Genomic DNA, 115,343 nt, shown 5'->3' on the forward strand with positions numbered 1-115,343 from the left:
TCCCGACATCATGAGCTATTTCAAGCGCCGCCTGACCCAGGCTCCGCGCGATGCCAACTTCGCGCTCGACTATGTCAGGAAGAACGCAAAGACGCCGGCGGAGCGCGAGGCCGTCGCCAACGCGCTGATCTTCAAGACCAACGTGCTATGGGTTCAGCTCGATGCGCTGTACCATGCCTATGTCGACGGCCACATTCCGCCTGGCGCGTTCGTACCCAAAGGGGACTAACCATGGCGCTCAGCCGCAACATCAGTGTCAGCGAGGCGAGCCGGCCGAAATTGCCGCGCCACGCCCGGCTGAAATTCGATGAGACGCGGCAGGTCTGGGTGATCCTGGCGCCGGAGCGCGTGCTGGCACCGGACGAAATCGCGGTCGAGGTGCTGCAGCTTTGCGACGGCGTGCGTAGCGTCGCCGAGATGGCCGACCAGCTCGCGGCGAAGTACGCCGCCCCGCGCGAGGCGATTTTGACCGACGTCGTCGCGATGCTGCAGGATCTCGCCGACAAGGGTTTTCTGACTGAAGCGCGTGAGAAGACGTCATGAGCGACATTCTCGCCGACAGCAAGACAGCCGGTACCGCCGTACCCAGCGACGGGCTGGCCGTGCTGGAGTCGCGGCGCTCGACCGCGGAGACGTTCGGCATTCCGCTCGCGGTGCTTGCCGAGCTGACGCATCGCTGCCCGCTGCAATGCCCCTATTGCTCCAACCCGATCGAGCTCGACCGCGCCAGCGGCGAATTGACGACAGAAGAATGGAAGAAGGTCTTGAGCGAGCTCGCCGAAATCGGCGTGCTGCAGATCCATTTCTCCGGCGGCGAGCCGACCGCGCGCAAGGACTTGGTGGAACTCGTACAGCATGCGACCGATGTCGGGCTGTACAGCAATCTCATCACCTCGGCGGTACTGCTTACAAAAGAAAAGCTTTCAGCGCTAGCCGATGCCGGGCTGTGCCATGTGCAGATCAGTTTCCAGGGCAATGAGCCCACAGTGGCCGACCGCGTCGCCGGGCTGAAAAACGCGCATGAGAAAAAGCTTGAAGTCGCTAAATGGACACGCGAGCTCGAGCTGCCGCTGACGGTGAACGCGGTCATGCACCGCCAAAACCTGCACCAGCTCCCTGACATCATTCAGATGGCAGTTGATCTCGACGCCGACCGGCTCGAGGTCGCCAACGTCCAGTATTACGGCTGGGCCCTGAAGAACCGCGCTGCGCTGATGCCGACGATCGAGCAGATCGACGAGACCAGCCGTATCGTCGAAGAAGCGGCAGCTCGCCTGAAGGGCATTCTCGCCATCGATTATGTGGTGCCGGACTATTACGCGCTGCGTCCGAAGAAATGCATGGGCGGCTGGGGCCGGCAGTTCTTCAACATTTCGCCCGCCGGCAAGGTGCTGCCCTGCCATGCCGCTGAAAGCATCACCGGGCTCGAATTCGAATCAGTGCGCTCGAACCATTCGATCGCCTGGATCTGGCAGAACTCCGAAGCGTTCAACCGCTACCGCGGTACCGGCTGGATGCCCGAGCCGTGCAAGAGCTGCGAATTCCGCGAGGTCGATTTCGGCGGCTGCCGCTGCCAGGCCTTTGCGCTGACCGGCGATGCCGGCAATACCGACCCGGCCTGCACGCTGTCGCCGCGGCATGAAGAGATATTCAAGACAGCCGAGCGCGAGGCGGCCGCGCACCAGGACCGCTTCCTCTACCGCAATTTCGCCGGCGGCACGCTGGAGACGGAAGGCGAGCATGGCGCCTGACGCCGACGCCGGCAAATCCATCAAACGCGACGACCCGTTTGCCCCGCTGACCTCGGAGCAGCTTGCGGTCGGCGACGGCCACGACATCTATGTCGAAAGCGTCGGCCGGAGCGGCGGCATTCCCGCGGTCTATCTGCATGGCGGACCCGGCAGCGGTTGCCAGGCGGACCATCGCCGCCTGTTCGATCCGGAACGCTTTCACGCCGTGCTGTTCGACCAGCGCGGCGCGGGCCGCAGCCGCCCGAAGGGTAGCCGGCAAGCCAACACGCTACAGCATCTGATTTCGGACATGGAGGCAATCCGCGAGAAATTCGGCTTCGAGCGCTGGATGGTCGTCGGCGGCTCCTGGGGTGCGACGCTGGCGCTGGCCTACGCACAGGCCCATCCGGGCCGCGTCACCGGCGTCGTGCTGCGCGCGACCTTTCTCGGCACGATGCAGGAAATTGAAACTGGATTTCTCAACACGCTGCCAAGGTTTTATCCTGGCCTTTACGACGACTTCATTAGCGTGTTGCCGAAGGACGAACGCGCGCAGCCAATCCAATCCTACTTTCGCCGGATCCTCGATCCCAGCGCCGACGTGAACATTCCGGCAGCGCGGGCCTGGGGCGAGACCGAGCGGATACTTTCCGAACACATACCCAACCGCACGCGTCTCGACATGGCCGCGCTGAGTTCATCGCGGAACCTGCCGGCGACACCATTCATGGAAGCGCATTATTTTTCCCGTGACAGCTTCATGGAGCCGAACCAGTTGATGCGCGAAGCGGGCAAGCTGGCCGGCATCCCCGGCATCATCGTGCAGGGCCGCTACGACCTGCTGTGTCCGCCCGCGATCTCGCATGCCCTCGCCGCCGTGTGGCGCGAGGCCGAAGTCCGCTTCGTCGAGGGCGCCGGCCACACGCTATACGACCCCGGCGTCCGCGACGCGGTGATGAAGGCCATCGCTGACATCGCTTCCAGAACGCAAAAATAGGAAACAAGAACATGCCGATGGCCGGAAAAGGCATGCTGCTGACGTCGATGAACATCGATGCGGCACATGAGGCCGAGTTCAATCGCTGGTACGACCGCGAGCATCTCGAAGAGCGCGTCGCCATCGACGGCTTCCTCGAAGCTCGCCGCTATGTCGCCCATGACGGCAACCCGAAATACCTCAGCCTCTACTCCACCGAAACGTTCGAGGTGCTGGACAGCCCGGCCTATCGCACGGCGCTGGCGAACCAGACGGCGTGGTCAAAGACCAACATCGCCCGCTTCCAGAATATGATTCGCGCGGTGGCGCGCATCACGGTGAGCCGCGGCACCGGCCGCGGCGCGGCGCTCGGCATTGTGCGGCTGCGTCCACCTGATGGCGGCGAGGACAAGTTGCGCGGGGCGCTCAGCGAGCAACTTGATCCCGTCAAGCTCGACGGCATCATCTCCATGCACCTGATCGAGAGCGATCCGGCGCTTTCGAAGCCGATCACCGATGATCCATCGGCTCCCAATCCCGGCGCCGGCGACTGGTTCGCGCTGATCGACGCGACCGATATCGGCGCGGTGCCGGCAGCCATGCTACGGTTTTCCGGAAATATCGCATTGAAGCCGCTGCTTATCTCGAGCGGAATTTATCGTCTGATGTGGGATATTGCGAAGAGCGATATCGGCTAGGCGCCCTCACCGCTGCCGACCGGCGCGGACGGCTTGAGCGGCCAGCCGAACCGGCTGGCGCGGCCCGACAGGAAATCCCTCGCCCAGCGCTGCGCCGGCCGTTCGACATAGCGCCACACGATCCAGGCAAGCAGCGTCATGCCAATGGCGATCGCAATCACCATGGCCACCGGGTTGGCCGATGCGTGGGTGAACAGCACGTAGCCGAACTGCATGTGCAGGAGATAGAGCGGATAGGTCAGGCCGCCGGCCGCCAGCACGAACGCCGGCGGCAGCGGAACGTGACGAATTCGCGTTGCCACAAAAATGACGGCGATCGAGATAAGGCAGATCGCCGCCACCGTCCATGCCTCGAATACGCCGCCGGTATGCGGCGCCAGCTTCACCGCCTTTTGGATGGATTGAAACACGGCCGTGCCGATCGACAGCGCCAGAAGGCCGTACAGCATACGGCCGCGGCGTCCGCGGTAGAATTGATAGATCAGGAGCCCGACGGCAAAGAAGCCGCTGTCGTCGGTCAAGAACAGCTTTTCGACGAGCGGCGAGTTAACGCTCAGCTTGTTGGCGAAGGTGATGCCAAGGCCACCCAGAATAATCGCATCTATCCGGCGCGGAAACAGTCCAGCCGCGATCAGGAGCGCGATCCAGGCATAGAACATCACTTCGATCACCAACGACCAGTAGGACGTATCCATGTAGGGCTGGCCGAGCGCAGGCGCTGCGATGAACAGATTGGCGAGCCATTGCTTCAAGCTCGTATCGAAGTGCGGCGCCCCCAGAAACGCGATCGCAATGAATGTGAGCGTCATGCAAAAGACAAAGGTGGGATAAATGCGGCTGAAACGGGCGATGGCAAAGCCGGTTGCCGTGCGACCCTCGGCCGAATAGGCGATCACGAAGCCAGAGATAACAAAGAAGGCAGGTACGCCGAGATAGCCGTATTTGGCAACCGGTGCTAGCCAGGGCAACGCCACCTGCGGCACGCCATGCGAGGCCGGGCCCCAGAAACCAAAATGATAGAGAAGGACGCCAAACACGGCCGCAAGGCGGAGCAGATCGAGCGCTTCCACGCGCGACGTTCGATGCGCTTCTGGCGGCATGGGCTGAGGTGTTCCTGCACGGGAACTGCAATTGCGGCAACGTATCGGTGACGGGTAAAGGCGCGATTAACGAATGCCTAACACTCGGGCTCCGCGCGACAAGCAACCGTTGACCCTACACCGCGCGAAACTTGCCAAGCTTGGCATGCCTACCCTGCTCGCATTCATACCAGGAACGGATTACCGCGCCTGCCGTTTGGCTGAAGACGCGGAAATCGCCACGTCCGGCAATCGACGATCACAACACGAACGGCCGGAGACTTCTCGAAAGAGCAGGCCACCATGTCCGCAACTCGTCTCACGACCGGATCCTCGCCCGCCTTCACCTTCGTGCTGACGATGGGGATCGTGAACCTGTTCGGCGATATGACATACGAGGGCGGCGGAGCAATCAACGGCCAATTCATGGCCTCATTGGGAGCCAGCGCAGCCATCGTCAGCATCACGGCGGGTGTCGGCGAATTCCTGGGCTATGCGCTGCGCTCCGTCTCCGGCTACATCGCCGACCGAACGGGTCGATACTGGCTCGTCACTTTCATCGGTTACGCCATAAATCTGTTCGCCGTTCCCGCGATGGCGCTGGCTGGAAACTGGCAGATCGCAGCGTTGCTGATCCTCGCCGAGCGCATCGGCCGCGCACTGCGCAAGCCAACCGTCGAGGCCATGCTCTCCTATACGACAGGCAAGCATGGACGGGGTTGGGTATACGGCGTCAACACCGCGCTTGACGAGACCGGCGCGACGCTCGGTCCGCTCATCATCGCCCTCGTCCTGTTCTTTCGTGGCGACTACCGGAGCGGATACGCGCTGCTGCTGATTTCGAGCGTGCTGGCGCTTGGCGCACTGATCGTCGCCCGCATCAACTTTCCGGTCCCGGAGCGGTTGGAAGAAGGACGAACGGCGCCCGCGCGGGAATTGGGCCGGTCATATTGGCTTTATATGGTGGCCGCCGCCTGCTTCGCGGCCGGACTGATGAGCTATGAGCTGATCGCCTATCACCTGGCCACGGCCAAGATCGTCACTGAGAACTGGATACCGGTCTTCCTGGCTTTCTCGACAGGTTGTGGCGTGATTGCCAGCCTTGTTCTCGGCAAGCTGTACGATCGGGCCAGACTACCGACATTACTGTCGGCCGTCTTTCTGTCGGCGTTTTTCACGCCGTTTGCCTTCCTCGGCAATTACGCCGCGATTCTGTTCGGGATGGTGCTTTTGGGCATTGGCTACGCAACGCAGGACACGCTGCTGAAGGCCGTGGTCGCCAACGTTCTGCCTGAGGGAAAACGCAATCTGGCTTTCGGGCTCTTCTATGCCGGATATGGCGTCGGCTGGTTGATCGGCAGCACCGCGACGGGCCTGCTCTACGACCAGTCCCGATCTGCGCTCATTGCGTTTGCGGTCGCCGCCCAACTCGGTTCATTGCCGTTATTCGTAATTGCCAAACGGCATGAGCCTCGCTCGCACGAGGCGGCATAGCGAAGCGAAATTATCCGGGCGTGAATTGACTGAGATCGGAGATGCCGATCGCCTTCTCAAGCTCCGCAACGCGATGGGCCATCTTTTCAAATCCATCCTCGCCGAAGAGCTGATGCTCCTTCTTCTCGAAATCCTCCGCCATGGCGTCGTATTCATGGGGTGACACCACGTCCTTTAGAAGCGGGAAAAGATCCGTATCCTCTCTGGCGGCATGCGGCCGGTACATCCTGACGAACGAATGAATGGAGCTTATCAGCTCCCGACGGTCGTCGCCGTCCTTGCGGCTGCCAGGCGCACGCTGGAGAATGACCTGGGTTACCCGTCGCCCGGCCTGGTGCTGTGCCTGAAGCGTATCGACCAGTTCGACCATCTTTCTTGCTTTTCGAAAGCGCGGAAACACCGCCTGCTCTTCCGATTTCTCGTGATAGTCTTCGATGAAGTCGCGCACGATCTCGGCCGCGTTGACGAGATGCGCGGGATCGAATTCCTGATTTGCGGCAAACCGTTCCAGGCCCGCTTCATAGACCAGCAACACGCGGTCGAGCACGCCATGTTCACGCATCAAATCTTCCGGCGGCGTGACTTTGGTCTCGGCTTCGCGTTCCTTTTCGTGTTCTTTGCGACGCTTAGCTGCCCTCGCGAAGGAAGCCGGCAGGATCAATCCGCTGGACGCGACTGCTCCGGCCGCGACTACCATCAGTTCTCGTCTTCCAGGAGAATAATTGCCAGTCATGACGGAAAATCCGGTTAGGTCGCAAATAGGACCGCGCTGTTCACGTCGATACAGAGATCAACTCTTGCGCCAGGGTTCTGGATGCCTGGTGCTGGATGCCAGGTTCTGAATGCCTCGGGTTGACGAGGGCAAACACTTGGCGACATCGTCGGTTCCCGATACCGTCGGCCCACAACAGAGCCCCGATCACATGACGTTGACCAATGAAGTTTCAGGACCTCGTGAGCGGTCTGCGAGAGGTCCTGTCCAATGAACGAAGAAAAACCCGCGGGCAATGTCGCTGAAGTTTTCTTCGCCTTCCTCAAACTGGGACTCACATCGTTTGGCGGGCCGATCGCGCATCTCGGTTACTTCAGAGCGGAATTCGTCGAACGCCGGAAATGGCTGAACGAAACCAGCTACGCCGACATCGTCGCGCTCTGCCAGTTCTTGCCGGGGCCGGCTTCCAGCCAGGTCGGTTTCACGCTCGGCATCCTGCGCGGCAACGGCCTGCTTGGCGGCGTGGCGGCGTGGTCCGCCTTTACCCTCCCCTCCGCCCTCATCATGTTCGCTTTTGCGCTCGGCGCGACCATCTTCAGCGGACCCTTCGGCGAAGGCGTGCTGCATGGCCTCAAGCTGGTCGCGGTCGCGGTGGTCGCGCAGGCGATCTGGGGGATGGCCCAGAGCCTGGTGCCGGACCGCGCGCGGGCTGCCATCGCGCTCGCCGCCGTTGCGATCGTGGTTTTCATCGGCGGGTCGTTCGGCCAGATCGGCGCTATCGCCCTCGGCGCCCTGGCCGGGCTCGTTCTATGCCGCGGTGACGGCCCGGCCGCGACCGGTCAGCTCGGCTTTTCGGTGTCGCATCGGCACGGCATCGCCGCGCTCGTGCTGTTCGCCGCTCTGTTCCTGATCACACCGCTGGTGGCGGCCAGGACCGGCTCCCAGGGGCTTGCGCTGTTCGATGCGTTCTATCGTTCCGGCGCGCTGGTGTTCGGCGGCGGCCACGTCGTGCTGCCGCTGCTGCAGGCGGAGGTCGTGACGCCGGGCTGGGTCAGCAATGCCGATTTCCTCGCCGGCTACGGCATGGCGCAGGCAGTCCCCGGGCCACTCTTCACCTTTGCGGCCTATCTCGGCGCCGTAGGCCCCGCTCCCAATGGTCTGGCCGGAGCGGTGATTGCACTCATCGCTTTGTCGCTGCCGGGGCTGTTGCTGGTCTACGGCATGCTGCCGTTCTGGGATGCGCTGCGCCTGCGCCCGGCGGCCCAAGCCGCCATGCGCGGCACCAATGCCGCCGTCGTCGGCATTCTCGGCGCCGCGCTCTACAATCCGGTGTGGACCAGCGCCGTGCTCAGCCCGCGTGATTTCGCGGTGGCGCTGGCCGGTTTCCTGCTGCTGACGGTCTGGAAGCTGCCGCCATGGATCGTCGTCGTCCTGCTGGCCCTGGCCGGTGCCATCCTGCGGCTCGCCTGAGCACGGCGCCGAGAATGACTAGGCAGACAGCACGGCCTCGGCGCCTCGCACCTCGTCCGCAAAGCCCCGCATCTCCGCGATCTCGTCGAACGGAGCGCGCTCGGTAACGAGGCCGTTGATCGGCTGCGAGGGGTCGGCATAGCCAAGTGAAATGCCGCAGAACACGATGTATTCGTCCGGCAGCTCAAGATGCGCGCGAACCGTCTTGTGCATCGCCGCCCAGGCCGCCTGCGGACAGGCCGAAAGGCCGCGCTCGTGGGCAAGCAGCAGGATCGATTGCAGGAACATGCCGACATCGGCCCACTGCCCCTGCTCCATGGTGCGGTCGATCGACAGGATCATGCCCACAGGCGCGCCGTAGAAATCGAAATTCTTCGCAAACTGCATCAGCCGCGCCATCTTGTTGTCGCGCGATATGCCAATCGTTCCATAGAGATCCTCGGCGCATTTAATCCGGCGACGGTTGTAAGGGTCCTTCAAATGGGGGGCGTAGATCTTGTACTCCGATCCCTCGGCGGCAGGATTGGCCGCGAGACTCTGCCGGACCGCGCTCCGCAGCCGGTCGAGGTCGGGGCCCGCCATCACGCTCAGCCGCCATGGCTGCATGTTGCTGCTCGACGGTGTACGCCGCGCGATCTCGATGATGCCACGGATAAGGTCGACCGGAACGGATCGGCTCAGATACGCCCGCGCCGATCGGCGCTCGGAAATCGCCTGTGTCACAGTGGTCATGAATGCAGCCTCGCGAAAGCTGTCGGCCGCATTGGCTTATTCTGGCTATTGCCGGATTAATATGGCATGCTTCCGATAACATAAATCCGGTGTTCGCATGAATAAGGCCAGCTTTTCGGAAGCGGAGGCCTATCTCGCCGTCGTCGATCGCGGGGGCTTTGGCGCCGCCGCGCGCGAGCTCGGCGTCACCCAATCCACCATCAGCCGGCGCATCGCCGCGCTGGAGCAGCGCATCGGCAAGCGCCTCGTCGAGCGCACCACGCGCCGTGTCACCCCGACCGAGGCGGGCCTCGCATTCGCCAATGACTTGCGCGACGTGCTGGCCCGGCTCGCGGACGCCGAGGGCCGCGTGCAAGCCGAAGGCTCGGAGGCGGAAGGATTGCTCCGCGTCACCATGCCGACAGCCTACGGCCGCACCGCGGTGCTTCCGCACCTCGCCGTCCTTGCCAAGCGCCATCCGCGGCTGCGCTTCGAACTCGATCTATCGGATCGTTATGCCGACATTCTCGAGGAAGGATATGACCTCGCCATCCGGATCGCCGAGCCGACGCAGTCCGGCCTGGTGTCCGAACGCATCGACCGCTTCACGCTGCACGTCTGCGCTTCGCCCGACTATATGGCGAAGCATCCTCCGATCGAACGACCGCAGAACCTTGCCGCGCATGCCTGTATTGTGCAGCGGACCTATGCGCCACGCAGCAAATGGCGCTTCGAATGGTCGGGCGACCTGATCGAGATCGAAATCGCGCCGCGCATCATCGCCAGCGACATGATGGCAGTGCGATCGCTTGTGCTTGATGCAACGGGTGTCGCGATATTGCCGTCGTTCCTCGCGCGCGATGATCTCGCATCGGGCAGGCTCGTCGAAGTGCTCGGCGAGGCCGGCCTGCCCGCGATCAACGTCTACGCCAGCTTTCCGCATCACCGCGCCGGACTATCCAAGATCAGGGTGGCGGTCGAAGAGCTGCGGCGCGGTTTAATCAAATAATACGCATCTGGCTGCACCGCACATGCTGCACTGCCACATCGATAGCTGCGACACCAGGTTTCACGTCTCCATGCAATTGAAAACGGGAGATCGCGCAAAATTGCCTTTGTGCCTGATATGGAATGGCTCTAATAAGATAAGCCTATGATCCAATTCAAAAACCACAAGAACGCTCGCTAAGGCGTTCATAGGCAAAATAAGGCCGCGTTGCGGTTATCGGCGCGGGACAAGGTAGGAATGAAACCGACTGATATCTCGGCGCCAGACTACTTTCACAAGGTGGTCGATTGCCAATGGGCCTGCCCCGCACACACGCCAGTTCCCGAATACATCCGTCTGATTGCCGAAGGGCGTTATAGCGACGCCTATATGATCAACTGGAAATCGAACGTGTTTCCCGGAATTCTGGGACGTACGTGCGATCGTCCATGCGAGCCGGCATGCCGCCGTGGCCGTGTCGAGGAAACCCCGGTTGCGATCTGCCGCCTGAAGCGCGTCGCTGCCGACTTCAAGGACGACGTCAAGCACCGCATGCCAAAGCCGGTTGCCAAGAACGGCAAGCGCATCGCGCTGGTCGGCGGCGGTCCCGCCTCGCTTGCGGTGGCGCGCGACCTGGCGCCGCTCGGCTATCATTGCACCGTGTTCGATTCCGATCCGAAGGCGGGCGGCATGATGCGGAGCCAGATTCCGAAATTCCGCCTGCCCGACACCGTGATCGACGAGGAGACCGGCTACATCCTGAACCTCGGCGTCGAGTTCAAGGGCGGCCACCGCATCGACAGCCTGAAGAAGCTGCTTGACGAAAATTACGACGCGATCTTCATCGGCTCCGGCGCGCCGCGCGGCCGCGAGCTCGATATCCCCGGCCGCAAGGAAGCCGCCGCCAATATCCACATCGGCATCGAGTGGCTGGCGTCGGTCTCGTTCGGCCATGTCGAGAAGATCGGCAAGCGCGTCATCGTGCTCGGCGGCGGCAATACCGCGATGGATTGCTGCCGCACCGCGCGCCGGCTTGGCGGCGAGGACGTCAAGGTGGTCGTGCGTTCCGGCTTTGAGGAGATGAAGGCGAGCCCCTGGGAGAAGGAGGACGCCCTCCACGAGGACATTCCGATCCTCAATTACATGGTCCCGATCGCCTTCAAGCACGTGGCCGGCAAGCTGATCGGTGTCACCTTCCAGAAGGTGAAGGCCGAATACGACGCCAAGGGCCGCCGCAATCTGGTGCCTTCCGGCGAGCCGGACCAGACCATCCCCTGCGACGACGTGCTGGTCGCCGTCGGCCAGGAGAACGCGTTCCCCTGGATCGAGCGCGACTGCGGCATCGATTTCGACAAGTGGAACATGCCGCAGGTCGATCCCAAGACCTTCGTGTCGACCAATCCGAAGGTGTTTTTCGGCGGTGACGCCGCCTTCGGCCCGAAGAACATCATCTGGGCGGTGGCGCACGGCCATGATGCCGCGCTGTCGATCCACAAGATGATCTCGGGCGAAGACATCAACGACCGTCCGCTGCCCGAAGTGCAAGTCTCCTCGCAGAAGATGGGCATCCACGAGTGGAGCTACGACAACGACATCTCCGGCGACAAGCGCTACAAGGTGCCGCATCGCGACAAGGTGATCGCGCTGAAGGACATCAAGGCTGAGGTCGAGCTCGGCTATGACGTCAAGCTCGCGCTCGGCGAGGCGCAGCGCTGCCTGAACTGCGACGTGCAGACCATATTCTCGGCGCCGGCCTGTATCGAATGCGATGCCTGCGTCGACATCTGCCCGATGGACTGCATCACGTTTACGGAGAACGGCGAGGAAGCAGACTTGCGGCAGCGGCTGAAGGCACCATCGCCGCATCCCGACCAGGCGCTCTACCTCGCCGAAGGACTCAAGACCGGGCGCGTCATGGTCAAGGACGAGGACGTCTGCCTGCATTGCGGGCTGTGTGCCGAGCGCTGTCCGACCGGTGCCTGGGACATGCAAAAGTACCTCATCGATATGACTCACGCAGGTTCGACATGCCAGACCAAAGCCCGATCAGCAGCGTAAACGACTTCGTCGTCCGCTTCGCCAACGTCAACGGCTCGGGTTCGGCGAGCGCCAACGAGTTGTTCGCGCGCTCGATCCTGCGCCACGGAGTGCCGGTTTCCCCGCGTAACATCTTCCCCTCCAACATCCAGGGACTGCCGACCTGGTACGAGGTGCGCGTCACCGAGGCCGGCCATCTCGGCGCCCGTGGCGGCGTCGACATGATGGTGGCGATGAACCCGCAGACCTGGGACAAGGACGTCGCCTCGATCGAGCCCGGCGGATACCTGTTCTACGATTCCACCAAGCCGATGCCGTCGTCGAAGTTTCGCAGCGACATCACCGTGATCGGCGTGCCGCTGACCGCGATCACCAACTCGACTTATACCGACCCGCGCCAGCGCCAGCTGTTCAAGAACATCATCTATCTCGGCGCGCTCTGCGCCCTGCTCGACATGGATCCGAAGCTGATCGAGCAGCTGATCGGCGAACAGTACAAGGGCAAGGAGAAGCTGCTATCGTCAAACGTTCACGCGCTGCATCTCGGCCGCGACTGGGCGTTGCAGAACCTGAAATGCCCAATCGGGCTGCAGGTGAAGAAGGCCGACAAGGTCGGCGACCGCATCTTCATCGAAGGCAACAGCGCGGCGGCACTCGGCGCGGTCTATGGCGGCGCCACCGTCTGCGCCTGGTATCCGATCACGCCGTCCTCGTCGGTGGCGGAGGCTTTCACCAGCCATTGCAAGAAGCTGCGGCACGACCCCAAGACCGGCAAGGCGAAATACGCGATCGTGCAGGGCGAGGATGAGCTCGCCTCCATTGGCATCGTGATCGGCGCCTCCTGGAACGGCGCGCGGGCCTTCACCGCGACCTCCGGTCCCGGCATCTCCTTGATGACGGAATTCATCGGCCTGTCCTATTTCGCGGAAATTCCGGCCGTGATCATGAACATCCAGCGCGCCGGCCCCTCGACGGGCATGCCGACGCGCACCCAGCAATGCGACATCATCGCCTGCGCCTATGCCTCGCACGGCGATACCAAGCATGTCCTGTTGTTCCCGGAAGACCCGGCCGAAGCGTTCGAGTTCGCGGCGCAGTCGTTCGACCTCGCCGACCGCCTGCAGACCATGATTTTCCTGATGCTCGACCTCGACATCGGCATGAACAACCGCCTGTGCCGGCCGCTGAAGTGGGATGACGCGCGGCAGTATGACCGCGGCAAGGTGATGACGGCGGCCATGCTCGACGAGCCCGGCCGCGATTTCGGCCGCTATCTCGACGTCGACGGCGACGGCATCCCCTACCGCACCTATCCCGGCACACATCCGACCAAGGGCTCGTTCTTCACCCGCGGCACCTCGCGCGACCGCTACGCCCGCTATTCGGAAGAAGGCGCCGTCTATGCGGACAACATGCAGCGGCTGGTGCGCAAGTTCGAGACCGCACAGGACATGGTGCCGCGGCCGCTACAGGCCAACGCCGCCAAGCCGACCAAATACGGCGTGATCTATTTCGGCTCGACCTCGCCCGCGATGGACGAGGCGATCGGGCTACTCGAAGCGCGCGGCCATCAGCTCGACCGCATGCGCATCCGCGCCTTCCCGTTCCACTCCAGCGTCGCGAGCTTCATCGCCGACCATGATTTCGTTTATGTCGTCGAGCAGAACCGCGACGCCCAGTTGCGGCAGTTGATCGTCAACGAGAATGGCATCGATCCGGTCCGGCTGGTGCCGATCCTGCACTATGACGGCACCCCGATCACCGCGCGCTTCATCGCCAATGCCATCGGCGACCATCAGGACCATCTCAAGGTGACCCCTCTCCGCAAGGCCGTGTCATGACCTACATTGCAAAGCCAAAATTTCATCATCCCGGCCTGAAGAAGAACGATCTCGGCTACACCCATCGCGACTACGAGGGCAAGATCTCGACGTTGTGCGCCGGCTGCGGCCACGACTCGATCACGGCGTCGATCATCGAAGCCTGTTACGAGCTGTCGATCGAGCCGCATCGCGTCGCCAAGATTTCCGGCATCGGATGTTCGTCGAAGACGCCGGACTATTTCCTCGGCAACTCGCACGGCTTCAACTCGGTGCACGGCCGTATGCCGTCGGTTTTGACCGGCGCCAACCTCGCCAACCGCGACCTCATCTATCTCGGCGTCTCCGGCGACGGCGATAGCGCCTCGATCGGCTTCGGCCAGTTCGCGCATTCGATCCGCCGCGGCGTCAACATGACCTACATCGTCGAGAACAACGGCGTATACGGCCTGACCAAGGGCCAGTTCTCGGCCACCGCCGACCGCGGCTCGAAGTCCAAGAAGGGCGTGATGAACACCGACAACGCCATCGACCTGGTGGCGATCGCGCTGCAGTTAGGGGCCAGCTTCGTCGCGCGCAGCTTCTCCGGCGACAAGACCCAGCTGGTGCCGCTGATCGCGGCGGCGATCCGCCACAAGGGCGCATCCTTCATCGATGTCATCAGCCCCTGCATCGCCTTCAACAACCATGCCGGCTCGACCAAGAGTTTTGACTATGTCCGCGAGCACAATGACGCGGTGAACCGGCTCGACGTGCTCACCGGCCGTGACCCGATCACGGTCGATTACGCGCCTGGCACGGTGCAGGTGGTCGAGCAGCATGACGGCACGCGGCTGGCGCTGCGCAAGATCGACGCCGATTATGATGCCAGCGACCGGCTGGCGGCGATGACCTTCCTGCAGAAGCACGCCGCCAAGGGCCAGGTGGTGACCGGGCTGCTCTACGTCGATCCGGACGCCGAAGACCTGCACACCCATCTCGATACCGTCGAGACGCCGCTCAATACGCTGGAAGCCGAGGATCTGTGCCCGGGTTCGGCGGCGCTGGAAAAGATCAACGCCAGCCTGCGGTAGGTCTGCGGCTGATGATGCTTCAGTCCTCATCCTGAGGAGCAGGCGAAGCCTGCGTCTCGAAGGATGAAGGCCACCAGCGGGGCCACATGGTTCGCCCGGCGATGCGAGAGCATCGTCCGGAGACGCCGCTGACGCGGCTCCTCACCATGAGGCATCGGCAGCCTCGCTACGCCACAGCGGCAAGGCTCCGCGGGTGCGCGACATACTCCTTCAGCACCGTGCCGGACGTGTCGCTCTCGACGAGCGAGACGTCGTAGCTCCAGAGGTCGGCGAGGTGCTGCATCACGCGCTTGGTGTCGGCTTCGCTGAGCTGGGCCCCCTTCACCACGGTGTGGCGCAGCATCAGGCGGCGGTCGCCAGCGAGATCGACGTCCACGACTTCGATGTTCGCGTCGATGTAGCCGACATCATATTGCCGCGCCAGCTCGCGGCGCAGCCGGCGATAGCCGCGCTCGTTGTGGATCGCGTCGACCAGGATGCCGGTCCGATCCTCCGGATCGTCGTGCAGGTGGAACATGCGGAAATGCCGCATCAGGCGCGGCGACAGGAACTGGCTGATGAAGCTCTCGTCGCGATAATTGGCCCAGACGTCGCGCAGCACGCCCATCGCGTCGCCCTTCCCGGCGATGTCGGGGAACCAGTCATGGTCCTCGGCTTCCGGATTGGTGACGATGCGCTCGATGTCCTGCATCATCGCAAATCCCAGCGCATACGGATTGAAGCCGGAATAGCGCGGGTCGTCGAACTCGGGCTGGAACACGACGTTGGTGTGCGACTGCAGAAATTCGAGGAAATTGCCGTCGGTCAGCCGCCCCTGCTGGTGCAGGTGATTCATGATGCGATAGTGAACGTAGGTTGCGGTGCCCTCGTTCATCACCTTGGTCTGGCTTTGCGGATAGAAATACTGCGCGATGTGCCGCACGATGCGCAGGATTTCGCGCTGCCAGGGCCGCAAGCGGGGGGCTGTCTTTTCAAGGAAGTACAGCAGGTTTTCCTGCGGCAGGCCGAGCATTTGGCGGCGGCGCTCGACGTCGAGTATCGCGCTGGTCTTTGCCGGGCCGGTCGGCACGGTGCGCCACAAATCGTTGAATGCGGCCTCCTCGTGGGCCCGGCGCCGGCCGGCCCGCTTTTCCTCGGCCCGCAGATCAAGACTCTTCTTGCCGGGATAGCGATCGATGCCGTGCGACATCAAGGCGTGGGCGGCATCGAGCGTATGCTCGACTGCCAGACGGCCATGACGCTCCTCGCAATGCGCGACGTAGCGCTTGGCAAATTCGAGATAATCGAGAATGCCGTCGGCGTCGGTCCACTGCTTGAACAGGTAGTTGTTCTTGAAAAAATGATTATGGCCGAAGGCGGCATGCGCGATGACCAGCGTCTGCATCGTCGCGGTGTTTTCCTCCATCAAATAGGAAATGCACGGCGAGGAGTTGATGACGATCTCGTAGGCCAAGCCCATCAGCCCCTTGCGATAGGAGGCCTCCTGGAAGGCAAAGTGCTTGCCGAACGACCAGTGCTTATAGAACAGCGGCATGCCGACCGACGAGTAGGCGTCCAGCATCTGCTCGGCGGTGATGACCTCGATCTGGTTGGGATAGACGTCGAGCTTCAGCTCGTCCTTCGCCACCTGCTCGCAGGCGTCGCAGATGCGTTGCAGCGTCCGGAAGTCCCAGTCAGCGCCCTGAAACAGCAACTGGTCGGTCGCGCTCATCATGCGGTCCTCTCCTGCGGGCCACGACGCTGGAAGAGATCGTGAAATACCGGGAAGATCTCGCTGCGTTCGTTGACCTTGCGCATCGATAGCGGCGCGCCGTTGGCGCGCAGGCCCTCATAGAGGGTCCAGAGCGCCGAGTTGGGCATTTCGTAGCTCAAGCCATGCTCCTGGCCGACTTCCAGATAGGCAAAGAACTGGCTGACCGGCAAGATCATGTCCGTCAGCAGCCGGCCCGTGACCTCGCCATCTGCGTAGGAATTGTCGCCGTCGGAGGCCTGCGCAGCATAGATGTTCCAGTCGGCCGGGCGGAAGCGCGTGCGCACGATGTCATGCATCGCCTGCAGCGCACTCGACACCAGCGTGCCGCCGGAAGCCGGTCCGTAAAAGAACGTCTGCTCGTCGACCTCCTCGGCGCGGTCGGTGTGCCGGATGAAAACGATCTCGACATGGCGGTAGCGCCGCTTCAGGAACACGTAGAGCAGCATGTAGAAGCGCTTGGCGAGATCCTTCATGTGCTCGGTCATCGAACCCGAGACGTCCATCAGGCAGAACATCACTGCTTGCGCCACCGGCTTCGGCACCGTCTCGAAACGCCGGTAGCGGATGTCGATCGGATCGATGAAGGGAATCCGCTTGATCTTCGCCTTCAAGGCCTCGATCTCGGCCAGGATTTCGATGCGGCGCGCCTCGCTGCAATTCTCCAGCTCTGCTTCCAGAGCCTCCAAGGCCTCGGGCCTCGGTCGCCGCAACGCCACGCGCCGCGCCAGCGCGCGACTTACCGTCCGGCTGACCGAAATATTGGCTGGAGATCCCGATGTCGAATAGCCCGCGCGGCGAATGCCTTCGCTTTCGACTTCGGCCAGCTTGCGCTTGGCGAGGTCCGGCAATTCCAGATCGTCCAGGAACAGGTCGACGAACTCTTCGCGGCTGAGCACGAAGCGGAACGAATCCTCGCTGTCGCCCTCGCCGGCCTGCCGCCCGCCTTTGCCGCTGCCCCCACTCGGCCGCGGCAGGACATCGCCTTCGACGAACTTCTTGTTGCCGGGCAGCACCATGTCGCGCGTGCCGCCTTCGCGCCGGAAGCGCGGCTCGTCCATGCCGTCGATGGGGACGCTGACCTCGCCGCCTTCCAGAACATCCTTGATGTCCCGTTCCTGCGACGACTTCTTCACCGCCCCTTGAACCAGCGCCTTTGCTCGACGCAGAAAGCGCTGGCGATTCTCCAGACTCTTGCTGCCTGGGTTCAGGCGCCGGTCGACGATGTGAATAGCCACGGCCTCATCCGCCTCAGCCAGCCTGTTTTACGCGCATGTACCACTCGACCAACCGGCGGACTTGCCGCTCGGTATAGCCGCGCTCGACCATGCGCGCGACAAACTCACCGTGCTTCTTTTCGGTCTCGCCATCCTTCTTCGAGCCGAACGAGATCACGGGAAGCAGGTCCTCTACCTGGGAGAATATCCGCTTTTCGATCACTTCGCGAATCTTCTCATAGCTGGTCCAGGTCGGGTTTTTGCCGCTGTTCTGGGCGCGCGAGCGCAGCGAGAACTTGACGACCTCGTTGCGGAAGTCCTTCGGATTGGCAATACCGGCTGGCTTCTCGATCTTGGTCAGTTCCTGATTGAGCAACTCGCGATCGAGCAGCTGTCCGGTGTCGGGATCCTTGAAGTCCTGATCCTCGATCCAGGCATCGGCATAATCGACATAGCGATCGAACAGGTTCTGGCCATAGTCCGAATAGGATTCGAGATAGGCCTTCTGAATCTCGTTTCCGATGAACTCGGCATAGCGCGGCGCCAGTTCGGCCTTGATGAATTCGAGATAGCGTTTCTCGACTTCGTCGGGCAGCTGCTCGCGCCGGATCGCCTGCTCGAGCGTGTACATCAGGTGGACCGCGTCGGCGCCGACCTCATTGGTGTCGTGGTTGAAGGTCGCCGCGAGCACCTTGAACGCGAAACGGGTCGAAACGCCGTCCATGCCCTCGTCGACGCCGGCCGCGTCCCGGTATTCCTGGACGCTGCGCGCCTTCGGATCCGACTCCTTCAGGCTCTCACCGTCGTAGATCCGCATCTTGGCGAACACGGTCGAATTCTCATGCTTGCGCAGCCGCGACATCACCGAGAACCGCGCCATCGTTTCTAGCGTGGCTGGGGCGCACGGCGCGCTGGCAAGCTCAGAACCTTGGATCAGTTTCTCGTAGATCTTCTGCTCTTCAGCGACACGCAGGACGTACGGCACCTTGATGACGCAGATGCGGTCGATGAAAGCTTCGTTGTTCTTGTTGGTCTTGAAGCTCTGCCACTCGGCCTCATTGGAGTGGGCGAGAATGATGCCGTTGAACGGGATCGCACCGATATTCTCAGTACCGATATAGTTGCCTTCCTGCGTCGCCGTCAGCAGCGGGTGCAGCATCTTGATCGGCGCCTTGAACATTTCGACGAATTCGAGAATGCCCTGGTTGGCGCGATTGAGACCGCCCGAATAGCTGTAAGCATCGGGATCGTTCTGGGCATAGGTCTCCAGCTTGCGGATGTCGACCTTGCCGACCAGCGAAGAGATATCCTGGTTGTTTTCGTCGCCGGGCTCGGTCTTGGCGATCGCGATCTGGCGCAGCCGCGACGGCTGAATCTTGGCGACGCGGAATTGCGAGATGTCGCCGCCGAAGGATTCGAGCCGCTTGTAGCACCACGGGCTCATCAGCCCGGTGAGACGACGGCGCGGAATGCCGTACTTCTCTTCGAGCATCGGACCAAGCGATTCCGGATCGAATAGGCTGAGCGGGCTTTCGAACACGGGGCTGAGTTCGTCGCCGGCCTTGAGCACGTAGATGGGGTGAACCTCCATCAATGACTTGAGGCGCTCGGCGAGCGAGGATTTTCCGCCGCCAACCGGCCCGAGCAGATAGAGGATCTGCTTGCGCTCTTCGAGGCCTTGGGCCGCGTGGCGGAAGAATCCGACGATGCGCTCGATCGTATCTTCCATACCGTAGAAGCCAGCGAAGGCCGGATAGAGGCGCATCGTGCGATTCAAAAAGATACGGCCAAGGCGTGGGTCCTTGGCCGTGTCAATCATCTGAGGCTCGCCGATTGCAGCTAGTAGTCGCTCTGCAGCGTTGGCATATCGCATCGGATCGTTTCGACACGACTCCAGATATTCCGCCATCGACATGTCGGTCTGGCTTCGAGCTTCGAAGGACCGGGCGAAAGCATTGAACAGAGAATCGTTGTACATGATCCGTCTCTCCATGGTCACCTTGTCAATGCCGGACGCACCGCACGGGTTCCAGTTTTCGGAGCGTCACAGCTTCCGTTCGCGAATCACCATCAGCACATGCACTGATTGGACACGCGAGCGACTTCCCAATGCAATGCAATAGTCGTGCAAACTGGCTCTTCCTCGTAGTGATACGGTGCCATTCCAATCTGGTTGTAGCCGTGCTGCAACATTTTCACCGGTTTAGTACTGAGCAAGATGTAAGGGATTTTTTAAGGATTCCGAGTGGCGGCTCCGTTCGATTCTGCGGCGGTTTGGCCAGCTGACGCCGCAATTCCGCATTCTGGACGGCCCAAACGTGGGAGAATGTGGCTTTTGTCACGTTCGGCGGGCGTGCCAGGCGCAGAACGGGCCAATATTAACAGCCATTCATTTCATGGGCCGGGCGTTGAACGCACCCCGTGCCACCTGCAACTAAAGTTACATGCCGCGCGTTTAATCCGAGTCTGCCATGAAATTCACCTAGATCGTTGCTGCCATTGCGCCTGTCCTCCGGGGCCGGCGTCTGTCCCGCCCAGGAAAGCGTCGACAAGGCGAAGGCAGCGGCCTTCGATGGTCGAATGTTCGGCGGCCCGCTCAGCCAAAAGACCTATGCCTGCTTCGTGCGTCGTTATGACGCCAGCCATCTGGCGCAGCATCCGAAGCAGAAAGTCAGCGCGATGAAGCTGCTGGTAACGGCCGAAGAGGCGTCCGAAGACAAGACCATCAACTACTCCTTCCGCCTCGGATTCAAATATCGGCATCGCGCGGGCAAGTTCGATTCCAGCGGCTTCTGCAGTCACACGGTCGCCGAGAACAACGGCGGTGAAATCAGGCTCGGCTGCGGCGTCGATTGCGAAGGCGGCGGCATCGAAGTGGCGATGAAGGACGACAGATCCGCGCTGATCCGTCTGGAGCGCATCAGGATCTGGGAGGCCGACGACGACGCCAGCAATGACCTGGTGGGCGGTGCTGACGACAAGATTTTTCGCGTCGATCGCGCCGATCTGCACGAATGCTCCGAATTGGTGACTGATCGCAAGGAGCTTGCAGCGCTGAGGCGCAAGTGAGCCATTCTACATGAGTTGGCAAGCCACCTACTTAGGTTTGTGACCCACACTACTTAGGCTGAAAGGACGCCATGCATCGCCGAAACATCCTGTGGGTCGCGCTTTCCGCCTTTGGCGCAGCCCTTGCCACCTCTCGCGCCGGCGCAGCCAGCGAAGCGGCGCCGGCCGCAAAACTGAAAGTGGTCTATCACCTCAGCGATCTCGACAAGGTGAATTTCGTCATCGGCAACATCCAGAACCATCTCGACGGCGTCGGCGGCTCTGAGCACGTCACGATCGCACTGGTGGTGCACGGTCAGGCGCTGCGGGCATTTCATTCGGCTTCCGCCAGCCCTGACCTTTCAAAGCGTGTCGGCCAGTTCTCCAAGGCGGGCCTCGAACTCGCCGCCTGCGGCAACACCATGAAGTCACAGAATGTCGCGCTGAAGGATCTGCTGCCGGGGTTCGTTGCCGCCGAGCGCGGCGGCGTGGTGCGGATCGCCGAACTCCAGTCGCAGGGCTATCTTTATCTAAGGCCGTGAAGCGCTGAAGGTTGACGCGAACTGGTCGTGCCGAGCGCTCATTTGAGCGATGTGGTCGCCGCACTTTCGCCCGCCCCATCGGGCTGAATGCTTCTGGTGTTCGGAGCCGTCCGTGACGGCGACCGCGCGCCGGCTCCCACGCCGACATGCGGATTGTGCGTCCCCGCAACCGCCCGCGGAATGTTTTGCGTATGACCTCTCAGCTGAATGCCGACGCCGGCCGCCTCCGCCGTGGCCAAGCCGATCGCCATCAAACCGCACGCGATCACGAGGCAGACCGGGGGCTGAAAATGACGACTCATGACGCACTCCTTCACGACTTCGTGCTTGTGCCGTTGGTATCGCCGTCGCGCAGGCCGGTTCGACAGATCCCGTAATCTAGAGGCCGCCGAGACTGGCGATTTTGGGGGATCGAACCGGCGCCAATAGCGTTATCGTTCCGCACCGCCCCATTCCGCCCGGCAGCTTGCCTAACCAAATATTGACTTTCCGGCCCTGCCCCCGAAAGCTGCCGGAGACCCAAAAATCGACCGCGCAAACAGAACAGGCATCATGAATCCCGTCAAAGCACTCGAAAACCATGGTCAGGCCGTCTGGCTGGACTTCCTCGCCCGCGGCTTCGTCGCCAAGGGCGACCTCAAGGCGCTGATCGATACCGACGGCGTCAAGGGCGTCACGTCGAATCCCTCGATTTTCGAAAAGGCGATCGGCAGTTCGGACGAGTATGACGGAGCGATCCGCCACACCCTGCAAGGCGGCGACCGTCCGGTGGCCGACCTGTTCGAGGCGCTTGCGGTCAAGGACATTCAGAGTGCCGCGGACGTGCTGCGCCCAGTCTACGACAGCCTGGACGGCAGCGACGGTTTTGTCAGCCTAGAGGTCTCGCCCTATCTGGCGATGGACACCAAGGGGACGATCGCCGAAGCCGAGCGGCTCTGGAAGGATGTCAGCCGGCAGAACCTGATGGTGAAGGTGCCGGCGACGCCCGAGGGCCTGCCCGCGATCGAACATCTGATCGGCGAAGGCATCAGCATCAACATCACGCTGCTGTTCTCGCAAGGAGTCTATCGCGAGGTCGCGGAGGCCTATATCGCCGGGCTTGAAAAATACGTTGCCGATGGCGGCGATCCCGCGCCGGTTGCGAGCGTTGCCTCCTTCTTCGTGAGCCGCATCGATACCGCCGTCGACAAGCAGCTCGACGACAAGATCGCCAAAGCGAACGACCCGAGCGAGAAGGAGCGGCTGAGCGCGCTGAAGGGCAAGGTCGCGATCGCCAACGCCAAGCTCGCCTATCAGGACTACAAGCGCCTGTTCGCTGGCCCCCGCTGGGACAAGCTCGCCGCCAAGGGCGCCAAGCCGCAGCGGCTGCTCTGGGCATCCACCGGCACCAAGAACAAGGACTACAGCGACGTGCTGTATGTCGAGGAGTTGATCGGCCCCAACACCGTCAACACCATGCCGCCGGCAACGCTGGATGCCTTCCGAGACCATGGCAAGCTGCGCGACAGTCTCGAGGAAAACATCGACGACGCCAGGCGCGTGCTGGAAGAGCTCGAAAAATCCGGCATCTCGCTCGATGCCATCACCGACGAACTGGTCAAGGACGGTGTCAAGCTGTTCGCCGACGCTGCAGATAAGCTCTATGGCGCGGTGGCACAAAAGCGCGCGGCCTCGCTCGGCGGCGGCATCGACCGGCAGCAGCTCGCGCTCGGTGACGGCATCAAGAAGGCAATCGAGAAGAACTCTGAGGACTGGCGCGCGGCGGCCAAGGTCCGCCGTCTCTGGCAGAAGGACAAATCGGTCTGGACCAATGACGATGAGAACAAATGGCTGGGATGGCTGAACAGCCCCGCCGCAGCCAATGTTGCCGACTACGAGGATTTTGCCCGGCGTGTGAAGGGGCAGAATTTCAGCGACGCGGTCGTGCTCGGCATGGGCGGATCGAGCCTCGGTCCCGAAGTGCTGGCGGAAACTTTCCCGAAGAAGTCGGGCTTTCCAAAACTGCATGTGCTCGATTCAACCGATCCGGCGCAGGTGCGCGAGATGGAGGACACGGTCGATCTCACCCGCACGCTCTTCATCGTCTCCAGCAAATCCGGCGGCACCACCGAGCCGAACGTGATGAAGGATTACTTCTTCGATCGCGTGGCCAAGAGGGTCGGCAAGGACAAAGCCGGCCATCGCTTCATCGCGGTGACCGATCCTGGCTCGTCGCTGGAGAAGACGGCGATCAAACAGGGCTTTGCCCGCATCTTCCACGGCGATCCCACGATCGGCGGCCGCTACTCCGTGCTGTCGCCGTTTGGCCTGGTGCCGGCGGCTGCCGCCGGCATCGATGTTGGTGGCCTGATCGCCCATACGCTGGCGATGGTGCGCTCCTGCGGCGCCGACGTGCCACCGCACGAAAATCCGGGCGTGCAGCTCGGGCTCGCGATGGGCCTTGCCGGCCTCGAAGGCCGCGACAAGGTGACGATCACCTCATCCGAAAAGGTCGCCGATTTCGGCGCCTGGGCCGAACAACTGATCGCCGAATCCACTGGCAAAGACGGCAAGGGCCTCATCCCGATCGACGGCGAGACGCTGGGGGCTCCCTCGCTCTATGGCGATGATCGCTTCTTCATCGATATCCGCACCGAAGGCGAAGACGACGCCTCGCATGACGACAGGCTGAAGGCGTTGGAAGCCGCCGGGCATCCCGTGGTTCGCATCGTCATGAAATCGATCGACCATATCGGGCAGGAATTTTTCCGCTTCGAGATGGCGACCGCCGTCGCGGGCGCGATCCTCGGCATCAATCCATTCAACCAGCCTGACGTCGAGGCGGCCAAGATTAAGACCCGCGAACTGACCGGCGCGTTCGAGAAGACCGGCTCGCTCCCTGAGGAGACGCCGGTCGTCTCGACCGACGAGGCCGATCTCTATACCGACGAGCACAACGCGGCCGAATTGCGCGAGGCCGGCGCCGACGGCACGCTCGGCTCCTGGATCAAAGCGCAGCTTTCGCGCTCGGGCAGTGGCGATTATATCGCTCTGCTCGCCTATATCGCGCGCAATCCAGGCACCATCGGGTCGCTGCAGAAGATGCGGCTCGCGGTGCGCGACACGCATCACCTTGCGACCTGCGCCGAATTCGGGCCGCGCTTCCTGCACTCCACCGGACAAGCCTACAAGGGCGGGCCCGACAGTGGCGTGTTCCTGCAGATCACCGCAGACGACGCCGAGGATCTGCCGGTGCCGGGCCAGAAGGCGAGTTTCGGCATCATCAAGGCCGCGCAAGCGCGCGGCGATTTCGACGTGCTCACCGAACGCGGGCGGCGCGCGCTGCGCATCCATCTCAAGGGCAGCCTTGGACCGGGACTTGCTGCGCTCGACGCCGCGATTTCGGAAGCGCTCAGTTAGGAAAGTTCAGGGATATGCAACTCGGCATGATCGGCCTCGGCCGGATGGGCGGCAACATCGTCCGCCGGCTGATGAAGAACGGCCACACCGCCGTGGTCTATGACAAGGACGCAAAAGCGGTGGCTGGCCTTGCCGGCGAAGGCGCAACCGGCGCCGGCTCGCTGGAAGATTTCGTCGCGAAACTCGAAAAGCCGCGCACGGCCTGGGTGATGCTGCCAGCAGGCAAGATCACTGAGGCGACGATCGACGCGCTGGCAAAACTGATGGAGCCGGGCGACGTCATCATCGACGGCGGCAACACGTTCTGGCAGGACGACGTCCGCCGCGGCGCCGCGCTGAAGGCAAAGGGCCTGCATTATCTCGATGTCGGCACCAGCGGCGGCGTCTGGGGCATCGAGCGCGGCTATTGCATGATGATCGGTGGCGACAAGGCGGTGGTGAACCGCCTCGATCCGATCTTCAAGACATTGGCTCCAGGCGCCGGCGACATCCCGCGCACGACCGGGCGCGAGGGTCGCGACCCCCGCGTCGAGCAAGGCTACATCCATGCCGGCCCATCCGGCGCCGGACATTTCGTCAAGATGATTCACAACGGCATCGAATACGGCCTGATGCAGGCCTATGCCGAAGGTTTTGACATCCTGAAGAACGCCAATATCGACGCGCTGCCGCCGGAACATCGCTTCGACTTCGATATCGCTGACATCGCCGAGGTGTGGCGGCGCGGCAGCGTGATCCCGTCATGGCTGCTCGACCTGACCTCCTCCGCGCTCGCGGAAAACCAGACGCTCGATAACTATTCGGGCTTTGTGGAAGATTCCGGCGAAGGCCGCTGGACCGTCAACGCCGCGATCGACGAGGCCGTGCCGGCGGAAGTGCTGACGGCGGCGCTCTACGCACGCTTCCGCTCGCGCAAGGATCACACCTTTGCGGAAAAGATCCTGTCCGCGATGCGGGCCGGCTTCGGCGGCCACAAGGAGCCTCCGACGAAACCAGACACGAAGGCCTGAGCTACAATGGCGGTCGGTCAAGCAATCCAGAAGAAGCCCGATCCCTGCTCCTTCGTCATTTTCGGCGTGACCGGTGACCTCGCGCACCGGCTGGTCGTCCCTGCCCTCTATAATCTGGCGGCCAGCGATCTGCTGCCGGACGCCTTCTGCCTGGTCGGCGTCGCCCGCAAGGGCATGACGACCGACAGGCTGCGCGACAGCCTGATGAAAGGGCTGCGCCAGTTCGCGACCCGGCCGGTCGATGACGCCATCGCAAAACGCCTGTTCGGCTGCCTCACCTGCATCGAGGCCGATCCGAAAGATCCCCCTTCCTTCGATGCGATGAGCAAACAGCTTGGCGGGCTGGAAGCCGCGCGAAACACCGGCGGCAACCGGTTGTTCTATCTGGCCACACCGCCCGTCGCGTTTCTACCGATCAGCCGCGAGCTCGGCCGCACCGGCATGCTGGCCGAGAACGGCGCGTGGCGTCGGCTGGTGGTGGAAAAGCCGTTCGGCACCGATCTCGCCTCGGCAAGGGCGCTCAACGCCGAGCTGCTCAAGCTCGTCGACGAGCACGAGATCTACCGGATCGATCACTATCTCGGCAAAGAGACGGTGCAGAATATTTTGGTGCTGCGCTTCGCCAACGGCATGTTCGAGCCGATCTGGAACCGCAACCACATCGATCATGTCCAGATCACAGTCGATGAACAACTCGGCGTCGGCCATCGCGGCAGCTTCTACGACCAGACCGGCGCGCTGCGCGACATGGTGCCGAACCATTTGTTTCAACTGCTGTCGCTGGTCGCGATGGAGCCGCCGATCCGCTTCGATGCGCATTCGGTGCGTACGGAAAAGGCCGACGTGCTTGCGGCAATACAGATGCAGACCGAGGCTGACGCGCTGCGCAACTCGGTGCGCGGCCAGTACCTCGCGGGCCGGATCGGCGATAGCGACATCGTTGACTATCGCAAGATCGAGGACGTCGCGCCGACAAGCACGACCGAAACCTATGCGGCGCTGAAACTGGTGATCGACAATTGGCGCTGGGCCGGGGTTCCCTTCTACCTGCGCACCGGCAAGGCACTCGGCGTCAAGCGCACCGAAGTGGCAATCAAGTTCAAGCAGGCACCGTTCGCGATGTTCAACTGCACGCCGGTGGAGCGGCTGGCCCAGAACTATCTCGTGATCGGCGTCGCGCCGAACGAGGGCATCGCCCTGCAGTTCAATACCAAGGTGCCGGGCCCCTCGATCCTGATCGACGGCGTCGAGATGAAGTTTCGCTACAAGGACTACTTCAAGGCTGCGCCCTCCACCGGCTACGAGACGTTGATCTACGACTGCATGATCGGCGACAACATCCTGTTCCAGCGCGCAGACAGCGTGGAAGCCGGATGGAAAGCCGTGCAGCCGTTCATCGATGCCTGGAAAAAGGCCGGCGCCGATGGCCTGAAGACCTACAAGGCCGGCAGCGAAGGCCCCGAGGCGGCCAACGAGTTGCTGGCGCGCGACGGCCGAACCTGGCGAAAGTTCGAGTAGCCCGATGCCAGGTCGCGGCAACCGAGAACTGATTACGGTCGCCGATCCAACGGCGCTGGCGGCAACGGCTGCCGAACACCTGCTGGCGAGAACGGCTGCCAATAGCGGCCGTATCGCGATCTGCCTGACCGGCGGCTCAAGCCCGAAGCGGCTCTATCACTTGCTGGCAACCGAACCCTATCGCAGCCGCATTCCGTGGCAGCGCGTGCACTGGTTCATCGGCGACGAGCGCTTCGTGCCGGCGGACGATCCGCTCAACAATATGGGGATGGCACGAGCGGCGTTCCTCGATCGATTCGCCCCGGCGTCGAATATCCATCCGATTCCGACCGCGACCGCCGACCCCGCCGATCCCGACAGGAGCGCGGCGCTGTACGAACAGGAGCTCCGATCATTTTACGGGGCGAACACGCTCGATCCCGCAAAACCCCTGTTCGATCTCGTGCTGATGGGCGTCGGTCCCGACGGTCACACCGCCTCGCTGTTTCCCGATGGTCCCGCGCTCGATGAGCAAGCGCGCTGGGTCATCGGCGTGCCACGGGCGAATGTCGCCCCGTTCGTCCCACGCGTGACCCTCACGCTGCCGACGCTTGCCTGCTGCCGCCAAATGCTGTTTGAGGTTTCCGGACGGGACAAGCGGGCGATCTTGACGCGCCTGTTTGCAGGCGAGAACCTGCCCGCCAACCGCGCGCGATCCATCGGCGAGACCGTCTGGCTGGTGGACCGGGAAGCGCTTCCGGAGAATTTTGGTGGGCAGTAAGTTTCCTTGTGCGCTGGTGGTGATGGGCGTTTCCGGCTCGGGCAAGAGCACCATCGCCGATCACCTCGCCCGGCGGCTCGGCTGGGCTTACGAGGACGCCGACCGGTTTCATCCGGCAAGCAACGTCGCCAAAATGAGCGCCGGCCATCCGCTGACCGATGAGGATCGCTGGCCGTGGCTGCAGGCGATCGCCGACGAGATCGACCGCCTTGCCGCATCCGGCGAGCGCGCCGTGATCGCCTGCTCGGCGCTCAAGCGCGCCTATCGCAACATTCTCGTGCATGGCCGCGACGATGTGAGGATCATCTTTCTCGACGGTGCCCAGGATCTGATCGCTGCCCGGCTGGCCGCCCGGAAGGGCCATTTCATGCCGCCGGGCCTGCTCGCGAGCCAGTTCGCGACGCTGGAACGGCCGGGCACGGATGAGCGGCCGATCATCGTATCGATCGACGCGCCAGTCGGGGCGATCGTCGACGATATCGTCAATCAATTGAACCTGGTTCCTCAATGACCCGTATCAAGCTTGTGGTTTCCGACGTCGACGGCACGCTGTTGACGCATGATAAAGTCCTAACCGATGGGGCGAAGGCGGCCGTCGGCAGGCTGCATGCGGCCGGCATCGGCTTCACCCTCGTCTCCAGCCGGCCGACCATTGGCATGAGATTTCTGATCGAGCCGCTTTCGATCACGCTTCCCATCGGCGCCTTCAACGGCAGTTCGATCGTCGATGCTCACCTCAAGCCGATCGAACAGCATCTGATCGATCCTGCGGTGGCACAGCGCGGCCTCGACGTGCTCCATGCCTTCGGTGTCGACATCTGGCTGTTCACCAACGACCGCTGGTACACGCGCAATCCCGACGGCGAATACGTCCCGAACGAAAAGCGCGCCATCAAGGCCGATCCGACCATCGTCGATGATTTCGCCCCGTATCTCGCGGAGGCCTGCAAGATCGTCGGCGCCAGCCCGGATCCGGTGCTGCTGCAGCGGTGTGAGGCCGCAATGAAGGAGGCCGTCGGCACCGAGGCCACCGCTGTCCGCTCGCAGACTTACTACCTCGACGTTACGCCGCCGGGCCACGACAAAGGCACCTTCGTGGACGCGATGACCCGGCGACTTGGCATGTCGGCCGCAGAGGTCGCGACCATCGGCGACATGGAGAACGATCTGCCGATGTTCGCCCGCAGCAGCGTTTCGTTCGCCATGGGCAACGCGGCTGATGACATCAAGCAGCGCGCAACGCATGTGACCGAAAGCAACGAGCGCGACGGCTTTGCGCGTGCGGTCGAGACGATGCTGCAGCTTGGATAGGCCCGACCGGATATCAAGCCAGCGTGAAGGAGAAATCGAGAAATTCTCAAAGTCTTCGGGTGGCGAATCCGCTTCTGTCGGCCTGCGCGAGCCGATGCTCGATCGCCGTTTCCTCCCATGAAGGCAGGCTCACCCCAGCCCGGGCCCGCCGCGGCGAAGAAGGGCGCCAGCTCGCGCGACTGGCGCTCCCGCATACACGACTGTCATCCCCCGCGGGTGACGACGAGCAAATATGGGGCGTTCTCTTGGAAAGACCGAGAGAGTGTGTGTCTTATTTCGACCTCTGCATCGCCGGCTTCTCGGTCGGCCTCTTCGCGGCGCAGAGATTATGCGCGGTATTGATCAGCGCGATATGCGTCAGTGCCTGGGGGAAATTGCCGGTCTGGCGGCGAGCCTCCGTGTCGTACTCCTCGGCCAAGAGGCCGAGATCGTTGGCGACCGCGACGACGCGGGTAAACAATTCCTCCGCCTTGCCGAACTCCCCGGCCAGCACATAAGCATCGGCGAGCCAGAGCGTGCAGGCGAGGAACGCGCCTTCCGCCGGCTGCTTCTCGACTTCGCGGGGATCATGCCGCAGCACGAATCCGTCGCGCATCAGATGCCGTTCGACCGCAACGAGCGTGCCGCGCACGCGCGGGTCGTCCGGCGGCAAGAAGCCCACTGCCGGCAGCAGCAGGATGCTGGCGTCGAGCATTTTCGAGCCGTAGGATTCGACGAAAGCGTTCATTTCGGGATCAAAACCTTTGGCGCAGACGTCAGCATGAATGGTGTCGCGTAACACGCGCCATTTTTCGAGCGGCGCCTTGAGGCCGAATGTTTCGGCACTCTTGATGCCGCGATCGAACGCGACCCAGCTCATCACCTTCGACGAGACGTAATGCTTGCCTGCGCCGCGGCGCTCCCAGATGCCGTGATCGAACTGGTCCCAGCGTTCGGCAAGGTGCTCCAGCACGACACATTCCATTGCCCAGCTGGTGGCGTCCATCTCGAGCTTGGCCACCCGCCACTGGTGAAAGGCGTCGATCAACTCGCCATAGACGTCGAGCTGCAACTGCGCATGCGCGGCATTGCCGACCCGCACCGGCTGCGCGCCCTCATAGCCTGGCAGCCAGGCGGCTTCCCACTCCAGCAGACGGCGCTGCCCCATGATGCCATACATGATCTGCATGTTGGCAGGAGAACCGGCTGCGGCCCGCAACAGCCAGCGGTGCCAAGCAGAAGCTTCCTCAGTATAGCCCGAGTTCATCAGCGCCAGCAGCGTAAACGTTGCGTCGCGCAACCAGCAGAAACGATAGTCCCAGTTTCTGGCACCGCCGAGCTTTTCAGGCAGCGAGGTCGTCGGCGCGGCGACGATGCCGCCGGTCGGCGCATAGGTCTGCGCCTTCAGCGTGATCAGGGAGCGCATCACGAGGTCGCGATATTCGCTCTGATAGCTGCAGCGGCTGCACCATTCGCTCCAGAACGCTTCGGTATCATTGAGCGCATAGGAAGGGTCGATCGGCTTCGGCACCGGCAGATGCGAAGGACCGTAGGTGAGCACGAAGGGAACGGTATCGCCCTCGCCGACCTCGAAGTCGGCAACCGTCGTCAAATCCTCGCCGCGCGTCTCGACCGGCGTCCGTAGCACCGTCATGTCTTGGCCGCAGATCGCGAGCAGTGCCGAACCGTCCTCGCTCTTCTTGACCCACGGAATATCGGCGCCGAAACCGAAGCGGATCACGAGCTGCATGCGCATCTTGACCCGGCCGCTGATACCGCGCACCAGCCGCACCACGTCGGAGGCGTTACCGCGCGGTGGCATGAAATCGATCAGGTCGACAACGCCGCCGGCTGTCTCGAACCGGGTCTGCAGGATTAGCGTGTTATCCCAATAGCGGCGCGAGGTGCCGGTTATCTCGGCCGCGGGCGCGATCAACCAGCGGCCGTGCTTTTCGGTGCCGAGCAGCGCGGCAAAGCAGGCATCGGAATCGAACGTCGGCCAGCACAGCCAGTCGATCGATCCGTCGCGGCCAACCAATGCCGCTGTCTCGCAGTCACCGATCAGCCCATAATCTTCGATACGACACGGCACGGTGCTTCACCGCTCTCCTCAGATCGCAGCGCGCGACCGCTCATGTGTTGCCCCCTTGAGCGCGGCAACGTCGACCACGGACGTCAACTTCTCGATTGGCACCGGCAGCCGCCGCCGCCAGTTCGGATGCTCATGGACCGTGCCGGGGATATTGGGCTGCTCGACCACGCTGAGCAGATCTTCCAGCGACACCGCGAGCAGCCGCGATTTGGTCCGCGCCAGGAAACTCGTCACCGAATAGAGATCATTGCGATCAATCGCGTGATGACGCAGCACATCGTCCAGCATCGCAAGCGCATGCCAGCGCGCACCGTCCGTCTCGCCGGGATCGATACCGAGCCCGCGCTTGGTCGTGAGATCGCCGAACGAGCGCCAGCCGGCGTACGTCGACAGATCGTGGGTGTTGAGGGTGACGAGCGCGTTGGTCAGGTAGTGATCGATGTTGCGGAACGAGCCTTGGTCGTCGCGCTCGAACATCATCACGAGATACGACCAGATGCCCCAATCGGCGATCTGGTCGCGAAACCCTTCCGGAACGGTGCCGAGGTCCTCACCAATCACGACGCAGCGATTGGCGACACTTTCCTGCGCCGTGACCGCGAGCAGCGCCTCGAACGGCATCTGCACATAGACGCCGTCGCGTGCGGTGAAACCCTGCGGCACCAGATAGAGCCGCTTCAGCCCGAGCACGTGGTCGAGCCGGATCGCGCCTGCATGTCGCATCGCGGCGCGCAGCATGTCGCGGTATGGCGCAAAGGATTCAAGCTCCAGTCCCACCGCATTGAAGCCGGCGAGACCCCAGGTCTGGCCGGCGGTGTTGAGCGGATCGGGCGGCGCGCCGACGCCAAGATGGCGGGATATCGCGACCTGTTCGTTCCAGGCGTCGAACCCATCGGCCTGCACGCCGACGGCAACGTCGAGATAGAGCCCGACCTTCAAGCCGAGCTTCTTCGCCAACTCGGCGGCGGCGCCGAGTTGCCGGTCGGCGGTCCATTGCACGAATTCGACGAACTCGATCTCGCCGCCATCCTCGCCCGCGCGCAACGCGGCGCATCTGGCGTCGTCGGGCTGCCGCCACTCGTCCGGCCATTCCCACCAGGGCTTGCCAAATTTGTGCCGGAGCACCTCGAAGCAGGCAAAGTGCGACAGCAGCGTACCGCGCTCGGCGCGGAACTTATCGAAATCCTGCTGACGCTGCGGTTTTGTGCCAGCCTTGAAGGCGACAAAGGCCGCGCGAAGCGCCTGCCACTTCAGACCCGCGACGCCGACGTAATCGACCAAGTCGGCTGCCCGTAACGCTGCCAGCGCCTCGCGGATTTCGGAATCAGGCTGAAATTCGGGAAGCTTTTCGACGTCGATATAGAGCGCGTTGAGAAACAGCCGGCTGTTTGGCGAATAGGGGCTGCAATCGCCGGGCCGATCGTCAAACAAAGCATGCAGCGGATTGAGACCGACGCCATCGGCGCCGAGCTGATCGGCCAGTTGGACCAGGTCGGCAAGGTCGGTGAAGTCGCCCATGCCCCAATTACGCGCCGAGCGGACGCTATAAAGCTGGGCCGCAAGCAGCCAGCACCGGTCAAATTCGCCGCCAAACGCCCGCTCCGGTGCCGAAATCAGCGGCACGTCCTCTGCCGCCGCGGTATCATTCACCTGCAGCCGGTAGATGCCTATTGGCAGATTCGTCGGCCAGTCGATGGCGTGATCCGAACTCTTGCCCTCGGCGATAACCCTCGCATCTACAACGATTTTCCACGCGACCGGAAGCACGGCCGTGGCTGGCAGCTCGGTACGCGATGGCCGCCCGGAACGGACTACGACGGGGTGGCCGATCAGCGGCTTTGGGGCCTCCGGCGGCAGCGCATCCAGGATAATTTTGAGCGCGGTGGCGTCCGTCACACGGCGGTGACCCTGACCATCCAGGAATTCGGTCTGAATCCCACGGGCTTTAGCTTCTGCAAAAAGGTCCATTCGGCACGTACTTTGCACGCAAACATCAAACGGATGTCGCGAAATTGTCCAAATACCGTAAGGGGATAGAGGGTGACTAACGCGCAGCCGCATCATCGGTTCCTGGGGAACCAAAGTGCGGCTGGCGGATTCTATCTTCCGTCCGGAACGTCTCCGTTTCTGCAAACGAAACGGGGACGTCATTTCCATGGCAATGGCATCACCGTGAACAAAAAAGCGCAAACCGCCGAGAGCTCCAACGCCGGCGTTTCCCTCCCTATCGACGCTGCCTATCCGCTGGATAAAGGCGGCGGGCTGTTGTCCGACGCAAAGGAGGCGCCGACCGCCGAGGCCACCGACGAGCTCTGGTACAAGGATGCGATCATCTACCAGCTCCACGTCAAGGCGTTCGCGGACAGCAACAATGATGGCATCGGCGACTTTGCCGGGCTGACCGAGAAACTGGGATACCTGCAGGATCTCGGGGTCACCACGCTGTGGCTGCTACCTTTCTACCCCTCCCCCGGCCGCGACGACGGCTACGACATCGCCGATTATGGCGACATCAATCCCGATTTCGGGACGATGAAGGACTTCAAGCGCTTCATCCAGGAGGCCAAGAAGCGAAACCTGCGCGTCATCACCGAACTCGTCATCAACCACACTTCGGACCAGCACGACTGGTTCAAGCGCGCCCGCCGCTCGGACCCGAATTCCTCCGCCCGCAACTGGTATGTCTGGAGCGATACCGACCAGAAATATCTGGGCACGCGGATCATCTTCACCGACACCGAGAAATCGAACTGGACCTGGGACCCGGAAGCCGGCCAGTTCTACTGGCACCGCTTCTTCTCACATCAGCCGGACCTCAATTTCGACAACCCGCGGGTGGTGAGCGCGCTGGTGCAGGTGATGAAGCGCTGGCTCGACACCGGTGTGGACGGCTTCCGCCTCGACGCCATTCCCTATCTCTGCGAGCGCGACGGCACCAACAACGAGAACCTGCCGGAGACGCATGCCATTATCAAGCGGCTGCGCGGCGAGCTCGATGCCTACGCCAAGGGCAAAGTGCTGCTCGCCGAGGCCAACCAGTGGCCGGAGGACGTGCAGGAATATTTCGGCCGCGGCGATGAATGCCACATGGCCTATCATTTCCCGCTGATGCCGCGCATCTACATGGCGATCGCCCAGGAAGACCGCTTCCCGATCACCGACATCCTGCGCCAGACGCCTGACATCCCGGCCAACTGCCAGTGGGCGCTGTTCTTGCGCAATCATGACGAGTTGACGCTGGAAATGGTCACCGATGTCGAGCGCGACTATCTGTGGTCGACCTACGCCAACGATCCCCGCGCGCGCATCAATGTCGGCATCCGCCGCCGCCTGGCGCCGTTGATGGACAATGACCGGCGCAAGATCGAGCTGATGAATTCGCTGCTGTTCTCGTTCCCGGGCACGCCGATCATCTATTACGGCGACGAGATCGGCATGGGTGACAACATCTATCTCGGTGACCGCAACGGCGTGCGCACCCCGATGCAGTGGACGCCGGACCGCAATGGCGGCTTCTCCCGCGCCGACCCGGCCCGGCTTTATGCGCCATGCATCATGGACCCGGTCTATGGCTATGAGGCGGTCAATGTCGAGGCGCAGTCGCGGAGCCTGTCTTCGCTGCTCTCCGCCACCAAGAAGCTGATCGCGGTGCGCAAATCCACGATCGCTTTCGGCCGCGGCACCATGACCTTCATCCGCCCGGAAAACCGCTCGGTGCTGTGCTATGTGCGGCAGTATCAGGGCGAAATCATCCTGTGCGTCGCCAACCTGTCGCGATCGGCGCAGGCGACCGAACTCGACCTTTCCGCCTTCAAGGACCGCATCCCCCTGGAAATGCTCGGGCGTACCCGCTTCCCGGCGATCGGAGAGCTGCCCTATATGATCACGCTCGCGCCGTACGGCTTCTACTGGTTCGAGCTGCAGGAGCGCGATAAATCGGTGCCGGCGCCGCCGCGCGCGGTGCCCGAATTCGAAACGCTGGTGGTGCCGCTGAACTCGACCTGGGTCTCGCTGGCGCGCGAGCGCGGCGTATTCGAGCGCGACGTGCTGCCCGGCCATCTGGCGCGTAGCCGCTGGTATCCGGAACGGTCGGCCAAGGCGATCCGCCCGACGCTGACCTCGGCGATTCCGTTCTGCGATATCGGCGACAACCGGCCATGGCTTGCCTTCTTCGAGACCGCCGAGCGCGGCGTAGCGACGCGCTACGTACTGCCGATGCAGATCGAATGGGTGCGCTTCGACCGCGAGCGTTATAACCCGCAGGCGCTGGCCGCTGTCCGCCAAGGCGCCCGCGAAGGCACGCTGCTCGACGTCGCCACCGACCAGATCTTCATCTCGCTCTTCCTGCGCAACCTGCAGCAATCGCTGACCGTCGATGAAAGCGAACAGGGCCTGCAGCTCGAATTCCGGCCGACCAGCCGCTTTGGCGAAAAGCCGATCCGGCAGCCCGAGCACATTCGCATCGTCGAATCCGACCAGCCGCGCAGCACCGCGCTGGTGGACAACGACTATGTCGTCAAGATCTACCGAACGCTGCAGGCCGGCCCCAATCCCGAGATCGAGATGGGACGTTTCCTGACCGACGTCGTCAATTTCGCCAATACGCCGGCGTTGCTCGGCAGCGCTGAGCTGGTCGAAGGCAATGAGAAGAGCGCGATCGGCGTGGTTCACGCCTTCATCGCCAATCAGGGCGACCTCTGGACCGTCAGCGCGGCATATCTCGACCGTTTCGTCGAGGAGCAGCGCCTGCTGGCCGATAGCATCCATCCCGGCGAGCGCGAGGAAGAGATCCCCTATCTGCGCTACATGGCGCAGGCCGGGCGGCGCGTCGCGGAATTGCACGCCGCCCTCGCCAGCAACGACGAGCTCCCCGAATTCGCGCCGGAGCCGACCGGCAGCGATGATGTGCAGCGCTGGATCGACGATCTGATGCTGTGCGCCGGCCGCGTGTTCGATGCGCTCCGGCAACGGCGCGAGACGCTGAAGGAGGCCGACCGCCCGCTGGCCGACCAGGTGCTGGCACTGCAGCCCGCTCTGCCCGATCTATTGGAAACGCTGGTGTCGCGCGAGGCGCAAGTGGCGAACATTCGCGGCCATGGCGACCTCGATCTCAGGCAGCTATTGATCGTCAAGGATGACATTTTCATTACCGATTTCGAGGGCGCGCCGCGGCGCAGCATCGCGGAGCGCCGGCGCAAGACGCCGGCGGCGCGCGACGTCGCCAGCCTGATCCGCTCGATCGACTATTCGGCCACCGCCGCCCTTGAGCGCGCGCTCAAAGTGGCTCACGATGAGCAAGGCAAGCTCGGCGCCGCGCTTGCCGAATGGCGCGACCGGGCGACGGCCGCATTGCTAGCCGCCTACCACGAGGCGCTGACCGACCAGCGGCTGTGGCCGGCCGATCCGAGGGCGGCAGACGGGCTTTTGACCTTCTTCCTGCTCGAGAAGGTAATGAACGAAATCGAGCACGAATTGTTGTTCCGTCCAGAATGGCTGCGCATGCCCCTGACCGGAATCCTGCGAATGTTGTCACAACCATCCTTCGAGGCCTCATGACCAAGCTGCCCGCCGAGGCCTATGCCATCATCGAAGGTAAGCACTCCGATCCTTTCCGTTACCTCGGCTTGCATAGCGAGGGCGGCCACAGCGTGGTGCGCGCGTTCATTCCCGAAGCCTCCAACGTCGAGGCTGTCGGCGAGCATGGCGAGACGGCGCAGCTTGAGCGGCTTCACGATGCCGGGCTGTTTGCGGGCGCGCTGCCAAACGGCTCCAAGCGCTACCAGCTTCGCGCCCGCTTCGGCGAGAACGTGGTCGAACTCGACGACCCCTACCGCTTCCCGCCCGTGCTCAGCGACTTCGATCTCTACCTGCTCGGCGAAGGTACCCACCGGCGGATCTACGACAAGCTCGGCGCCCATCCGATGACGCTCGACGGCGTCGAGGGCGTCGCCTTCGTGGTGCTGGCGCCGAACGCCAAGGCCGTCAACGTGGTCGGCGATTTCAACTTCTGGAACGCACGGCGGCATCCGATGCGCGTGCGCGGCGTCGGCTATTGGGAGTTGTTCGTGCCGCACGCCCGCGCCGGCGACCGCTACAAGTTCGACATCACCGGTCCCGACGGGCGGCATCTGCCGCTGAAATCCGATCCGGTCGCCTTTGCGGCCGAGCTCCGCCCCTCGACCGCCTCGGTCGTCGTCGATGAAACCAGAATTCCGAAACCGCGGCCGGCGCCATCAGGCATCAACGCACAGGAGGCGCCGATCTCGATCTACGAGGTTCATCTCGGCTCCTGGCGGCGCAAACATGGCAATGAATGGCTGAGCTATCGCGACCTCGCCGAGCAGCTTCCGGCCTATGCGAAGGATATGGGCTTTACCCATATCGAGTTTCTGCCCGTCAGCGAACACCCGTTCGACGGCTCCTGGGGCTATCAGCCGACCGGCCTCTACGCGCCGACCAGCCGGTTCGGCACGCCGGAAGATTTTTCCGCGCTCGTCGACGCCTGCCACCGCGAGGGACTTGGCGTCTGGCTCGACTGGGTGCCCGGACATTTCCCCGACGATCCGCACGGGCTCGGCTATTTCGACGGCACCGCGCTCTACGAGCACGCCAATCCAATGCAGGGCCGCCACCTCGACTGGGGCACGCTGATCTACAATTACGGCCGCACTGAAGTCGTGAATTTCCTCGTTTCCAACGCGCTGTTCTGGCTCGATCGCTACGGCGTCGACGGCCTGCGCGTCGATGCGGTCGCCTCGATGCTCTATCTCGACTATAGCCGGCCGGCCGGCGAATGGATTCCGAACCGCCATGGCGGGCGGGAGAACCTCGAAGCGATCGAATTCCTGCGCCGCTTCAACATCGAAGTATTCGGGCATTTTCCTGATGCCAGCACGGCGGCGGAGGAATCCACCGCGTGGCCGCAGGTGTCGCAGCCGGTCGAATATGGCGGGCTCGGCTTCGGCTTCAAATGGAACATGGGCTGGATGCACGATACGCTGAAATATATCGGCAAGGACCCGATCTACCGGAAGCATCATCACGGCGACGTGCTGTTCGGTCTGCACTACGCGTTTTCGGAGAACTTCATCCTGCCGCTATCGCATGACGAGGTGGTACACGGCAAGCGGTCGATCCTCGGCCGCATGCCGGGCGACGAGTGGCAGCGCTTTGCGAACCTGCGCGCCTATTACAGCTTCATGTTCGGCCATCCCGGCAAGAAGCTGCTGTTCATGGGCTGCGAGTTCGGCCAGGAGCGCGAATGGAATCACGATCAGTCGCTGGACTGGCATCTCCTGGCGCAGCACCGGCACACCGGCATCCAGAACCTGATCCGCGACCTCAACCGCCTCTATCGCGCCGTGCCGGCGCTGCACCAGATGGACTGCAACCAGGCCGGCTTCGAATGGGTCATCACCCACGATTCCGGCAACAACGTCTTTGCCTGGCTGCGCAAGGGGCTCGATCCGCATGCGCGCTGCCTCGTGGTGGTGAACTTCTCGCCGAACGTCTATCGCGACTACCGCGTCCGGGTGCCGTTCGCCGGCAATTGGAAGGAAGTGCTCAATTCCGACTCTGCGCATTACGGCGGCAGCAATGTCGGCAATGTCGGCACCGTCCACCCCCTGGAAGGCAGCATCCCCGAGCTCAGCCTGACCATTCCGCCGCTGGCTGCGATCTTTCTCGTACCTGAAAGCTGACGCATGCGTTTGTCCGCGGGAAGCCCCGCCCGCTTAGGTGCAAGCTGGGACGGCAGGGGCACCAACTTTGCGCTGTTCTCGGCCAATGCGGAGAAGGTCGAGCTCTGCCTGTTCGACGGCCAAGGCCGCCGCGAAATCGAGCGGATCGAACTGCCCGAGCGCAACGAGGACGTCTGGCACGGCTACCTCAACGACGTCTCGCCCGGGCAGCTGTACGGCTATCGCGTCCATGGACCCTATGCGCCGGAGCGCGGCCACCGCTTCAATGCCAACAAGCTGCTGCTCGATCCCTACGCCAAGCGGCTCGCCGGTCGGCTGGTGTGGAGCGATGCGCATTTCGGCTATCGCACCGGCAGCGCGCGCGAGGATCTTTCGTTCGATCGCCGCGACAATGCCCGCGGCATGCCGAAAGCCGTCGTCGTCGACGAGAGCTTCAATTGGGGCCGCCGCGAGATCCGGCCGAACATTTCCTGGGAAGACACCGTCATCTATGAGGCTCACGTCAAGGGCCTGACACAGAAGCGCAGCGATGTTGCGCCGGCCTGGCGCGGCACGTATGGCGGGCTGTGCGCGCCGGCGATGATCGACCATCTCAAGCGGCTCGGCGTCACCACCATCGAGCTGCTGCCGGTCCACGGGCTGATCGACGACCGCGTCCTGGTGGAGCGGAAGCTCGCGAATTATTGGGGCTACAACACACTGGCCTTCTTCGCGCCGGAGCCGCGCTACGCGCAGGACAACGCGCTCGACGCCTTCCGCACCACGGTGGCGCGGCTGCATGACGCCGGTATCGAAGTAATGCTCGACGTGGTCTACAACCACACCGCCGAGGGCAATCATCTCGGCCCGACGCTATGCTTCCGCGGCATCGACAACGCGTCCTATTACTGGCTCAGCAAGGATAATCCACGCTACTATGACGACTTCACGGGCTGCGGCAGCTCCGTCAATCTGACCCATCCGCGCGTGCTGCAGATGGTGATGGATTCGCTGCGCTACTGGGTCGAGGTCTGTCATGTCGACGGTTTCCGCTTCGACCTCGCCACCACGCTGGCGCGGACGCCGACCGGCTTCGACCGGAACTCTTCGTTTCTGACGGCCGTGCGGCAGGACCCGGTGCTCGCCTCCGTCAAGCTGGTCGCCGAGCCGTGGGACCTCGGCTTGGGCGGCTATCAGGTCGGGGCATTTCCCTCGCAATGGTCGGAGTGGAACGACCGCTATCGCAGCGCGCTGCGGCGCTACTGGAGCGGCGAAGGTAGCCTGATCGGCGAAGTATCGCGCCGCATGACCGCTTCATCCGACCTGTTCCACCACGACAACCGCGCAACCCGCGCCAGCATCAATCACATTACCGTCCATGACGGGTTCACGCTGGCCGATCTGTTCAGCTACAACGACAAGCACAACGAGGCCAACGGCGAGGACAATCGCGACGGCTCCAACGACAACCACAGCAACAATTGCGGGCATGAGGGCCCGACCACGGACGCCGCGATCGTCGCGCTGCGCCGGCAACTCCGAAAGAACCAGCTTGCCTGCCTGTTCCTCGCGCAGGGAACGCCATTGTTGCTGGCCGGCGACGAAGTCGGCAATTCGCAGAACGGCAACAACAATGCCTATTGCCAGGACAACGAGATCGGCTGGGTCAACTGGGACAATCTCGGCAAGCCGGGCGACGATCTCACCGATTTCGTCGGCCACATGACGGCGCTGCGCCGCCGCTTTCCCCAGCTCCGCTCCCAACGCTGGCTCTCCGGACGGCGCAAGGATGGCTCCTTTGACGGGCTGTGGCTGACACCGGCGGCCGAGGAGATGCAGGAATCCGACTGGAATTTTCCGGAGGGACGCTTCCTCAGCTACGTGCTGGCACCATTGGAACAAGGCCAGCCGCCGATCTTTATCGTGCTGAACGCCGCCCCCGAAGAGATCGCTTTCACCTTGCCCAAACTACCCGAATACAAGAACTGGCAGCAGGTGCTGAACACGACGGAGGCCAGCCAGGGCTTCGCCGAATTCGCCTCCGGCGCCGAGAGCAGCGCACCGCCGCGGTCGGTGCTTGCCTTTGCAGGCGCGACATGAATGTCCGTCAATTTGGTCCGTCCCTGGCCGACTACGGCACGCGGTTTCGACTGTGGGCACCGGCCGCGAAACGCGTCGACGTGATGCTGGAGCGGCCTCACCCGATGAAACGGGGCGAGGACGGCTGGTTTACCGCAGACATCGCCGGCGTGAAGGCGGGCGCACGCTACAAGTTTCGCATCGATGATGACATCGACGTGCCGGACCCGGCATCCGAGTTTCAGCCCGACGACGTGTTCGGCCCGAGCGAAGTGATCGACCACAATAGTTTTTCATGGCGCGCCGCAAGCTGGCGCGGGCGGCCGTGGCAGGAAGCCGTCATCGTTGAAGCGCATGTCGGCACCTTTACCAAGGAAGGCACCTATCGCGCGATGATCGAGCGGCTCGATCATCTCGTCGAGACCGGCATCACCGCGCTGGAATTGATGCCGCTGGCGGATTTCGCCGGCTCCCGGAACTGGGGCTATGACGGCGTCCTGTGGTATGCGCCCGACAGCGCCTATGGGCGGCCGGACGACCTAAAGACGCTGATCGACGAGGCGCATCTGCGCGGGCTGATGGTGCTGCTCGACGTGGTCTATAACCATTTCGGCCCCGAAGGAAATTATCTCGGCCGCTATGCGCCGTCCTTTTTCACGGACGCCCACACGCCCTGGGGCAGCGCGATCGATTATCGCGTCAGCCAAGTCCGCGCCTTTGCTATCGAGAACGCCGTGCACTGGCTGCGTGATTATCGCTTCGACGGCCTGCGGCTCGATGCCGTCAACTCGATCGTCGAGCCGGGCGGGCTGTCGCTGCTGCACGATATCAGCGCCGCCGCAGGCCGGCTTGCAGCGGAGACCGGCCGGCAGATTCATCTCGTGCTGGAGAACGGCGACAACCGCGCCAGCATCCTCGATCCCGTTCAGGATCCGCCACAAGGCAAGTACCGCGCGCAATGGAACGACGACTATCACCATGCCTGGCGCGTGATGATGACCGGCGAGAAGCAAGGCTATTATGTCGACTACCAACGCGCGCCGAAATCCGACATTGCGCGCGCGTTGTCCTCCGGTTTCGTCTATCAGGGTGAACCATCGGAATTTCGTCGCGGCAAGCGCGGCGAGCCGAGCGGACATCTGGCGCCGACCGCCTTCATCAACTTCCTGCAGAACCACGATCAGATCGGCAACCGCGCGCTGGGCGACCGTCTCGAAGGCAATGCGGACGCGCAGATGATCGAGGCGGCGCTCCAGGTGCTGCTGATAGCGCCGCACATCCCCATGCTGTTCATGGGCGAGGAGTGGGGCTCGACCGTGCCCTTCCCGTTCTTCTGCGATTTCGAAGGTGACCTTGCCGACGCCGTCCGCAAGGGCCGCCGCGTCGAACTGGCCTGGGCCTATGCCGAATATGGCGACGAGGTCCCCGACGCACTGGCCGCCTCGACCCGCGACTCCGCCGTGCTCGACTGGGACGGCCGTGAGGCGCCGGCGGGGAGGAAGCGCCTGACGATGGTGCGCGAGTTGTTGCAGGTCCGGCGGCGAGAGATCGTGCCGCGGCTGACAGGCTCCGCTTTTGGAAAAGCAGACGCGGCCGAAAACGGCTTGCTGACGGCAGACTGGCGAATGGGCGATGGCACGACCCTCCGCCTCCTCGCCAATCTCTCGGAAAAGTCCGTCAGCCATAGCCAAGCCGTGGGAACCCCGATCTGGGGAAACGAGTTGGGCAATAGCGTCCCGCCATGGTCGGTGCACTGGCGCATCGGATAGGAAAATGCCCCCGGCAATCCCGATCGCGACCTACCGCCTGCAATTGTCGGCGGACTTCGATTTCGATGCCGCAGCTTCCGTAGTGCCCTATCTGAAGGCGCTCGGCATCACCCACCTCTATGCCTCTCCCTTCACGCGCGCCCGCAAGGGCTCAACGCACGGCTATGACGTGACCGACCACGCCGAGTTCAATCCGGAGCTCGGCGGCGCAGCCGGCTTCGAGCGGTTGAGTGCCGCGTTGCGGCAGCATGATATGGGATTGATCCTTGATTTCGTGCCCAACCATGTCGGCGTGCATTGCGCCGATAATCCGTGGTGGCTCGACATGCTGGAATGGGGGCCGGCGTCGCCACACGCAGCCTCCTTCGACATCGATTGGGATCAGTTGCCCTATCGCGCCCGTGGCGGCGTGCTGCTGCCGATCATCGGCTCATCCTACGGACAGGCACTGGAGAATGGCGAGATCGAATTGCGCTTTGATGCCGGCGAAGGCAGCTTCTCAGCCTGGTATTATGAGCACCGGCTGCCGATCGCGCCGGAACGTTACGGCGAAATCCTGCGGATGGTCGTCAAGGAAGCCGGCTCAGAAGAAAGCACGGCCGGCAAGGCGATGCTGGCGCTGGCGCTGCGCTATCAAGGCCCGCGCCGTCCCAATCGCAAGGAAGCACCGGGCTTCAAGGCCGAACTGCAAAGCATTGCTGGAGCCGCCGGCATCATCGCGCGGGGGCTGGATGCCTACCGCGCCGGCGCGGACCACGCCGCTCAGACGCAGGCCCTGCATCATCTGCTCGAGCGCCAGCACTACAAGCTCGGCCATTGGCGGCTTGCTTCCAGCGACATCAATTACCGCCGCTTCTTCGATATCAACTCGCTGGCGGGCCTGCGCGTCGAGGATGCCGGCACCTTCGCCGCGATCCATCGCCTGGTCAAACGGCTGATTGCTGAGGACAAGCTCCACGGGCTGCGGCTCGACCACATCGATGGCCTGCGCGATCCCGTGCAGTATTTCCAGCGCCTGCGCCGGCTGATCCGCGATGCGCATGGCGGCCATGTCAGGCCATTCTATGTGGTGATCGAAAAGATTCTCGGCGAACACGAGAAACTGCCGTCATTTGCCGGCGTTCATGGCACCACCGGCTATGAGTGGATGAACACGATCACCCACGTGCTCACCGATGGCCGCGGACTGGAGCCGCTCGACGAGGTCTGGCGGCAGATCAGCAACCGCTCGCCGCAGCTCGAGCCGATCCTGCGGGAAGCCAAGCGCCGCGTTCTGGAAACGCTTCTCACCAGCGAGTTCACGGTGCTGACGCGCCTCCTGGCGCGCATCGCCAATGGGCACTACTCGACCCGCGACTATTCCGCCGACAGCCTGCGGCAGGCGCTCGAACTCTATGTGCTGCATTTTCCGGTCTATCGCACCTATCTGACGTCCTCGGGGCCATCAGAACATGATCGCCAGTTGATCTCGCAGACGATCGAGCGGGCCCGCGCCGACTGGTTTGCTGCTGATGACGGCATTTTTGATTTCCTGCGCGACACCCTGACGATGGACCTGATCAAGCCCGGCCGCGCACATCACAGCGCGCCGCGCGTGCGCCGGTTCGCTCTAAAGGTTCAACAGTTCACCGGGCCGATGATGGCAAAATCGCTGGAGGATACGACGTTCTATCGCTACCACCGCTTGCTCGCGCTCAACGAGGTCGGCGGCGATCCCGCCGCGAAGGCGTTGTCGGTCGACGACTTTCATCAGATCATGCGGGCCCGCGCCAGGGAATGGCCGCACGGGATGACCGCGACAGCTACCCATGACACCAAGCGCGGCGAAGATGCCCGGGCGCGCATCATGGCACTTTCGGAAATTCCGGGCGAATGGACCAGCGCGGTGGCGCGATGGAAGCTGCTCAACGCACCGCATGTGGTGGCTGACGGGGATCTGCGGGCGCCGTCTGCAGCTTTCGAATACATGCTCTATCAGGCGCTGCTCGGCGCATGGCAGCCGGACGACGCGTCGTTCGTGGAGAGGATGCAGGAATATGCGCTGAAAGCCGCGCGCGAAGGCAAGCAGGAAACCAGCTGGCTCAATCCCCACGCGGCCTATGAAGAAGGCGTGAAAGATTTCATCGCAAAAATTCTCGACCCTTCGCTCTCGGGCGAATTTCTCGCTTCCCTGCAGACGCTGGCGCAGCGGCTGTCGCTCCTGGGCGCCTTGAATTCATTGAGTCAGATCACGCTGAAGGCGACGATGCCGGGTGTGCCGGATTTCTATCAGGGCACCGAGCTATGGGATCTCTCGCTGGTCGATCCCGACAACCGGCGTCCGGTGGACTTTGCAGAGCGCGCGGGCCGCCTCGATGCGCTCAAAAATCCGGACTGGAAACGGCTCGTTGAAAAGTGGCCAAGCGGTCATCTGAAGCTCGCCTGGACACGGCATCTGCTCGAGCTTCGAACCGAGTTCGCCGATACCTTCACGAATGGCGATTATGAGCCCTTGGAGGTGAGTGGGCCGAGCCACGACCATTTCATCGCATTTGCGCGGCGCCGCGGCCGCGAGGCAGCGATCATCGTCGCCACGCGCTGGTTCGCGCCGTTCACCGATGGCGGCAGACACTGGGCCAGTCCGGAGGCGTATGAGGCCGTGCTGAATGTGGCCGGCTATGCGGTCGAGGGCTTTGCCGATGCCGATGCCACGCAACTGCGCCTGTCCGACCTGCTGGCGCATCTGCCGGCGGCCGTGCTGAAAGCGAGGTTCAATGGCGCGGCGAAACCGACACGGAAGCGTGAGCGCCTGGCGGCTATTTCTTCGTAAGCAACAGCTTGCCGCGGCTCTGAATCGCGGCCTGGGCCGCCTCGGCAAAGCGTTGCAGCAGCCATGGCAGCACGACTTCCACCTGCACATGATCCTCGGCGACGTCGACATGGCCCGCGGCGGCCTGACCGAGGGCGCGGACGCGGAAGATCATGCGACTGTCTTCCCACCGCTCCTCGTCGACGCTCAAGACCGGCACGCTGGAAGCGGCACGCGAAAGCCCGGTCTTAAGCCGGCGCATCGCCTCTTCGCGTCCAAGACTATGCGGGATGGAAACCACCAGCGGCTTGGTCATCGCAAGACTCCTCCTCACCTTAAGCGCATGTAATTGCTCGCGGTTCGAAAAGAAGAGGCGCCGTGATTGTCGCGGTGCAGTTCGGAACTTAGCTGACTCCCGGTTGTTGTTCCACGCAAAGGGCAGAACGTACAAAACGCCCCGTTCGGGCTGAGGAGAGATTCATGTCTATCGGCACTATTATCTTGATCATTTTCATCATCGCGCTGCTCGGCGGATTCAGCGGCATCGGCGGCGGACCTTTCTATGGCACCGGCTATTACGGCGGCGGCGGACTGGGTCTTGTGATCGTGATCCTGCTGATCCTGCTGCTGCTCGGGAAGCTGTGATCGGCTTTCAGTCTGCACCACACAAAAGTTGTCATCACCCGCCTTGTGCGCAATTGCGCACTGGAGCGGGTGATCCAGTATTCCAGAGACGTTCGTGATGAATCGAGAAGCCGCGGCGTACTGGATACCCCGCCTTCGCGGGGTATGACAGTGAGGGTTGAGGTTAAATCTTGCCAGCCAATTTCTTCATCGCCGGCTTGATCGATGCCGCCGCATCATCATAACCATCCCACGCCTTCGTCTTGCTCAGCAATCCCGGCACGGTGCGGACAGTGTACTTCTTCGGATCGAGGTCGCCGCGTACCTGCGTCCAGGTCAGCGGCATCGAGACCGTGGCGCCCTCGCGCGCCCGCGGCGACAAGGCGGCGACCGCCGTCGACATCCGGTCATTGCGGAGATAATCGAGGAAGATTTTTCCCTTGCGCAGCTTCTTCGACATGTTGAGCAGATAGCGCTCGGGATCATCGTTCGCCATCCATTGGCAGATGCCTTGCGCGAACGCCTTGGCCTCCTTCCATGACACCTTGTCCTTTGCGCCATGGAGAAGCGGCGCCACCACGTGCAGGCCTTTGCCGCCGGTGGTCTTGCAGAAGCTTTCAAGGCCGACGGCGGTCAGTCGCTCGCGCATGTCCTTGGCCGCCTCGATGACATCGGAGAATTCGACGTTCGGCGCGGGATCGAGATCGAATACCAGCCGGCCGGGCGTGTCATAGGCGTCGGGCGCGCAATTCCAGGGGTGCAGTTCGAGCCCGCCGATTTGCGCCACCGCGGCCAGCGCTTCGACCCTGTCGATCTGCAAATAGGGTTTGCGGTCGCCGGACACCTTGGCCAGCTCGAACAGGCTGGATGCGCCCTGCATGGCGTGACGCTGGAAGAATTTTTCACCGTGAATGCCGTCGGGTGCACGCACGATCGAGCATGGACGGCCCTTGATGTGCTCGATCATCCACGCGCCGACCGCCTCGAAATATTGCGCAAGATCGAGCTTGGTGACGCCGTCGCCATCGCCGGCATCTGGCCACAGCTCCTTGTCTGGCTTGGAGATCACCACGCCCATGACCTCTCCGGTCTTGCTGCCGGCCGGTTTTGCGCGGCTCGCCACGGCCTTGCCCTTGCCGGGCTTCGGCTGCGTAACGCCTTTCGTCGAGGGTGCCTCCGCTTCTACCTCCTCGGCCGGCTTGTCCTGCCGCAGTCCCTTGAACGCCGCCTGGCGGACGTTTCCGTCGGCGGTGAAGCCCGCGAACTCGATTTCCGCGACCAGTTCGGGCTTCAGCCAATGCACGTCGCGGGTTTTCTTCGGCGCGTTCTTGCCGCCGAACGGGCTCTTGTCGGAGGCCGCGGCCTTCAGCGCCGGCATGATGCGACGGACCTTGTCCTGCCCGAAACCTGTCCCGACCATGCCGACAAAGGCGAGATGGTCGCCGCGATAGACGCCCGCCATCAGCGAGCGGAATTTGCCGTTGGTGGTCTTCCAGCCGCCCAGCACCACCTCATGCCCGGCGCGGCATTTCGCCTTGGTCCAGCTCTCCGTGCGGCCGGAGCGATATGGCACGTCGAGCTTCTTGGAGACGACGCCTTCCAACTCGAGCTTGCAGGCCGATTGCAGGACGGCGTCACCGCCGCTTTCGAAATGCTCGACATAGCGGATCTGCTTGTCCTTGCCCTTGCGCGCCTCCAGCAGCTTCTTCAGCCGCGCCTTGCGGTCGCCGAGCGGCAGATCGCGAAGATCTTCGCCATCGGCGAACAGGAGATCGAACGCATAGAAGATCAGGCTTTCGCTGTCGCCGTCCGACAGCGCGGCCTGCAGGGTCGAAAAATTGGGCGCGCCGTTGTGATCGAGCGCGACGATCTCGCCATCGATCAGCACATCGGAAAGCGATTTCGCTTCATCCGCAATCGATTTGAACTTGTCGGTCCAGTCGAGACCCTTGCGCGTCTTGAGCACAGCGTCGCCGTCCTCGACCCGCAATTGCACGCGGTAGCCGTCGAACTTGATCTCATGGCACCAGCCTTCGCCGCCGGGCGGCCGCTCGACCACCGTGCAGAGTTGCGGCGCCACGAAATCCGGCATCGCGGTGACTTTCTTCGGCTTGGCCGACGCTGCCGGTTTGCGGGTCCTGGTCTCCGGGGTGGCACGCAGGGCCGCGGTCTTTCTGGCGGCGCGTGCCTCGGCGGCGTCGCCCCGGTTCGACTGCCAGACCGCGTCAGCCTTGGTCTTCGTGGCCAGCATGAACGGTTTCGGCGCCTTGCCCTTGCCTTGCGCGATCTGGTCCATCGTCCGGCCCGAGGCGACGGAGCGGTCTTCTTCCAGGACGTCGTTGGCCTCGCCCTCTTTGACGAATTCGTCGCGGTGCTTGATCAGCAGCCAGTTGGTGCGCTTGCCGCCGTAGCGGTCGCCGCGCATCCGAACCAAAACCCAGCTGCCATGCAGCTTACCGCCGTGCAGGGTGAATTTCAGGTCGCCCTTCTTGAAGCCGCGCTCGGGATCATCGGATTCCCAGAAGCCGCGGTCCCACAGCATCACAGTGCCGCCGCCATATTGTCCCTCGGGAATGGTGCCCTCGAAATCACCGTAGTCGAGCGGATGATCCTCGACCTCGACCGCGAGCCGCTTGTCGTGCGGATCGAGCGAGGGGCCCTTGGTGACGGCCCAGGACTTGAACACGCCGTCGAACTCCAGCCGCAGGTCATAGTGCAGCCGCGTCGCGTCATGCTTCTGGATCACGAAACGGCGCCGCGCGGCCGGCGCGACCTTGACGTCGCCGGACGGCTCGGCCGTCTTGCCGAAGTCGCGTTTCTTCCGATACGTGCTGAGCTTCTTCAACGCCACGGCAACCTCGCGCCTTGGGGCCGCTCGCAGGGCGGCATCCGGAACGAAAACCCATACTAACCGTTGAAGTTCCCAAACCCAACCTTTGCCGGAGATCGTCAATGGCCCCCCGCGCCTATTGGAAAGGCTCGCTGAAGCTCTCGTTGGTGTCATGCCCGGTGGTGCTGTATCCGGCCTCGACATCGGTCGAGAAGACCCGGTTTCACATGATCAACAAGGAAACCGGTAACCGCCTCAAGCAGCAGATGATCGATGCCGAGACCGGCGATGTCGTCGAAAGCGACCAGAAGGGCCGCGGCTATGAGCTGAAAAAGGGGCAGTATGTCGAGATCGAAAAGGAGGAACTCGAGGCCGTCCAGATCGAGAGCAATCACACCATCGAGATCGACAGCTTCGTGCCGCGGGACGAGATCGACAAGCGCTTTTACAACCATCCCTATTACATCGCGCCCGACGGCAAGGCCGCCGTCGATGCCTTCGCCGTGATCCGCGACGCCATGAAGGATGAGGACCGCGTTGCACTGGCGCGCATCGTGCTGACCAACCGCGAGCACGTCATGGCGATCGAGCCGCTGGGCAAGGGCCTGCTCGGCACCACGCTGCGCTACCCTTACGAGCTGCGCGACGAGGAAGACTTCTTCGATGGCATCAAGAGCCCGAAGATCACCAAGGACATGGTCGAGCTCGCCGGTCACATCCTGCACAAGATGGCCGCGCATTTCGATCCATCGAAGTTCAAGGACGAATACGAGGACGCGCTAAAGGCACTGGTGCGCCGCAAGGCTTCCGGCAAGCCGATCAAGATGCCCGAACCTGAGGAAAAGCCCGACAACGTCATCAATTTGATGGACGCGCTGAAGGCGAGCCTGAAGGGCAAGCCGGCGGCGAAACGGCGGGCGCATGGCTCAACCGCAAGGCGGGCGCCGGCACGCCGGACGGCAAAGAAAGCGCACCGGTCGACCGCGAGGCATCGGAAAGCGAGTTAGACTCGCTCTATCCACGTCATTGCGAGCGCAGCGAAGCAATCCATTCTCACCTCACGCGCTGATAGATGGATTGCTTCGTCGCTGCGCTCCTCGCAATGACGGGGCTACTGCCGCAGCCCTCCTAACCTCCCCTCTCTTCGGCCTCCTCGCATCCCGCTTGCATTACCTGAAACCGGAAGGCATTTTCCCCGGAACCTGACGCCACCGACAACAACGGCGCCGCCCCCGGGGAGGATTTGATGGCATTGACGAAGTCGCACGTAGCAGGACCGACCACGCCTGCGGTGCGGGAAATGACATTCGGCGATCTCCTGCGCAAGGCCGTCGAGGAAGCGCCCGATCGCCTGGCCCTGATTGCCGGCGTGCCGGATCCGACGTTGCGGCGGCAATGGACCTACGCAGAATTTTACCGCGAGTGCCAGCGCACCGCGCGTGCGCTGCTGTCGCGCTTCAAACCCGGCGAGCGCATCGCCGTCTGGGCGCAGAACATCCCGGAATGGATGATGCTCGAATTCGGCGCCGGGATGGCGGGTATGATCCTCGTCACTGTGAACCCGGCCTTCCGCGCCCGGGAGGTCGAATACGTGCTGAAGCAGTCGCGTTCGGCCGGCGTCTTCGTGGTCGACGGCTTTCGCGGCAACCCGATGCTGGAGACAGTGCGGGAGGTCAAGCCGAACTGCCCCGAATTGCGCGAGATCATCTGCTTCGACGATTGGAATGCGTTCATCGCTGCCGGCGACGACGAAGATATCAAGCTGCCGGCCGTCAGCCCCGACGATCCCGTCATGATCCAGTACACCTCGGGCACCACGGGCTTTCCGAAGGGCGCCCTGCTGCGTCACCGCGGCCTGCTCAACAACGGCGCCGACACCGCCGACCGCATGGGCGTCGATCCCGGCGACGTCTTCGTCACCACGATGCCGCTGTTTCATACCGGCGGCTGCGTCTGCTGTGTGATCGGCGCTGTATCCAAGGCCGCGACCACGGTGCTGGTCGAAGCCTTCGAGCCCGGCCTCGTGCTGGAGATGCTCGGGACCTATCGCGGCAACGCCATGCTTGGCGTTCCCACCATGCTGGTGGCGATGATCGAACATCCGACATTCGCCACCACCGATCTATCTTCGGTGAAGGCGATCTGCTCGGGCGGCTCCACGGTGCCGGCGGCGCTGGTGCGGCGGCTGGAAGAAAAGCTCGGCGCGCCTTTCACGATTGTCTTCGGCCAGACCGAATGCTCTCCCGTGGCGGCGCAGACCCGCACCACCGACAGCGTGGAGGACAAGGCCAACACGATCGGCCTGCCGCTGCCCAACATGGAAACCAAGATCATCGATCCCAACACCGGCGAGACCGTGCCGATCGGCACGATCGGCGAATTCTGCACCCGCGGCTACCACGTCATGATCGGCTACTTCGAAATGCCCGATGCCACCGCGGCTGCGATCGATGCCGAGGGCTGGCTGCATACCGGCGATCTCTGCGCGATGGATGAACGCGGCTATTGCACCGTGGAAGGCCGCCTCAAGGATATGATCATCCGCGGCGGCGAGAACATCTATCCGCGCGAGCTGGAAGAGCTGCTGTTCAGGCATCCCAAGGTCGGCGAGGTCGCGGTGATCGGCGTTCCCCATGAGAGATGGGGCGAAGAGGTTGCGGCCTTCATCCGGCCGGCGCCGGGTGCAGTCATCGAAAAAGAAGAACTGATCGACTACATGCGCGCCTCGCTCGCCCCTCACAAAACGCCAAAGCACTGGTTCGTGGTGGAGGCATTCCCGCTGACCGGATCGGGCAAGATCCAGAAATTCAAGCTGCGGGAAGCATGGACCAAGGGCGAGATGACGGCGATCTGAAGCGCGAGGTGCCATTCCTATGCAACCGCAACGATGATAGCTTGGACGGGCACTGGGGGCCATCAATGCCGTATCTGAATTCGACCTTGATGCGCGAGTCACCACGTCCAAGCATCACCTGCCGTAATATCACTCGGCGTGCGAGCAGATAGGCCGTCATCATGTTTGACCGCGCCTATCGGCAGCGCCTCGAAGCTGACTTAGTGCGGTGGGAAGCCGATGGCGTGATCACGCCCGCGGTTCTCACTTCCATCCGCGCCGCCCTTCCTCCGCTCGCGCCCGGCGTCAACATCGCGATCATGGTCGCCATTGTCGGTGGCCTCTTGATCGCTGCGGCATTCCTGGCGTTCGTTGCGGCCCACTGGACCGAAATCCCGCGCCTGCTCCGTCTGGCCATGCTGTTCGCCGGCATCCTCATTTCCCATGGCCTCGGCGGCTGGTTTGCGCGGTCCGGCCAGCCGGTCCTCGCTGATCTCAGCGCCGCCGTCGGCGCGCTGATCTTTGGCGCTGCGATCGCGCTGATCGGCCAGATGTACCACCTGGGCGGCGACTTCGCCGGCGGCATGCTGCTGTGGGCGATGGGCGCGCTCGTGGCCGCAGCGCTGACCGGCTCGCGCGGCGCGCTGGCGGTAGCGCTCGCCGCCGCGACCATCTGGAGCTGGATGCGCACCTACGAAATGGGCGATCCGCATTTTGTGTTCGCGGCGTTCTGGCTGGTGGCCGGCGGCCTCGCGCTGGCCTGGAATTCTCGCGTGGCGGCTCACCTCGTCGCGGTTGCCGCAATTCCGTGGTGGATGTCGTCTGCATTTCAGCTCCATGCCGATTTCCGCGCGTCATTCGCGCTCGCCAACGGTGCCGCATTGATCTTCGGTGGCGGCCTCGCACTTGCCGCATCGCCGCAGCCGCGCGCGAACCAGGCCGGGTCCGTCCTCTCCACCTATGGCGCATTCTCGCTGGCAGGCGTCGCCATCCTGGAGGCGATCATGGCCAACGAGGTCTTCCGCCTCCGCGTGGGACTAGCAAACCAGCCACTTTGGATCATCGCATGTGGCGCCGCGGGCGTGATCCTCGCCTTTGCCGCCGCGGCATCAACGCGCCGGGCCGGCACGGCCTTCGCGGCTATTGCGATCGGGCTGGCCCTTGCGGCCACCGCCCTGTGGACGCCCCGGCAAACGGGCGATCCATGGCTGGTCTATGCCGCCCTGCTCTGCGCCATGCTCAGCCTTGTCGTTTCCGGCATGCTCGACGACGTCCGTCCGCGGATCGTCGCCGGATGGCTCGGGATCGCGGGCGTCATCGCCGCTATTACCTGGGCGGTGAAGGGATCGCTGCTCAAGCGCTCCATCTTTCTCGCGACATCAGGCATTGTCGCCGTGGTGCTTGCATTCGGGCTCAATCGCTTCGTGCCGAGGAGCCGCGAATGACCGAGATATCAGCTGCATCCCTCGCCGAACGCCTGGCGCGCGTTCCAAAGCTGGTGCTGTTCGGCGTTGCCGCACTGGTTCAGATCGCACTGCTGGCGGTGATGATCATCGACCGCGTTCAGGTTCTGCGTGACGGCACTGAGGTCACCTTGCAAACTCGACCGATCGATCCCAGGGATTTTTTGCGCGGAGACTACGTCGTCTTGGGTTACGACATCACGCAACTGCCGGCGGGCGCGCTGCGAAACCAGCCCTCCGGCGAACGCCATCCGTTGGTGTACGTGAAACTCGCGCCCAATCCCGACGGCGTCTACCAGGCGGTTTCGGTCCATGCCGCGCCGGTCGCAGTGACGAGCCCGGAGGTGCTGATCCGCGGCCGGGCCACCTATGGCGCTACCTGCGGCGCGAAGTCAGACCTCTTCTGCGAAACCCTGACGCTTCGCTACAATCTCGAAAGCTATTTCGTTCCCGAAGGTGAGGGCCGCAAGCTTGAAGATATGCGCAACCAACGCAAGTTGCAGGTCGTCGCGGCCGTCCTGCCCTCCGGGCGGGCCGCCGTCAAGCGCCTCCTGATCGACGGCAAGCCGGTCTATGAGGAGCCATGGTTCTAGCGCGCGCGTCCGTGGCGTAGCGTTTCACGAACCGGCGCGGCCCTACCCCTTGAACATCGGCTGCGGATGGATGCAATCCCTGAAATCGGCAAACTCCTTCCACGCCGGCTCCGGCGGGTCCTTTCCTGCGACCGGCGCGTAGATTGACGGCTCGATCAACGCCAGCCGTTGGCTCTGATTGGCTGGCTGGGGCCGGTAACCCCAACCGAGACCGTGTTTTTCCGGACGCAAACCGGTACCCACCCTCCTCGAGACGGTATAGAATATCAACGCCGAAGATCCGGCGGACGGGTGATTATCATGACTGCCATACCGGCAAGCCGAACCATTATTGCCATCATCGCGCTTGTTGCGGCGTGCGGCGCGGCGGTTGCCTTTGCCATTTTCCACGTGCGCAGTGAGGCGCCGGCTGATGCTGTCGCCGCAACAAGTGCACCGGCGGCCCCCCATCCTGCGGACGGACGAGATCAGAATGCGACCCCGCTCGCGACGGCCAAGGCGGAAACGAATGCCGTCGTCGATGGGTTGATCGGACGTCCCCCGGCGCCAGAGAGCAGCGATGGCGTGCCGACGTTCGACGTGGCCCGCATCGAGCCGTCGGGCGAAGCCGTCATCGCCGGCCGGGCAGCGCCGGGCGCAACGGTGGAACTGCTGCGTGACGGCGAGGTACATGATCGTGCAGTTGCAGATTCGTCTGGGCAATTCGTCATTGTCCCGCCAAAACTCCCTTCAGGCACCTATGACCTGACGCTGCGCTCGAAACAGGCTGACGGTACGGTGGCGACGTCCAAGCAGCGCGTGACCGCCGCGCTGGAACCGAAATCAACCGAGCGGCCGATCGTCGCGCTGGTCACCCCGGACAAGCCCACCGTCGTGCTGTCGCAACCGGCCGGGCCGAAAGCAGCGGCTGGTGCGGTGGTCGTGGAAACCGTCGAGATCGAAAAGAGCGGCAAGTTCCACGTCAGCGGACAGGCACGCCCCGGCGCGGCCTTGCGGCTTTATCTCAACGACAGCTTCGTTACGTCGGTAACGGCCGGCACGGATGGGAAGTTTGCAGTCACCATCAATGAAGGCGTCGCGCCGGGCAATTACCGCGTCCGGCTGGACGAGGCGTCGAGCACCGGCACGGTGCGCGCCCGCGCCGAGGTGCCGTTCAGTGCGCCCGATACCACGGCCTCCGTGTCGGCACAGGCCGCAGCATCCAAGCGCGTCGACCCGGCACAACAGCCGCAGCTTGCGGCCGCGGGGGCGACGGTCTTGCCGGACAGCGGCTCGTCGCCTTCCGCCGTAGTGGTGCCGAAGATCACTACCACGACGGTCTCGCGCGGCGACAGCCTCTGGCGCCTCAGCCAGCAATCATACGGCGCCGGCACGCGCTATGCCGTGATTTACAAGGCGAACAAGGAACAAATCCGCAATCCCAACCTGATTTATCCCGGCCAGGTGTTTGTGGTGCCCGCGCAGTGAGTGTATCGCTGGCTCTGGATACCGCTGGCTCGTAGGACCGCGACGGCCTCCGTTCCCCGGACGCAGCGCAGCACGTAGTGATGCGCTGCAGAGCCGGGGTCCATGATCGAGCTAAGCGAATGGGTCCCGGCTCTGCGGAGCAGCGCTCCGCGCTGCGCCGCGTCCGGAACACGCGAGAGCACCAAGGGCCTTGTCGGCTCGTAGCGAGTTGCCCGTCCCTACTCCGCCGCCGTTTGCAGCGCCACCTTTTCCGCGCGCACGGCGCAGAACTTGAATTCGGGAATCTTGCCGAACGGATCAAGCGCAGGGTTGGTGAGCAGGTTCGCCGCCGCCTCCGCGTAGCAGAACGGCATGAACACCATGTTCTCGGGCACGTCGCGGTCGGAGCGCACCTTGATCTCGACGGCGCCGCGGCGGGTCTGCAGGCGGATGAAATCGCCGGGCCAGACGCTGAGCTTGCGCATGTCCTTCGGCGACATGAACGCCACCGCCTCCGGCTCGATCTGGTCGAGTACGGACGCGCGACGGGTCATCGACCCCGTGTGCCAATGCTCGAGTACGCGCCCCGTGGACAGCACCATCGGATAATCGGCATCGGGCACCTCGTCCGGCGCGATTACCTTGGCCGGTACGATCTTGCCGCGGCCGCTTTCGGTCGGGAATCCCGTGGTGAAGATGATCTCGTTGCCGGGCTGATTCGGGTCGTCGACCGGATAGGTCACCGCGCCCTCGCGGACCAAGCGATCCCAGGTGATGTTCTTCAGCGACGGCATCACTTGCGTCATCTCGGTGAACACGTCGGCCGGGCCGTTGTAATCCCACGGCAGACCCATGCGCTTGCCGATCTCCTGGATGATCCAGAGATCCTGCCGCGCGTCGCCCGGCGGCCGGATCACCTCGCGCGCCAGCTGCACGCGGCGATCGGTGTTGGTGAAGGTGCCGCTCTTCTCTGCGAAGGCCGAAGCCGGCAGGATGACGTCGGCGTGGAACGCGGTCTCCGTGACAAAGAGATCCTGCACTACCAAATGATCGAGCATGGCGAGCGCTTCGCGCGCATGCTGCAGGTCGGGGTCCGACATCGCGGGGTTTTCGCCCTCGATATACATTCCCGTGATCTGGCCGGCATGGATCGCGTTCATGATCTCGACCACGGTCAGGCCGCGCACGGGATCGAGGTCCTGATGCCAGAGCTTTTCGAAGGGCTCGCGCAGATCGGTGCGGCCGACCGGCTGGTAGTCCGGCAGGAACATCGGAATCAGGCCGGCGTCGGAAGCGCCCTGCACGTTGTTCTGGCCGCGCAGCGGATGCAACCCGGTGCCGGGGCGGCCGATCTGCCCGGTGGTCAACGCCAGCGCAATCAGGCAGCGCGCATTGTCGGTGCCATGGACGTGCTGGCTGATGCCCATGCCCCAGAAGATGATCGAGGCCTGCGAACGCGCATAGGCCCGCGCCACTTCCTTCAGCGTCTCGGCCGGAATGCCGCAGATCGCTTCCATCTTCTCCGGCGGGAACTCCTTGATGCGCTCGGCAAGCTCGTCAAAGCCTTCGGTGTATCCAGCGATATATTGCTGGTCGGTCAGCCCCTCCGTGATGATGGTGTGCAGCATCGCATTCAGCATCGCGACGTCGCTGCCGGGCTTGAAGGCGAGATGCTTCCAGGCGTGGCGCGACAGCGCCTGCTTGCGCGGGTCCATCACGATCAGTTTTGCGCCGCCCTTGACCGCGTTCTTGAAGAAGGTCGCGGCAACCGGATGGTTCACGGTCGGATTGGCACCGATCACGATGATGACTTCGGCGTCCATCGCGGCGGAGAACGGCGCCGACACTGCGCCGGAGTGCAGGCCTTCGAACAGGGCCGCTACCGAGGAGGCATGGCACAGCCGGGTGCAGTGATCGACATTGTTGGAGCCGAAGCCGGTACGCACCAGCTTCTGGAACAGGTAAGCCTCTTCGTTCGAGCCCTTGGCGGACCCGAAGCCGGCCAGCGCCTTGACGCCCTTCTCGTCGCGAATCTTCAGGAGACCCTTGGCCGCAATATCCAGCGCCTCTTCCCATGAGGCTTCGCGGAAATGCGTGAACGGATTGGCTGGATCGACCTGGTCGTTGGCGTCCTTTTTCGCGTTCGGCAGCCGCACCAGCGGCTTGGTCAGCCGATGCGGATGATGGATGTAGTCGAAACCGAAACGGCCCTTGACGCAGAGGCGATTGTGGTTGGCGGGGCCATCACGGCCCTCGGCGTAAATGACCTTCTCGTCCTTGACCTGATAGGTGACCTGACAGCCGACGCCGCAGAACGGGCACAGCGAGTCGACCTTCTTGTCGGCGTAGGTGACGCGGGTCTGCTTCTCGTCCAGCATCACCGATGGCATCAGCGCGCCGGTCGGGCAGGCCTGCACGCATTCGCCGCAGGCCACGCAGGTGGATTCACCCATCGGATCGTCGAAGTCGAACACGATCTTGGCGCCGGCATTGCGATAGGCCATGCCGATGACGTCGTTGACCTGCACCTCACGGCAGGCGCGCACGCAGAGGCCGCATTGGATGCAGGCGTCGAGATTAACACTCATCGCCGGATGGCTGGTATCGCTTGTCCAGCGCTCAGCGGCCGGAAAACGGCTCTCGGTGACCTCGACCTTCTCGGCCCAGTGCCAGAATTTCGAATCGGGATCGTGCGAGGTCTCGCGCGCGGGCTGGTCGGCGACCAGGAGTTCCATCACCATTTTCTGCGCGGCGACGGCGCGGGCACTCTCGGTCTTCACCTTCATGCCGACGCTCGGCGTGCGTTTGCAAGACGCCGCCAGCACGCGCTCGCCCTCGATCTCGACCATGCACGCGCGGCAATTGCCATCGGGCCTGTAGTCAGGCTCCGGCGAGTAGCACAGATGCGGGATTTCCTTCTGGTGGCGTTTTGCCACTTGCCAGATGGTCTCGCCCGTGTTGGCCTCGACCTGCTGGCCGTCGAGTTCGAACTTGATCTTGGTCATTCCGCGGCCTCTTTCGGCACGAATTCTTCCGGAAAATATTTAATGACTGACGTCAGCGGATTCGAGGCGGCTTGTCCGAGACCGCAGATCGAGGCATCGCGCATCGCCTGGCTCAGCTGATCGAGCAGTTCGCGGTTCCACACCGGCCGCTGCATCAGCAACGCGGCCTTCTGCGTGCCGACCCGGCACGGCGTGCACTGGCCGCAGCTTTCATCCTCGAAGAACTTCATCAGGTTGAGCGCCGCATCCTTCACGCTGTCCTGCTCGGACAGGATGACGACGGCGGCGGAGCCGATGAAGCAGCCGTATTTTTCCAGCGTGCCGAAATCGAGCGGGATGTTGTCCATCGAGGCCGGCAGGATGCCGCCCGACGCGCCGCCCGGCAGATAGGCGCGGAAGGTGTGGCCGTCGGCCATGCCGCCGCAGAACTCGTCGATCAGCTCGCGCACGGTGATGCCCGATGGCGCCAGCTTCATGCCGGGATTTTTCACGCGGCCGGACACCGAATAGCTGCGCAGGCCGTGACGGTCGTTGCGGCCGTGGCTCTGCCACCAATCGGCGCCCTTCTCGACGATATCGCGCACCCACCACAGCGTCTCGATATTGTTGATCAGCGTCGGCAGGCCGAACAGGCCGACCTGGAACGGGTAAGGCGGCTTGTGCCTCGGCAGCCCACGCTTGCCCTCGATCGATTCGAGCAGCGAGGATTCCTCGCCGCAAATATAGGCGCCCGCGCCGCGGCGCAGGTGCAGCACCGGCCCGCCCCCCGGCAGCTTGGCGATCTCACGGCTGAGGATTTCGCGCGCGGCCGGATATTCGTCGCGGATGTAGATGTAGACGTCGCTCGCCTCGACCACATGTGCGCCGATCAGCATGCCCTCGATGAAGCGATGCGGATCGGTTTCGAGATAGTAGCGATCCTTGAAGGTGCCGGGCTCGCCCTCGTCGCCATTGATCGCCATCAGCCGCGGACCGGGCTCTCCGAGCACCGCGCGCCATTTGCGCCCGGTCGGGAAACCGGCGCCACCGAGCCCGCGCAGCGAGGCATCGTCGAGCGCCTTCAGGAGATCTTCCTTGCTCATCTCGCCCGAGCGAAGCCGGCTCAGAAGCTTGTAGCCGCCGTCGGCGACATAGGCGTCGTAGTCGACATAATCAGGCAGATGCGTATGGGTCTCGCCGGCCTTGGCGGCAGCGAGCACATTCGTCACCGTGGCATGGTCGACGAAGTGATGGCCGACTTCGGCAGCGGGCGCCGTATCGCAGCGGCCGACGCAGGGTGCGCGCACCACACGAATGCCGGGGCCGGCCTTGTCCTGCAGTTCATGCAGCAGCTTTTCCGCGCCCATCATCGCGCAGGTGAGCGAATCGCAGACGCGGATGGTCAGCGGCGCGATATCAGGCGCGCCCTCCTTCACCACGTCGAAATGCGCATAGAACGTCGCGGTTTCGAACACTTCCGCAAACGACAGCTTCATCTCGTCGGCCAGCGCCGCCAGATGCGCAGCCGAGATCTGGTGGTACGTGTCCTGGATGAGATGCAGGTGCTCGATCAGGAGATCGCGGCGCCGCGGGCGGTCGCCGAGCAGGAGCTCGATCTCGTGGGCGGCGGTGGGGTCGACCTGGCGGCCCTTCGGCGTCGCCTTGGCCCGCTTCCGGCCCGCGCCCGGATGCTCGAACGAGCGGACCTCGTGCACGTTATGGATGTTCATTGACAGCGTCTCGTTCTCTGAGCCTGAATTAGATCAACTCTAATGTCTGGTATGCCAGATGCCAAGCGAATTATGATGTCTTGCTAAGTATTTAAGTCGCTGGCGGAGGCGTGGTTCGGGCGTTCGAGCATCCTCGGCGATTTTAGCCGATATCGCCTTGCCCGACCCAGCAATGAGAACGCGAAACGACCGCAGGATCAATAAAGCTGTTCCATGCTGCAATAGCGAACGCCTATCGCCCTGCGGCCGAACCCGCGTTGGCGGGCCGCCGCGGGGTTTGATCCCGCACGGCGGCCAAACCGTCAGAGAATCTTGACGGCGCTTTCCAGCGTCTTCCAGACGCCCCAGGCCAGCGGAATGCCGACGAACGCCCAGAACAGCGCCGCCTTGGCGTCGAGGCCGCCGAAGCCGATACCGTAGGAGCCCGATGGCCCCGAGTTGCCGGCGCTCGCCGTCGCCGCCTGCAGCTTGGCGACCTCGGCATCGCTCATGTGCCACTTCTTGTCGACCGGCTTGATCAGGTAGTTGCAGATCAGGCCCGCAATCAACATCGCACACAGGATGTACATCGTGGTGTTGTAGAGCTGGTCACGCGGAACGCCGGCCGCGAGCTGGAATTCGCGGATGTAGTTCACCACCACCGGGCCGATAATGCCCGCGGTCGACCATGCCGTCAGCAGCCGGCCATGGATGGCGCCGACGAACTGGGTGCCGAACATGTCGGCGAGATAGGCCGGCACGGTGGCGAAGCCGCCGCCATACATCGACAGGATGATGCCGAAGCCGAGCACGAACAAGAGCTTCGAGCCCATCGCCGCAAATGTCGGCGCCAGCGCGTAGAGCGCGATGCCGAGGATGAAGAAGGTATAATAGGTGTTCTTGCGGCCGATCTTGTCGGACAGCGATGCCCAGAAGAAGCGGCCGCCGATATTGAACAGCGAGAGTAGCCCGGCGAAGCCGGCTGCGATGCCGGCAATCGTCGCTTTCTGCGTCGCGTCGAGCTGGTTGAAGCCGACGTCAGGCAAGCCGATCAGCTTGCCGGCGAAGATTTCCTGCAGCATCGGCGAAGCCATGCCGATCACGCCGATACCGGCCGACACGTTGAGGCAGAGCACCCACCAGATCAGCCAGAACTGCGGCGTCTTGTGCGCGTCCTTCAGATGGACGTGGTTCTGCGAGATCATCGCATTGGCCTTCGCCGGCGGCGTCCAGCCTTCGGGCCGCCAGCCCGCCGGCGGAAGCCGGTAGCGGAAGGCGCCGATCATCATGAACACGAAATAAATCACGCCCATCGCGACGAAGGTTTCCCAGACGCCGACCGAAGTCGGGGTCTTGAAATAGTTCATCAGCAGGTTGGCCAGCGGCGCGCCGATCATGGCGCCGCCGCCAAAGCCCATGATCGCCATGCCGGTCGCCATGCCGCGCCGGTCCGGGAACCATTTCACCAGCGTCGACACCGGCGAGATGTAACCGAGACCAAGACCGACGCCGCCGATCACGCCCGAGCCGAGCCACAACAGCCACAATTGATGGGTGTAGACGCCGATCGCACCGAGAAAGAGCCCGCCGCACCAGCACATCGCCGAGACGAAGCCGGCCTTGCGCGGACCGACGCGCTCGAGCCAGCCGCCCCACACCGCTGCGGAAATGCCGAGCAGCACGAAGAACAAGGTGAACATCCAGCCCAAGCTAGCGACCTTCCAGTCGCAGGTAGTGGTGAAAAGCTCCTGGAGCAGCGTCATGTCCGCGCACGCCTTCGGCGCATTCAGCCCGATCGCGCGCGACAATGGCAGCCAGAACACGCTGAAGCCATAGGCCATGCCTATGCAGAGATGGATGCAAAGCGCCGCCGGCGGCACCAGCCAGCGATTGAAGCCGGCGGTCGCGATCGTTCGCTCTTTGTCGAGGAATCCCGTTCCTGCACCGGGGATGCTCCCGGCGCTGCTGATTGTTGTCATCGCTATTTTCCCCTGCAGCCCGCGCTTGAGCGGGACTTTGTTTACTGTCTTCGATTCGTCATTCAGCCACGCAGTGGGGCAGCCCCATCCGCTGCTCCATGCGATTTCCGGAACGCGCGAAACCTGTTCGCGCATTCGAGAAAGTTCCACCCTGATGTTTTGATTGAGCTCGCAGCAGTGCCGGCCAATTGAGGTGAGATTTTGCCGACGTGAATAGCGGGCAGCAGTTCCATCCAACTGTGTACCCGTCTCATTGCCCTCCCTTTCATCTCGTTGAAAAGGAGTGAGCAATCCATGTGCCAAATCGCACGATGCCTGAAATCAATGACTTGTAAGGCAACCACCCTGCAACTCTGGACAAATTGTCCTGTTACTGCCGGACAAAATGTCCGCCCATCGGCGTCAGTCGGCCTCGGGAAGCCAAACGCGGAATGTGCTTCCTCGGCCGATTTCGCTCTCCACCGTAATCTGGCCACGCTGGCGCTTGATCAGCGTCTGACTGATGGAGAGGCCAAGGCCGGTGCCTTCCCGGCGCTTCGTCGTGAAGAACGGATCGAACACCTTCCCCACGACATCGGGTTCCATGCCGATTCCAGTATCGCCCACCTCGATGACGATGCCGGGCACGCCGTCTCGATCGGCGTCGTATGAGCGAAGCGTCAGGCGCCCGCCCTCCGGCATGGCGTGGATGGCGTTGACGATCAGGTTGATCAGCACCTGCTGCAGCTCGGTGCGATTCATCAGGACTAGGCGGCTGCCCCTGTCCTCTCTTGCAACCTCGATTTCCGTCTTGTTGAGGAGATGCTGCACCAGCGGCAGGCAGTCCGCCACGACGGCGCCGGGCGAATGACGCTCGACATAACCGGCATATTCCTCCGGCCGCGCGAACTGCAGCAGCTTGGTGACGATCTGGCTGATCCGGTAGATCTGCTCATCGACCAGACGGAATTCGACCTTGGCCTTTTCGACGTCGTCGCCGATCACGCTTCTGATAACGTCGAGATTGCCCTGCATCACCGCGATCGGATTGTTGATCTCGTGCGCTACGCCCGCGGTGATCTCGCCGATCGCCGCGAGTTTTTCCGACATGATGAGCTGCTTGGTGGTCGCCTCCAGCTTCAGATTGGCGAGTTCGAGGTCACGCGTCCGCTCGCGCACCCGGATATTCAACTCCTCGTTCCACTCGCGCAGCTGACGGTCGCGCTCCTGGATCTGGTCCAGCAATGTGTCGAGGTGAACCGCCACGCGGCCAATCTCGTCGCCCGACGCCGGCAGTTTGGTGCGCGCGGAGAGATTGCCGCTCTCCACCTCGCCGATCGTCGCGGTGACGCGTTCTAGCGGCATGAAGATCGATTGCGCCCAGCGCAGGAAGATCGGCACGGTAGCGACGGTGATCACGATGAAGGCGAGCGCGATGATCAGGAGCGTCTCGAGCTTGGCGTCGTTGAACGGCTTCTGCAGAAAGCCGACATAGAGCATGCCGACGCGCTTGCCGTAGGTATCGACGAGCGGCTCGTAGGCCGAGATGTACCAGTCGTTGACGACGAAGGCGCTGTCGAGCCAGGTGCGCCCCTCCCCTAAGACCGCGGAGCGCACCGCCGCCGACACCCGCGTCCCCAGCGCACGCCTTCCCTCGAACAGGCGGACATTGGTCGAGATCCGCACGTCATCCAGGAACAATGTCGCCGTGCCCTGGCTGCCCTCCGGCAGGCTCGCCGCCTGGTAGACGAGGTCGTTGATCGTATCGATGAATTCCAGATTCTGGTTCAGCAGAATCCCACCGACGAGCGCCGCCGGCCCGCCTCCGGGCGCCGTTGCGCGGCTCGCAGCATGCACCACCATGCCATGGGTTTCGGTGCTGCGGTCGGTCGGCACCGCATTTGGCGTCGGGACCAGATCGAGGCGCGCGCGCTCGGCAAGCGCAGGCGAAATCGCCGCAAGCTCGTCACCGGTAAAGATATCGACGCCCGTCGACGGCGATTGGCCCGACAGCGCAGAAGTGATGATCGGCCAGTCGGCCCTTGGCGCTCCCTTGAGTTGGGGTGACGAGGCCACGACCTTTCCGCTTGCATCCATCAAATAGAGGAAGTCGAGGCCCATCTCCTTGCGGGACTGCTCGAGCAAGGTCTCGACGGCCGCGAGCGTTTCCTGCTCTTCGACCTCCCGGAAGCGAAACGAGAGGCTGAGCCCGCGGATTTGAACGCCGGTTTTTTCCAGGATACGCGCCAGATATTGATGGGCGATGGTGAGATCGCCGTTCACCTTCGAGATCAGTGTCGCGTCGAACCGCGCATTCCAGCGATAGGCAGCGACGCCTAGCAGCAGCGGCAGGATGACCAGCATCGGCAGCAGCGCGATGGCAAGCAGCCGGAAGCGAACGGATTGTCCGCGAACGGGATCTTGCATGCTGCCCGCGCGGTCAGCCATTCCATAACGCGAGTTTGCGGTCGATGGTCTTGCGTGAAATGCCGAGCCGCCGGGCCGCTTCCTCGCGGTTGCCGCCGGCCTCCTTCAGCACCGAAAGAATATGCCGGCGCTCCAGGTCCGCCAGACTGTCGGCGGTGGCCGCCTGGCCGTCGTTTCGCGGACCGGCAAAATCGTCCGGGAATGCGCCGAGAATCAAGGTGCGCTCGATCAAATTGCGCAATTCGCGCACATTGCCGGGCCAGTCGTAGCTCGCCAGCGCAGCCCGCACGGCGCTGTCGATCGGAACCGGCGGCATGCCGAGCTGCATCGAGAGCTTGTTCATGAAGATGGCGGCGAGCTCCTGCACGTCGTCGCCGCGATCTTTCAACAACGGCAGATGAATCTGCATGACATTCAGCCGGTAATAGAGATCGGCGCGGAAGCGTCCCTTCTCTACCGCCTTCTGCAGATCGGCATTGGTCGCAAAGATGAAGCGAAGATCGACCGGTACTTCGCGTTCAGCGCCGACCGGACGAACGCGGCGGTCCTCCAGCACGCGCAGCAACTTACTCTGCATCGGCAGCGGCAGCTCGCCGATTTCGTCGAGGAACAGCGTGCCGCCATGCGCATAGAGAAACAGGCCTTCGCGGCCGCCTTCGGCGCCGGTGAAGGCGCCCTTGATGTGCCCGAACAACTCGCCCTCGATCATCTCGGGCGGAATGGCGGCGCAGTTGACCGGCACAAACGGCTTCTCGGCGCGATCGGACAATGAGTGGATAGAGCGTGCCGCGACCTCCTTGCCGGTACCGGATTCGCCGGTCAGAAGGATCGATGTCGGCAGCGGGGCGACACGCGCAATGGTCTCGCGCACGCTGCGGGCCGCCGGCGACTCCCCGATCAGATTGTCGCGCAGGAAGGTGCGGTCGGATGACGCGCGTAGCGCATAACGCAGCACATAGTTCTCGCGCTGCAGCCGGACGCGGTCGAGACAGCGTGCGACCGCATTGAGTATCTGGTTCGAGCGGAACGGTTTCAGCACGAAATCCACCGCGCCGGCGCGCAGCGCCTGAATCGCGGTATCGAGATCGGCATAGGCCGTGATCAGGATGGCGTCGGCAAAGAAACCGACGGCCCGCTGCTCCGCCAGCCAGTCGACGCCGTTCTTGCCCGGCATGATATTGTCCAGGATGACGATGTCGAACCGGCTCTTGTCGAGCTTGCGCGAGGCCTCGTCCGTATCGGCCGCCTCCTCCACATGCTTGCAGCGCGGTCCCAGCGTGCGCATCAGGAAATTGCGCATGCCCGGCTCGTCATCGATAATCAGGATCGAGGCCTGCGCCAGCGCGCTGAACTCAGGCGTGCCGGCCGATTTGCCGAGCTTTGCCGCCGGCTCATTGGCCGTGGCAGTGGGTGCCGCTGCGCTTGCCTTCGATGTCGGGAGGTTCATGCCGGGATTTCTAGGACCGTATGTCGCACCCGGCAATCGTACGTTTTAATGAGGTCGTTGTCCTACGCGGGGCTTGCAGACACCCATATCACGCATTCGCTTCTTCTATCGACCCATTTGTTTTTTCAATCAAAAATACGATGCGGTCCTGGCTGCGCTCGGTGATTTCGACCTTGTCGCCGGTCTCGCGAATGAGGTTCGGGATATCGATCACCGACAGCGGATCGGTGCACAGCACTTCCAGCCGGTCGCCGGGCGGCAGGTTCTTTAGCGCCTTGCGTGTTTTCAGCGCCGGCAAGGGGCATTTCAGCCCGGCCAGATCGAGTTTTGTCGTGGTCATGGTGCGACCATGGCGAAGCGGCTCGGCATCGTCAACGGACATCAGTTGATCAGCCCCGCGTAGGACAGAAACCCGACCATCTGCCCGGGCGAGACCTGCGTGACGTCTTCGCCGAGCTCGACGAGGCCATCGGTGTCCGTCAGCGAGGACAACAGGCCTGCGCCTTCGCGGGGAAATTTTTCCGCTTCCAGCGCGCCATCCGCGGCCTTGCGCAAGGTGACGCGGACATATTCGCGGCGCGAAATCTTCTTCTTGTAGGCGAAGGCCGCACGCACCGGCATCGGCGTCAGCGACTCCGGCCGCGCACCCGACAGCGCCAGGATGGTCGGCCGCACCACATGCACGAAGGTGACAAAGCTCGCCACCGGATTGCCAGGCAATCCGATGAAAGGCGTGCCGGCGATGATGCCCATCGCAACGGGACGTCCCGGCTTGATCGCCATCCGCCACAGCACCAGCCGGCCGACGCTCTCGACGCTTGCCTTGACGTGATCCTCCTCGCCGGTCGAAACGCCGCCGGTGGTGAGGATCAAATCGTGCGCGGCGGCCACCTCCTGCAGGGCGCGTGCGAGCGCGGCGCGGTCGTCCCTGATGATCCCGAGATCGCTCACCTCGCAGCCGAGGCGCGCGAGCATCGCCATCAGCATGAAGCGGTTGGAATCGAACAATTGCGCCGCAGCACGCGCTTCGCCGGGTGAAGCCAGCTCGTTGCCGGTAGAGAACACGGCGACGCGAAGACGTCTGACGACCTCGAGTTTGGTCAGGCCGAATGCCGCCGCAAGCGCAACGTCCTGCGGCCGCAGCCGCTGGCCGGCCGTCAATGCCGCAAAGCCTAAAGGAATATCTTCGCCCGCCGGCCGCACATTGGCGCCCGCCCTAAGGCCCGCGGGAAGGATCACCTTGTCGCCGTCGACGCGAACGTCTTCCTGCATGAAGACGGTGTCGGCGCCATCAGGCATCGGCGCGCCGGTAAAGATTCGCGTCGCCTGCCCTGCCCTGAGCGGCGCAGATGCGGTGCTGCCCGCCTGAACACGGCCGCTTACCGCAAATGTCTGCTCGTCCTTCTGCGACAGGTCGCAGCTCGAAACCGCATAGCCGTCGACGGCGGAATTGGTGAAGGGCGGCAGGGGCAGTGGTGCCAGAACATCGTGCGCGAGAACACGGCCATCGGCCTGCGCGAGCGCGACCGTCTCGACATCCACCACCGGCGTCACGCGGGTCGTGATGAGACCCACGGCCTCATCGACCGACATCATCGGGCCGCCGAAGGCAAAGCAATCGTCCGACAATTGCGCCATGGGTTCGATCAGCCCTCAGCTTCGCATTTGGCGAGTACCTCTTCGAGCGAGATCGCTGATTTCAGCATCATCGCCGTCACCGCCTCGATATCGTCGAGATGGGCGGTCGGCAGCGTGGTTTCAACCTCCGTGTCGGTCGCAATGCCGACGATACCGGGGTCGTCAGGGAACAGCAGCGGCTTGCCGTTGGCGGCGCGGTGAACCTCGATCTTGCGATGCGGTTCACGCTTGAATCCTTCGACGACGACGAGATCGACCGGCGACATCTTTGCCAGCAGTTCCGACAATCGCGGCTCGCTGGCACCGCGCAATTCGCGCATCAGGGCCCATCGCTGGCTGGAGGACACCAGCACCTCGGCCGCGCCGGCCTCGCGGTGCCGCCAGGAATCCTTGCCGGGCACGTCGACGTCGAAGGCATGATGGGCGTGCTTGATCACCGAGACGCGAAGGCCCTGTTTTGCGAATTGCGGGATCGCCCGCGTCAGCAAGGTGGTCTTGCCGGCGCCGCTCCATCCCGCGAGGCCTATTACTTTCATCATGCTCTCCGGAACCAAAACCCTCGTCCTATGCCGTCATGCCCGGGCAAAAGCGCGAAGCGCGTCTTTACCCCAGAAGTCCCGGGCATCCACGTCTTGATGCTGTCGCCAAAAGGAAGACGTGGATGGCCGGGACCAGCCCGGCCATGACGGGTAGACCGTGACTTGTTAACTCCGGTCCTTATATCAGCCCGGAGACAAAGTCATGCTAACCTGCGTCCTATGATGAAGATGGAAAAAGCCCCCGCTCCCCTGATCGTGCCGAATCCCGAGGATCCGCGGCTGACCGAGCGCGTCGCCGGGACCGACCAGACCGGCGCTTCAGTCGAAATCCGGGTGCCGGTCGAGCGGCCGCTGACCCTGTACCTGAACGCGCAGGAGATCGTCACCATGATGACGATCGGCGACTATCCGGAATATCTGGCGCTCGGCTATCTCCTCAACCAGAATATGTTGAGATACGACGATGTCGTCACCGAGGTCGAATACGACGACGATTTGCAGGTCGTGGTGGTGCGCACCGAGCATCACACCAATTTCGAGGCAAAGCTGAAGAAGCGCACGCAGACCTCCGGCTGTGCGCAAGGCACTGCGTTCGGCGACCTGTTGGAAGCGGTGGAAAGCGTGGCGTTGCCGAAGGCGGAGCTGCGCACCTCCTGGCTCTACGAAATGACGCGCACGATCAACACCATGCCCTCGCTCTACCTGGAAGCCGGCGCGATCCATGGCTGCGTGCTGTGCAAGGAAGGCACGCCGGTCTGTTACACGGAGGATGTCGGCCGCCACAACGCTGTCGACAAGATCGCCGGCTGGATCTATCGCCACGGCGTCGATCCCGCCGACAAGATCCTCTACACCACCGGCCGCCTCACCTCGGAGATGGTGATCAAGACGGTGCGGATGGGGATTCCAATTCTCGTCTCGCGCTCCGGCTTCACCGCGTGGGGCGTGGAGCTGGCGCGGCAGGTCGGGCTGACACTGGTCGGCCGCACGCGCGGCAAGCGCTTCATCGCGCTATCAGGGCAGGAGCGGATCGTGTTCGACCAGAACCTCGACTATGTCGAGGAGGAATCCGCGCGGCACAAGCGCAAGGGCGAAGAGCGTGACGACTAGAATTCCCGGCGTGCTCCTGGCAGGCGGACTGGCACGGCGGATGGGCGGCGGTGACAAGCCGATGCGCACCATCGCCGGCCGTACCATTCTGGATCGCGTGATCGCGCGGCTTGCGCCGCAATGCGATGGATTGATCCTCAATGCCAATGGCGATCCGGCGCGCTTTGCCACGTTCAACTTGCCGGTGATCGCCGACGGCGTCGCCGATTTCCCCGGCCCGCTCGCCGGCATTCTGGCGACGCTCGACTGGGCCGCGGCCAACCGACCTGATGTAAGGCTCGTTCTCAGCGCCGCCGCGGACTGCCCGTTCCTGCCGCGTGATCTGGTGGCGCGGCTACATGGCGCACTGGAAGCGGAGAATGCGGAATTGGCCGTCGCCGCTTCCGACGGCCAGTCGCATCCGGTGATCGGACTGTGGAGCGTCGGCTTGCGCGAAGAGCTGCGCCACGCGCTTGTTGTCGAAGACATCAGGAAGATCGACCGCTGGACCGCGCGATACCGACTGGCCACGGTGACATGGCCTGTCGAACCGCTCGATCCCTTCTTCAACGCCAACACCATGGACGATATCGCGGAGGCGGAACGGCTGGCGATGCTGGATGGCGACTAGGCGGCCAGATTGCCGCAGACCCGCCTTGAACCCCGCCCCGGCTGATGGCGACCACTGGTTATCCCAGGCGGGCAACTGCCCGCCCGATATCGAGAAACGCAGATGAGCGAACTTTCGGGTTTTCTGATCTTCATCGTCCGAGCGGTCAATTTTGTCTGGGATGCCGTGCTGCTCGTCTCGAACCTGCGCAAGCTTGCTGCGATGTGGACGGACGCCGACAAGCTCGTCGCCGTGCCGGCGGAAGCAAGAATCCTCTCTCCCGCAGCGCAGCGCGCACTTGCCGAGGCCGAACGGCGCAACCAGTTCCTCTACCTGCCCCGCAGGTGCGCCGCCGCCCCCCCTAGCTACCCGGACATTGACGAAATCGGTCGGGATTTCAGGATCAGATTAAATACGATTTAATGTGCCTGCCGGCAAAATGACCCTGCGGAATTAACGCGAGGCCGTCGCCATGTTTGGACGCAGGACAAGTTTCGACACGAGAAAGCCGACCGTTGCCGAAATTAGAGCAATGCCTCGGACACCTGACGCAGATGGCGTAACCCGCGTTATCCCGAAGGAAATTTGGGACGATCCGAAGATCGGCAACATGCTGCGGGAATGCGGCTTTGCTCCTGACGATCCGCGCAACATCCTGCCCACGGCAGACGATTATATCGCTCTGTTCGAGGCCTCCAGGAAGCGGCTGGGGGAGCGCACCGAGACCTTCAACCGCGAAATGACCGCCCGCCATGGTTATTGCCGCGCCGCGCCTTTTCTGGTCATCGACCACACCATCTGGGACGGCGAACATGGTGCATTCCTGTATGCCTCGATGAACCTCATAGGGTTCGACGAGTGGAACGTGCTTATGCTTGCCACGGATATGCGCACCAAGGAGGCCTGTGACATCGCTGGTCATCCCGGCTCGATACCAGCAGTCACGGAAGTCATGACCCAACGGGTTATCGATTGGAAGCGGCGTCACGAGACCGCGCTCGACGCGTACGGTGTCACGGCGTTGGGCGGCCAGGGCATGACGCAAGAGCAATACGAGGACGAAAAGGACACGCTGCGCCGAGAGATTGTGGACAACGTCGGCTGGATGAAGTCCCGGATCATCAGCGAGTTGCTGCGCGTTCAGGGCTAAGAAATTACGCGGCCAGCGCCACGCTCCACGCGTCGTAGCCGTAGACCCAGTCGGTATCCGTTCTCCCACTTAGCCAGGTGTTGGCGCGCGAGGTCGCCTGGACGCGCGCCGTCCGCTCCTTGCGTGTCGCTTCGAAACGGCGAAAGGCGTTCGCAACGCCTTCCCGCTCGACGCCGTCGAGGCAGCGCGACAATACGGCAGCATCCTCGATCGCCATCGCCGCGCCCTGCGCCATGTATGGCGTCATCGGATGGCAGGCGTCGCCGAGCAATGTCACGTTGCGATCCGCCCAGCGCTCCAGCGAATTGCGGTCGACGATCGCCCATTTGTGGACATCGGGACATGCCGCCAGCACCCGCTCGACCTGGTGGTGGAAGCCGGCGAACGCCTTGCGCAATTCCCTGACATCGCCCTTTGCCGACCACGACTCGATCCGGAATTCCGGCTCGGGCTGGCTGGTCACAAGGTAGATTTCGCTGCGGTCCGGCTTGACGTAATAGATGACGATGTGGCGGTCCTCGCCCCACCATTTGGTGCAATCGTCGATCTTTTCGCCGCCGAGCAGCGCGGCGGGATAGGTGGTGCGGTACGCGATCCGCCCGGTAAAGTTCACCGGCGAAGTACCGAACAGGATGTCTCGCACGACCGAGTGGACGCCGTCGGCGCCGATCACGGCATCGGCCACCACGGTCGTGCCGTTGCCGAAGGCAAGCCGAACACCCTCACCGGCTTCCTCCAGCCCGACCAGTCTGTGGTTGAGCCTGATGCATGCATCGGGCACGGCACCGGCAAGCGCCGCATGCAAATCGCCGCGATGCGCCAAAAGATAGGGCGCGCCGAATTTCTGCTCGGCGCTTTCGCCGAAGATCATGTCGAACTTGATGTCGCCACTGCGCCAGTCGCGGTTGTTCCAGGAGCGCGGATAGAAGGATTGTGCCCGTAGCCGAGACTCCAACCCTAGCTCGCGCAGCACCTTCATGGCGTTGCAGCCGATCTGGATGCCGGCTCCTAACCGCGCGAATTGCGTGGCCTGCTCGTAAACGGTGACCTCGATGCCCACCCGCCTGAGCGCCGCGGCGGTCGCAAGGCCGCCCATGCCGGCGCCGATGATCGCAATCGATAGCGGTCTTGCCATTCCATCCCTGCCCGAGCCGCTTCTGTTGGCGGCTTCGTCAATTCGCGAACGCTTCAGGCCGGCCGAAAGCCCGCCTGCGCCAGTGCGGCCCGCCCTGCTTCCGATGCGAGCGCGTCGAGAAATGCCTGCACCGCTGGCCGCTGCTTGCGCGCCTTCACCAGCGCAAAATCATAATGCTCTTCGGCAAAGGGAATGAAACCCAGGTTTGACGCATGCGCGACCGGCGCAATGGTCATGCCCCAGTCAGCGCGGTGCTGCGCGACGGCTGCCGCCACCGCATTATGCGAACGCGGCTGATTCCAGTAGCCATCCGGGCGCGCGCCGCCGAGCAGCCGGTCGATCAAAATGCGCGTACCGGCGCCCTGGTTGCGGTTGACCATGATGCAGGCGGAGTCGGCAAGCGCGGCGCGGACCGCGTCCTCCGCACTCAGCCCCTCGAAACGGCGGTCGCCCCTGCGGAACACGATGCCCTGCATGCGACGCCAGCCCGGCACCAGCTCGAGTCCCTCACTCAGATAGGGCGTGTTGTAGGTCTCGCTCTTCTCGTCGAACAGATGGATCGGCGCGAAATCGCACTCGCCGCGCTTGGCGGCGGCGAGCCCGCCGAGGCTGCCGACCGCGATCGAACGCACCACCAGCCCGGCATGCGCCAGCGGCGCGGTGACGAGATCGAGCCCGGTGCAGTGGCTGCCGACGATGACGAGATCGGGCACCCGCACATGCGGCGTGAACAGCGTGATCTCGGCCTCGCTGCCGGTCGGCATCTGGTCCGCCAGCGCATCGATGCGCAGAAAGCCGTCGGACTGCGCAAACGAAGTGATGGCGCCCGAGCCCTTGCCTGTCGGGTAAGCGATCAATCCATCCGCGCCTTCGACCAGCGACACCATCACGAACTCGGTGCGGCCGAGCTCGGAAGCAATCCGCACCGGCACGCGCGCATTGACCTTGGCGTCCGACCGCGGCGGCAGGCCGGCCATCCGCCGCAGCACCGGCACGATCATGTCGTGGAAGGTGAACATCGCGGAGGTCGGAAATCCCGGCAGGATGATGACAGGCTTGCCGTCGCACACCGCAAGGCACAGCGGCTTGCCGGGCTTGAGCGCTACGCCATGCGCGATGATGCCGGGTTTGCCGAGCCGGCCGATGATACGGTGAGAGACGTCGCCAGCCCCCTTCGACGTTCCACCTGACAGCACCAGCATGTCGCTGATCGCGAGCGCCTTGCGCATTGCTTCTTCGAGCTGCGCTTCGTCGTCAGGGATGGCGCCGAGAAAGTGAGCCTCGCCGCCATTCTCGGAAATCGCCGCGGTGACGATCGCGCCGTTGGTATCGTAGATCGCAGCCGGCCGTAACGGCTGGCCGGGCTGCACCAATTCGTCGCCGGTCGAGATGATCGCAACGCGCGGCCGGCGCGCGACGGGAACATTCGCGATACCGCACGCCGCCAGCATGCCGATCTCGCGCGAGCCGATGACCGTGCCGGCGCGCAGCAGCGCCTCGCCGCGGGCAATGTCAGAACCGGCATAGGACACGAATTGTCCGGGCGAAGCAGCGCGGCGGATTTCGATCGCGCGCGGTCCCGCCGGCTGCGTGTGCTCGACCATGACGACGGCGTCCGCCCCGCGCGGCACCGGACCGCCGGTCGCAATCGGCGTCGCCGTTCCCGACAGCACCGGCCGCGTCGGCGCGGTGCCGCAGGCGATCACCTCATCGTTCAGTATTACGCGGACCGGCGAAGCTTCACCCGCTGAAGCGAGGTCGGCCGAACGCACCGCAAAGCCGTCGACATTGGAACGATCGAACGGCGGCACGTCGATCGGCGCCACCACGTCCTCGGCAAGCGCACAGCCGAGCGCGCCGGCGAGCAGGCGCATTTCGCTTGCTACCGCATGTGGGAACAAGGCGGCTTCGAACCGCGCCAGCGCGTCCTCGCGCGAGAGGATCGTCAGGAACTGATCCTGCTCGTTCGTATCGCGATCTTTCGGCGAGGGCGTATTGGTCATTCCCGAACTCATATCACTCCCGAAGCATATAGGCGTCGACGGGGCGGCCTGCCGCAAATCCCTCCGAGCCGCCCGGCACGGCGAGCCAGGCCTCGGCGCGGGCAATCGCCTCCAGCGACAACTCGCCCACCGCCAGCGTGCTCCACATGTCCTGCTTCCGCTCCACCAGCACGATCTCGGCGATGCCGACCTGAGATGCAATCTTGCGCGCCAGCGGCAAATTGACCGTCTCGCGTCGGCGATGAACCGAGAGGCGATCGAGCACCGGCAGTGCCAGCGTCCACCATGCCGCAAGGGCCTGGTCCGGCGCCCCCGGCAGCACCACGACCGGCGTCTTGCCGATGCGTCCGATCGCCGAAGTGCGCCCGGGCTGCAGGGCAATGCCGTGGGCAAGCACCTCGCCGCGTGAAGCCAGTGCCGTTACTGCCGCATCGGTGCGACCGACGCCGGAGCCGCCGACGCTCAGGAGCAGATCGCAGGATCTACCATCGAGCGCTGCACCAATCGATCCGGCATCGCGTCCCGCAGCAGTAAAGGAGGTCGTTGCGGCGCCGATGGCGCGTGCGCTCTCCGCGATCAGATCCGCCGTCACGTCGCTACCGGGAATATTGACGACGCGCACCCGCGGACGGCGGACGTTCAAGTGCTGCAGTCCGGCAGCGCGCGCCATCAGAAGATCGCGCGGCCGCACGTGCTGCCCGGCCTCCACGACGAAGCGGCCCGCGGCGATATCGCTGCCGGCCCGGCGCACGCCTTGCCCCGGGATTGCTTCCGCCAGCACCTGCGGCATCGGCCCTGAGACATCGACCGAATCCGAATCCAGCACGCAGTCGCAACCATCCGGAATGGCCTCGCCGGCTTCGACCCAAACCGGCACGGCCATCAATGGCAACGGCGAATAGGAGGACGCGCCGACGAGATCGCGGGCGCAAAGCGCGTAACCGTCGACCGAGGCCGTATCGCGCTCCGGATAGGCCTTGAGCGGCGGCATCTCGGCTGCGACACAGCGCAGCGCATCCGCAAGCGCCAGTTCCGCCGGCGCGACGGCGTCGGCACCGTCGAGCAATGTTGCGACCGCCGCATCGAGCGGCGTGAGGGAGGCTGGCAGGCGCTGGGACGACGTCATGGCCCGGCTATGCCCTGAATCGGGCCGGAAATAAACAGAACCCGCTACTGTTCGCGTTTTCCCCTCTCCTTTCGGCTGGTTGACGATAGTCCAAAATAGTTGCAAATGAGACCAATTGGCGGAGCCAACCGCCGACCAATCGATACGGCCAATCGCGCCGATCCCTGAGGGAGAAAACGAATGTTCGCCAGGAACCTTTCCAGGCTGGGACTGGTCGCGGCTGCGATGCTGGCATCGACCGCAGCGCTCGCGCAAATTTCAGATGATTTGGTCAAGATCGGCGTCCTCACCGATATGAACGGCCCGGCGGCGACGCCGACCGGCCAGGGCTCGGTGACAGCAGCGCAAATGGCGATCGATGATTTCGGCGGCACAGTGCTGGGCAAACCGATCAGCATCGTCATCGGCGACCACCAGCTCAAGCCCGACATTGGCGGCGCCATCGCGCGGCGCTGGTACGACGTCGAGCAGGTCGATCTGATCGTCGACGTGCCGGTGTCGGCAGTCGGCCTTGCCGTGCAAGGCATCGCCAACGAGAAGAAGAAACTGTTCATCACGCATTCGACCCTCACCGCGGACTTCCACGGCAAATCCTGTTCGCCTTACGCGATGCAGTGGGTGATCGACACCCGTTCGCTCGCGGTCGGCACTGCGCAGGCCGTGGTGAAGCGCGGCGGCGACAGCTGGTTCTTCATCACCGACGACTACGCCTTCGGCCATTCGCTGGAACGCGACGCTTCCGCCGTGGTCACCAAGAATGGCGGCAAGGTGCTGGGCTCGGTCAGGCCGCCGCTCGCGACGCCGGACCTGTCGTCATTCGTGCTACAGGCCCAGGCCTCCAAGGCCAAGATCATCGGCATCGCCGCCGGTCCGCCCAACAACATGAACGAGATCAAGACGGCTGCCGAGTTCGGCGTGTTCAAGGGTGGCCAGCAGATGGCGGCGCTGCTCGCGCTGATCACCGACATCCATTCGCTGGGATTACCGGCAGCGCAGGGCCTGTTGCTGACGACCTCGTTCTACTGGGACATGGACGACAAGACCCGCGAATGGTCGAAGCGCTATTTCGCCAAGATGAACCGGATGCCGACGATGTGGCAGGCCGGCGTCTATTCCTCGGTGATGAGCTATCTCAACGCGATCAAGGAAGCCGGCACCGATGAACCGCTGAAGGTGGCGGCGAAGATGCGCGAAAAGCCGATCGAGGATTTCTTCTCCCGCAACGGAAAACTGCGCGAGGACAATCTGATGGTGCACGACCTCTGGCTGGTGCAGGTCAAGAAGCCCGAGGAATCGAAATATCCGTGGGACTATTATCAGATCCTCGCCAAGATACCGGGCGACGAAGCGTTCGGCCCGCCGGACCCGGCGTGCGCGATGGCGAAGAAGTAGGACGCGAATGGCGAGTAGCGAATAGCGAGTGGTCGAAGCGAACCATTCGCTACTCGCCATTCGCTATTCGCCTATTTCACCACCCCGACTTCCCGAAAATACTTCATCACCCCCGGATGAATCAGCTCCGCATTCGGCGCGGCCGCGATCGTATTCGCGGCCGTGGTCTCACAGGCCTGCGGCAGCTTCTTGCAGAGGGCAGTCTCTGCCCCGTGCAGGGTGCGCGCGAGGCGGTAGGCGACATCGTCCGGCAGGCTTTCGCGCGCGAGCACAAAACTCCAGGAGCCGATAGAATCGATGGCTGCCGGCTGGTTCGGATAGCTGTTGGCCGGGACCGTCAGCGGTTTCAGGAAGGTGTGCTTGGCGCGAACGCGCGCGATCTCGCCGGCATCGGGCGCGATGAACCGCGCCCCGCCCGGCGCCTGCGCCATCGTGGCAAAGCCCGGCCAGCCGATGCCGGCGCCCCACAGCGCGGCGGCGCGGCCGTCCTGCACCATGGCCGGGCCGTCGCCGGCGCGGTCGAGATAGATCGATTTGAAATCCTCGTCCTGCTTCAGGCCGATGCCGTCCAGGATATAGCGCGACAGGATCGGCAGGCCGGAGCCCTTGGCGCCGAAGGCAACGGGCTGGCCGACCAGATCCCTGATCGTCTTGTAGGGACTGTCCGCCCGCACCACGAACATGCCGGGGCTGGAATACATCGCGGTGAGGATCTTCAGCTTGGTCGGCGCCCGCCCGATGCCCATGAAGGCCTCATAGGCCGGCTCGCCCGCCACCAGGGCGATGTCGAGCTGGCCTGATTCCAGCAGCGGGATGTTCTCGTTGGAGCCCTTGGTGTTGCGCGGCTCGATCGACAGCGCCGGATCGGCTGCATTCATGATTTCCGCAAACGCGCCGCCGTAAACCGGGAAGCCGCCGCCCGGCGTCGCAGTCCCCAGGCTGATGGTGGTCTTGGTAATGGCCTTGCCTCCCTCCTGCGCCCCCGCGTTGCCCGCAAGCAGCAGGCCGATGCTGGCAATCCAAGCGAGTTTCATTGTTGGCCTCAAGCGTTCCATGACGAATGATGCAGCAGAGGTTGTAGGCAAGCCCGGGCGCTTGTGAAAGCGCGTTTTCCGCCTCAAACCCGGCATTGCCGTATCGCTGTCATGCCTGTAAACGATGGCGGCACCGTTGCCGGCCGCCCTCTTCCCGCGGCCGTCCCGCGGCGGGGCCTGTAGCTCAATGGTTAGAGCCGGCCGCTCATAACGGTCTGGTTGCAGGTTCGAGTCCTGCCGGGCCCACCAGCCTTCGCTCGCGAAGCGAGTGAAGGCGCCGTAGCCGAAGACCGGTTGCTCGGACCACGAGCTTCGGCTCGGCAAGCCAACCACCGCCGAAAGATCGAATCGCCACGCTCCAACAAAAATATCGAAAACAACCCCATGCAAAGTAGAAATGGACGCGGCTGGTCAGGATTCCGGGGACGCTGCGCCATTTGACATGTCGGGCAAATCAGCGGCATGGATACATTATCGGCCAATCCGCGAACGGCCACCGCCCGGTCGCTCCGTCGACTCACGACATGCTCCGCATGACGAGCTCAAAACCCGCCAGGCGCGAAATCGAAACTAATAGTTCGCGGTGTTTGGGGAAGCCCGTCTTCGCTCGCGAAGCGAAGGTGCCTATCTGACGCAATCGTCCGGAGGTGTTTTCCCGGCGAAGCGGTCAGTTATCCAGTTCACCGCCGCTATCGTGCTCGCTTGCGCGGCGCGTCCGTGGCCGATACCGGGCAGCATGACCATCCTGACCTTGCTGCCAGCCTTGCACAGCTTGTCCATGTAGGCCTGCGTAACCACGGGCTGGATGATCTGGTCGTTGGTCCCCTGCGCCAGAAGGATGGGAATCTCAGGAGAGAGCACGCCGGTGCTGTTCTGTTCGAGAAGCGAGCGCCATGGTTCGGCCTTGGTCGGATCTTGCACCGTCAGGAAATATTGATCGAGCGGCCTCCCTGTTCTTTGTCTGACGATCAGGTCGAAAGGCCCTTCGATGCATTCTTGCGCCAGCCTGTCGATGGCGGGCATGGCGCGCGGATCGACGACCTTGTCGATAGCGGCTCCGTAGACGCGGTGCCACGACCATAGCGTCATCGCCGTGATGTTCTTGCCACCGATCGAGTTGATGTCGTCACTCATCAGCTTCGCAAGATCCGTCGCTGGCGCCGCCGCAGCGACTCCAAGAAGTTTCAGCTCAGGGGCGTAGTCGTTTGCCATCATCCCAGCGAAGAGCGCAGCTTGCCCGCCTTGCGAATGTCCCCATACGATGAAGTCCTTGCCCTCGCCTACCCGGGGAAGGGAGCGTGCGGCGCGCACGATATCGATCACGGCGCGACCTTCGCTCTCACCCACCAGATAAGGATGCGGGCCCGGCGTGCCGAGCCCCGGATAATCGGTCGCCACCACGACGAAGCCACGGGCGATCATCGAGCGAAGGCCCTGGATCTGCTGAAACAGAAAAATCGCCAGCGACGGCGCGCAGCGCGGGACGATGCCCGATGTAGGATGCGCCCAAGCAACGATCGGACGACCGCCGGGCGGGGGCGCATCTTGCGGGACGATGACGACGCCAGACACAAAGATCGGCCGGCCGTTCAGCCCCATCGACCGATAGAGCACGCGATAGGTGGAGGCGCCGAGCGGAGCGCCGTCCATCGGCTCCTGCCGCACCAGGGTGCCCGGCGCACCAGCGAGCAATGATTCCGGCGCATCATAAAATGCCGTCTGGGCCGACGCTATCCGCGCCAGGCCAAAGATCGCTGCGGCGACGAGCGCATTTGACATCCATTTGCGCCGCCAGCTGCCGACGAAATTGAGGTACCGCATGGTCCAGCTCACGTGCTTACAAGCCGTAGAGTATCTTCAGACCGCCGCTGGCATGAAGAGCAATCAGGATTCCTTCGCTCAACATCTGCACTTTCTCGAGCCTTGCCGAGTCGAGGCGCCCCTCCATGCGAAAGCCATCCTTCAGTGGGCGCGTCAGGCGCTCGTTCGCCGCCATGAGCAGGTTCTGATAGGAGATGCCGTAGTCGAGATTAGCAACATTCTTCAGCTGCGCCGCCAGCTGTTGCACGGCAGATCGAATCTGGCTGTCATCTGACGAAGTTGTCAGGTCGATTTCGCCGAGACTGAAGGTCTTGGCGTTAGTATCGACTTTTGGCGTGGCGGAGAGATATGTCCATTGGCCTGCGCTGGAATCGGTGTCCGAACTCTTTGCGAGGCGCAGGCCGATCACGAGTTTACCCGATGACGGATAAACCTGAACCTCGCGCACGGAAGTGTCCTGGGCCGGCGCGGCTGCCATCGCCTGGCTGATCTTGTCCTTGAGCGTGTCGTAGTTGATGCGGATGGGAAGAATGACGTCGAAAGTTCCCGGCTCCGCCACCGCGGTGCCGAGCGGCGGCAGTCCTGTCGGCGTGACAGCCGGCGGCTGCTGCCCTATCACGGTTTCGGCGGAGCCGGTAAGTTCAAGCGATCCCCACAATAGCTTGACGTTGGCGCGGACCCCGGCGAAAGCCGCGCTGTGCGGGGTCAGCTGCAGCCAGGTCGGTGGATCCTCCGCGAGTTTGATGGGTTCAAACGCGTGACGCCACGCCATCTCGGCTTTGCCGTGCAGGTCGAGTGCGCGCGCCGCCGCCAGCGCGCGCGACCGGATGCGGCCAAGTTGCGTCCGGATGTTGGGCTCGACATAGGGCGCCAGGTCAAACTCGCGGCCGAGCACGTGAAGATAGGGATGTTCGCTCCAGTGGAAGAAGTCGCTGATGTTTAGCTGCAGCGACCCATCCCTCCGCAGCTCGGGGCGCGCTTCAACCTCGATCGTCGCGCGCGCCTCGGTGTCGCCGCGAATGCGCGCCGTGAAACGATTGGCTCCTTGGCCTTCGGCGGCGCCATATATCGAGACCGTTCCGAAGACGCGGTCGCCCCGGCCATACAGAGAGACCGGGCTGGTCCGGTCGACGAAACCCCAGACATCGCAGTTGGCGTTGACGCGGAAAATGAGAACACGACGATGAACGCAGTTGACGCGTTCGTCGATGGTGGCAAGCCGCTTTGGAATATCCCGCTCGATCACCGCAGCGAGCGCCGGCAGCCCGAACTCGACCGTCGCGGAGATGCGAGAGGTCGTTACGAGCGGTGTTGCTGCGTCCGGGCTCAGCGCCGGCTTATCGGCGCCGAACGCGATCGACGGGAGCGCTCCAAGAGCGAGTGCGGCGAGGCGGGCTATGCCCATGCGCGATCTATTCGCGATCGAATCGTATTCCGGTTGATATGTGCGTGATGGAGGAATCATTTCCGTGCTCCAGCTTCAAGCAAAACCAGAACCACAGTCGGTACTCAGTGCGGTCGCGAGCGATAACGGCACTATGCGTTAGGAGTGCATGAAAGGCGGAACCTGCTTTGCGATCCACGCTCGGCAGGTTGGCAACTCCGAAATCGAGCTACCGCCATTCCGTATCCGTCTTTGGCAAGTGCCGGGCGGATCCCCACGGTCTCTATCTCACGATGAACGCGAGACGTCCTGCAAGTCAAATGACAAATGACGCAAAACGATGGCCTTCAGCCCCTCGGCGAAATCGAGCGAGGCCAGAGAAATGAACGAACTGACCTCTATCCTCCCGCTCATAACGGTTTGTTTTTCGGTTTGAGTCCCTCTTGGCCCATCGATTCCCGCCGCTTCTCGAGCCTACGTTTGCTGGACAAGCGAATGCAACGCTTGGACCGCATCCTTCCGCTTCTCAACAGCAACAAACAAACTGACCGAATGCGGCGACAACACATACTTGTCAGGGACAATCCCGTGCTGTCCAAGAACCTGCAACGCCCTGAACGGCAACTCCGGTGAAATGCCGCCGAAGCAGGTGAGACTGACTGAGCTTGAAGCCTCGCGCTGCCTGCGCAGATCCTTGGCATGCTCCAGCGTGCGCAACAGGGCATCGAGCCACTCCGAATCGCAGGTCACCATCATGCCGGCTTTTCCTGCGGTGAAGTGTGATGCCAAGAGCTGCGGCCAAGACAGGCTGTTTTGCTTGAGATGGTGAGCGAATTTCTCAAAGCCATCATTGAGATCCTTGCAATCGATTTCCACGTACTCAACGCGAGCCATCGAGTTGACGGCCAGAACCTTTCCGTTTTCCATGCCTGCAACCTCTTTCATCACCAGCGTGCTACGCTTGGCGCCGTCCCACTGCTTGACAACCAGCCGCACATCCTGACTTTGCGCCAGCTCGACGCTGCGAAAATGCAGGACCTTTGCCCCCCAGAAGCACATCTCCGACAGCGATGCGAAGTCGACCCGCCGCAACGGCTTTGCATCCGTCACGATGCGCGGGTCGGCCGAACAAATCCCATCGACCTCTTTGATGATTTCACAGCGCTCGGCTTTCAGCGCTGCGGCCATCGCGACCGCCGTGGTGTCGCTGCCGCCCCGGCCGAGCGTGGTGATTTCCCGGGTCGCCGGGTTCACGCCCTGAAATCCCGCCAGCACCACGACGCGCCCACGATCAAGTTCCTCGCGCACGCGAATGGGCCGAACATCCACAATGCGTGCGGCGGAATGGGAGTCGTCGGTCATCACGCCGGCCTGACTGCCGGTGAAGCTGATCGCAGGCACCCCGAGATCGGAAAGCGCCATGCTCATCAGCGACATGCTGATGCGCTCCCCTGTCGTCAGCAGCATGTCGAGTTCGCGGCGGTTGGGACTAGGGCTTACCTGATAAGCCATCTGGATCAATTGATCGGTGGTCTTGCCCATGGCGGAGACGATCGCCACGACACGATAACCGCGGCCATGCAAGTCGGCGAGACTGCGCGCCACGGCGCGAATTTTCGCCGGCGTCTCAAGACAGACGCCGCCATATTTTTGCACGATGATGGGATGGTTGCGCATCTACCCCCGGTGGGAAGCCTCACTCGCCTCGTCCAGTGAACCAACGCCGCCTATCCACGTACCGACGACCTCATAGTTCGGAGTGAAAGCGACGAGGTCCGCGCGGTATCCGGGCGCGATCCGTCCAAACTCGGACTCAAGGCCCAGAAAGGCCGCAGGCGTCCGAGACGCCATCATGAGAGCATCGGCAAGGGAGATTCCGAGCAGCGCAACGGCGTTGCGCACCGCCTCGATCATGGTGAGGTGAGCGCCGGCGAGCGTGCCATCGGGGCCAGTCAGGCGATTTTCGTGCAACGTGATCCGCCTTCCCTGCAGCATGAATTGCCGGTCGTTGGTACCCACCAATGGCATGGCATCTGTGACCAGCATCAAACGATCGCGCCCCTTGCAGCGGAAGGCAACACGCAAACCGGCACGGTCAACATGGATGCCGTCGCAGATGATCCCTGCAAACAGCCGGTCATCATCAAGCGCGGCCCCCACCAAGCCCGGCTCCCTTGCGTTCAACTGCGACATGGCATTGAACAGATGGGTCACCCCGGAGACACCGCGATCGACCGCCTGCCCGATTTCGGGCGCGGTGGCGTCGCTGTGGCCGGCCGCGATACGCAATCCGGCGCCGATCAATTCGTCAATCACGGACGCAGGAACGCATTCCGGGGCCAGGGTCACGATGGAACGGCCGCAGCCTCCAAACCTTTTGATCGCGGCGAGATCGCGCCGATCGGGAACGCGTATCTCGGCTTCCGGATGAATGCCCTTGCGAGATCGGTTGAGAGCCGGTCCTTCCAGATGAAAGCCGAGCACGCCCGGGATTTTCGAACAAGTCTCAGCGACTGCCGCTAGCCGCTCCAGGACGTCGCTGCGATCGGTGATGAGGGTCGGCAAGCAGCCCGTGGTCCCCGCCTTGCGGTGCGCCTCAACGATGCATCGAACGCCGGCCTCTGTTGGCTGGTCGTTGAGAAGGACGCCCCCGCCTCCGTTCACCTGAATGTCGATAAATCCGGGTGCAAGGATCGAATCTGCGGGAAGGTGGATTGAGCCACGCGACTCTGCCTCGCCGTAACCGATGCTTTCAATCCGCCCCTGCGAGATCCTCACCGACCCCGGTCCGCGCATGTCCGTGCCATCGAAGATGTGCTGCGCGGCAATGATGAGAGAGACGGAAGACCCAGCGTGGCCCATCAGTGTTCATCCGAGAATGCAGTCACGGACTCGTGAGGCGAGCCCCATTTCCCCATAGAACTTCATATGTACGCCGAGGGGCGTGGGAAGGACCCGAAGCGAAACCCTGGCGTTAACGTTCCATGGGAACAAAAGGTACCACGTATCTCGGCATTGATGGCGGCGGAACCCGTTGCCGCGCCCGGATCGAAGACGAAAACGGCGGGGTGCTCGGTGAGGCGAACTCAGGGCCTGCCACGACGCGGATCGGCGTCGAGAAGGCGTGGCGGTCCATTATGGAGGCTACCGAAGCGGCAACCGCACTCGCCGGACTGACCCGCGAGGATTTCGCGCGGATGCACGCCGGAATTGGCCTTGCCGGTATTGGTCGCCGGGGCGCAGAAGCGGCGCTCAACAGGATCGCGCATCCCTTTGCATCCGTCACCTTCATCAGCGATGGCCTGGCAGCCTGTCTCGGCGCCCACAGTGGTGCGGACGGGGCCATCGTGGTTGCCGGCACCGGCTCGGTGGGGATCGGCCTGATCGGCGGCCGCGAAGTCCGTCTCGCCGGTTACGGCTTTCCTGTGTCGGACGAAGGCAGCGGCGCCGACATCGGCCTGCAGGTCGTTCGACTGGCGCTACGCGCTGCGGATCGTCGCAGCGAGCTGACCCCGTTGCTGTCAGAGGTGCTGGGCGCATTCGACCACGATCCCTACCAGGCGGTGGCCTGGTCTGAAGAAGCCAGGGCCACGGACTACGCTGCATTCGCGCCGATCGTGATGCGGCACGCCAATCAGGGCGATCCGGTCGGCCGGCGCATTGTCGAACGCGCGGCCGATGCGATCGGCGATCTGCTCGATCTGTTCCTGGCGAGAGGTATTGACCGCCTCTCCCTGGTGGGCGGGCTCGCGGATGCCGTCACGCCCTGGCTGACGCCCGACCTGCGCGCCCGCCTGAGGCGGCCTGACGCCGATGCGGCGGCCGGCGCGCTACTGGTGGCGCGAGGGCGGCTTGCCCTGCCCAAGAGAGAAACTGACCATGAACAGGCTTCGAAGTTCCGCGTTTGAGGGCGCTTGGATCAACAACATGGCCACCGAAGACGTCGACCCCCGCTTTGCCGATCTTGACGCATGGTCGCTCGCGTCAGCGATGGAAGCGATGTGGGAGGGCCAGCTTGCGGCAGTGGCGGCGATCGGCCATGCCCTTCCGGCGATCACCGCGGCGACCGAAGCGGCCAAGGCGGCTTTGGGCGACCGCGGTCGCATTGTCTATGTCGGCGCCGGCACTTCGGCCCGCGTCGCCGTGCAGGACGGCGCCGAGCTGACGCCGACTTTCGCCTGGCCCAAGGAGCGCGTCCACTTTGTTGTCGCCGGCGGCGACAGCGCCTTCGTCACCAGCATCGAGGGCGCGGAGGACGATGTTGATGACGCGATCGCGCAGATCAATGCCGCACAGCTCACACAACAGGACGTGGTGATCGCCGTTGCCGCCAGCGGGACAACGCCATTCACGGTGGCGGCGCTGCAGCAGGCAGGCTCTTTCGGCGCCGTGACGATCGGTGTCGCCAACAATCCCGGCACCGCACTGCTGGCATCGGCAAAGTTTCCGATCCTGATCGAGACCGGGCGCGAGCTGATCGCCGGCTCCACGCGGATGAAGGCCGGCACCGCGCAAAAGGTTGTCCTCAACCTGATCTCCTCAGGGATCATGCTGCGCCTTGGCCGGGTGTATCGCGGCATGATGGTGAACATGCAGCCGACCAATGCCAAGCTGAAGCGGCGCGCCGAGGCCATGGTGGCGCAGATCGCGCACTGTAATCCGTCGCACGCGGCACGCTCGCTCGAGCAGGCCGATGGAGACGTCAAGACGGCAGTCCTTCTGGCATTGGGACTAGACCCGGCTGATGCCGAGACCGTTCTGAAGGACGGCGACGGCAACCTACGCCGGGTGTTTGCCGAGCTCGCCAGGGATCGTGATTCGGATCGTGATTCGAATCGTGACCGGCATTCCAGGGAGGCAACAGCGCGCAAGCAAGGCGGAGGTTGAGCCGTGACAACATCCGCAATGGCGAGCGAAATCGCGGAAAGCGCAGATGTCGTCGATAAAATCGTTCGCAATCGCCCCGCCACGCGCGACATCGCACGGCGAATTGGGATTGGCGCCGCCCCCCTGTGCGTCGTGTGCGGCCGGGGAAGCTCCGGGCACGCCGGGGTTTTCCTGAGATACCTTATCGAGACGCGGCTTCGCCTTCCGGTTTCAGCCAGCGCGCCTTCGGTGATCACGGCATTTCGCACGCCCTTGATGCTGCCTCATGCGCTGTTCATCGTGATCTCGCAATCCGGACGCAGCCCGGATCTTGTCGCGGCGACCAGGTCGGCGCGCGCAGCGGGCGCCCGCACCCTCGCCATCGTCAACGCGATGTCCTCGCCCGTGGCTGACGAGGCGGAGTTCGTCGTTCCGATCGAAGCCGGCCAAGAGCACTCGGTCGCGGCGACCAAGACCGTGATCGGCTCGATGGCCGCTGGCGCCGCACTCGTTGCCGAGCTGGCGGGAGATCGTGCGCTGCAGTCGGCACTGGACCGACTGCCCGCGCGCCTGCACCGCGCGGTGGCGCTCGACTGGTCCGAGATATCAGATGACCTCGCCAAGGCGTCGGCCGTGTTCGTGGCAGCGCGGGGCCTGGGCCTGGGCTCGGCGCGGGAGATCGCGCTCAAACTTTCGGAAATCCTGCGCCTGCCGTCGATCGGCCTGTCCGCCGCCGAGCTGCAGCATGGGCCGCGGGCCGCGTTGTCATCGCGCACGCCTGTAATCATGATGCGCTTCATGGATGAAACGGCTGGTACGGTGGACGCCCTGGCGGAAGAATTGCGCGAGCAAGGGATCGCGCTGCATCTCTGCGGCGGACCGCAGGGATCGCTGCCCTGGTTGGCCGAGGATGATCCCACAACCGACCCGATCACCATGCTCGTTCCGGCCTATCGGATCATTGAGCAGACCGCGCGCGCCTGCGGATTTGATCCGGATCGTCCCCCTCGCCTGAGCAAGATTACCGAGACGTTTTGACACTGGAAGGTTCGCGCGACCGAGTCCGCATTCAGCGCAACCCTTTTGGTTCACGCCCTGCCCTTGATCTCATCGGGCGCAAACCGGCATCCCGGTGAACCGCGGCATGAAGCGCCCCAATCGCGTCCGCTTGAAATGACCTATCCCACGGCCCAGGCCGCGTGCCGAGGGACGACGACGGTCACATTGTCGCCGACCGAATAGCCGCCAAAGGCGGGCGCATCGACATTGAGGCGACCGTTCTCGATCTCCACCACGATCGACCTTGTCGGGCCGCGGAAGATCGTGTGGGCGATCCGTCCGGACCAGCGCAGCCCGTCCTTGTCGGTGCTTGCGGGTGCAATACGGATGTCTTCCGGCCGCACCATGACCGTGACGGTTTGTCCTGCCGGCACCTCGGTTGCAGCCTCGCATCGCCCCTGCCAACCGTGCCCGACGACGTCAAGCTGAACCCGGCCTCCCTCCAGGCGCGCACACGCCTCCACACTGGCGTTCAGGAGATTCGGGTTGCCGAAGAATCCCGCGACCGTGCGATTGGCCGGGTAGCGATAGATGTCTTCGGGGGCCCCCACCTGCTGAATTCGTCCCTGGTCCATCACGACCACGCGGTCGGAAAGCGCCATCGCCTCCGACTGATCATGCGTGACATAAAGGGTGGTCATGCCGAGCCGCCGCTGGATTGTGCGGAATTCGTCGCCCATCTGCAGCCGCAGCTTGGCGTCGAGATTGCTCAGCGGCTCGTCAAGAAGCAGCACTTTCGGCTCGAACACCAGCGCCCGCGCGATGGCCACGCGCTGCTGCTGGCCGCCCGAAAGCGCCGGCGCAGGCCGCTCGGCAAAACTTTCCATTTCCACCAGGCGCAGCGCCCGCAAAACCAGATCGCGGATTTCGGCGGCGCGACGCCGACGCACCCGCAACGGATATGCGACGTTTTCGAACACCGTCATATGCGGCCAGATCGCGTAGGACTGGAACACCATGCCGAGGCGTCGCCGCTCCGATGGAACAAATACGCCCGAAGCCGCATCGCTGACCACCTCGTTGCCGAGGCTGATCCGGCCACTGGTATTCTGTTCAAGGCCTGCGACCATCCGCAGGGTGGTTGTTTTGCCGCAGCCGGACGGTCCGAGCAGTGTTACGAACTCGCCTTCGGCGACGCGGAGATCAACGTCGTTCACGGCGGTAAACTCGCCGAATTTCCGGCTGACTTTCTCGAGGACGACATTTGACATCAGACACCTACCCTAGTCACAGGGCGCCAATCCACCGCTTGATGACGCGGAGCTGCACCCATCTGAAGATGATCACCATGGCCATCATGATGAGACCGATCACGCTCACCTGCTCCGCGCTGCCGTTGGCCCAGAGCTTCAGGAGGACCACCGAGAGAACCTCGGAGCCGACCGAATAGAGCAGCACGGAGGCGCTCAACTCGCGCATGATTCCGAAGAAGATCAGGACCCAGCCCACGGCAAAGGAGGGCCACACCAGGGCGACCATGATGCGCCACATCGTCTGCAGCCAGTTCGCCCCGTGCACGCGCGAGCACTCTTCGAGGTCGTAGGACAATTGACCGTAGGCGCTGGACATGACGCGCACCGACAGCGGCGTTCCCAGCGAGATGTAGGCGAGCAGCAGCGCCCAGATCGTCCCGTAGATCGGGATGGCGTGCGGCAGCAGCGCGAAACCCCACAGGAAGCCCACGCCCAGAACGATACCCGGCATCATCCATGGCAGCCAGGCCATGGTGTCGATCAGGCGGCGGCCGCGCCATTTGGTCCTGACCGAGACGTAGGCGACGATGCCGCCGAGCACCATGGTCAAGGTGGCGCCGACGAAGCCGAGCAGCATGGTATTGCCGAAGGCGCGCCAGAACTCGCTGCTGCCCGCCACCGCCTGATAATGCTCGAGCGTCAGCATGTCCCATTCGTAGAAGCCGAAGAACTTGAAGAACGATCCGATCAGGAGCTGGCTCACCGGCAGCACCACCGTGACGGCGAAGAACAGCGCGCAGAAGGCGAATGTCGCCCAGCGCCATTTGCCGAGCTTCATGACCGCGGGCGAATAGCCTTTCCCCGTGATGGTCTGGAAACTGCGGCCGCGCAGCATGCGCCACTGCATCAGGATGATCAGAAACATCAGGGCCATGATCACGAAGCTGATGGCGGTGGCATACTGATATTGCGGCGGCGAGCGCTGATTGATGGAGTCGTAGATATCGGTCGTGATGACGTGGATGCCGGCCGGCGAGCCGAAGAACAGCGGCGATTCGAAATTCTCGATGCCCCGGATGAAGCTGAGGATCGCCGCTCCGGTCAGCGCCGGCAGCATCAATTGCAGCGTAACGGTGCAGAAGGTCCGAAAGCGCGTCGCGCCGCACATCCGCGCCGCCTCCTCCAGGCTCGGGTCCATCGAGCGAAAGGCGTCGACGATCAACAGGAAAAGGAACGGCACCGAATATTGCATCATGTGCCAGATGACGCCGCCGTAGGAATAGACGTTGACCGGCGACGCGGTCGATCCGGTGGTCCACTGGTAGAGCTGGTTCAACAGTCCGACCTGCGGATTGCCCAGCATGCCCCATGCCATCGCGGTGAGGATCGGCGGAATGAAGAAGGGCAGCGTGACCAGCACCTCCAACGTGCCGCGAAACGGCGTATCGGTCCTCGCCAGGATCCAGGCGAGCAGCACGGCCAGGATCAGCGACGGAATCGTCTTGGCCAGCGCAATGCCGACGGTGTTGAGCAGCGTGAGCAGATTTTGCTGTGAAACGATTTCGCGGTAACCGTCGAGCGTGAATACGCCGGCAACGCCCGGCGGCGTCGAATGGAGGCTCCCATAGAGCAGCATCGACAGCGGATAGACCGACAGAAAGGCAAGAACCATCGCAAGCAGCGTCAGCCCGACGATGCGGCCGGCCGGCGCACCGTTCAGGAGGCGCCATGCGCGAGGCAGCCGCGTCCGTGCTGGCGCGATATCGGCTACGCGGTCGTCGGCCGAGAGAGCCATCTGCCGGCGCCTAGGGATAAAGTTTCTTGGCCAGCGCCATCATGTCCGGGCGCTCGGAGAGTTTCGCCATGCCCATCAGCTTGGCGTTGGCATAAGGCTGCGCGGCGGAATCGGCGCGCTCGGCCGCGCCGTTCACCACCGGAAGCATCCAGGCATTGGCATAGAGCGCCTGGGATTCGACGGTGAGGAAATGCTGCATGAAGACGCGCGCCGCATTGACGTGCGGGGCGTTCTTCAGGACCGCGAGATCCATCTGTGCATACGGCGCCCCCTCCTGCGGCACGATCACCTTCACCGGCAGGCCCTTGAGATCGGAGGCAAAGGCGAACACCTGCGTGATGTAGATTGGATATTCGCCGCGGGCGACGCGCCGGGCGTCGTTGCGCATATCGCGGCTGAAAACCGGTTTCTGCTCGGCGAGCTTTTCGTTGAATGCGGCACCCATGTTGTTCTGCAGCACCGCGAACAGGGTATTGCCGCTGCCGAGCGGACGCATGTCGTCGGACAGCAGCTTGCCCTTCCACTTCGGCGAATTCAGATCGTTCCAGCTCTTGGGAACATCGTCATCCCTAACCAGCCTGGTGTTGATCAGGATTCCCATGGGCTGGACGTAGGCGGGAATGCTGTGCTCGTTGGCCTTGAACGGCGGCCGCAGGTTCACGGCATTCGGGATCGGCGGCAGTTTCTGGATGAAATCGCCGTTCTTGAGCTGCTCCTCGATCATGGTCGTGGTGACCATTTCGACATCGCCGAGATATCGTCCCGCCGATTGCTCGGTCCTGATGCGCTCGACGAGTTCGCTGGCGCGCAGATCGAGGCTCTCGACGGTGATGCCGTATTCCTTCTCGAACGACTTGATCACCGCTGAGAAGTAGGGCGCGCCGAGCGCCATGTTGTAAACGACAACCTTGCCCTCCTTCTTCGCGGCGGCGACGACGGCATCCCAGGACGCATCCTGCGCGGACGCCGGACACGCAAAGCCGGCAGCAAGGGCAGCGAGGGCAATTCTCTTGAGCTTCAAGAACACGTTATCCTCCACGCGGTTTATTGTTTTGCCGATCGACCGCATCGATCAGGTGTCAGACTTCGATCACCACATATTGCTTCTCGATCAGGACCGGAAACGTTTGGGCCTGAAGCTCGCCTTCGACGAGGGCCCCGCCCGATTCCACCTTGAGGTCGTAGCTGCGAACCTTGGTGCGATCGGGTTCGCACCAGGATTTGCCGGTCCTTAAGTCAAACTCCCAGCCATGCCAGGGGCACCGCAACAACTCGCCGCGACGGCTGAACCGGTAGGACCCGGGCTCGCTGGATTCCACCAGACCGACGAGGCGCCCCTTGCACAGCGATGCGCCCTCGTGCGGACAACGGTTGCTAACGGCGAAATACTCTCCGCCGACATTGAAGATGCCGATTTCCCGCCCACCCACCCTCACCAGCAGCCGCTGGCCGGGAGGGATGTCATCGACGGTTGCAACAACATGCCGCGTCATCAGGACAGCCCGTAGAAAGCCTGCGCGTTGCCAAAGAGAATCTGATCGCGCTGCTTCTCGCTCAGGTTGGCGCGGAAGGCGTAACGTGGGTCGTCAAAGTCCCAATGCGGATAGTCGGTCGAGAACAGCAGGCGATCCCAGCCGATCCGGTCGAACAGATCGATCAGTTGCGCGGCGCTTCCCGGCTCTTCCATCGGCTGGGTCGTGAACCACACCTGCCGGCGGACATATTCCGACGGCGGCCGCTTCAGATGCGGCACCTCGCTGCGCAGGCGCGACCAGTGCTTGTCCATGCGCGCGGTCAGCGACGGGATCCAGCCGAGCCCGCCTTCCATGATCACCACGCGGAGCTGCGGAAAGCGTTCGAACACGCCTTCGAAGACGAGGCTGGTCAGAATCGCCTGCATGGTTTCCGCCACGGTATGGTGCTCTTCCATGTAATAGGACGCCCAGCCTCCGCCGGTAGAAGGATGGCCATTGGTGCCGCCGACATGGATGGCGATCGGCAGATTGTTGCGCACCGCCGCCTCGAATATCGGCCAGTAGCGGCGGCGGCCGAACGGCTCATCGGTCTTCGGCAATACCAGGATCTGGGTAAAGTTCGGATCGCCTGCCCGCGCGTCGATTTCGGCGACCGAAGCAGGTGTATCCTCCTGCGCGATCAGGACCGATGCCCGCAGGCGCGGCTCGTTCTTCACCCAACGTTCGACCTGCCAGGTGTTCATGGCCTGCGTCAGGGCCACGCCGAAATCCAGATTGCGCTGGCTGCCGGGATTCCAGCGCAGCGGAATCAACATGCCGGTCACGACCCCGTTGGGATCGAGATGCTGCTTGCGCATCAACTCGAGGCTCGAGCCCGGCGGGCCGCCCTCCTCCGGATAAGCATCGACCCGCGCCGCATCCGGCGACATTCGCGGATGCGACAGCGCTTCGGAGAAAGCGTGGCGCAGATGGCTGCCATAGATCGAGAGATGGTCGATCCATTGCTTGGCGAGGTATGGATGAACCTCGGTCCAGGAGGTCATCGCGGGATGGATATCGCAATCGATGATCCGGAGCCTGGATCTGGCGGCGCTAGTTCGCTCGAGGTCGACGGTGCTCATACGGCAATCTCCATGGCTCGATCGGCCTTCATCAGTCGCGGGTAGGTCGCAAGCGCATTATCACTGACGATCTTGCGGAGCAGCGCCGCGGAAAGTCCATCCGGCAACGCCGCATCGCCGTCGAATTGCCAGTGCGGATAGTCCGTCGAAAACAGGAATAGCTCGTCCGACCGCAGGTGATCGATCAGCCGCAGGATTGCCGCCGTCTCGTCGACGGCGTCGATTGGCTGGACAGTGAAGCGAACATGCTCGCGAACGATCTCCGATGGTGCGCGCGTCACCCAGGGCACTTCGGCGCGAACCCCCTTCCAGGTCTTGTCGGCGCGCCAGGCAAAGCCGCTCAGCCAGGTCAGGCCCGATTCGATCGCGACCACCTTGAGCCCCGGGAATTTGGCAAACACGCCCTCGGAAATCATGCTCTGCAGCTGATTTTCGAAGGCGGCCGATTGCGAGATATAGTCCTCGACAAAATAGGATGGCCATCCAACCGCGGTCGGCGCATAGCGGTAGGCGCTGCCGGCGTGGATTCCGATCGGCAGGCCAAGCTTCTCCGCTACCCGATAGATCGGCCACAATTGCCGCCGGCCGAGCGTAACTTCGCCGGACACGAGCATCAGCACCTGCACGAACCGCATGTCGTCCGCGCGCCGTTCGATCTCGGCGACGGCCAGCTCGGTGTTATGGGCCGCAACCACGATGGAAGCGCGCAGCCGGGAATCGCGGCTCAGCCACTCATCCCGGATCCAGTCATTGGTCGCCCGGCAGAACACCGCCGCCATGTCCTCGCTGTGCAGGACCTGGGCGCCGTAGAGGCAGTTGAGGATGCCAAACCGCTGCTGGTAGGGGTCCAGCACATGTTCCTGCATCGCCTGCAGCGAGGCGCCCGGTTTGGTGCCGTCCGGCAGCTTCCAGTCGGGACGGCACGACAATGGGACGTTCTGCGGATAGCAGGTGAGAGCGAGGTTGAGCCGATCGAGCGCGCGAACCGAGACCATTTCGCGCCAATAGTCGTCGAGATACGGCAGCAGCACGTTCATGCCGGGCACGGCCGGATGAAGATCGCAGTCGATTGCGCCGGCGTACCTGGCCGGGCGCTCTGCATTGGCCAACTCGCCGTTTGCCATGGACACCACCCTAATGCGTCGCCGGTTCTTGGTTTGCTTTTTGGGCCGGCGTCGGCTTTATGTTGATGCATCAATAAATGACATGTCAAGCAATTTGATATAGATCAATGCGCAGGGAACCGCCGCGTCGGGAGAGGTTCGCCGAGCTGCCAGGAGACTCCATTGATGCCTACGACCAAGCGATTGATGGTCAATGATGCGCCCTCGAAACGAACCCAACATGACGGCATGCTGGCGCAGGAACACCTCGCGATACTGGTGTCCACCATCGGGATGCGGCTTCTCCGGGGCACCACGGCCTACTACCGCGCCGCCTGGGATCTCGGCATGGCGGAATGGCGCCTGCTGATCGTCCTCAACAGCACCGAGTCACTCAATGTCAGTGAATTGTCAGGAGTGGCCGATCTGGACAAGGCCGCCGTAAGCCGCAGCCTCGCCGTGCTCGAGGAACGCAAACTGATTTCGGTCGAGCAGACCCGAACCCGCGGCCGCGCCGCGATCGCCAGACTGACGGCCGAAGGACGAAAACTGTCGGAAAAACTGCTGAAGGTCTCTCGCGCGCGGGAGGCGCGGCTGTTCAAGAATTTCAGCCGTGCCGACAGGGAACAGTTGAGAGCACTGCTTGAACGGCTGTCACAGGACTTGGCCGACGCCGATTGGGAGCACTAGTTCCCGGCCGGAGGCGACTTCGTCCGGGGGTCTCCGCCCGGGACTTGCGCACGGCAGCTATGCTTCGTTCAAGGCCTGCGCGATGTCTGCAATGAGGTCGGACGGGTGTTCGATGCCGATCGATAGCCGGATCGTGGAATCGAGGACGCCGATCTTGCGGCGGATTTCCACGGGAACACCGGAATGGGTCATGCTGGCCGGCAGGCTGGCCAGCGACTCTGTACCGCCCAAGCTCACCGCCAGCTTGAAGATTTGCAGCGCGTTCAGAAATCGGGACGCCGCTGCCTGGCCACCGACGATGTCGAACGAAAACGTGGAACCGGCGCCCAGGCATTGTCTGGCGAACAGGCGGCCGGCGGCCGAGGCCTCGTCGTGATGGGCGAGGTAATGAACCTTCTCCACCTTGGCGTGGTCGCGTAGATAGTCCGCCACCAGACGCGCATTCTGGTCGGCTTTTTCCATGCGCAGGCTCAGCGTCTCGAGCGACCGGCCAAGCATCCAGCAGGAATGAGGATCGAGCTGGGTGCCGATCGCGCCCCGCAGCGCCTTGATATCTTTCATCAGGGCTTTGGAGCCAAGCGCGGCGCCGGCGATCAGGTCGGAATGGCCGCCGACATATTTGGTCAGCGAGTACAATGAAATGTCCGCGCCATGCTCGATCGGCCGCTGGAAGACCGGCCCGAGCAGCGTGTTGTCACAGGCAACGATCGGCGTGTGGTCCTGCGCCTCGCCGATATTGTCGGCGATGCGGCGGACCATCGCGATATCGACGAGACCGTTGGTCGGATTCGCGGGAGTTTCGATCAGGATCATCGCAACCCGGCCCTTCTGCATGGCATCGTCGGCCGCCTGCTCGACCGCGTCCTCGTCGATACCGTCGGCAAAGCCTACCGCACGGATCGAAAAGTCAGCCAGCGTCTTCGCGAGCAGCGTTTCCGTCCCGCCATAGAGCGGCTGCGAATGCAGGATCACGTCGCCCGGCCGCGCGAAGGCCAGGATCGTGGTCGCAATCGCCGACATGCCGGACGAGAACAGCGCGCAGGATTCCGCGCGCTCATAGACGGCAAGGCGGTCTTCGACGATCTCGCTGTTCGGATGATTGAACCGCGAATAGACCAGGCCCGCGCCCATCCCCTCCGGCGGCTCGCGCCTGCCGGCGACATAGTCGAAGAAGTCCTTTCCATCTTCTGCGGTCTTGAAGACGAAGGTCGAGGTCAGGAAGACCGGAGGCTTGACGGCGCCTTCCGACAATTGCGGATCGTAGCCATAGTTCAGCATCAAGGTTTCCGGATGCAGCGTGTGGTTACCGATGTGGGTCTTCGACGGGAACGGTTTGACCATGGCCTCTCTCGCTGTCTTGAGGGAACATCGAGCCCGGCGCACACGGCGGCATCGAATCTTCCGGTACGCTAAAGCGCCAGACTGGGCAGATCGAGCCCGTTGGCTCGGGCGCAGTCTATCGCAGATTCGTAGCCCGCGTCGGCATGGCGCATCACCCCGCTCGCCGGATCGTTCCACAGCACGCGCTCGAGGCGGCGCGCGGCTTCCGCGGTTCCGTCGGCGACGATCACCATGCCGGCGTGCTGCGAATAGCCAATGCCGACGCCGCCGCCATGATGCAGCGAGACCCAGGTGGCGCCGCTGGCGCAGTTGAGCAGCGCGTTGAGCAGCGGCCAGTCGGATACGGCGTCCGAGCCATCGCGCATCGCCTCGGTTTCACGATTTGGACTTGCCACCGAGCCGCTGTCGAGATGATCGCGACCGATGACGATCGGCGCCTTCAGCTCGCCGCGCGCCACCATCTCATTGAAGGCCAGACCGAGCCGGTGGCGATCGCCAAGACCGACCCAGCAGATCCGCGCTGGCAATCCCTGGAACTTGATCCGCGCTTTCGCCATGTCGAGCCAGTTGTGCAGATGCTTGTCGTCCGGCATCAGCTCCTTCACCTTGGCGTCGGTGCGGAAGATATCTTCGGGATCGCCTGACAGCACCGCCCAGCGGAACGGGCCGACACCGCGGCAGAACAGCGGGCGGATATAGGCCGGGACGAAGCCGGGGAAATCGAACGCGTTCTTCAGCCCCATGTCCTTTGCCATCTGGCGGATGTTGTTGCCGTAGTCGAGGGTCGGAATGCCCTGCGCGTGGAAATCCAGCATGGCCTGGACATGGCCGACCATCGAGGTCTTGGCCGCGACTTCGACCGCCTTCGGATCGGCCGCACGCCGGGCCTCCCATTCCGCGAGCGACCATCCCTTCGGCAGATAGCCGTTGATCGGATCATGCGCGCTGGTCTGGTCGGTGACGATGTCCGGCCTGACGCCACGGCGAACCAGTTCGGGAAATATCTCGGCGGCATTGCCGAGCAGGCCGACCGAAACCGGCTTCTTGCTCTGCGCCGCCTCTGCCATGACCGCGAGCGCTTCATCGAGCGTCGCCGCTTGCCGATCGAGGTAACCCGTGCGCAGCCGCATCTCGATACGGCTCGGCTGGCATTCGATCGCCAGCATCGACGCGCCGGCCATCGTCGCGGCGAGCGGCTGCGCGCCGCCCATGCCGCCGAGACCCGCCGTCAGGATCCACTTGCCCGCAAGGTTGCCGCCGTAATGACGCCGCCCGACCTCGACAAATGTTTCGTAGGTCCCCTGCACGATGCCCTGGCTGCCGATATAGATCCACGAGCCGGCTGTCATCTGCCCGAACATCATCAGGCCCTGCCTGTCGAGTTCGTTGAAATGGTCGAGCGTCGCCCAGTGCGGCACAATGTTCGAATTGGCGATCAGCACCCGCGGCGCATCGGCATGGGTGCGGAAAATGCCGACCGGCTTGCCGGACTGAACCACCAGCGTCTGGTCGCCCTCGAGCTTGCGCAGCGCGGCGACGATGCGATCAAAGCTTTCCCAGTCGCGGGCGGCACGGCCTATACCGCCGTAGACGACGAGCTCGCTCGGCCGTTCGGCGACGTCGGGATCGAGATTGTTCATCAGCATGCGAAGCGGCGCTTCCGTCAGCCAACTCCTGGCGCTGATCTCGGAGCCATGGGGCGCCCGGATCACGCGTTCATTGTCCAGTCGGCGGTTCATGACAGATGACCTCTCTCGGCAAGGTTTGGAAACGAGTTATTCGCGAGCACCGACATCGCGGCAGCGGGCAATGCGCCGGCTTCGACCAGCGCAGCTGCCTTCTTGATATCGTCAGCCATGTAACGATCGTTACCCAGCGCCGGCACGTGCTCCCGCAGCACGGCGATGACCGCGGCCAGCGCAGGGCTGGTCGTATGCGGAGCACGCAGGCCGATACCTTGCGCCGCGACCAACAGCTCAATGCCCAAAATGCTGGCGAGATTATCTGCCATATCGGACAACCGCCGCGCCGCATGCGCGGCCATCGAGACATGATCTTCCTGGTTGGCGCTGGTCGGCGTCGAATCGATCGAACAGGCCGCGGCGCGCTGCTTGTTCTCGGCGAACAGCGCGGCCGCCGTCACCTCGGCGATCATGAAACCGGAGTTGAGCCCCGGATCAGGCGTTAAGAACGGGGGCAGGCCGAAGTTCAGCGCGGGATCGACCAGCGTCGCGATACGGCGTTCGCTGATTGCGCCGATCTCTGACAAGGCGAGCGCAATCTGGTCGGCGGCGAATGCGACCGGCTCGGCGTGAAAGTTTCCGCCCGAGACGATCTCGCGGGTGTCGACCAGCACCAGCGGGTTGTCGGTGACGGCGTTGGCCTCGATCGTCAACGTGCGGGCGGCCTGCGTCAAAATGTCGAGCGCGGCGCCGGCGACCTGCGGCTGGCAGCGCAGGCAATAGGGATCCTGCACGCGTTCGTCGCCTTCGAGATGCGACATGCGGATGTCGCTGCCATCAAGTAGCGCCGTCAGGGTGACGCCGGCGGCGATTTGTCCGGCATGTCCGCGCAGTTGCTGAATCTCCGGGCGAAACGGCGCCGTCGAGGCCATTGCCGCATCGACGGATAGCGCGCCTGTCACCAATGCGGCACAGGCGAGAGCATGGGCGCGCAACAGGGCGGAAATAGCATAGGCACTGGAAAACTGCGTACCGTTGATCAGGGCAAGGCCTTCCTTAGGCCCGAGCGTGATCGGCGCCAGATTGGCGACAGCCAGCGCCTCACGGCCCGGCACAATTTTTCCGCCGACCAGCGCCCGCCCCTCGCCGATCATGACGGCCGTCATATGCGCCAGCGGCGCCAGATCGCCCGATGCCCCGACCGATCCCTGCTGCGGCACCAGCGGACAAATGCCGCGCGCCAGCATCGCCTGGATCTGCTCGATGACCTCGCGCCGCACGCCCGAGGCACCGCGCCCAAGCGAGACGATCTTGAGCGCCATCATCAGGCGAACGATCGGCTCGGGCGTCGGCGGCCCTACCCCGCAGCAATGCGAAACGATGAGATTGCGCTGCAGCAGCGCCGTCTGATCCGGCGCAATGCGCCGCGACGCCAGTTTTCCAAAGCCTGTGTTGATGCCGTAGGCCGGAACGTCGGAGTGCGCCGCTTCCGCAACGATGACTGACGCCGCCTCGACGCGCGGCCAGAATGACGGATCGAGCACGACTGACGCGCCCGCCAGCACGTGCTGCAGATCATCGAGGCTGACCCTTCCAGGGGAGACGACAATGGAAGCGCGCCCCTCGCTCATAGCCCTCTCCACACCCGGCGGTGCAGTGGATTGAAACCGATCCGGTAGACAAGCTCCGCCGGCCGCTCGATGTCCCAGATCGCAAGATCGCACCACTTGCCGGCCGCGAGCGTGCCGGTCTCAGCGAGAACGCCAAGCGCACGCGCGCCTTCCCGCGTCACGCCGGCGAGGCATTCGGCGACGGTCATCCGGAACAGGGTCGCGCCCATATTCATGGCCAAAAGAAGCGACGTCAGCGGCGAGCTGCCAGGATTACAATCTGTCGCCAGTGCCATCTTCACGCCATGGGTACGGAACAGCTCGACCGGCGGCTTCATCGTCTCGCGAATGAAATAGAACGCGCCCGGCAGCAGCACCGCGACCATGCCGGCCCGTGCCATCGCCGCAACACCGGCCTCGTCCGTGTGCTCCAGATGATCGGCGGACAATGCGGAAAATTCCGCAGCAAGCGCGGCGCCGCCGAGATTCGATAGTTGATCCGCATGTAATTTGACCGGCAGACCAAGCGCCTTCGCCGCACGGAACACCCGCGCCGTTTGATCGCCGGAAAATGCGATCCCTTCCATGAAGGCATCGACCGCATCGGCGAGACCCGCCTGCGCCACCGCCGGCAGCATTTCGCGGCAAACCAGATCGATATATCGATCCTTGTCGCCACCGGCTTCCGGCGGCAGCGCATGTGCGCCAAGGAACGATGTCCGGATGGTGACCGCCCGGTTGTTCGCAAGCGCACGCGCCGCTGAGAGCTGACGCATCTCGGTTTCGGTGTTGAGTCCATAGCCGGATTTGATCTCCAGCATCGTGACGCCCTCGCCGATCAAGGCGTCGAGCCGCGGCAGCGCGCCGGCAACGAGTTCTGCCTCACTCGATGCGCGAGTCGCCGCGACCGTTGAGACGATGCCGCCGCCCGCGCGCGCGATCTCCTCGTAGCTGGCGCCCTGCAGTCGCAGCTCAAACTCGTGTGCGCGGTTTCCGCCAAAAACCAAGTGGGTGTGACAATCCACCAGTCCGGGCGTGATCCAGCGCCCCTCGCAATCAATTCGTTCGGCGGCGTCGGCATGCGACGGGAAGTCGGACCGGCGGCCCGCAAAGACGATGCGGCCGTCGCGCGCGGCGATCACGCCGTCCTCGACCTCACCGAGCCCGGGCATATCCTCCCGGATCGTCGCGAGCCGGGCGTTGAGCCAGATTCGATCGAAGCGCTCGGCCATGGAGCTCTCCTTAGGCGGCAGGAGCTTGACGTCTCTATATGTCTATACATAAAATCCGTCGGGTGTTCTGTCCAGACGGTTTTGAACCATGTCGACGCTGCATTTCGCATCAGCACTGCTCCCCTCGGGGTGGGCCGATGACGTGCAGGTGGAGGTGACGGATCAGACCATCACCAAGGTGACGGCCGGCGTGGCCCCTCGTCCCCAGGACGAACGTCACGATCTCGCAGTTCCCGGGATAACGAGCCTGCATAGCCACGCGTTCCAGCGCGGCATGGCCGGACTCGCCGAAACGCGCGGCAATTCTGCGGATACGTTCTGGACGTGGCGCGAGACGATGTATCGCTTCGCGCTGGAGATGACGCCGGAAGACACCCAAGCCGTTGCGACGCTGCTCTATGCCGAGATGCTCGAGCGGGGTTTTACGCGCGTCGGCGAATTCCACTATCTCCACCACGACCACGGCGGCGCGCCCTACGCCAATCCCGCCGAGATGGCGACGCGCATTGCGCGGGCCGCCGAGTTCACCGGCATCGGGCTAACGCTGCTGCCGAGCTTCTATGCGCACGGCTCGTTTGGCGGAGCCGCACCGCATGCCGGCCAGCGCCGCTTCATCTGCACGGTCGATCAGTTTGCCAGGCTGGTGGATGCCACGCGGATCGCGATACGCCATTTGCCCGGCGCCAATATCGGCATTGCGCCGCACAGCCTGCGCGCGGTGACGCCGGACGAACTGGCAGCCATCCTGCCGCTGGCGGAAGGTGGACCAGTACATATCCATGCCGCCGAACAGGTCAAGGAGGTCGAAGAATGCATCGCATGGTCGGGCCGTCGGCCCGTGGAGTGGCTGCTTGAGCATGCGCCGGTCGACCAGCGCTGGTGCCTGATTCATGCGACCCACACGACCCCGGCAGAAGTCGCCGCGCTGGCGCGCAGCGGCGCCGTCGCGGGCCTCTGCCCGGTGACCGAAGCGAGCCTCGGCGACGGCATTTTCCCGGCGCGTGAATTCCTGGCAGAAGACGGCCGGTTCGGCATCGGCACCGACTCCAATGTCCTGGTCGGTGTGGCTGACGAACTGCGCCAGCTCGAATATGGCCAGCGGTTGAAGCACCAGGAGCGCAACGTGTTGTCAGGTGGGCCCGGCATTTCGACCGGCCGCACGCTGTTCGATGCGGCGCTCGCCGGCGGCACTCAGGCGCTTATGCAGCCGGTCGTCGGCCTCCAGCCCGGCGCGCGCGCCGATATCGTGACGCTCGACACCACGCATCCCTCGCTCGTCGGGCGCCATGGCGATGCGGTTCTCGACGGCTGGATTTTTGCAGCGGGCTCAGATGCCGTCGCCTGCGTGTGGGCGGGCGGAAACAAGGTCGTCGAGGGAGGACGCCACTGGCTCCGCCAGCAGGCGCGCGACGCATTCAGCAAAGCCGTGCAAAGGCTCGTGACATGAGCCTTTCGATCGATCGCGACAAATTCCAGGCCGCCGACAAGCCGACGCTGTACAAGCAGATCAGGCTCGACATCGAGCGCCGCATCCTGACCGGTGAATGGCCGCCGGGCCACCGCATCCCGTTCGAGCACCAGCTGATGGCGCGCTATGGCTGCTCACGAATGACGGTGAACAAGGCGCTGTCAGAGCTGGCGCAGGCCGACCTCATCGAGCGGCGGCGCCGCGCCGGTACCTTTGTGCGCCGTCCCAAATTCCTGTCCGCGGTTTTGACGATTCCCGATATCCGCGCGGAGATCACCGCGCTCGGCCGCAGCTACGGCTATCAGTTGATCCAACGCGCGCGGCGGGCGGCCAACGCCGCCGACCGTGCCCGTCTCGGCATACGGAAGACCGGCAAGGTGATCGCGATCTCATGCCGCCACAGCGCCGATGGCGTTCCGTTCGCAATCGAGGACCGGCTGATCGATCTCGACGCAGTGCCGGAAGCCGCCACGGCGGATTTCGCGGTCGAACCGCCCGGCACCTGGCTGCTCCACCATGTCCCGTGGACGGAGGCCGAACATTCGATCAGCGCGATCGCGGCTGACGAGCAGACGGCAGCGGCCCTCGACATTGCGATCGGCGCCCCCTGCCTCGTGATCGACCGGCACACCTGGCGCAGCGCACGGACGCTGACCGCCGTGCGCCTTGTCTATCCCGGCGAATCCCACAAGCTGATTGCCCGGTTCAAGGGCGGTTAGGGGAAAGGATGTCGACACACGTGAACACGGCACAATTTATGCAGCATTGCCCACACAGGTTTGAAAGCGACGAAAAGCAAGCGATCCATCAAATAGCCAAGAGGATATAGCCATGCGTAATCTCAAGATATTTGCCGCAACCGCCGCGCTTCTGGCCTCCGCGCCAGCGCTGGCGCAGGATGTAAAGGTCAGCATCGGAATCTCCGGCTGGACCGGATTCGCGCCGCTGACGCTCGCGAGCCAGGCCGGCATCTTCAAGAAGAACGGCCTCGATGTGACCCTCAAGAAGATTCCGCAGAAGGACCGCCACCTCGCCATTGCCTCCGGCGACATCCAGTGCGCGGCCACCACGGTCGAAACCTGGATTTCCTGGAACGCCAACGGCGTTGCGACCAAGCAGATCTTTCAGCTCGACAAGAGCTACGGCGCGGACGGCATGGTGACGCGCAACGACATCGCGGCGATCAAGGATCTGAAGGGCAAGACGGTGGCCGCATCCGCGCCCGGCACGGCCCCCTATTTCACCCTGGCATGGATGCTCAAGAAGAACGGGCTCTCGGTCAAGGACGTCACGGTCGTGAACCTGGAGCCGGCCGCGGCGGCGCAGGCCTTCGTATCCGGCCAGAACGATGCAGCGATGACGTATGAGCCTTATCTGTCGACGGTGCGCGCCGCGCCGGACAAGGGCAAGATCATTGCCACCACGCTCGACTATCCGATGATCATGGATACGTTCGGCTGCACGCCGAAATTCCTGACCGACAACCCGAAAGCCGCGAAGGCGCTGGCCGATAGCTATTTCGAAGCCGTCGCCATGATCGAGAAGGACCAGGCCAAGTCCTATGAGATCATGGGCGCCGATGTGAAACAGTCCGGCGAGCAGTTCGGCAATTCGGCCAAATATCTGCGCTGGCAGGACAAGGCCGCGAACCAGAAGTTCTTCGCCGGCGAGTGGCAGGCCTTCACCAAGGAAGCAGCTGACCTGTTGCTCGAGATCGGCATCATCAAATCCGTTCCGAAGATCGACGATCTCGTCGACACGAGCTTCATCAAGTAGACCTGTCGCCGTCGCGTTGGTCCCGCTTCCCGTGAGGCAGCGGGACCGGCCGCGAGCGGCACTTTGAGGAGTTTTCCGTTGATACGTCCCCTCGATCCCGTGACGTCGAAGCAGCGCGCGGTCTATGGCTTCGCGTTCTTTGTGCTGTTCGTCGCCTTGTGGGCATGGGCGACCTTCGGCGGTCACGTCTCGAAGACGTTTCTCGCCAACCCGCTGACGATGCTGCAGGAGGGCTGGGAGCTCCTCACCAAGCACGGTTTCCTGTTCGACATCGGCATGACTATCTGGCGGGTCGTCGGCGGCTTCGTGCTGGCGGCGATCATCGCGGTGCCGCTCGGCGTTCTGATGGGAGCCTACAAGCCGATCGAAGCCTTCCTGGAGCCGTTCGTCTCGTTTGCGCGTTATCTGCCCGCTTCGGCCTTCATCCCGCTATTGATCCTGTGGGCAGGCATCGGCGAGCTGCAGAAGCTCCTCGTCATCTTCATCGGCTCGGTGTTCCAGATCATCCTGATGATCGCGGTGACCGTCGGCAGCACGCGGCGCGACCTCGTTGAAGCCGCATATACACTCGGCGCCAGCGACCGCGGCATCATCGGCCGCGTGCTGCTGCCCTCCTCCGCCCCTGACATCGCGGAAATCCTCCGGCTCGTTCTCGGCTGGGCATGGACCTACGTCATTGTTGCCGAGCTGATCGGTTCATCGTCGGGCATCGGCCACATGATCACCGACAGCCAGGCGCTGCTCAACACCGGCCAGATCATCTTCGGCATCATCGTCATCGGGCTGATCGGGCTGGTATCGGACTTTCTGTTCAAGGCGTTCAATGCCTGGCTGTTTCCGTGGAAATTGGCATGACCTTGCTGAAGATCGATCAGGTATCCCGCACCTTTCCCGCACGGCAGGGCAACGCGCCGACGCGGGCGTTGGAGCCGACCAATCTCAGCATCGGCAACAATGATTTCGTCACCATCCTCGGCCCCTCCGGCTGCGGAAAGTCCACGTTGCTGCGCATCATCGCCGGGCTCGATCGCCCGACGAGCGGCCGCGTCATCCTTGACGGACTCGAGGTGACCGGACCGGGCGCAGATCGCGGCATGGTGTTTCAGTCCTACACGCTATTCCCGTGGCTGACCGTGCGCGAAAACATCGCGTTCGGCTTGCGCGAACGGGGAATTTCCGAGGCGGAGCGCGGCAAGATCGCGGATGGGTTCATTCATCGCGTTGGGTTGACAGGATTTGAGAACCACTGGCCGAAGCAACTATCAGGAGGCATGCAGCAACGCACGGCCATAGCACGTGCGCTCGCCAACGATCCGAAGATTCTGTTGCTCGACGAACCGTTCGGCGCGCTGGACAATCAAACCCGCGCCTTGATGCAGGAAATGCTGCTCGGAATCTGGGAGCGCGACCAGAAGACCGTGCTGTTCGTCACCCATGATATCGAGGAGGCGATCTTCCTCGGCAGCCGCGTCATCGTGATGAGCGCCCGTCCGGGATGCATCAAGGCTGAAATATCAGTCGATCTGCCGCACCCACGATCCTACAAGATCAAGACCACGCCCGAATTTGTCGGCCTGAAGGAACGGCTCGTCGAAGAAATTCGCGCCGAGGCGTTGAAGGTGGCGGTTCACGGCTGACGGCCGTGCGTGCCGCCCACTTAGGCTTGTTGAGCACGACCGGCTGACGAGCTCCTCGAACTTGATGAGTTTAGATTTCATTGCGACCAAGAAGAAGGTGCGCTCCCTCTCCCGCTTGCGGGGGAGGGCTGGGGTGGGGGTGTTTCCGCAGGCGACACTGCCCGAGTTGAGAGAGCCCCCACCCGGCGCTTCGCGCCGACCTCCCCGCAAGCGGGAGAGGTGAAGAGCGTCTGCGGCTAAGTCGATCTAACCAAAAATCATCATGCTCCCAGCCTGATAATGCTTCAGGGCGAGGCGCAAGTCGTCAGGCAGCGCAATCGACTTGTGATCCACCAGCGAAGTCGTCACGGTCACGAAGGTGGCGCGTACGCACTCGATACCGTCCTTGAACGCGTGGACCGTCAGCTTCACCGAGGCGCGCCCGATTTCGCGTACAATGAGCGCAACGTCGAGAACATCTCCCATGCTGCTGGGCCTGGCGAAATCCGCCGAGACGTGCGCATAGCCGAGGCCGGTCCGCCGCATCCTGACCAGCTCATGATAAGGAATTCCCAGCGCAGCGCCGTACCAATCCTCGATGACGCCATTGAACAAATTGAGATATTCCGGCGTGTACACGATTCCGGCCGGGTCGCAGGAGCCGAAGCGCACCGGCAAGCGCGTGCGCCAGATCGAGTTCGGCAACTCGGATAGTGTCAGAGGCTCAAAACGGGCCATGCACAAGACTCATCCTGGTTTAGACCTAAAGGGGGCTAGCGGCGCAGCTTGTAGCCTGCGGCATCGCGGTCCCAGATGTCAGAAGTCTTTCCGGCCTCGCGCAGCGCGACCTTTTTGATCTTGCCGTTCTCGGTCAGCGGCAGTTCCGTGACGATCCGGACGTAGCGCGGCACCGCGAAATAGGCCATCTTCCCCTCGCAATGCCTGATGATCTCGGTCGCATCGAGCCCGTGGCCGGCTTCAAGCTGAACGGCGGCGGCAACCTCATCCTCGCCGAGTTCTGACGGCAGCGGATAGATGGCGCAGGCCGCGATGGCCGGATGCTGCAGCAGCACCTGCTCCACCTCCCAGGACGAAACATTCTCGCCGCGCCGCCGGATCGAATCCTTCATCCGGTCGACAAAGCGGTAGTGGCCATCAGCATCGCGCACGACGCGGTCGCCGGTATGAAACCACTGATCTCGCCAGGCTTCAGTGGTCTTGTCCGGCATCTGGAAATAGCCGGTCGAGAACGCGAGCGGCTCGCGCGCGCGTAGCAGCAGTTCGCCGGCTTCACCGTCAGGCAGAGCCACGTCGTCGGCACCGACGATACGGGCCTCGATGCCCTCGACCAGATGGCCCATCGTGCCCGGGCGATCGGACGGGATCGTACTGGCGAACACGAAATTGGTTTCGGTCGAGCCGTAGCCGTCGAGCAGCGGCACACCGAAGCGTTCGAGAAACGGACCGTGAAACTGACCGGGGACGCCGCCGCCGAGCGCAACGCGCAGGAAATGCGCGGTGTCATCGCCGGATTTCGGCTGCGCCAGCAGCATCACGGCCATCGCGCCGAGGAGATAGCCGACCGTCGCCTGATGCCGGCGCGCCGCCACCCAGAAGCCGGAGGCGGAAAATTTCGGCTCGAGCACGTAGGTACAGCCGTTCAGCAGCGCCTGATAGAACGCGTTCAGCGCATTGGTGTGGAATAGCGGCAGCGTCGTGAACAGCACATCGCCCTCGACGATTCCGAGCGCGCGCGCCGAATAGATGCCCCACCAGAACATCTGCGCCTGCGGACAGCAGACGCCCTTGGAAGGACCCGTCGTGCCCGACGTATAAAGGATCGCGACCGTGTCGCCCGGCTGCACCGGCCCGGGATCGGCTTTCTCGCCGAGTGCCGGGAGCGGCGAGATCGATGCCTGCGCGATCGCAGGCGCGGCGCCCTCCCCGATCGTCCAGATGATGTCTGGCAACGCGACGTCCCGTTCCAGCGTTTCGATCGCCGGGATGAAGTTTTGTTCGATCACCAGCAGCTTCGGCATCGAATTGCGCAGGATGTGGCTGAGCTGAATGCCGCGCAGCGCCGTATTGATCGGCACGGTGATGGCGCCGATCCAGGCGCAACCGAGGTAGATTTCCAGAAATTCCGGCCGGTTCGAGCACATCAGGGCGACACGGTCGCCGGCGCGGATTCCCGCCTGCATCAAGCGGGCGGCGGAAGCGGCGGCAATCGAGGCCGTCTCGTCGTAGCTCCAGCGCGTGTCGCCGAAGATAAATAACGTGCGGTCACGGTACTGCGCGGCCTGGCGCGTCAGGATGACCGGGAGCGTTCGCTCCGTCGGCGCGAAGCGCTCGATCGCCTCCGCCCAAATCGGCCGACGATGTCGCTGCCTGGACGTCCTGCCCTGATCTGCCCACACGCGCGCCTCCGCCGCTTCGCCGGGCCGATCTGCATCATTCGCTATTGGCCCACGAGATAGTTTAGGCTTAAAGTATTTCACGAAAGCTGCCGCCGCAGCAAGGCCTGCGTGTGAAGTTCCGGCCGTGATCGCCTGCAGCCGGAGGCATCAACAGGAGCGACGTCCGCAATGAACCGCGACATTCCCTACCGTTCGCCATCCGATGCGTTTGCGGCCACCGCCGAACGACGGCCCGACGCGCCGTTCCTGCTCGCCCCCGCCAGCGCCCAGCTTGCCTACGCGCCGGAGGGGTTCAACATTGCTTACGGAGCGTTCAAGGCCGAAGTAGACCGGCTTCGCGCCGAATATGCGGCCGCCGGCTATGGGCGCGGCGCGCGGGTAGCCCTGCTGCTGGAAAATCGCCCGGTCTTCTTCCTGCATTGGCTGGCGCTCAATGCGCTCGGGGTTTCGATCGTTCCGATCAACCCCGATGTCCGCCCCGACGAATTGTCCTTTCAGCTCGAGCTGTCGCAAGCCGACCTGCTGGTGGCGACGGCAGATCGCATGCTTGTGACCAGGGATGCCGTGCTCGGGCGCGTCCGCCTGATTGATACCGACAGCCGCATCCCGCCGTGCCAGACCGAAATTGTCGCGCAAAGCCCCGAGTTCAACGACGAATGCGCGCTGCTGTTCACATCAGGCAGTACCGGCAAGCCCAAGGGCTGCATGCTCTCGAACCGGTACTTTCTGCAGGTCGCCGACTGGTACCTCGCGCAAGGCGGCGTCGCCGAATTGCAGGCGGATCGCGAGATCAATCTGACGCCGCTGCCGATGTTTCACATGAACGCGCTGGGCTGCAGCGCGGTCGGCATGATGGTGCTCGGCGGCGCCGTGGTTCCGCTGGACCGCTTCCACGCCAATCGCTGGTGGCAGTGCGTGGCCGATAGCGGCGCCACCGTCGTGCATTGTCTTGGCGTCATCCCCGCCATCCTGCTGCAACTGCCGGTCACCGAGGTCGAGCGGCAGCATCGCGTGCGCTTCGCTTTTGCGCCCGGTGTCGACGTCCGCCACCGTGCCACCTTCGAGGAGCGCTACCGCATCCCGATCGTCGAAGCCTGGGCGATGACCGAGACCGGCGGCGCGGCGGCGACGACCACCGCGCGCGAGCCGGCCGGCTTCGGCGCCCGCTGCGTCGGCCGGCCATCTGATGGGATGGAGTATCGCCTCGTCGACGATCAGGGCGGCGATGTCGCGGTGAGAAAACCCGGCGAATTGCTGGTCCGCGCCAAGGGCAGCGACAAACGCGCCGGATTCTTCAGCGGCTATTTGAAGGACGAGCAAGCCACCGAAGCGGCGTGGCAGGACGGCTGGTTCCACACCGGCGATCTCGTCTTCGCCGACGAAGACGGGCTTTTGTATTTCTTCGACCGCAAGAAGACCATCGTGCGGCGCAGCGGCGAGAACATCGGCGTGCTCGAAGTGGAAAGCGCGCTGTACATGGATACGCGGATCGGCGGCTGCGCCGTGACGCCCGTGCCGGACGAGATCCGCGGCGAAGAGGTGTTTGCGTTCATCGTGCCGAACAAGGAGGTCGAAGACGCCGCTGCGCTGGCGGCCTCGATCGTCAAGACCTGCGCCGAACGCCTCGCCTATCACAAGGTGCCCGGCTATATCGCCATCGTCGCCGAATTGCCGCTGTCGTCAACGCGCAAGCTTGCCCGCGGCGAGATCAAGACGCTCGCGGCAGCTTCCGTCACCGACAACCGCGCGATCGACATGCGTGCGCTCAAGGCCAAGCTGCGTCACGCCTGAGCTGCGCGCATCACTTCAAGGCAGCAGCTTGTATTTCCCGTTTTCGATCTGCACCAGGATACGCGCGCGGCTGTCCACGCCGTGGCGATCGGCCGGCGTATAGCTGTAGATGCCGTGCGTGCCCACGACTTCCTTGGTCGTGAACAGCGCCTCGCGCAGCGCGTTGCGGAACGCCGGCGTTCCCGGCGCCGCCCCTGATGCCTTGGCGCGCTTGGCGGCATCGGTGAATACCAGCCAGCCATCGAATGCGTAGGGTGAGAACGCATCGGCCGGCGGCTCGCCATTGGCCTTCTCATAGGCGGCGCGAAACGCCAACGCGACCTTGCGGATCGGATTGTCATCGGGAAGCTGCTCGGCTGCGGTCACCGGGCCGGTCGGGCAGATGATGCCCTCGGCGGATTTGCCGGCAAGCCGCAGGAAATCCGCGCTGATCATGCCGTGATTGCCGTAGAGCGGGCCCTTGTAGCCGCGTTCGGACAGCGCGATCACCGGCAGCGCGCCCGGCGTCCCGGTCCCGCCGAGCATGATTGCATCGGGACGCGCGGAGATCGCGCGCAGCACCTGCGCGGTCACCGAGTTATCAGAACGCGCATAGCGTTCGTTTGCGATCACCTTGATGCCGGCCGGATCAGCGCTCTGCAGCAGCGAGTTGTACATGAGGTCGCCGAAGGCGTCGGAGAAGCCGATGAACGCCACCGTCTTCACGTTGCGGCTCTTCATGTGATCGACGATGCCCTGAACGAGCAGCGGCGTAGGCTGCGGCGTCTGCACCACCCACGGCCCGCCCTCGCCGGCCGCGACCGGCGCGATCGGCGAGACCGCCACCATCGGGACCTTCATCTCGATCGCTGCGGTGGCCATCGCCAGCGTCTGTGGCGCGCCCGATGTTCCGATCAGGAAGTCGACCTTCTCCTGCTCGACCAGCTTGCGGGCATTGCGCGTCGAGGCCGCCGGGTCCGAACCGTCATCGAGCTGAATGACGCGGACTTTCTCTCCGTCGATCTCGCCGACATAGGCCTGGCCCGTCGCCAATCCCTTGGCGTTCGGCACACCAATCGAGGACACCGGTCCGCTGAGGCCGGTGACGAAGCCGACGAGAATTTCAGCACGCACCGGCGCCATCGCGGCGAGCAGGAGCGCGGCGCTAATCAAGATCTTCTTCTTTTTCATGACGCCCCTCGATGTAAGCAAAAATGGCTAAGTCGCCGGCACCAGCGCAAGCACACGCAGCGGACTGCCGGAACCGTTCTGGATCTTGAGCGGCGCGGCCACGATCACCGCGCCGGTCGGCGGCAACTGATGAAGATTGCACAGACATTGCAGGCCGTAGCGTCCGCCACCGTGCAGGAAATGATGCGCCGGATAGGGCGGATCGAGATGACCGGCCTGGCCGGCATCCGTCCCGATCGTCTCGGTGCCGAAGCCGATCACGCCGCGCTCTTCGACGAGCCAGCGCATCACGGCGGCGTTCGGCCCTGGCGTGTGCGCGCCGTCTTCCTTCAAATTGGCGTAGTCGCGCCAGCCCCTCTTCGACCAGTCGGTGCGCAGCAGCACCCAGTGACGTTCCGGAATCCGCCCGTGGCGGCTTTCCCATTCTTCCACAACCGGGATCGTCAACAGAAAATCCGGGTCCTGCGCGGCCTGCGCCGAGCAATCGATCACGCAGGCCGGCGCGATCATGTCGCGCACCGGAAGCGTGTCGACCGAATTGTTCGGCAGGTCCTTGCCGGTGAACCAGTGGATCGGCGCATCGAAATGCGTGCCGGTGTGCTCGCCGAAGGTCAGATTGTTCCAATACCAGGCAGGACCACTCGCGTCATAACGCGAAATCTGCTGGATGCGTACCGGCGCGGCCTGGCCGAACTCCGGCGGCAGCACGATCACCGGAAAGTCCGGACTCAGCGTGAACGTCAGGTCGACGACGCGCACCGCACCGGATGCAACTGCGCCGGCAAACTGCATGAGACTGTTGCTGTCCATTGCGCTTCTCCCGCTTCCAACAAGCCGCTACGCCCCAAGCTCGCGCTCGACCGCCTTGGGATTGGCCGCAAGGCGCTGGCGAATGTCTTCGGCGACATCGCCCACGAACACATCTTCAAGTCCGCGCCTCAGCGCCGACACGATTGACGACGCCACGACGCGCGGCGCGACCTTCGGCGGCGGCACGGTCTGGAACCACTCGATATCGAGCGGACCGGTGAATACGTTCACCACCTTGACGCCGCCGGGCCGCAGCTCCGCGCGTAGCGAGTGCGACAATGAAAGACAGGCGGCCTGCGAGGCCGAATACGCACCGAAGGCCGGCCAGTTCGCCAACGCATAGACCGACAGGATATTGACCCAGGCCGCGGCGCTGTTGACGCCATCGGAGCCCCGCATTCGCATCGCCGGGCCGAACGCCTGCGCCAGATGCACGAAGCCGAGATAGCTTTGGTCGATCTCGTCGCGCACGACGCTGGTGCCTTGACGATCGAGCAGCCCGCCGGCGCGGACATGTTCGGTCGTGTTCACGAGAATGTCGACCTTGCCGCCGATATCGGCCGCCAGATCGGCGACGGATTTCTCGTCGCCGATGTCGAGCGGCACGATCTCGACGCCCTCGATCGCCCGCAGCGCATCCTCGCCGCGGAACGGCTTCCACGGTTCGGCAACGCCGACGAAGATGATCGACGCGCCGGCGGCCTTTAGCGCAGCCACCGTTTCCTGGCCGACGATGCTCCGCCCATTCGTCACCAGAACGCGCCGGAATTTTGGATCGGCCGTCATTTCGCGCCACTGCTTGTCGTCCGTCATGTTGGAAGTCTCCCGTTCGGGATGGGCGAAGGCCACGGCCTGCCCGCTTTTGTCCAATTGAAACGACATCACGACCGGCTGCCCCTCTTCGCAGTCGGCATGCAGGTGCGTCACCAGCTTCGGTCCGCATTCCATCGCGACCAGCCCGATACGCCATGGCGCGCGCTCGCGGAAGTGCACATCCGCTGGAATATGCAGCGTGGTTTCACTGAGCAGCGTGCCGCGCCGCGGCGCATCCGTGAAGACGAGATCGGCGGAAAGGCACGCAGGACAGGCATCGCGCGCCGGATAGCAGAACACCGCGCAGGCGCCGCAGCGCTGCAGCATGAAACGGCCTTCAGCGGCAGCCCGGGTAAAGCCGTGTGACGCGCGGCTGCGCGCCCGCGGCGGCGAGGTCGGCAGCCGCGTCCGCAAAAGCGGATTCTTCCGGCGCGGCTTGACGATCGGCTCGATCATGCGCCTGGTCCTGCAAGGATCGCCGCGCCCGAGGCGAGGCCGCGATCATAATTGATCATTCCGAACCCCGACGCCAACCCGATGCGCGCATCCCTCACCTGCGTCGGCCCCGCCTGCCCGAGCACCTGACGCAGCGCTTCGACCACGCCGAGATAGGCGCCGCCGGCGCCCGCCTGTCCGACCGAGAGCTGGCCGCCAGAGGTGTTGTGCGGGAAGGAGCCATCGATGGTCAGATCATGCTGGCGGACGAAATCCGGCCCCTCGCCCTTCCGGCAGAAGCCGAGGTCCTCGAACTGCATCATCGAGATGACGGGATAATCATCATAGGTCTCGACGATATCGAGATCATCGGGCTTGATGCCCGCCATCGCATAGAGCTCGTCGATATCCATGGCCCACCCGCCCCGCACCTGGACGGGATCGTCGCCGAACGCATTGTGCCGCTCGATCGTGGCGAGAATTTTGGCCGCCGGCAAATTCAGCGATGTGGCGACATCCTCGCCCATCACCAGAAACGCCTCGGCTCCGGCGCACGGCATCACGCAGTCGAACAAATGCAGCGGGTCGGCGATCGGCCGCGCCGACATGTACTGCTCGATCGTCAGCGGCGTCTTCATCAGGGCATGGGGGTTGCGCAGCGCGTTGCTGCGCTGAGCGACGGCGATCTTGCCAAAGTCCTCGCGCCGGGCGCCGAACGTCCGCATGTAGTTGCGCGCGATCAGCGCAAAGCTCGCATTGGCGCCGCCGGCGCCATAGGGATAGACGGCGTCCTGATTGAAGCGCGAAAAGTTCTCCAGCGTGTAGCGGAAGGAATCGACATGGTTGGTGTCGCCGGCGACGCACGCCACGATACGGGCATCGCCCGCCTGCACCGCCCGCGCGGCGCGGCGCAGTGCGGCAATCGCACTCGCGCCGCCAAGCGGAATGGTGTCGAGCCAACGCACGCACAGGCCGAAATGCTGGGTGAGGCCGATGCCGCTATCGAGCCCGGCCGTGAAGCTGGAGACACAGAACCCGTCGATATCGCGCGGCGTGATCCCCCCGCCATCGACCAGCGCCTTCAGCGCGCGGCCGATCCACCACTGCGCGCTCTCGATCGAGTAGCGCACATAGGGGATCGTCACCGGAACCGCCATCACGACCCGATCATATGGTGTTCGGATGGAGCTCTGCATCGGACCGCCGGATTCCTGTCTGCCGCCCTAGAGCACGGTCAGTTTCACGTCGATATTGCCGCGCGTCGCATTGGAATAAGGGCAACGTTCATGCGCGCCGGCAACGACCTCCTCGGCAGCGGATTTCTCCACGCCGGGGAGCTGAACCTTGAGTTCGACCGTCAGTGCATAGCCGACCGCGACCGGCCCCATGCCGACTCTGGCGGTGACGGTCGGCTCAGCCGATGGCGTGATCTTGCGCGTGCGCGCGACGAGCTTCACGGCGCCGAGAAAGCACGCGGCATAGCCGGCGGCAAAGAGCTGCTCCGGATTGGTTCCCGGTCCGCCCGGGCCGCCCAGCGGTTTGGGCAGCGACAGCGACACTGACAAAAGTCCGTCATCGCTCGCGGCCTTGCCATCGCGCCCGCCGCTCGCCGTCACTTCGGCCTCATACAGAATTTTTTCTGGCTGCAGCATGTCTGCTCCTCAAGATTTGTCGGCTTGCGTGCGCGCTACCAGCGCGCGAAAATCCTGTCGGGAGCGTTCATTGGCGAGCGCGAAGCTCGGCCCCCGGCTCGGCTCGGTGCCGTTGAGCCGCCGCAGTTGCACCCACATCTCAGCGCTCTTCAGCGCAACCGCCGCACAGTTCACCACCGGCGCATAGCCGACTTTGAAGCCGTGCTCGCCGGCAATGAGGAGACCGGGCAGCACCCCGGCCGGAATGATGACATCGGCGCCACGATCGACCAGCGGCTGTGCGCAGGCCGCGAAGTCGCTCAACATGCGCGCCTTGGCGACTGCATCGCCCGCGAACGCAGCGCTGAAATCTTCCGGACGGCAGCCCATGCCGGTGACATGCACGATGCGGCCGGACAATCCATAGCGATCGGCCTGCTCGTAGTGCCAGACCTCGAAAGCTGAATCGAGCGTGACGAGGCCAAGCCGGCGGCCAAGCTGCGAGGCGGCGAGCAGCGTGGCCTCACCGGCGCCGACGACAGGGATCGTCAGCGCCGAGCGCAGCTCGTACAGTCCCGGATCCTGGAAGTGGCCCATGACATAGGCGTCGAAGCCGCTCTCTTGCGCCGCGAGGCCGTTGTCGATGGCCTGAATTGCACAACGCAGCTCGCTGAGACGGCCGAAGTCGCGGTCGGCGGGGGTGATGCCTTCGACGTGCACGCTGGTGCCGGGCGCCGCGATCTCGTTCAGATAGGCAGCAAGCCGCGCCATATAGGGCGCGCTGGTGGCCTGGTCGACGAAGCTCTGCCAGAAGATGCGCACAGCAGATATCCCGTTCACTGGCGGCGCGCGGTAATCACCAAACCTTGCGGTGAAGGCCGATGACACGCATGCACCGATCGTTGTGAGGCGCCTCGCAGGTCGCGCCATTCGATCGACCGAAATATTTCAAGCACAAAATAATTTTGGCGTCAATTGAACGGCGCATCAGCGTTGCTGCGTACGGCCGGATCGCTTTGCCGAAACGACAGGCAGACGTCGCCTCACCCTTTCGCACAGGCGAATTCTGCTTTCGCGCCTGCACACGGTGCAGCAAACTTTTTCCGCGAAGCACGAAACTGGCATATTGACCTTCCGCCGATAAATACTTTAGGCTTTAAACAATTGGCGGGGCGCCGGAGCCCGACGGGCGCATGTCGCCTTGAATAGTTGCGTTGATAGAGGCTCATCAATCGTGGCTGAGATCTTCGACCTCGGAACAGGACGGGCTGCCGGCAGGCTCGCG

General features: G+C 63.5%; 89 protein-coding genes and 1 tRNA gene (1 of these 90 cut by a window edge). 46 read left to right on the plus strand and 44 right to left on the minus strand.

All coding sequences use genetic code 11. The features are described from left to right. The 5 genes in view from pqqC to QA643_RS32760 are tightly spaced (at most 11 nt apart) and all read left to right on the plus strand, a layout consistent with a single transcriptional unit that may run on beyond the window. A protein-coding gene (gene pqqC / locus QA643_RS32740; protein WP_283034998.1) for a pyrroloquinoline-quinone synthase PqqC crosses the window boundary here: on the plus strand, positions 1-229 show its end. 527 nt of this gene lie to the left of the window's left edge; only the last 229 of its 756 coding nucleotides appear in the window; its start codon lies beyond the left edge, outside the window; the stop codon is at positions 227-229. A 2-nt stretch (positions 230-231) separates the two neighbouring features. After that, on the plus strand, positions 232-543 hold the full coding sequence (gene pqqD / locus QA643_RS32745) for a pyrroloquinoline quinone biosynthesis peptide chaperone PqqD (protein ID WP_283029790.1): 312 nt from the start codon (positions 232-234) through the stop codon (positions 541-543). After that, positions 540-1,751, plus strand: a complete 1,212-nt coding sequence (pqqE, locus tag QA643_RS32750; protein WP_283029791.1) for a pyrroloquinoline quinone biosynthesis protein PqqE — start codon at positions 540-542, stop codon at positions 1,749-1,751. Before pqqD ends, pqqE begins: the two co-directional genes overlap by 4 nt. Then, a complete protein-coding gene (gene pip / locus QA643_RS32755; protein ID WP_283029792.1) occupies positions 1,741-2,727 on the plus strand; it encodes a prolyl aminopeptidase in 987 nt (328 codons plus the stop codon). The genes pqqE and pip overlap by 11 nt, the downstream gene beginning before the upstream one ends. Before the next feature lie 11 nt (positions 2,728-2,738). Next, positions 2,739-3,404, plus strand: coding sequence for a DUF4286 family protein (locus tag QA643_RS32760; protein ID WP_283029793.1), 666 nt, complete (start codon positions 2,739-2,741; stop codon positions 3,402-3,404). Here the strand turns inward: QA643_RS32760 and QA643_RS32765 are convergent. Further along, entirely contained in the window at positions 3,401-4,504 is a 1,104-nt protein-coding gene (locus QA643_RS32765; protein ID WP_283029795.1) for an acyltransferase, read from the minus strand. The two genes, QA643_RS32760 and QA643_RS32765, sit on opposite strands and share 4 nt — an antisense overlap. 339 nt (positions 4,505-4,843) lie before the next feature. Here QA643_RS32765 and QA643_RS32770 point away from each other — a divergent pair, with 339 nt between their 5' ends. Next, entirely contained in the window at positions 4,844-5,977 is a 1,134-nt protein-coding gene (locus tag QA643_RS32770) for an MFS transporter (RefSeq protein WP_283029796.1), read from the plus strand. A gap of 10 nt (positions 5,978-5,987) precedes the next feature. Here QA643_RS32770 and QA643_RS32775 read toward each other — a convergent pair whose 3' ends face one another. Beyond that, complete coding sequence (locus QA643_RS32775; protein ID WP_283029797.1) at positions 5,988-6,710, minus strand: hemerythrin domain-containing protein; 723 nt, start codon at positions 6,708-6,710, stop codon at positions 5,988-5,990. 249 nt (positions 6,711-6,959) lie between these two features. Here QA643_RS32775 and chrA point away from each other — a divergent pair, with 249 nt between their 5' ends. Further along, the gene (chrA, locus tag QA643_RS32780) at positions 6,960-8,159 is read left to right on the plus strand and encodes a chromate efflux transporter (protein ID WP_283029798.1); all 1,200 of its coding nucleotides are present in this window, start codon (positions 6,960-6,962) and stop codon (positions 8,157-8,159) included. Between the two features lie 18 nt (positions 8,160-8,177). Here chrA and QA643_RS32785 read toward each other — a convergent pair whose 3' ends face one another. Further along, positions 8,178-8,891: a nitroreductase family protein gene (locus QA643_RS32785; RefSeq protein ID WP_283029799.1), complete on the minus strand. Its 714-nt coding sequence runs from the start codon at positions 8,889-8,891 to the stop codon at positions 8,178-8,180. Between the two features lie 97 nt (positions 8,892-8,988). Here QA643_RS32785 and QA643_RS32790 point away from each other — a divergent pair, with 97 nt between their 5' ends. The 4 genes from QA643_RS32790 (at position 8,989) to QA643_RS32805 (ending at position 14,788) form a co-directional block, all read left to right on the plus strand. Next, positions 8,989-9,879 carry a LysR family transcriptional regulator gene (locus QA643_RS32790; RefSeq protein ID WP_283029800.1) on the plus strand — a complete coding sequence of 297 codons (891 nt, stop codon included), beginning with the start codon at positions 8,989-8,991 and terminating at the stop codon, positions 9,877-9,879. 237 nt (positions 9,880-10,116) lie between these two features. Then, positions 10,117-11,916 (plus strand): FAD-dependent oxidoreductase, encoded by a 1,800-nt coding sequence (locus QA643_RS32795; protein ID WP_283029801.1) that lies wholly within the window; start codon positions 10,117-10,119, stop codon positions 11,914-11,916. Beyond that, positions 11,886-13,736, plus strand: coding sequence for a 2-oxoacid:acceptor oxidoreductase subunit alpha (locus QA643_RS32800; RefSeq protein WP_283029802.1), 1,851 nt, complete (start codon positions 11,886-11,888; stop codon positions 13,734-13,736). The genes QA643_RS32795 and QA643_RS32800 overlap by 31 nt, the downstream gene beginning before the upstream one ends. Continuing rightward, positions 13,733-14,788, plus strand: a complete 1,056-nt coding sequence (locus QA643_RS32805; RefSeq protein WP_283029803.1) for a 2-oxoacid:ferredoxin oxidoreductase subunit beta — start codon at positions 13,733-13,735, stop codon at positions 14,786-14,788. The genes QA643_RS32800 and QA643_RS32805 overlap by 4 nt, the downstream gene beginning before the upstream one ends. A gap of 166 nt (positions 14,789-14,954) precedes the next feature. On the opposite strand, the gene QA643_RS32810 is transcribed toward QA643_RS32805, so the two are convergent. Genes QA643_RS32810 through QA643_RS32820 form a run of 3 tightly spaced genes read right to left on the minus strand, consistent with a single transcriptional unit; the run spans position 14,955 to position 19,733 of the window. After that, positions 14,955-16,499, minus strand: a complete 1,545-nt coding sequence (locus QA643_RS32810; protein WP_283034999.1) for a SpoVR family protein — start codon at positions 16,497-16,499, stop codon at positions 14,955-14,957. Beyond that, a complete protein-coding gene (locus tag QA643_RS32815) occupies positions 16,499-17,770 on the minus strand; it encodes a YeaH/YhbH family protein (protein WP_283035000.1) in 1,272 nt (423 codons plus the stop codon). Before QA643_RS32815 ends, QA643_RS32810 begins: the two co-directional genes overlap by 1 nt. Before the next feature lie 19 nt (positions 17,771-17,789). Continuing rightward, positions 17,790-19,733 carry a PrkA family serine protein kinase gene (locus tag QA643_RS32820; RefSeq protein WP_283029804.1) on the minus strand — a complete coding sequence of 648 codons (1,944 nt, stop codon included), beginning with the start codon at positions 19,731-19,733 and terminating at the stop codon, positions 17,790-17,792. A gap of 512 nt (positions 19,734-20,245) precedes the next feature. On the opposite strand from QA643_RS32820, the gene QA643_RS32825 reads away from it, so the two are divergent. From QA643_RS32825 to QA643_RS32860, 8 genes are all read left to right on the plus strand, one after another. Further along, entirely contained in the window at positions 20,246-20,824 is a 579-nt protein-coding gene (locus QA643_RS32825) for a hypothetical protein (RefSeq protein WP_283029805.1), read from the plus strand. A 71-nt stretch (positions 20,825-20,895) separates the two neighbouring features. Continuing rightward, the gene (locus QA643_RS32830; protein WP_283029806.1) at positions 20,896-21,345 is read left to right on the plus strand and encodes a DsrE family protein; all 450 of its coding nucleotides are present in this window, start codon (positions 20,896-20,898) and stop codon (positions 21,343-21,345) included. A 552-nt stretch (positions 21,346-21,897) separates the two neighbouring features. Continuing rightward, positions 21,898-24,744 (plus strand): bifunctional transaldolase/phosoglucose isomerase, encoded by a 2,847-nt coding sequence (locus QA643_RS32835; RefSeq protein WP_283029807.1) that lies wholly within the window; start codon positions 21,898-21,900, stop codon positions 24,742-24,744. Positions 24,745-24,758: 14 nt separating this feature from the next. Next, a complete protein-coding gene (gene gnd / locus QA643_RS32840) occupies positions 24,759-25,754 on the plus strand; it encodes a phosphogluconate dehydrogenase (NAD(+)-dependent, decarboxylating) (RefSeq protein WP_283029808.1) in 996 nt (331 codons plus the stop codon). A 6-nt stretch (positions 25,755-25,760) separates the two neighbouring features. Beyond that, entirely contained in the window at positions 25,761-27,272 is a 1,512-nt protein-coding gene (zwf, locus tag QA643_RS32845) for a glucose-6-phosphate dehydrogenase (RefSeq protein WP_283029809.1), read from the plus strand. Between the two features lie 4 nt (positions 27,273-27,276). Further along, positions 27,277-28,032: a 6-phosphogluconolactonase gene (gene pgl / locus QA643_RS32850; protein WP_283029810.1), complete on the plus strand. Its 756-nt coding sequence runs from the start codon at positions 27,277-27,279 to the stop codon at positions 28,030-28,032. A 22-nt stretch (positions 28,033-28,054) separates the two neighbouring features. Then, the gene (locus QA643_RS32855) at positions 28,055-28,543 is read left to right on the plus strand and encodes a gluconokinase (RefSeq protein ID WP_283035001.1); all 489 of its coding nucleotides are present in this window, start codon (positions 28,055-28,057) and stop codon (positions 28,541-28,543) included. Beyond that, positions 28,540-29,343, plus strand: a complete 804-nt coding sequence (locus QA643_RS32860; RefSeq protein WP_283029811.1) for an HAD family hydrolase — start codon at positions 28,540-28,542, stop codon at positions 29,341-29,343. The genes QA643_RS32855 and QA643_RS32860 overlap by 4 nt, the downstream gene beginning before the upstream one ends. A 271-nt stretch (positions 29,344-29,614) precedes the next feature. Here QA643_RS32860 and QA643_RS32865 read toward each other — a convergent pair whose 3' ends face one another. Both QA643_RS32865 and malQ read right to left on the minus strand, forming a co-directional pair. Next, entirely contained in the window at positions 29,615-31,414 is a 1,800-nt protein-coding gene (locus QA643_RS32865) for a glycoside hydrolase family 15 protein (protein WP_283029812.1), read from the minus strand. Positions 31,415-31,432: 18 nt separating this feature from the next. After that, positions 31,433-33,382, minus strand: coding sequence for a 4-alpha-glucanotransferase (gene malQ / locus QA643_RS32870; RefSeq protein ID WP_283029813.1), 1,950 nt, complete (start codon positions 33,380-33,382; stop codon positions 31,433-31,435). 294 nt (positions 33,383-33,676) lie between these two features. Between malQ and treS the strand changes: the two genes are divergently transcribed. Genes treS through treY form a run of 5 tightly spaced genes read left to right on the plus strand, consistent with a single transcriptional unit; the run spans position 33,677 to position 45,750 of the window. Further along, positions 33,677-36,970 (plus strand): maltose alpha-D-glucosyltransferase, encoded by a 3,294-nt coding sequence (gene treS, locus QA643_RS32875; RefSeq protein ID WP_283035002.1) that lies wholly within the window; start codon positions 33,677-33,679, stop codon positions 36,968-36,970. Further along, the gene (gene glgB, locus QA643_RS32880; RefSeq protein WP_283029814.1) at positions 36,967-39,114 is read left to right on the plus strand and encodes a 1,4-alpha-glucan branching protein GlgB; all 2,148 of its coding nucleotides are present in this window, start codon (positions 36,967-36,969) and stop codon (positions 39,112-39,114) included. Before treS ends, glgB begins: the two co-directional genes overlap by 4 nt. 3 nt (positions 39,115-39,117) lie before the next feature. Further along, complete coding sequence (gene glgX, locus QA643_RS32885) at positions 39,118-41,193, plus strand: glycogen debranching protein GlgX (protein WP_283029815.1); 2,076 nt, start codon at positions 39,118-39,120, stop codon at positions 41,191-41,193. Continuing rightward, entirely contained in the window at positions 41,190-42,941 is a 1,752-nt protein-coding gene (gene treZ, locus QA643_RS32890) for a malto-oligosyltrehalose trehalohydrolase (protein WP_283029816.1), read from the plus strand. Before glgX ends, treZ begins: the two co-directional genes overlap by 4 nt. Positions 42,942-42,945: 4 nt before the next feature. After that, positions 42,946-45,750: a malto-oligosyltrehalose synthase gene (gene treY, locus QA643_RS32895; RefSeq protein WP_283029817.1), complete on the plus strand. Its 2,805-nt coding sequence runs from the start codon at positions 42,946-42,948 to the stop codon at positions 45,748-45,750. Here treY and QA643_RS32900 read toward each other — a convergent pair. Next, the gene (locus QA643_RS32900; RefSeq protein ID WP_283029818.1) at positions 45,737-46,045 is read right to left on the minus strand and encodes a polyhydroxyalkanoic acid system family protein; all 309 of its coding nucleotides are present in this window, start codon (positions 46,043-46,045) and stop codon (positions 45,737-45,739) included. The two genes, treY and QA643_RS32900, sit on opposite strands and share 14 nt — an antisense overlap. A gap of 164 nt (positions 46,046-46,209) precedes the next feature. Here QA643_RS32900 and QA643_RS32905 point away from each other — a divergent pair, with 164 nt between their 5' ends. Further along, a complete protein-coding gene (locus QA643_RS32905; protein WP_283029819.1) occupies positions 46,210-46,374 on the plus strand; it encodes a DUF3309 family protein in 165 nt (54 codons plus the stop codon). A gap of 163 nt (positions 46,375-46,537) precedes the next feature. Here the strand turns inward: QA643_RS32905 and ligD are convergent, their stop codons facing one another. Next, positions 46,538-49,204 carry a DNA ligase D gene (ligD, locus tag QA643_RS32910; protein WP_283029820.1) on the minus strand — a complete coding sequence of 889 codons (2,667 nt, stop codon included), beginning with the start codon at positions 49,202-49,204 and terminating at the stop codon, positions 46,538-46,540. Positions 49,205-49,305: 101 nt separating this feature from the next. On the opposite strand from ligD, the gene QA643_RS32915 reads away from it, so the two are divergent. From QA643_RS32915 to QA643_RS32935, 5 genes are all read left to right on the plus strand, one after another. Next, on the plus strand, positions 49,306-50,190 hold the full coding sequence (locus QA643_RS32915) for a Ku protein (protein WP_283029821.1): 885 nt from the start codon (positions 49,306-49,308) through the stop codon (positions 50,188-50,190). 239 nt (positions 50,191-50,429) lie between these two features. Further along, the gene (locus tag QA643_RS32920; protein WP_283029822.1) at positions 50,430-52,037 is read left to right on the plus strand and encodes an AMP-binding protein; all 1,608 of its coding nucleotides are present in this window, start codon (positions 50,430-50,432) and stop codon (positions 52,035-52,037) included. A 161-nt stretch (positions 52,038-52,198) separates the two neighbouring features. After that, positions 52,199-53,461 carry a DUF2157 domain-containing protein gene (locus tag QA643_RS32925; RefSeq protein ID WP_283029823.1) on the plus strand — a complete coding sequence of 421 codons (1,263 nt, stop codon included), beginning with the start codon at positions 52,199-52,201 and terminating at the stop codon, positions 53,459-53,461. Then, positions 53,458-54,072 (plus strand): GDYXXLXY domain-containing protein, encoded by a 615-nt coding sequence (locus QA643_RS32930; RefSeq protein ID WP_283029824.1) that lies wholly within the window; start codon positions 53,458-53,460, stop codon positions 54,070-54,072. The genes QA643_RS32925 and QA643_RS32930 overlap by 4 nt, the downstream gene beginning before the upstream one ends. 168 nt (positions 54,073-54,240) lie before the next feature. Next, complete coding sequence (locus tag QA643_RS32935) at positions 54,241-55,539, plus strand: LysM peptidoglycan-binding domain-containing protein (protein WP_283029825.1); 1,299 nt, start codon at positions 54,241-54,243, stop codon at positions 55,537-55,539. A 218-nt stretch (positions 55,540-55,757) separates the two neighbouring features. On the opposite strand, the gene fdhF is transcribed toward QA643_RS32935, so the two are convergent. From fdhF to mobB, 8 genes are all read right to left on the minus strand, one after another. Further along, the gene (gene fdhF / locus QA643_RS32940; RefSeq protein ID WP_283029826.1) at positions 55,758-58,523 is read right to left on the minus strand and encodes a formate dehydrogenase subunit alpha; all 2,766 of its coding nucleotides are present in this window, start codon (positions 58,521-58,523) and stop codon (positions 55,758-55,760) included. Continuing rightward, positions 58,520-60,232, minus strand: coding sequence for an NADH-ubiquinone oxidoreductase-F iron-sulfur binding region domain-containing protein (locus tag QA643_RS32945; protein WP_283029827.1), 1,713 nt, complete (start codon positions 60,230-60,232; stop codon positions 58,520-58,522). The genes fdhF and QA643_RS32945 overlap by 4 nt, the downstream gene beginning before the upstream one ends. A 302-nt stretch (positions 60,233-60,534) precedes the next feature. Next, the gene (locus QA643_RS32950; protein WP_283029828.1) at positions 60,535-62,190 is read right to left on the minus strand and encodes an OFA family MFS transporter; all 1,656 of its coding nucleotides are present in this window, start codon (positions 62,188-62,190) and stop codon (positions 60,535-60,537) included. Between the two features lie 402 nt (positions 62,191-62,592). Beyond that, positions 62,593-64,596: a HAMP domain-containing sensor histidine kinase gene (locus QA643_RS32955; RefSeq protein WP_283029829.1), complete on the minus strand. Its 2,004-nt coding sequence runs from the start codon at positions 64,594-64,596 to the stop codon at positions 62,593-62,595. 13 nt (positions 64,597-64,609) lie between these two features. Then, positions 64,610-66,043: a sigma-54 dependent transcriptional regulator gene (locus QA643_RS32960; RefSeq protein ID WP_283029830.1), complete on the minus strand. Its 1,434-nt coding sequence runs from the start codon at positions 66,041-66,043 to the stop codon at positions 64,610-64,612. 88 nt (positions 66,044-66,131) lie between these two features. Continuing rightward, a complete protein-coding gene (locus QA643_RS32965) occupies positions 66,132-66,383 on the minus strand; it encodes a sulfurtransferase TusA family protein (RefSeq protein WP_283035003.1) in 252 nt (83 codons plus the stop codon). 41 nt (positions 66,384-66,424) lie between these two features. Next, on the minus strand, positions 66,425-67,681 hold the full coding sequence (gene glp, locus QA643_RS32970; protein WP_283029831.1) for a gephyrin-like molybdotransferase Glp: 1,257 nt from the start codon (positions 67,679-67,681) through the stop codon (positions 66,425-66,427). An 8-nt stretch (positions 67,682-67,689) separates the two neighbouring features. After that, entirely contained in the window at positions 67,690-68,217 is a 528-nt protein-coding gene (gene mobB / locus QA643_RS32975; protein ID WP_283029832.1) for a molybdopterin-guanine dinucleotide biosynthesis protein B, read from the minus strand. Between the two features lie 222 nt (positions 68,218-68,439). Here mobB and fdhD point away from each other — a divergent pair, with 222 nt between their 5' ends. The 4 genes from fdhD to QA643_RS32995 all read left to right on the plus strand — a co-directional run bounded on the left by fdhD (position 68,440) and on the right by QA643_RS32995 (position 71,069). Further along, on the plus strand, positions 68,440-69,330 hold the full coding sequence (gene fdhD / locus QA643_RS32980) for a formate dehydrogenase accessory sulfurtransferase FdhD (RefSeq protein WP_283029833.1): 891 nt from the start codon (positions 68,440-68,442) through the stop codon (positions 69,328-69,330). Between the two features lie 40 nt (positions 69,331-69,370). Next, positions 69,371-69,940: a molybdenum cofactor guanylyltransferase MobA gene (gene mobA / locus QA643_RS32985; protein WP_283035004.1), complete on the plus strand. Its 570-nt coding sequence runs from the start codon at positions 69,371-69,373 to the stop codon at positions 69,938-69,940. A 102-nt stretch (positions 69,941-70,042) separates the two neighbouring features. Beyond that, positions 70,043-70,342 (plus strand): hypothetical protein, encoded by a 300-nt coding sequence (locus tag QA643_RS32990; RefSeq protein ID WP_283029834.1) that lies wholly within the window; start codon positions 70,043-70,045, stop codon positions 70,340-70,342. 49 nt (positions 70,343-70,391) lie between these two features. Then, positions 70,392-71,069, plus strand: coding sequence for a hypothetical protein (locus QA643_RS32995; RefSeq protein ID WP_283029835.1), 678 nt, complete (start codon positions 70,392-70,394; stop codon positions 71,067-71,069). Positions 71,070-71,073: 4 nt separating this feature from the next. Here the strand turns inward: QA643_RS32995 and QA643_RS33000 are convergent, their stop codons facing one another. Genes QA643_RS33000 through QA643_RS33010 form a run of 3 tightly spaced genes read right to left on the minus strand, consistent with a single transcriptional unit; the run spans position 71,074 to position 75,333 of the window. Beyond that, a complete protein-coding gene (locus tag QA643_RS33000) occupies positions 71,074-72,204 on the minus strand; it encodes an FAD-dependent monooxygenase (RefSeq protein ID WP_283029836.1) in 1,131 nt (376 codons plus the stop codon). A gap of 53 nt (positions 72,205-72,257) precedes the next feature. Further along, positions 72,258-74,207 carry a molybdopterin biosynthesis protein gene (locus QA643_RS33005; RefSeq protein WP_283029837.1) on the minus strand — a complete coding sequence of 650 codons (1,950 nt, stop codon included), beginning with the start codon at positions 74,205-74,207 and terminating at the stop codon, positions 72,258-72,260. Positions 74,208-74,220: 13 nt separating this feature from the next. Next, positions 74,221-75,333, minus strand: a complete 1,113-nt coding sequence (locus QA643_RS33010; protein ID WP_283029838.1) for a molybdopterin-binding protein — start codon at positions 75,331-75,333, stop codon at positions 74,221-74,223. Positions 75,334-75,513: 180 nt separating this feature from the next. On the opposite strand from QA643_RS33010, the gene QA643_RS33015 reads away from it, so the two are divergent. Beyond that, entirely contained in the window at positions 75,514-76,725 is a 1,212-nt protein-coding gene (locus QA643_RS33015; protein ID WP_283029839.1) for an ABC transporter substrate-binding protein, read from the plus strand. A 71-nt stretch (positions 76,726-76,796) separates the two neighbouring features. Here the strand turns inward: QA643_RS33015 and QA643_RS33020 are convergent, their stop codons facing one another. Continuing rightward, positions 76,797-77,759, minus strand: a complete 963-nt coding sequence (locus QA643_RS33020) for a TAXI family TRAP transporter solute-binding subunit (protein ID WP_283029840.1) — start codon at positions 77,757-77,759, stop codon at positions 76,797-76,799. A 173-nt stretch (positions 77,760-77,932) separates the two neighbouring features. Between QA643_RS33020 and QA643_RS33025 the strand changes: the two genes are divergently transcribed. Further along, positions 77,933-78,008 (plus strand) — tRNA-Ile (locus QA643_RS33025). 375 nt (positions 78,009-78,383) lie between these two features. Here the strand turns inward: QA643_RS33025 and QA643_RS33030 are convergent. From QA643_RS33030 to nagA, 4 genes are all read right to left on the minus strand, one after another. After that, positions 78,384-79,580, minus strand: a complete 1,197-nt coding sequence (locus QA643_RS33030; protein WP_283029841.1) for an alpha/beta fold hydrolase — start codon at positions 79,578-79,580, stop codon at positions 78,384-78,386. Between the two features lie 16 nt (positions 79,581-79,596). Continuing rightward, positions 79,597-80,985, minus strand: a complete 1,389-nt coding sequence (locus QA643_RS33035) for a DUF4403 family protein (protein WP_283029842.1) — start codon at positions 80,983-80,985, stop codon at positions 79,597-79,599. 453 nt (positions 80,986-81,438) lie between these two features. Beyond that, complete coding sequence (locus QA643_RS33040; protein ID WP_283029843.1) at positions 81,439-82,641, minus strand: aspartate kinase; 1,203 nt, start codon at positions 82,639-82,641, stop codon at positions 81,439-81,441. Continuing rightward, entirely contained in the window at positions 82,642-83,826 is a 1,185-nt protein-coding gene (nagA, locus tag QA643_RS33045) for an N-acetylglucosamine-6-phosphate deacetylase (protein WP_283029844.1), read from the minus strand. A gap of 122 nt (positions 83,827-83,948) precedes the next feature. Between nagA and QA643_RS33050 the strand changes: the two genes are divergently transcribed. From QA643_RS33050 to QA643_RS33060, 3 genes are read left to right on the plus strand one after another with little or no spacing between them, the layout of a single operon-like run. Beyond that, positions 83,949-84,872: a BadF/BadG/BcrA/BcrD ATPase family protein gene (locus QA643_RS33050; protein WP_283029845.1), complete on the plus strand. Its 924-nt coding sequence runs from the start codon at positions 83,949-83,951 to the stop codon at positions 84,870-84,872. A gap of 19 nt (positions 84,873-84,891) precedes the next feature. Continuing rightward, positions 84,892-85,851, plus strand: a complete 960-nt coding sequence (locus tag QA643_RS33055) for an N-acetylmuramic acid 6-phosphate etherase (protein WP_283029846.1) — start codon at positions 84,892-84,894, stop codon at positions 85,849-85,851. Positions 85,852-85,869: 18 nt separating this feature from the next. Continuing rightward, positions 85,870-86,868: an SIS domain-containing protein gene (locus tag QA643_RS33060; RefSeq protein ID WP_283035005.1), complete on the plus strand. Its 999-nt coding sequence runs from the start codon at positions 85,870-85,872 to the stop codon at positions 86,866-86,868. Between the two features lie 140 nt (positions 86,869-87,008). Here the strand turns inward: QA643_RS33060 and QA643_RS33065 are convergent, their stop codons facing one another. Genes QA643_RS33065 through QA643_RS33090 form a run of 6 tightly spaced genes read right to left on the minus strand, consistent with a single transcriptional unit; the run spans position 87,009 to position 93,597 of the window. Next, positions 87,009-88,100, minus strand: coding sequence for an ABC transporter ATP-binding protein (locus QA643_RS33065; RefSeq protein ID WP_283029847.1), 1,092 nt, complete (start codon positions 88,098-88,100; stop codon positions 87,009-87,011). A gap of 16 nt (positions 88,101-88,116) precedes the next feature. Next, positions 88,117-89,877 (minus strand): iron ABC transporter permease, encoded by a 1,761-nt coding sequence (locus QA643_RS33070; RefSeq protein ID WP_283029848.1) that lies wholly within the window; start codon positions 89,875-89,877, stop codon positions 88,117-88,119. 10 nt (positions 89,878-89,887) lie between these two features. Continuing rightward, positions 89,888-90,898, minus strand: a complete 1,011-nt coding sequence (locus QA643_RS33075; protein ID WP_283029849.1) for an extracellular solute-binding protein — start codon at positions 90,896-90,898, stop codon at positions 89,888-89,890. A 58-nt stretch (positions 90,899-90,956) separates the two neighbouring features. Continuing rightward, positions 90,957-91,370: a Rieske (2Fe-2S) protein gene (locus tag QA643_RS33080; protein ID WP_283029850.1), complete on the minus strand. Its 414-nt coding sequence runs from the start codon at positions 91,368-91,370 to the stop codon at positions 90,957-90,959. Then, positions 91,370-92,473, minus strand: coding sequence for an amidohydrolase family protein (locus QA643_RS33085; RefSeq protein WP_283029851.1), 1,104 nt, complete (start codon positions 92,471-92,473; stop codon positions 91,370-91,372). The genes QA643_RS33080 and QA643_RS33085 overlap by 1 nt, the downstream gene beginning before the upstream one ends. Next, entirely contained in the window at positions 92,470-93,597 is a 1,128-nt protein-coding gene (locus QA643_RS33090; protein WP_283029852.1) for an amidohydrolase family protein, read from the minus strand. The genes QA643_RS33085 and QA643_RS33090 overlap by 4 nt, the downstream gene beginning before the upstream one ends. A 186-nt stretch (positions 93,598-93,783) precedes the next feature. Between QA643_RS33090 and QA643_RS33095 the strand changes: the two genes are divergently transcribed. Then, entirely contained in the window at positions 93,784-94,266 is a 483-nt protein-coding gene (locus QA643_RS33095) for a MarR family transcriptional regulator (protein WP_283035006.1), read from the plus strand. A gap of 57 nt (positions 94,267-94,323) precedes the next feature. Here QA643_RS33095 and QA643_RS33100 read toward each other — a convergent pair whose 3' ends face one another. From QA643_RS33100 to hutI, 4 genes are all read right to left on the minus strand, one after another. Continuing rightward, positions 94,324-95,607 carry a cystathionine gamma-synthase family protein gene (locus tag QA643_RS33100; RefSeq protein WP_283029853.1) on the minus strand — a complete coding sequence of 428 codons (1,284 nt, stop codon included), beginning with the start codon at positions 95,605-95,607 and terminating at the stop codon, positions 94,324-94,326. 68 nt (positions 95,608-95,675) lie between these two features. Then, on the minus strand, positions 95,676-97,346 hold the full coding sequence (hutU, locus tag QA643_RS33105; protein WP_283029854.1) for a urocanate hydratase: 1,671 nt from the start codon (positions 97,344-97,346) through the stop codon (positions 95,676-95,678). After that, positions 97,343-98,920: a histidine ammonia-lyase gene (hutH, locus tag QA643_RS33110; RefSeq protein ID WP_283029855.1), complete on the minus strand. Its 1,578-nt coding sequence runs from the start codon at positions 98,918-98,920 to the stop codon at positions 97,343-97,345. Before hutH ends, hutU begins: the two co-directional genes overlap by 4 nt. Further along, entirely contained in the window at positions 98,917-100,131 is a 1,215-nt protein-coding gene (hutI, locus tag QA643_RS33115; RefSeq protein WP_283029856.1) for an imidazolonepropionase, read from the minus strand. Before hutI ends, hutH begins: the two co-directional genes overlap by 4 nt. A gap of 88 nt (positions 100,132-100,219) precedes the next feature. Between hutI and QA643_RS33120 the strand changes: the two genes are divergently transcribed. The 5 genes from QA643_RS33120 to QA643_RS33140 all read left to right on the plus strand — a co-directional run bounded on the left by QA643_RS33120 (position 100,220) and on the right by QA643_RS33140 (position 105,012). Next, entirely contained in the window at positions 100,220-101,578 is a 1,359-nt protein-coding gene (locus QA643_RS33120) for a formimidoylglutamate deiminase (protein ID WP_283029857.1), read from the plus strand. Beyond that, complete coding sequence (gene hutC / locus QA643_RS33125) at positions 101,575-102,318, plus strand: histidine utilization repressor (RefSeq protein WP_283029858.1); 744 nt, start codon at positions 101,575-101,577, stop codon at positions 102,316-102,318. The genes QA643_RS33120 and hutC overlap by 4 nt, the downstream gene beginning before the upstream one ends. Positions 102,319-102,430: 112 nt before the next feature. Next, the gene (locus QA643_RS33130) at positions 102,431-103,375 is read left to right on the plus strand and encodes an ABC transporter substrate-binding protein (RefSeq protein WP_283029859.1); all 945 of its coding nucleotides are present in this window, start codon (positions 102,431-102,433) and stop codon (positions 103,373-103,375) included. 81 nt (positions 103,376-103,456) lie between these two features. After that, positions 103,457-104,230: an ABC transporter permease gene (locus tag QA643_RS33135; protein WP_283035007.1), complete on the plus strand. Its 774-nt coding sequence runs from the start codon at positions 103,457-103,459 to the stop codon at positions 104,228-104,230. After that, complete coding sequence (locus QA643_RS33140; protein ID WP_283029860.1) at positions 104,227-105,012, plus strand: ABC transporter ATP-binding protein; 786 nt, start codon at positions 104,227-104,229, stop codon at positions 105,010-105,012. Before QA643_RS33135 ends, QA643_RS33140 begins: the two co-directional genes overlap by 4 nt. A gap of 246 nt (positions 105,013-105,258) precedes the next feature. Here the strand turns inward: QA643_RS33140 and QA643_RS33145 are convergent, their stop codons facing one another. Together QA643_RS33145 and QA643_RS33150 are read right to left on the minus strand one after the other, a co-directional pair. Next, entirely contained in the window at positions 105,259-105,663 is a 405-nt protein-coding gene (locus QA643_RS33145) for a thioesterase family protein (protein ID WP_283035008.1), read from the minus strand. Positions 105,664-105,764: 101 nt separating this feature from the next. Further along, positions 105,765-107,408 carry an ATP-dependent acyl-CoA ligase gene (locus QA643_RS33150; protein ID WP_283029861.1) on the minus strand — a complete coding sequence of 548 codons (1,644 nt, stop codon included), beginning with the start codon at positions 107,406-107,408 and terminating at the stop codon, positions 105,765-105,767. Between the two features lie 168 nt (positions 107,409-107,576). Between QA643_RS33150 and QA643_RS33155 the strand changes: the two genes are divergently transcribed. Then, positions 107,577-109,199, plus strand: a complete 1,623-nt coding sequence (locus QA643_RS33155) for an AMP-binding protein (protein WP_283029862.1) — start codon at positions 107,577-107,579, stop codon at positions 109,197-109,199. A gap of 15 nt (positions 109,200-109,214) precedes the next feature. Here QA643_RS33155 and QA643_RS33160 read toward each other — a convergent pair whose 3' ends face one another. From QA643_RS33160 to QA643_RS33185, 6 genes are read right to left on the minus strand one after another with little or no spacing between them, the layout of a single operon-like run. Continuing rightward, the gene (locus tag QA643_RS33160) at positions 109,215-110,369 is read right to left on the minus strand and encodes an ABC transporter substrate-binding protein (protein WP_283029863.1); all 1,155 of its coding nucleotides are present in this window, start codon (positions 110,367-110,369) and stop codon (positions 109,215-109,217) included. A 27-nt stretch (positions 110,370-110,396) separates the two neighbouring features. Then, positions 110,397-111,179: a cyclase family protein gene (locus QA643_RS33165; RefSeq protein ID WP_283029864.1), complete on the minus strand. Its 783-nt coding sequence runs from the start codon at positions 111,177-111,179 to the stop codon at positions 110,397-110,399. 27 nt (positions 111,180-111,206) lie between these two features. Beyond that, positions 111,207-112,448 (minus strand): SDR family NAD(P)-dependent oxidoreductase, encoded by a 1,242-nt coding sequence (locus tag QA643_RS33170; protein WP_283029865.1) that lies wholly within the window; start codon positions 112,446-112,448, stop codon positions 111,207-111,209. Next, complete coding sequence (locus QA643_RS33175; RefSeq protein ID WP_283029866.1) at positions 112,445-113,623, minus strand: thiolase family protein; 1,179 nt, start codon at positions 113,621-113,623, stop codon at positions 112,445-112,447. The genes QA643_RS33170 and QA643_RS33175 overlap by 4 nt, the downstream gene beginning before the upstream one ends. 27 nt (positions 113,624-113,650) lie before the next feature. After that, complete coding sequence (locus QA643_RS33180; protein ID WP_283029867.1) at positions 113,651-114,079, minus strand: organic hydroperoxide resistance protein; 429 nt, start codon at positions 114,077-114,079, stop codon at positions 113,651-113,653. A 9-nt stretch (positions 114,080-114,088) separates the two neighbouring features. Beyond that, positions 114,089-114,880 (minus strand): aspartate/glutamate racemase family protein, encoded by a 792-nt coding sequence (locus QA643_RS33185; RefSeq protein ID WP_283029868.1) that lies wholly within the window; start codon positions 114,878-114,880, stop codon positions 114,089-114,091. Positions 114,881-115,343 lie beyond the last annotated feature (463 nt).

It is taken from the genome of Bradyrhizobium sp. CB3481, assembly GCF_029714305.1.
Classification (GTDB): domain Bacteria; phylum Pseudomonadota; class Alphaproteobacteria; order Rhizobiales; family Xanthobacteraceae; genus Bradyrhizobium.

Bases quoted from the DNA above. Each gene is read 5' to 3' on its own strand.
- pqqD (WP_283029790.1), top strand. From the start codon at position 232: ATGGCGCTCAGCCGCAACATCAGTGTCAGCGAGGCGAGCCGGCCGAAA.
- pqqE (WP_283029791.1), top strand. From the start codon at position 540: ATGAGCGACATTCTCGCCGACAGCAAGACAGCCGGTACCGCCGTACCC.
- pip (WP_283029792.1), top strand. From the start codon at position 1,741: ATGGCGCCTGACGCCGACGCCGGCAAATCCATCAAACGCGACGACCCG.
- QA643_RS32760 (WP_283029793.1), top strand. From the start codon at position 2,739: ATGCCGATGGCCGGAAAAGGCATGCTGCTGACGTCGATGAACATCGAT.
- QA643_RS32765 (WP_283029795.1), bottom strand. From the start codon at position 4,504: ATGCCGCCAGAAGCGCATCGAACGTCGCGCGTGGAAGCGCTCGATCTG.
- QA643_RS32770 (WP_283029796.1), top strand. From the start codon at position 4,844: ATGGGGATCGTGAACCTGTTCGGCGATATGACATACGAGGGCGGCGGA.
- QA643_RS32775 (WP_283029797.1), bottom strand. From the start codon at position 6,710: ATGACTGGCAATTATTCTCCTGGAAGACGAGAACTGATGGTAGTCGCG.
- chrA (WP_283029798.1), top strand. From the start codon at position 6,960: ATGAACGAAGAAAAACCCGCGGGCAATGTCGCTGAAGTTTTCTTCGCC.
- QA643_RS32785 (WP_283029799.1), bottom strand. From the start codon at position 8,891: ATGACCACTGTGACACAGGCGATTTCCGAGCGCCGATCGGCGCGGGCG.
- QA643_RS32790 (WP_283029800.1), top strand. From the start codon at position 8,989: ATGAATAAGGCCAGCTTTTCGGAAGCGGAGGCCTATCTCGCCGTCGTC.
- QA643_RS32795 (WP_283029801.1), top strand. From the start codon at position 10,117: ATGAAACCGACTGATATCTCGGCGCCAGACTACTTTCACAAGGTGGTC.
- QA643_RS32800 (WP_283029802.1), top strand. From the start codon at position 11,886: ATGCCAGACCAAAGCCCGATCAGCAGCGTAAACGACTTCGTCGTCCGC.
- QA643_RS32805 (WP_283029803.1), top strand. From the start codon at position 13,733: ATGACCTACATTGCAAAGCCAAAATTTCATCATCCCGGCCTGAAGAAG.
- QA643_RS32810 (WP_283034999.1), bottom strand. From the start codon at position 16,499: ATGAGCGCGACCGACCAGTTGCTGTTTCAGGGCGCTGACTGGGACTTC.
- QA643_RS32820 (WP_283029804.1), bottom strand. From the start codon at position 19,733: ATGTACAACGATTCTCTGTTCAATGCTTTCGCCCGGTCCTTCGAAGCT.
- QA643_RS32830 (WP_283029806.1), top strand. From the start codon at position 20,896: ATGCATCGCCGAAACATCCTGTGGGTCGCGCTTTCCGCCTTTGGCGCA.
- QA643_RS32835 (WP_283029807.1), top strand. From the start codon at position 21,898: ATGAATCCCGTCAAAGCACTCGAAAACCATGGTCAGGCCGTCTGGCTG.
- gnd (WP_283029808.1), top strand. From the start codon at position 24,759: ATGCAACTCGGCATGATCGGCCTCGGCCGGATGGGCGGCAACATCGTC.
- zwf (WP_283029809.1), top strand. From the start codon at position 25,761: ATGGCGGTCGGTCAAGCAATCCAGAAGAAGCCCGATCCCTGCTCCTTC.
- pgl (WP_283029810.1), top strand. From the start codon at position 27,277: ATGCCAGGTCGCGGCAACCGAGAACTGATTACGGTCGCCGATCCAACG.
- QA643_RS32855 (WP_283035001.1), top strand. From the start codon at position 28,055: ATGGGCGTTTCCGGCTCGGGCAAGAGCACCATCGCCGATCACCTCGCC.
- QA643_RS32860 (WP_283029811.1), top strand. From the start codon at position 28,540: ATGACCCGTATCAAGCTTGTGGTTTCCGACGTCGACGGCACGCTGTTG.
- malQ (WP_283029813.1), bottom strand. From the start codon at position 33,382: ATGGACCTTTTTGCAGAAGCTAAAGCCCGTGGGATTCAGACCGAATTC.
- glgB (WP_283029814.1), top strand. From the start codon at position 36,967: ATGACCAAGCTGCCCGCCGAGGCCTATGCCATCATCGAAGGTAAGCAC.
- glgX (WP_283029815.1), top strand. From the start codon at position 39,118: ATGCGTTTGTCCGCGGGAAGCCCCGCCCGCTTAGGTGCAAGCTGGGAC.
- treZ (WP_283029816.1), top strand. From the start codon at position 41,190: ATGAATGTCCGTCAATTTGGTCCGTCCCTGGCCGACTACGGCACGCGG.
- treY (WP_283029817.1), top strand. From the start codon at position 42,946: ATGCCCCCGGCAATCCCGATCGCGACCTACCGCCTGCAATTGTCGGCG.
- QA643_RS32900 (WP_283029818.1), bottom strand. From the start codon at position 46,045: ATGACCAAGCCGCTGGTGGTTTCCATCCCGCATAGTCTTGGACGCGAA.
- QA643_RS32905 (WP_283029819.1), top strand. From the start codon at position 46,210: ATGTCTATCGGCACTATTATCTTGATCATTTTCATCATCGCGCTGCTC.
- QA643_RS32915 (WP_283029821.1), top strand. From the start codon at position 49,306: ATGGCCCCCCGCGCCTATTGGAAAGGCTCGCTGAAGCTCTCGTTGGTG.
- QA643_RS32920 (WP_283029822.1), top strand. From the start codon at position 50,430: ATGGCATTGACGAAGTCGCACGTAGCAGGACCGACCACGCCTGCGGTG.
- QA643_RS32925 (WP_283029823.1), top strand. From the start codon at position 52,199: ATGTTTGACCGCGCCTATCGGCAGCGCCTCGAAGCTGACTTAGTGCGG.
- QA643_RS32930 (WP_283029824.1), top strand. From the start codon at position 53,458: ATGACCGAGATATCAGCTGCATCCCTCGCCGAACGCCTGGCGCGCGTT.
- fdhF (WP_283029826.1), bottom strand. From the start codon at position 58,523: ATGACCAAGATCAAGTTCGAACTCGACGGCCAGCAGGTCGAGGCCAAC.
- QA643_RS32945 (WP_283029827.1), bottom strand. From the start codon at position 60,232: ATGAACATCCATAACGTGCACGAGGTCCGCTCGTTCGAGCATCCGGGC.
- QA643_RS32950 (WP_283029828.1), bottom strand. From the start codon at position 62,190: ATGACAACAATCAGCAGCGCCGGGAGCATCCCCGGTGCAGGAACGGGA.
- QA643_RS32955 (WP_283029829.1), bottom strand. From the start codon at position 64,596: ATGCAAGATCCCGTTCGCGGACAATCCGTTCGCTTCCGGCTGCTTGCC.
- QA643_RS32960 (WP_283029830.1), bottom strand. From the start codon at position 66,043: ATGAACCTCCCGACATCGAAGGCAAGCGCAGCGGCACCCACTGCCACG.
- QA643_RS32965 (WP_283035003.1), bottom strand. From the start codon at position 66,383: ATGACCACGACAAAACTCGATCTGGCCGGGCTGAAATGCCCCTTGCCG.
- glp (WP_283029831.1), bottom strand. From the start codon at position 67,681: ATGGCGCAATTGTCGGACGATTGCTTTGCCTTCGGCGGCCCGATGATG.
- mobB (WP_283029832.1), bottom strand. From the start codon at position 68,217: ATGAAAGTAATAGGCCTCGCGGGATGGAGCGGCGCCGGCAAGACCACC.
- fdhD (WP_283029833.1), top strand. From the start codon at position 68,440: ATGATGAAGATGGAAAAAGCCCCCGCTCCCCTGATCGTGCCGAATCCC.
- mobA (WP_283035004.1), top strand. From the start codon at position 69,371: ATGGGCGGCGGTGACAAGCCGATGCGCACCATCGCCGGCCGTACCATT.
- QA643_RS32990 (WP_283029834.1), top strand. From the start codon at position 70,043: ATGAGCGAACTTTCGGGTTTTCTGATCTTCATCGTCCGAGCGGTCAAT.
- QA643_RS32995 (WP_283029835.1), top strand. From the start codon at position 70,392: ATGTTTGGACGCAGGACAAGTTTCGACACGAGAAAGCCGACCGTTGCC.
- QA643_RS33000 (WP_283029836.1), bottom strand. From the start codon at position 72,204: ATGGCAAGACCGCTATCGATTGCGATCATCGGCGCCGGCATGGGCGGC.
- QA643_RS33005 (WP_283029837.1), bottom strand. From the start codon at position 74,207: ATGACCAATACGCCCTCGCCGAAAGATCGCGATACGAACGAGCAGGAT.
- QA643_RS33010 (WP_283029838.1), bottom strand. From the start codon at position 75,333: ATGACGTCGTCCCAGCGCCTGCCAGCCTCCCTCACGCCGCTCGATGCG.
- QA643_RS33015 (WP_283029839.1), top strand. From the start codon at position 75,514: ATGTTCGCCAGGAACCTTTCCAGGCTGGGACTGGTCGCGGCTGCGATG.
- QA643_RS33020 (WP_283029840.1), bottom strand. From the start codon at position 77,759: ATGAAACTCGCTTGGATTGCCAGCATCGGCCTGCTGCTTGCGGGCAAC.
- QA643_RS33030 (WP_283029841.1), bottom strand. From the start codon at position 79,580: ATGCGGTACCTCAATTTCGTCGGCAGCTGGCGGCGCAAATGGATGTCA.
- QA643_RS33035 (WP_283029842.1), bottom strand. From the start codon at position 80,985: ATGGGCATAGCCCGCCTCGCCGCACTCGCTCTTGGAGCGCTCCCGTCG.
- QA643_RS33040 (WP_283029843.1), bottom strand. From the start codon at position 82,641: ATGCGCAACCATCCCATCATCGTGCAAAAATATGGCGGCGTCTGTCTT.
- nagA (WP_283029844.1), bottom strand. From the start codon at position 83,826: ATGGGCCACGCTGGGTCTTCCGTCTCTCTCATCATTGCCGCGCAGCAC.
- QA643_RS33050 (WP_283029845.1), top strand. From the start codon at position 83,949: ATGGGAACAAAAGGTACCACGTATCTCGGCATTGATGGCGGCGGAACC.
- QA643_RS33055 (WP_283029846.1), top strand. From the start codon at position 84,892: ATGGCCACCGAAGACGTCGACCCCCGCTTTGCCGATCTTGACGCATGG.
- QA643_RS33060 (WP_283035005.1), top strand. From the start codon at position 85,870: ATGGCGAGCGAAATCGCGGAAAGCGCAGATGTCGTCGATAAAATCGTT.
- QA643_RS33065 (WP_283029847.1), bottom strand. From the start codon at position 88,100: ATGTCAAATGTCGTCCTCGAGAAAGTCAGCCGGAAATTCGGCGAGTTT.
- QA643_RS33070 (WP_283029848.1), bottom strand. From the start codon at position 89,877: ATGGCTCTCTCGGCCGACGACCGCGTAGCCGATATCGCGCCAGCACGG.
- QA643_RS33080 (WP_283029850.1), bottom strand. From the start codon at position 91,370: ATGACGCGGCATGTTGTTGCAACCGTCGATGACATCCCTCCCGGCCAG.
- QA643_RS33085 (WP_283029851.1), bottom strand. From the start codon at position 92,473: ATGAGCACCGTCGACCTCGAGCGAACTAGCGCCGCCAGATCCAGGCTC.
- QA643_RS33090 (WP_283029852.1), bottom strand. From the start codon at position 93,597: ATGGCAAACGGCGAGTTGGCCAATGCAGAGCGCCCGGCCAGGTACGCC.
- QA643_RS33095 (WP_283035006.1), top strand. From the start codon at position 93,784: ATGGTCAATGATGCGCCCTCGAAACGAACCCAACATGACGGCATGCTG.
- QA643_RS33100 (WP_283029853.1), bottom strand. From the start codon at position 95,607: ATGGTCAAACCGTTCCCGTCGAAGACCCACATCGGTAACCACACGCTG.
- hutU (WP_283029854.1), bottom strand. From the start codon at position 97,346: ATGAACCGCCGACTGGACAATGAACGCGTGATCCGGGCGCCCCATGGC.
- hutH (WP_283029855.1), bottom strand. From the start codon at position 98,920: ATGAGCGAGGGGCGCGCTTCCATTGTCGTCTCCCCTGGAAGGGTCAGC.
- hutI (WP_283029856.1), bottom strand. From the start codon at position 100,131: ATGGCCGAGCGCTTCGATCGAATCTGGCTCAACGCCCGGCTCGCGACG.
- QA643_RS33120 (WP_283029857.1), top strand. From the start codon at position 100,220: ATGTCGACGCTGCATTTCGCATCAGCACTGCTCCCCTCGGGGTGGGCC.
- hutC (WP_283029858.1), top strand. From the start codon at position 101,575: ATGAGCCTTTCGATCGATCGCGACAAATTCCAGGCCGCCGACAAGCCG.
- QA643_RS33130 (WP_283029859.1), top strand. From the start codon at position 102,431: ATGCGTAATCTCAAGATATTTGCCGCAACCGCCGCGCTTCTGGCCTCC.
- QA643_RS33140 (WP_283029860.1), top strand. From the start codon at position 104,227: ATGACCTTGCTGAAGATCGATCAGGTATCCCGCACCTTTCCCGCACGG.
- QA643_RS33155 (WP_283029862.1), top strand. From the start codon at position 107,577: ATGAACCGCGACATTCCCTACCGTTCGCCATCCGATGCGTTTGCGGCC.
- QA643_RS33160 (WP_283029863.1), bottom strand. From the start codon at position 110,369: ATGAAAAAGAAGAAGATCTTGATTAGCGCCGCGCTCCTGCTCGCCGCG.
- QA643_RS33165 (WP_283029864.1), bottom strand. From the start codon at position 111,179: ATGGACAGCAACAGTCTCATGCAGTTTGCCGGCGCAGTTGCATCCGGT.
- QA643_RS33170 (WP_283029865.1), bottom strand. From the start codon at position 112,448: ATGATCGAGCCGATCGTCAAGCCGCGCCGGAAGAATCCGCTTTTGCGG.
- QA643_RS33175 (WP_283029866.1), bottom strand. From the start codon at position 113,623: ATGCAGAGCTCCATCCGAACACCATATGATCGGGTCGTGATGGCGGTT.
- QA643_RS33180 (WP_283029867.1), bottom strand. From the start codon at position 114,079: ATGCTGCAGCCAGAAAAAATTCTGTATGAGGCCGAAGTGACGGCGAGC.